Source organism: Kaistia algarum, assembly GCF_026343945.1.
GTDB classification, from domain to species: Bacteria; Pseudomonadota; Alphaproteobacteria; order Rhizobiales; family Kaistiaceae; genus Kaistia; species Kaistia algarum.
The window spans coordinates 169063-282401 of sequence record NZ_JAPKNJ010000004.1 but is presented as its reverse complement, the minus strand read 5'-3'; the positions used below and the strand labels follow the sequence as shown (position 1 = coordinate 282401).

Annotated in this window: 104 protein-coding genes (2 of these 104 only partly in view); 42 read left to right on the top strand and 62 right to left on the bottom strand. The window is 64.9% G+C overall.

Annotation, left to right across the window (positions count from 1 at the left end):
* Positions 1 to 179: the final stretch of a LacI family DNA-binding transcriptional regulator gene (locus OSH05_RS23605; RefSeq protein WP_266353016.1), read on the top strand. 883 nt of this gene lie to the left of the window's left edge; only the last 179 of its 1062 coding nucleotides appear in the window; its start codon lies off the left edge, out of view; it ends in the stop codon at positions 177 to 179.
* Here the strand turns inward: OSH05_RS23605 and OSH05_RS23600 are convergent.
* Positions 168 to 1163 (bottom strand): 2-hydroxyacid dehydrogenase, encoded by a 996-nt coding sequence (locus tag OSH05_RS23600; protein WP_104220439.1) that lies wholly within the window; start codon positions 1161 to 1163, stop codon positions 168 to 170. The two genes, OSH05_RS23605 and OSH05_RS23600, sit on opposite strands and share 12 nt — an antisense overlap.
* Positions 1164 to 1366: 203 nt before the next feature.
* Between OSH05_RS23600 and OSH05_RS23595 the strand changes: the two genes are divergently transcribed.
* Positions 1367 to 1942: an SH3 domain-containing protein gene (locus OSH05_RS23595; protein ID WP_407660471.1), complete on the top strand. Its 576-nt coding sequence runs from the start codon at positions 1367 to 1369 to the stop codon at positions 1940 to 1942.
* A gap of 100 nt (positions 1943 to 2042) precedes the next feature.
* Here OSH05_RS23595 and irrA read toward each other — a convergent pair whose 3' ends face one another.
* The 5 genes from irrA to OSH05_RS23570 all read right to left on the bottom strand — a co-directional run bounded on the left by irrA (position 2043) and on the right by OSH05_RS23570 (position 7462).
* Positions 2043 to 2492 carry an iron response transcriptional regulator IrrA gene (gene irrA, locus OSH05_RS23590; protein WP_104220440.1) on the bottom strand — a complete coding sequence of 150 codons (450 nt, stop codon included), beginning with the start codon at positions 2490 to 2492 and terminating at the stop codon, positions 2043 to 2045.
* 186 nt (positions 2493 to 2678) lie between these two features.
* Positions 2679 to 4262, bottom strand: a complete 1584-nt coding sequence (locus OSH05_RS23585; RefSeq protein WP_104220441.1) for an alkaline phosphatase D family protein — start codon at positions 4260 to 4262, stop codon at positions 2679 to 2681.
* A gap of 91 nt (positions 4263 to 4353) precedes the next feature.
* Positions 4354 to 5625, bottom strand: coding sequence for an argininosuccinate synthase (locus OSH05_RS23580; RefSeq protein WP_407660466.1), 1272 nt, complete (start codon positions 5623 to 5625; stop codon positions 4354 to 4356).
* Between the two features lie 12 nt (positions 5626 to 5637).
* Entirely contained in the window at positions 5638 to 6468 is an 831-nt protein-coding gene (locus OSH05_RS23575; RefSeq protein WP_104220443.1) for a phosphatase PAP2 family protein, read from the bottom strand.
* A 79-nt stretch (positions 6469 to 6547) separates the two neighbouring features.
* Positions 6548 to 7462: a hypothetical protein gene (locus OSH05_RS23570; protein ID WP_104220444.1), complete on the bottom strand. Its 915-nt coding sequence runs from the start codon at positions 7460 to 7462 to the stop codon at positions 6548 to 6550.
* A gap of 385 nt (positions 7463 to 7847) precedes the next feature.
* Between OSH05_RS23570 and OSH05_RS23565 the strand changes: the two genes are divergently transcribed.
* Together OSH05_RS23565 and OSH05_RS23560 are read left to right on the top strand one after the other, a co-directional pair.
* The gene (locus OSH05_RS23565; protein ID WP_104220445.1) at positions 7848 to 8552 is read left to right on the top strand and encodes a L,D-transpeptidase; all 705 of its coding nucleotides are present in this window, start codon (positions 7848 to 7850) and stop codon (positions 8550 to 8552) included.
* Positions 8553 to 9387: 835 nt separating this feature from the next.
* A complete protein-coding gene (locus OSH05_RS23560; protein ID WP_104220446.1) occupies positions 9388 to 10212 on the top strand; it encodes a DUF5677 domain-containing protein in 825 nt (274 codons plus the stop codon).
* A 12-nt stretch (positions 10213 to 10224) separates the two neighbouring features.
* Here the strand turns inward: OSH05_RS23560 and ispG are convergent, their stop codons facing one another.
* On the bottom strand, positions 10225 to 11472 hold the full coding sequence (gene ispG / locus OSH05_RS23555) for a flavodoxin-dependent (E)-4-hydroxy-3-methylbut-2-enyl-diphosphate synthase (RefSeq protein WP_104220521.1): 1248 nt from the start codon (positions 11470 to 11472) through the stop codon (positions 10225 to 10227).
* 46 nt (positions 11473 to 11518) lie between these two features.
* The gene (locus tag OSH05_RS23550) at positions 11519 to 12043 is read right to left on the bottom strand and encodes a Fur family transcriptional regulator (RefSeq protein ID WP_104220447.1); all 525 of its coding nucleotides are present in this window, start codon (positions 12041 to 12043) and stop codon (positions 11519 to 11521) included.
* Positions 12044 to 12244: 201 nt separating this feature from the next.
* Between OSH05_RS23550 and OSH05_RS23545 the strand changes: the two genes are divergently transcribed.
* From OSH05_RS23545 to OSH05_RS23535, 3 genes are read left to right on the top strand one after another with little or no spacing between them, the layout of a single operon-like run.
* Positions 12245 to 13042, top strand: a complete 798-nt coding sequence (locus OSH05_RS23545; protein WP_104220448.1) for a 3-hydroxybutyrate dehydrogenase — start codon at positions 12245 to 12247, stop codon at positions 13040 to 13042.
* The gene (locus OSH05_RS23540; protein WP_323181491.1) at positions 13039 to 14103 is read left to right on the top strand and encodes a patatin-like phospholipase family protein; all 1065 of its coding nucleotides are present in this window, start codon (positions 13039 to 13041) and stop codon (positions 14101 to 14103) included. Before OSH05_RS23545 ends, OSH05_RS23540 begins: the two co-directional genes overlap by 4 nt.
* Before the next feature lie 11 nt (positions 14104 to 14114).
* Complete coding sequence (locus OSH05_RS23535; RefSeq protein ID WP_104220449.1) at positions 14115 to 14858, top strand: SDR family NAD(P)-dependent oxidoreductase; 744 nt, start codon at positions 14115 to 14117, stop codon at positions 14856 to 14858.
* Positions 14859 to 15063: 205 nt separating this feature from the next.
* Here the strand turns inward: OSH05_RS23535 and OSH05_RS23530 are convergent, their stop codons facing one another.
* Together OSH05_RS23530 and OSH05_RS23525 are read right to left on the bottom strand one after the other, a co-directional pair.
* A complete protein-coding gene (locus OSH05_RS23530) occupies positions 15064 to 15942 on the bottom strand; it encodes a hypothetical protein (RefSeq protein ID WP_104220450.1) in 879 nt (292 codons plus the stop codon).
* Positions 15939 to 17759: a hypothetical protein gene (locus OSH05_RS23525; RefSeq protein ID WP_104220451.1), complete on the bottom strand. Its 1821-nt coding sequence runs from the start codon at positions 17757 to 17759 to the stop codon at positions 15939 to 15941. The genes OSH05_RS23530 and OSH05_RS23525 overlap by 4 nt, the downstream gene beginning before the upstream one ends.
* A gap of 564 nt (positions 17760 to 18323) precedes the next feature.
* Here OSH05_RS23525 and OSH05_RS23520 point away from each other — a divergent pair.
* Positions 18324 to 18872 (top strand): AAA family ATPase, encoded by a 549-nt coding sequence (locus tag OSH05_RS23520; protein WP_104220453.1) that lies wholly within the window; start codon positions 18324 to 18326, stop codon positions 18870 to 18872.
* Positions 18873 to 19170: 298 nt separating this feature from the next.
* Entirely contained in the window at positions 19171 to 21582 is a 2412-nt protein-coding gene (locus tag OSH05_RS23515) for an arylsulfatase (RefSeq protein ID WP_104220455.1), read from the top strand.
* An 18-nt stretch (positions 21583 to 21600) separates the two neighbouring features.
* On the opposite strand, the gene OSH05_RS23510 is transcribed toward OSH05_RS23515, so the two are convergent.
* From OSH05_RS23510 to OSH05_RS23465, 10 genes are all read right to left on the bottom strand, one after another.
* The gene (locus tag OSH05_RS23510) at positions 21601 to 23034 is read right to left on the bottom strand and encodes a DUF1254 domain-containing protein (RefSeq protein WP_104220456.1); all 1434 of its coding nucleotides are present in this window, start codon (positions 23032 to 23034) and stop codon (positions 21601 to 21603) included.
* Between the two features lie 218 nt (positions 23035 to 23252).
* Positions 23253 to 24116, bottom strand: coding sequence for an alpha/beta hydrolase (locus tag OSH05_RS23505; protein ID WP_104220457.1), 864 nt, complete (start codon positions 24114 to 24116; stop codon positions 23253 to 23255).
* The gene (locus OSH05_RS23500) at positions 24113 to 25102 is read right to left on the bottom strand and encodes an NAD-dependent epimerase/dehydratase family protein (RefSeq protein WP_104220458.1); all 990 of its coding nucleotides are present in this window, start codon (positions 25100 to 25102) and stop codon (positions 24113 to 24115) included. Before OSH05_RS23500 ends, OSH05_RS23505 begins: the two co-directional genes overlap by 4 nt.
* Positions 25103 to 25127: 25 nt before the next feature.
* A complete protein-coding gene (locus OSH05_RS23495) occupies positions 25128 to 25811 on the bottom strand; it encodes a GntR family transcriptional regulator (RefSeq protein ID WP_104220459.1) in 684 nt (227 codons plus the stop codon).
* The gene (locus tag OSH05_RS23490; protein ID WP_104220460.1) at positions 25811 to 26407 is read right to left on the bottom strand and encodes an amino acid synthesis family protein; all 597 of its coding nucleotides are present in this window, start codon (positions 26405 to 26407) and stop codon (positions 25811 to 25813) included. The genes OSH05_RS23495 and OSH05_RS23490 overlap by 1 nt, the downstream gene beginning before the upstream one ends.
* Complete coding sequence (locus OSH05_RS23485) at positions 26404 to 28164, bottom strand: hydantoinase B/oxoprolinase family protein (protein ID WP_104220461.1); 1761 nt, start codon at positions 28162 to 28164, stop codon at positions 26404 to 26406. Before OSH05_RS23485 ends, OSH05_RS23490 begins: the two co-directional genes overlap by 4 nt.
* 2 nt (positions 28165 to 28166) lie before the next feature.
* Positions 28167 to 30260: a hydantoinase/oxoprolinase family protein gene (locus OSH05_RS23480; RefSeq protein ID WP_104220462.1), complete on the bottom strand. Its 2094-nt coding sequence runs from the start codon at positions 30258 to 30260 to the stop codon at positions 28167 to 28169.
* Positions 30261 to 30291: 31 nt separating this feature from the next.
* Positions 30292 to 30975, bottom strand: coding sequence for an isochorismatase family protein (locus tag OSH05_RS23475; RefSeq protein ID WP_104220463.1), 684 nt, complete (start codon positions 30973 to 30975; stop codon positions 30292 to 30294).
* Between the two features lie 289 nt (positions 30976 to 31264).
* Positions 31265 to 31666, bottom strand: coding sequence for a DUF1398 domain-containing protein (locus OSH05_RS23470; RefSeq protein WP_104220523.1), 402 nt, complete (start codon positions 31664 to 31666; stop codon positions 31265 to 31267).
* A 29-nt stretch (positions 31667 to 31695) separates the two neighbouring features.
* Positions 31696 to 32157 carry a MarR family winged helix-turn-helix transcriptional regulator gene (locus OSH05_RS23465; protein ID WP_104220464.1) on the bottom strand — a complete coding sequence of 154 codons (462 nt, stop codon included), beginning with the start codon at positions 32155 to 32157 and terminating at the stop codon, positions 31696 to 31698.
* 129 nt (positions 32158 to 32286) lie between these two features.
* Here OSH05_RS23465 and ade point away from each other — a divergent pair, with 129 nt between their 5' ends.
* The 3 genes from ade (at position 32287) to OSH05_RS23450 (ending at position 36169) form a co-directional block, all read left to right on the top strand.
* Positions 32287 to 33999, top strand: coding sequence for an adenine deaminase (ade, locus tag OSH05_RS23460; RefSeq protein ID WP_104220465.1), 1713 nt, complete (start codon positions 32287 to 32289; stop codon positions 33997 to 33999).
* Positions 34000 to 34181: 182 nt separating this feature from the next.
* Entirely contained in the window at positions 34182 to 35081 is a 900-nt protein-coding gene (locus OSH05_RS23455) for a carbohydrate kinase family protein (protein ID WP_104220466.1), read from the top strand.
* A 47-nt stretch (positions 35082 to 35128) separates the two neighbouring features.
* The gene (locus OSH05_RS23450) at positions 35129 to 36169 is read left to right on the top strand and encodes an ADP-ribosylglycohydrolase family protein (RefSeq protein WP_165801667.1); all 1041 of its coding nucleotides are present in this window, start codon (positions 35129 to 35131) and stop codon (positions 36167 to 36169) included.
* Between the two features lie 8 nt (positions 36170 to 36177).
* Here the strand turns inward: OSH05_RS23450 and OSH05_RS23445 are convergent, their stop codons facing one another.
* Positions 36178 to 36441, bottom strand: coding sequence for a DUF2171 domain-containing protein (locus OSH05_RS23445; RefSeq protein WP_104220468.1), 264 nt, complete (start codon positions 36439 to 36441; stop codon positions 36178 to 36180).
* A 94-nt stretch (positions 36442 to 36535) separates the two neighbouring features.
* Positions 36536 to 37513, bottom strand: a complete 978-nt coding sequence (gene gnd / locus OSH05_RS23440) for a phosphogluconate dehydrogenase (NAD(+)-dependent, decarboxylating) (RefSeq protein ID WP_104220469.1) — start codon at positions 37511 to 37513, stop codon at positions 36536 to 36538.
* Between the two features lie 146 nt (positions 37514 to 37659).
* Here gnd and OSH05_RS23435 point away from each other — a divergent pair, with 146 nt between their 5' ends.
* Entirely contained in the window at positions 37660 to 38928 is a 1269-nt protein-coding gene (locus OSH05_RS23435; protein WP_165801668.1) for a cation:proton antiporter, read from the top strand.
* Between the two features lie 53 nt (positions 38929 to 38981).
* On the top strand, positions 38982 to 39821 hold the full coding sequence (locus OSH05_RS23430; RefSeq protein WP_104220471.1) for a sugar phosphate isomerase/epimerase family protein: 840 nt from the start codon (positions 38982 to 38984) through the stop codon (positions 39819 to 39821).
* Positions 39822 to 39897: 76 nt separating this feature from the next.
* On the opposite strand, the gene OSH05_RS23425 is transcribed toward OSH05_RS23430, so the two are convergent.
* The 4 genes from OSH05_RS23425 to OSH05_RS23410 all read right to left on the bottom strand — a co-directional run bounded on the left by OSH05_RS23425 (position 39898) and on the right by OSH05_RS23410 (position 43234).
* Positions 39898 to 40575, bottom strand: a complete 678-nt coding sequence (locus OSH05_RS23425; protein WP_133163140.1) for a hypothetical protein — start codon at positions 40573 to 40575, stop codon at positions 39898 to 39900.
* A 373-nt stretch (positions 40576 to 40948) separates the two neighbouring features.
* Entirely contained in the window at positions 40949 to 41755 is an 807-nt protein-coding gene (locus OSH05_RS23420; protein ID WP_266353012.1) for a class I SAM-dependent methyltransferase, read from the bottom strand.
* Positions 41756 to 41765: 10 nt separating this feature from the next.
* Positions 41766 to 42920 (bottom strand): glycosyltransferase, encoded by a 1155-nt coding sequence (locus OSH05_RS23415; RefSeq protein WP_133163141.1) that lies wholly within the window; start codon positions 42918 to 42920, stop codon positions 41766 to 41768.
* Between the two features lie 23 nt (positions 42921 to 42943).
* The gene (locus OSH05_RS23410; protein ID WP_104220475.1) at positions 42944 to 43234 is read right to left on the bottom strand and encodes a hypothetical protein; all 291 of its coding nucleotides are present in this window, start codon (positions 43232 to 43234) and stop codon (positions 42944 to 42946) included.
* Between the two features lie 254 nt (positions 43235 to 43488).
* Here OSH05_RS23410 and OSH05_RS23405 point away from each other — a divergent pair, with 254 nt between their 5' ends.
* The 13 genes from OSH05_RS23405 (at position 43489) to glpD (ending at position 57190) form a co-directional block, all read left to right on the top strand.
* On the top strand, positions 43489 to 44391 hold the full coding sequence (locus tag OSH05_RS23405; RefSeq protein ID WP_104220476.1) for a hypothetical protein: 903 nt from the start codon (positions 43489 to 43491) through the stop codon (positions 44389 to 44391).
* Positions 44392 to 44762: 371 nt separating this feature from the next.
* Positions 44763 to 46058 carry an ABC transporter substrate-binding protein gene (locus OSH05_RS23400; protein WP_104220477.1) on the top strand — a complete coding sequence of 432 codons (1296 nt, stop codon included), beginning with the start codon at positions 44763 to 44765 and terminating at the stop codon, positions 46056 to 46058.
* A gap of 463 nt (positions 46059 to 46521) precedes the next feature.
* On the top strand, positions 46522 to 47421 hold the full coding sequence (locus OSH05_RS23395; protein ID WP_104220478.1) for a carbohydrate ABC transporter permease: 900 nt from the start codon (positions 46522 to 46524) through the stop codon (positions 47419 to 47421).
* Positions 47421 to 48284 carry a carbohydrate ABC transporter permease gene (locus OSH05_RS23390; protein WP_104220479.1) on the top strand — a complete coding sequence of 288 codons (864 nt, stop codon included), beginning with the start codon at positions 47421 to 47423 and terminating at the stop codon, positions 48282 to 48284. The genes OSH05_RS23395 and OSH05_RS23390 overlap by 1 nt, the downstream gene beginning before the upstream one ends.
* A 113-nt stretch (positions 48285 to 48397) precedes the next feature.
* The gene (locus tag OSH05_RS23385; RefSeq protein WP_104220480.1) at positions 48398 to 49648 is read left to right on the top strand and encodes an extracellular solute-binding protein; all 1251 of its coding nucleotides are present in this window, start codon (positions 48398 to 48400) and stop codon (positions 49646 to 49648) included.
* A gap of 153 nt (positions 49649 to 49801) precedes the next feature.
* A complete protein-coding gene (locus OSH05_RS23380; RefSeq protein WP_266353007.1) occupies positions 49802 to 50683 on the top strand; it encodes a carbohydrate ABC transporter permease in 882 nt (293 codons plus the stop codon).
* Positions 50680 to 51519 (top strand): carbohydrate ABC transporter permease, encoded by an 840-nt coding sequence (locus tag OSH05_RS23375; RefSeq protein WP_104220482.1) that lies wholly within the window; start codon positions 50680 to 50682, stop codon positions 51517 to 51519. The genes OSH05_RS23380 and OSH05_RS23375 overlap by 4 nt, the downstream gene beginning before the upstream one ends.
* Positions 51516 to 52271, top strand: coding sequence for a PIG-L deacetylase family protein (locus tag OSH05_RS23370; RefSeq protein WP_104220483.1), 756 nt, complete (start codon positions 51516 to 51518; stop codon positions 52269 to 52271). Before OSH05_RS23375 ends, OSH05_RS23370 begins: the two co-directional genes overlap by 4 nt.
* On the top strand, positions 52268 to 53170 hold the full coding sequence (locus OSH05_RS23365) for an ROK family protein (protein WP_104220484.1): 903 nt from the start codon (positions 52268 to 52270) through the stop codon (positions 53168 to 53170). The genes OSH05_RS23370 and OSH05_RS23365 overlap by 4 nt, the downstream gene beginning before the upstream one ends.
* Entirely contained in the window at positions 53167 to 53910 is a 744-nt protein-coding gene (locus tag OSH05_RS23360) for a GntR family transcriptional regulator (RefSeq protein ID WP_104220485.1), read from the top strand. The genes OSH05_RS23365 and OSH05_RS23360 overlap by 4 nt, the downstream gene beginning before the upstream one ends.
* 40 nt (positions 53911 to 53950) lie before the next feature.
* Positions 53951 to 54736 carry a sugar isomerase domain-containing protein gene (locus OSH05_RS23355; protein ID WP_104220486.1) on the top strand — a complete coding sequence of 262 codons (786 nt, stop codon included), beginning with the start codon at positions 53951 to 53953 and terminating at the stop codon, positions 54734 to 54736.
* A gap of 74 nt (positions 54737 to 54810) precedes the next feature.
* Positions 54811 to 55575: a DeoR/GlpR family DNA-binding transcription regulator gene (locus OSH05_RS23350; protein WP_104220487.1), complete on the top strand. Its 765-nt coding sequence runs from the start codon at positions 54811 to 54813 to the stop codon at positions 55573 to 55575.
* 97 nt (positions 55576 to 55672) lie between these two features.
* A complete protein-coding gene (gene glpD / locus OSH05_RS23345; protein WP_104220488.1) occupies positions 55673 to 57190 on the top strand; it encodes a glycerol-3-phosphate dehydrogenase in 1518 nt (505 codons plus the stop codon).
* A 60-nt stretch (positions 57191 to 57250) separates the two neighbouring features.
* On the opposite strand, the gene OSH05_RS23340 is transcribed toward glpD, so the two are convergent.
* On the bottom strand, positions 57251 to 57631 hold the full coding sequence (locus OSH05_RS23340; protein ID WP_104220489.1) for an SHOCT domain-containing protein: 381 nt from the start codon (positions 57629 to 57631) through the stop codon (positions 57251 to 57253).
* Between the two features lie 306 nt (positions 57632 to 57937).
* On the opposite strand from OSH05_RS23340, the gene OSH05_RS23335 reads away from it, so the two are divergent.
* Positions 57938 to 58060 carry a hypothetical protein gene (locus OSH05_RS23335; protein ID WP_266353004.1) on the top strand — a complete coding sequence of 41 codons (123 nt, stop codon included), beginning with the start codon at positions 57938 to 57940 and terminating at the stop codon, positions 58058 to 58060.
* 79 nt (positions 58061 to 58139) lie between these two features.
* Entirely contained in the window at positions 58140 to 58928 is a 789-nt protein-coding gene (locus tag OSH05_RS23330) for an SDR family oxidoreductase (RefSeq protein WP_104220490.1), read from the top strand.
* Positions 58929 to 58935: 7 nt separating this feature from the next.
* Here OSH05_RS23330 and OSH05_RS23325 read toward each other — a convergent pair whose 3' ends face one another.
* The 7 genes from OSH05_RS23325 to OSH05_RS23295 form a co-directional block, all read right to left on the bottom strand.
* Entirely contained in the window at positions 58936 to 59721 is a 786-nt protein-coding gene (locus OSH05_RS23325) for an HpcH/HpaI aldolase family protein (RefSeq protein ID WP_104220491.1), read from the bottom strand.
* Positions 59722 to 59734: 13 nt separating this feature from the next.
* Positions 59735 to 60820 carry an NAD(P)-dependent oxidoreductase gene (locus OSH05_RS23320; protein WP_104220492.1) on the bottom strand — a complete coding sequence of 362 codons (1086 nt, stop codon included), beginning with the start codon at positions 60818 to 60820 and terminating at the stop codon, positions 59735 to 59737.
* A gap of 1 nt (position 60821) precedes the next feature.
* On the bottom strand, positions 60822 to 62093 hold the full coding sequence (locus OSH05_RS23315; RefSeq protein ID WP_104220493.1) for a mandelate racemase/muconate lactonizing enzyme family protein: 1272 nt from the start codon (positions 62091 to 62093) through the stop codon (positions 60822 to 60824).
* A 12-nt stretch (positions 62094 to 62105) separates the two neighbouring features.
* A complete protein-coding gene (locus tag OSH05_RS23310) occupies positions 62106 to 62972 on the bottom strand; it encodes a carbohydrate ABC transporter permease (protein ID WP_104220494.1) in 867 nt (288 codons plus the stop codon).
* Positions 62969 to 63892, bottom strand: a complete 924-nt coding sequence (locus tag OSH05_RS23305; RefSeq protein ID WP_133163142.1) for a carbohydrate ABC transporter permease — start codon at positions 63890 to 63892, stop codon at positions 62969 to 62971. Before OSH05_RS23305 ends, OSH05_RS23310 begins: the two co-directional genes overlap by 4 nt.
* Positions 63893 to 63988: 96 nt before the next feature.
* A complete protein-coding gene (locus OSH05_RS23300; RefSeq protein ID WP_104220496.1) occupies positions 63989 to 65302 on the bottom strand; it encodes an extracellular solute-binding protein in 1314 nt (437 codons plus the stop codon).
* A 131-nt stretch (positions 65303 to 65433) separates the two neighbouring features.
* Positions 65434 to 66144 carry a GntR family transcriptional regulator gene (locus tag OSH05_RS23295; protein WP_104220497.1) on the bottom strand — a complete coding sequence of 237 codons (711 nt, stop codon included), beginning with the start codon at positions 66142 to 66144 and terminating at the stop codon, positions 65434 to 65436.
* A gap of 69 nt (positions 66145 to 66213) precedes the next feature.
* Between OSH05_RS23295 and OSH05_RS23290 the strand changes: the two genes are divergently transcribed.
* Positions 66214 to 67248: a C-terminal binding protein gene (locus OSH05_RS23290; RefSeq protein WP_104220498.1), complete on the top strand. Its 1035-nt coding sequence runs from the start codon at positions 66214 to 66216 to the stop codon at positions 67246 to 67248.
* Between the two features lie 50 nt (positions 67249 to 67298).
* On the opposite strand, the gene OSH05_RS23285 is transcribed toward OSH05_RS23290, so the two are convergent.
* The 5 genes from OSH05_RS23285 to OSH05_RS23265 form a co-directional block, all read right to left on the bottom strand.
* Positions 67299 to 68384, bottom strand: coding sequence for an Ldh family oxidoreductase (locus OSH05_RS23285; RefSeq protein WP_165801669.1), 1086 nt, complete (start codon positions 68382 to 68384; stop codon positions 67299 to 67301).
* Positions 68385 to 68595: 211 nt separating this feature from the next.
* A complete protein-coding gene (locus tag OSH05_RS23280) occupies positions 68596 to 70380 on the bottom strand; it encodes a hydantoinase B/oxoprolinase family protein (protein ID WP_104220500.1) in 1785 nt (594 codons plus the stop codon).
* Positions 70381 to 70391: 11 nt separating this feature from the next.
* A complete protein-coding gene (locus OSH05_RS23275; protein ID WP_104220501.1) occupies positions 70392 to 72455 on the bottom strand; it encodes a hydantoinase/oxoprolinase family protein in 2064 nt (687 codons plus the stop codon).
* 57 nt (positions 72456 to 72512) lie between these two features.
* Positions 72513 to 73508, bottom strand: coding sequence for an AraD1 family protein (gene araD1 / locus OSH05_RS23270; RefSeq protein ID WP_104220502.1), 996 nt, complete (start codon positions 73506 to 73508; stop codon positions 72513 to 72515).
* 41 nt (positions 73509 to 73549) lie between these two features.
* Positions 73550 to 75274, bottom strand: a complete 1725-nt coding sequence (locus OSH05_RS23265; protein WP_104220503.1) for an IlvD/Edd family dehydratase — start codon at positions 75272 to 75274, stop codon at positions 73550 to 73552.
* 155 nt (positions 75275 to 75429) lie between these two features.
* Between OSH05_RS23265 and OSH05_RS23260 the strand changes: the two genes are divergently transcribed.
* The 4 genes from OSH05_RS23260 to OSH05_RS23245 all read left to right on the top strand — a co-directional run bounded on the left by OSH05_RS23260 (position 75430) and on the right by OSH05_RS23245 (position 80193).
* Positions 75430 to 76272, top strand: a complete 843-nt coding sequence (locus OSH05_RS23260) for an IclR family transcriptional regulator (protein ID WP_165801670.1) — start codon at positions 75430 to 75432, stop codon at positions 76270 to 76272.
* 195 nt (positions 76273 to 76467) lie between these two features.
* A complete protein-coding gene (locus OSH05_RS23255; RefSeq protein ID WP_266353001.1) occupies positions 76468 to 77592 on the top strand; it encodes a substrate-binding domain-containing protein in 1125 nt (374 codons plus the stop codon).
* A gap of 76 nt (positions 77593 to 77668) precedes the next feature.
* Positions 77669 to 78727: an ABC transporter permease gene (locus OSH05_RS23250; RefSeq protein ID WP_104220505.1), complete on the top strand. Its 1059-nt coding sequence runs from the start codon at positions 77669 to 77671 to the stop codon at positions 78725 to 78727.
* Positions 78724 to 80193, top strand: a complete 1470-nt coding sequence (locus OSH05_RS23245) for an ATP-binding cassette domain-containing protein (RefSeq protein ID WP_104220506.1) — start codon at positions 78724 to 78726, stop codon at positions 80191 to 80193. The genes OSH05_RS23250 and OSH05_RS23245 overlap by 4 nt, the downstream gene beginning before the upstream one ends.
* Positions 80194 to 80281: 88 nt before the next feature.
* Here the strand turns inward: OSH05_RS23245 and OSH05_RS23240 are convergent, their stop codons facing one another.
* The 7 genes from OSH05_RS23240 to OSH05_RS23210 form a co-directional block, all read right to left on the bottom strand.
* Positions 80282 to 81154, bottom strand: a complete 873-nt coding sequence (locus OSH05_RS23240) for an amidohydrolase family protein (RefSeq protein ID WP_104220507.1) — start codon at positions 81152 to 81154, stop codon at positions 80282 to 80284.
* Positions 81155 to 81167: 13 nt separating this feature from the next.
* The gene (locus tag OSH05_RS23235) at positions 81168 to 81944 is read right to left on the bottom strand and encodes an ATP-binding cassette domain-containing protein (protein WP_104220508.1); all 777 of its coding nucleotides are present in this window, start codon (positions 81942 to 81944) and stop codon (positions 81168 to 81170) included.
* A gap of 76 nt (positions 81945 to 82020) precedes the next feature.
* Positions 82021 to 83010, bottom strand: coding sequence for a substrate-binding domain-containing protein (locus tag OSH05_RS23230; protein ID WP_104220509.1), 990 nt, complete (start codon positions 83008 to 83010; stop codon positions 82021 to 82023).
* A gap of 29 nt (positions 83011 to 83039) precedes the next feature.
* Complete coding sequence (locus tag OSH05_RS23225) at positions 83040 to 84065, bottom strand: ABC transporter permease (protein WP_104220510.1); 1026 nt, start codon at positions 84063 to 84065, stop codon at positions 83040 to 83042.
* Positions 84065 to 84751: an RraA family protein gene (locus OSH05_RS23220; protein ID WP_104220511.1), complete on the bottom strand. Its 687-nt coding sequence runs from the start codon at positions 84749 to 84751 to the stop codon at positions 84065 to 84067. The genes OSH05_RS23225 and OSH05_RS23220 overlap by 1 nt, the downstream gene beginning before the upstream one ends.
* Positions 84752 to 84762: 11 nt before the next feature.
* A complete protein-coding gene (locus tag OSH05_RS23215; RefSeq protein ID WP_104220512.1) occupies positions 84763 to 86535 on the bottom strand; it encodes an IlvD/Edd family dehydratase in 1773 nt (590 codons plus the stop codon).
* A gap of 107 nt (positions 86536 to 86642) precedes the next feature.
* The gene (locus OSH05_RS23210; RefSeq protein WP_104220513.1) at positions 86643 to 87680 is read right to left on the bottom strand and encodes a LacI family DNA-binding transcriptional regulator; all 1038 of its coding nucleotides are present in this window, start codon (positions 87678 to 87680) and stop codon (positions 86643 to 86645) included.
* A 74-nt stretch (positions 87681 to 87754) separates the two neighbouring features.
* Here OSH05_RS23210 and OSH05_RS23205 point away from each other — a divergent pair, with 74 nt between their 5' ends.
* Entirely contained in the window at positions 87755 to 88510 is a 756-nt protein-coding gene (locus OSH05_RS23205) for an SDR family NAD(P)-dependent oxidoreductase (protein ID WP_104220514.1), read from the top strand.
* 118 nt (positions 88511 to 88628) lie between these two features.
* Here the strand turns inward: OSH05_RS23205 and adhP are convergent, their stop codons facing one another.
* Entirely contained in the window at positions 88629 to 89654 is a 1026-nt protein-coding gene (gene adhP / locus OSH05_RS23200) for an alcohol dehydrogenase AdhP (protein ID WP_165801671.1), read from the bottom strand.
* 322 nt (positions 89655 to 89976) lie between these two features.
* On the opposite strand from adhP, the gene OSH05_RS23195 reads away from it, so the two are divergent.
* Positions 89977 to 91032: an AI-2E family transporter gene (locus OSH05_RS23195; protein ID WP_104220516.1), complete on the top strand. Its 1056-nt coding sequence runs from the start codon at positions 89977 to 89979 to the stop codon at positions 91030 to 91032.
* A gap of 45 nt (positions 91033 to 91077) precedes the next feature.
* Here the strand turns inward: OSH05_RS23195 and OSH05_RS23190 are convergent, their stop codons facing one another.
* Both OSH05_RS23190 and OSH05_RS23185 read right to left on the bottom strand, forming a co-directional pair.
* Positions 91078 to 91737, bottom strand: a complete 660-nt coding sequence (locus tag OSH05_RS23190) for a Vgb family protein (RefSeq protein WP_104220517.1) — start codon at positions 91735 to 91737, stop codon at positions 91078 to 91080.
* A gap of 9 nt (positions 91738 to 91746) precedes the next feature.
* Complete coding sequence (locus tag OSH05_RS23185; protein WP_266353033.1) at positions 91747 to 92967, bottom strand: helix-turn-helix domain-containing protein; 1221 nt, start codon at positions 92965 to 92967, stop codon at positions 91747 to 91749.
* 117 nt (positions 92968 to 93084) lie between these two features.
* On the opposite strand from OSH05_RS23185, the gene OSH05_RS23180 reads away from it, so the two are divergent.
* From OSH05_RS23180 to uxuA, 3 genes are all read left to right on the top strand, one after another.
* Entirely contained in the window at positions 93085 to 93882 is a 798-nt protein-coding gene (locus OSH05_RS23180) for a DUF899 domain-containing protein (protein WP_104221353.1), read from the top strand.
* A 49-nt stretch (positions 93883 to 93931) separates the two neighbouring features.
* A complete protein-coding gene (locus tag OSH05_RS23175) occupies positions 93932 to 94216 on the top strand; it encodes a hypothetical protein (RefSeq protein WP_323181489.1) in 285 nt (94 codons plus the stop codon).
* 144 nt (positions 94217 to 94360) lie between these two features.
* The gene (gene uxuA, locus OSH05_RS23170) at positions 94361 to 95557 is read left to right on the top strand and encodes a mannonate dehydratase (protein ID WP_104221355.1); all 1197 of its coding nucleotides are present in this window, start codon (positions 94361 to 94363) and stop codon (positions 95555 to 95557) included.
* 72 nt (positions 95558 to 95629) lie between these two features.
* Here the strand turns inward: uxuA and OSH05_RS23165 are convergent, their stop codons facing one another.
* The 3 genes from OSH05_RS23165 to OSH05_RS23155 form a co-directional block, all read right to left on the bottom strand.
* Complete coding sequence (locus OSH05_RS23165) at positions 95630 to 97723, bottom strand: catalase (RefSeq protein ID WP_104221356.1); 2094 nt, start codon at positions 97721 to 97723, stop codon at positions 95630 to 95632.
* Between the two features lie 221 nt (positions 97724 to 97944).
* Positions 97945 to 98433 (bottom strand): YciE/YciF ferroxidase family protein, encoded by a 489-nt coding sequence (locus OSH05_RS23160; RefSeq protein WP_104221357.1) that lies wholly within the window; start codon positions 98431 to 98433, stop codon positions 97945 to 97947.
* A 167-nt stretch (positions 98434 to 98600) separates the two neighbouring features.
* A complete protein-coding gene (locus OSH05_RS23155; protein ID WP_104221358.1) occupies positions 98601 to 99761 on the bottom strand; it encodes an extracellular catalytic domain type 1 short-chain-length polyhydroxyalkanoate depolymerase in 1161 nt (386 codons plus the stop codon).
* Between the two features lie 239 nt (positions 99762 to 100000).
* Between OSH05_RS23155 and OSH05_RS23150 the strand changes: the two genes are divergently transcribed.
* Together OSH05_RS23150 and OSH05_RS23145 are read left to right on the top strand one after the other, a co-directional pair.
* Positions 100001 to 101104, top strand: coding sequence for an AI-2E family transporter (locus tag OSH05_RS23150; RefSeq protein ID WP_104221359.1), 1104 nt, complete (start codon positions 100001 to 100003; stop codon positions 101102 to 101104).
* A 96-nt stretch (positions 101105 to 101200) separates the two neighbouring features.
* The gene (locus OSH05_RS23145) at positions 101201 to 101767 is read left to right on the top strand and encodes a peptidase S14 (RefSeq protein ID WP_104221360.1); all 567 of its coding nucleotides are present in this window, start codon (positions 101201 to 101203) and stop codon (positions 101765 to 101767) included.
* Between the two features lie 112 nt (positions 101768 to 101879).
* On the opposite strand, the gene OSH05_RS23140 is transcribed toward OSH05_RS23145, so the two are convergent.
* From OSH05_RS23140 to otnK, 10 genes are all read right to left on the bottom strand, one after another.
* Positions 101880 to 103550: a N,N-dimethylformamidase beta subunit family domain-containing protein gene (locus OSH05_RS23140; RefSeq protein ID WP_104221361.1), complete on the bottom strand. Its 1671-nt coding sequence runs from the start codon at positions 103548 to 103550 to the stop codon at positions 101880 to 101882.
* A gap of 9 nt (positions 103551 to 103559) precedes the next feature.
* Positions 103560 to 104405, bottom strand: coding sequence for an SMP-30/gluconolactonase/LRE family protein (locus OSH05_RS23135; protein WP_165801732.1), 846 nt, complete (start codon positions 104403 to 104405; stop codon positions 103560 to 103562).
* Positions 104406 to 104422: 17 nt separating this feature from the next.
* The gene (locus OSH05_RS23130; RefSeq protein ID WP_104221363.1) at positions 104423 to 105454 is read right to left on the bottom strand and encodes an ABC transporter ATP-binding protein; all 1032 of its coding nucleotides are present in this window, start codon (positions 105452 to 105454) and stop codon (positions 104423 to 104425) included.
* Position 105455: 1 nt separating this feature from the next.
* Positions 105456 to 106436, bottom strand: a complete 981-nt coding sequence (locus OSH05_RS23125) for an ABC transporter ATP-binding protein (RefSeq protein ID WP_407660469.1) — start codon at positions 106434 to 106436, stop codon at positions 105456 to 105458.
* Positions 106436 to 107209 (bottom strand): ABC transporter permease, encoded by a 774-nt coding sequence (locus OSH05_RS23120; RefSeq protein WP_104221374.1) that lies wholly within the window; start codon positions 107207 to 107209, stop codon positions 106436 to 106438. The genes OSH05_RS23125 and OSH05_RS23120 overlap by 1 nt, the downstream gene beginning before the upstream one ends.
* Before the next feature lie 59 nt (positions 107210 to 107268).
* Positions 107269 to 108282, bottom strand: coding sequence for an ABC transporter permease (locus OSH05_RS23115; protein WP_104221365.1), 1014 nt, complete (start codon positions 108280 to 108282; stop codon positions 107269 to 107271).
* Positions 108283 to 108313: 31 nt separating this feature from the next.
* On the bottom strand, positions 108314 to 109849 hold the full coding sequence (locus tag OSH05_RS23110; RefSeq protein ID WP_104221366.1) for an ABC transporter substrate-binding protein: 1536 nt from the start codon (positions 109847 to 109849) through the stop codon (positions 108314 to 108316).
* Between the two features lie 359 nt (positions 109850 to 110208).
* On the bottom strand, positions 110209 to 110934 hold the full coding sequence (locus OSH05_RS23105; RefSeq protein ID WP_165801734.1) for a GntR family transcriptional regulator: 726 nt from the start codon (positions 110932 to 110934) through the stop codon (positions 110209 to 110211).
* A gap of 141 nt (positions 110935 to 111075) precedes the next feature.
* Entirely contained in the window at positions 111076 to 111747 is a 672-nt protein-coding gene (locus OSH05_RS23100) for a class II aldolase/adducin family protein (protein ID WP_104221368.1), read from the bottom strand.
* A 1-nt stretch (position 111748) separates the two neighbouring features.
* Positions 111749 to 113026, bottom strand: a complete 1278-nt coding sequence (gene otnK / locus OSH05_RS23095) for a 3-oxo-tetronate kinase (RefSeq protein ID WP_266353000.1) — start codon at positions 113024 to 113026, stop codon at positions 111749 to 111751.
* 152 nt (positions 113027 to 113178) lie between these two features.
* On the opposite strand from otnK, the gene OSH05_RS23090 reads away from it, so the two are divergent.
* Positions 113179 to 113339 carry the start of an aminotransferase class III-fold pyridoxal phosphate-dependent enzyme gene (locus OSH05_RS23090; protein WP_165801735.1) on the top strand. 1066 nt of this gene lie beyond the right edge of the window, so the window shows 161 of its 1227 coding nt (coding positions 1-161); it begins with the start codon at positions 113179 to 113181; the stop codon falls past the right edge of the window.

Sequence of the window (113339 nt, the reverse complement as noted above, 5' to 3'; positions counted from 1 at the left end):
GGGTGCCGGAGGGCGAGCACTCGGAGCCGCCGCTGACGACGGTCACGCAGCCGCTAAAGATGATCGGCCGGCTCGCCGTCGACACGATTTTCGAGGCCCCTGAGCATCCGCAACGGCGCATGCTGCCGGTGGAACTGACGCTGCGCGCCTCAACCGGCCTCGCCGCGTCAGAGCATTGACGGCAGGACGCGGTCCGGCGGCCGGTGGCCGTCGAAGAAGGCGCGGACGTTGATCAGCACCTTCTCGCCCATCTCGATGCGCCCTTCGATCGTCGCCGAGCCCATATGCGGCAGGATCACGACCTTTCCCTTCTCGGCGAGGCGGAAGAGCTTCGGATTGATCATCGGTTCGTGTTCGAACACGTCGAGTCCGGCGCCGGCGATCCCGCCCGTGTCGAGAAGGCGGATCAGCGCGCTCTCGTCGATCACCTCGCCGCGCGAGGTGTTGACGAGATAGGCCTCGGGTCGCATCAGCTTCAGCCGCCGCTCCGACAAGAGATGATAGGTGCCGGGCGTGCGTGGGCAGTTGACCGAGATGATGTCCATTCGCGCCAGCATCTGGTCGAGGCTGTCCCAATAGGTCGCCTCGAGTTGGTTCTCGACCGCAGGGGCGACGCGGTGGCGGTTGTGGTAGTGGATCGAGAGGCCGAACGCCTTGGCGCGCCGCGCTACGGCCTGACCGATACGGCCCATGCCGACAATGCCGAGCCGTTTCCCGCCGAGGCGGCGTCCGAGCATCCAGGTCGGCGTCCATCCCGCCCAGTCCGAATCGCGAGACAGAATGCGCGCGCCCTCGACCAGACGCCGCGGCACGGCGAGGATCAGCGCCATGGTCATATCGGCGGTATCCTCGGTCAGGACGCCTGGTGTGTTGGTAACGACGATCCCCTTCGCTAGTGCAGCTTCCACATCGATATGGTCGAAGCCGTTCGAGAAGCTGGCGACCAGCTTCAGCTGCGGGCCGGCTGCGGCTACGAGCGCGGCGTCGATCCGATCGGTCACGGTCGGCACCAGAACATCGGCCTTGCTGACGGCGTCGGCGAGTTCGGCCGGGCTCATCGGATGGTCGTCAATGTTGAGCTCGGTGTCGAACAACTCGCGCATCCGAGTCTCGATCGCATCCGGGAGCCGCCGGGTCACGATCACATGCGGACGCTTCTTCATTGAAAGACCTTCTTTCCGTTGAGGCGCCGTTAACTACGGCGCCGTCAAATTGGGTCTCGCAGGCTGCGGCACCCGTCCCGGCGCGTCGAGGACATTGTCCCCGTCACGCGCCTTCGAGACTACCGGTGTGGCGGCCGATCGGAAAGATGGTGCCGCATTCGGCGGATTCGGAAGGGGAACCGGGGACGATGAGCGTGGCGGAAATGCCCTTTGGTTGCACGCGGACGAGGCGTCTGCGGGCGCTTCGCAGCGTGACGATCCTGGCGGCCGCCGCGACTATGCTGTTCGGAGTACTCTCCTCGACGGGTACCATGGCGCAGGGAGCTGCCGGCGCGGCGCCGAAACTCGGCCCGAGCGGCTTGCCGCTGCCGCGATTCGTGTCGCTGAAGGCGGGCCGCGTCAATGTGCGCGTCGGTCCCGGTCAGGATTACCGGGTCTCCTGGGTCTTCACCCGCTCGGCTCTGCCGGTCGAGATCGTGCAGGAATTCGACAATTGGCGTCGCATCCGCGATTCGGATGGCACCGAAGGCTGGGTTTTCCACAGCCTCCTGATCGGCAAGCGCACGGCTGTCGTGGCGCCCTGGGAGACCGGCGACCCGCTGCCCATTCGCTCCGATCCGGCGGAGACGGCCGACATCACCGCCTATCTGCAGCCTAAGGTAGTGGCCAATGTCTCTACCTGCGAGAAGGGTTGGTGCCGCCTCACCGATTCGCGTTTCAAGGGCTGGATCCAGCAGGATCGGCTCTGGGGCGTCTATCCGGATGAGACGATCGACTGATCGAACCACTTCCATCGCGAAGGCCAGGTAGCGCAAGCACCATTTGTGCAGCACTTTGCATCCCATCTGGCTCACGCCCGATGGGATGATCGCGTCAGGTTCAGCTCGGGATGCGGCGGAGGCGGACGATGATGTCGACGCGCGCGATCTCCATGCCCGGGATCGGCTCGGGCAACTCCTCGACGCGGAGCCCGGAGACGGGGATGTCGACGACGCGGTTCTCGTCCTCGATGAAGAAATGATGGTGGTCTTCGACATTGGTGTCGAAATAGGTCTTCGATCCGTCAACCGCGACCTCACGCAGCAGACCCGCTTCGGTGAACTGGTGCAGCGTGTTGTAAACCGTGGCAAGCGAGACAGGAACGCGCTCAGCGGTCGCCTCGTCATGCAGGCCTTCGGCCGAGATATGGCGGTTGCCCTGTGCGAAAAGCAACTCGGCAAGCGCGAGGCGCTGGCGGGTCGGGCGCAAGCCGGCAGTCCGTAGCATCGTCCTCACTTCGGACGAGCGCTTGTCGGCGCGATTTGCCTTTCTGACCATATCCATACGCATGCGTGAGCCGTCCGTCGTTGGTATTGCGAGTTGCAACCACCGCGCTGGTCCCTCTTGGAACGCAGCACGTCCAGCTAACCTAACTTTCTTGCGAAGGTTTAGCAACCAGCGAAACGTGGACGAAATGGAGGCGCCGCCGGACGAGAATCCGGCGGCCTTCGGCGTTCAAAGCGGCGCTGAAGCGACTTAGGCGCGCTTCGGCTCGAGGTCGACCGACCACAGGGCCGCATCGGCCGTGTCCATCAGCGTCACGGTCATCACGCGGGTGTCGGCGGCGATCTTTACATGGCCGAAGAACTGCAGGCCGGCCGAAGGCGGCAGGTTCTGCGGACCATCCGCCGGGGGCGCCTTCACGAATTTCAACTCGGGTCCGAACGTCGTGTCGAGGTCGCCAGGGCCAAAGGTGCCGGCATGGATCGGGCCGGAGACGAATTCCCAGAAGGGATCGAAGTCCTGGAATGCCGCCTTGTCGGGATTGTAATAGTGCGCCGCCGTATAGTGGACGTCGGCCGTCAGCCAGACCGTGTTGCGGATGCCGGCCGCCTTGATGAAGCGCAGCAGATCGGCGAATTCCAGTTCGCGTCCGAGCGGCTTGCCTTCCTTATTGTTCGAGACGGCCTCGAAGCCCTTCTTGTCCTTTGCATTGTCCCAGACGACGATCGACAGCGGCATGTCGGCGGCGATCACCTTCCAGGTCGCCTTCGAGGCGAGGAGTTCCCGCTTCAGCCAGGCGAGTTGTTCGGCGCCGAGGAAGGCGGCAACGCCGCCCTCGACCGGCTCCAGATTGTCACCGTTCGGGCCGCGATAGGTGCGCATGTCCAGCATGAAGACATCGAGCAGCGGGCCATAGGCGATCTTGCGGTAGACACGCTGCGGCTCAGCGAGTGTCGTCGCGATCGGCATCCACTCGTGGAAGGCCTTGGCGGCACGCGCGGACAGAACATGGATGTTCTTCTCGGTGTAGGCGTCACCGAGAACCTTGGAGTCCGACCAGTTGTTCGTAACTTCGTGATCATCCCACTGGGTGAACACGGGCACGGCCGCATACATGGCGCGGACGTTCTCATCCATGAAGTTGTACTTGTACTGGCCTCGGAATTCGTCGAGCGTCTCGGCGACCTTCGACTTCTCCGGCGTGGTGATGTTCTTCCACTTGGTGCCGTCGGGAAGGTCGACCTCGGCCTTGATGACGCCGTCCGAATAGACATTGTCGCCGGAGTGGATGAAGAAGTCCGGATCATGCTTCAGCATGGTCGCGTAGCCCTTCATGCCGCCGGCATCGGGATTGATGCCCCATCCCTGGCCGACCGTATCGCCGGACCAGACGAAGGAGACATCGCGCAGTCCCGCCGGGGCCGTGCGCAGATGCCCCGTGATCGGTTCGGCGACGACATTCGGGTCGGCGAGGTCGCTGAACAGCACGCGGTAGAAAATCTCCTGGTCGGAGGGCAGGCCCTCGGCCAGGATTTTCACGGCATAATCGTTGTCGGGCAGCGCAGTCAGCGTCGGCAGGCGCGTGGGATTGGCGAAGCTTTCGGTCGTCGACCATTCGAACACAGCGCGGGACGGGCGGTCGGTGCGCGACCACAGCACGGCACGGTTGGCCGTGACGTCGCCGGACTGGACGCCATGTGTGACGACCGGACGGTCAGCGGCGCGGCTGATGCCGGGCAGCGCGAGCGAGCCGCCAACGGCCAGAAGGCCGGTCGCGGCGGAGGAGCGCAGGAAGGTGCGGCGTGAGATGCGATTTTCGGTGAGGCGAAGAGCCATGGGGAGCCATCCGTTGATTTAGGATGGCTCCAAACTAGGCCCCGCGGATGACACGCGCCCTTAGGGCGCGTGACGGTTCGATGAAGTCGGCTCAGCCGCCGAGCTTGTCGCGGGCCGCGAGCGTCCGCAGCCGCAGCGCGTTCAGCTTGATGAAGCCGGCCGCATCCTTCTGGTCATAGGCGCCGCGATCATCCTCGAAGGTGACGAGGGCGTCGGAATAGAGCGATTTCGGCGAGGCGCGGCCGACGACGATGACGTTGCCCTTGTAGAGCTTCAGCCGGACCGTGCCCTCGACATGCTCCTGGCTCTTGTCGATCAGCGCCTGCAGCATCTCGCGCTCGGGAGAGAACCAGAAACCGTAATAGATCAGCTCCGCATAGCGGGGCATGATCGAATCCTTCAGATGCGCCGCCTCGCGGTCGAGCGTCAGGCTTTCCATCGCCCGGTGCGCCGCCAGAAGGATCGTGCCGCCCGGCGTCTCGTAGATGCCGCGCGACTTCATGCCGACGAAGCGGTTCTCGACCAGATCCAGCCGGCCGATGCCATTGTCGTGGCCGAACTCGTTCAGCTTGGTCAGCAGGGAAGCCGGAGAGAGATGGACGCCGTCAACCGAGACGGGGTCACCCTTCTCGAAACCGATCTCGATATAGGTCGCCTTGTCGGGAGCGTCTTCCGGCGCGATCGTGCGCATGAAGACATAGGGCGGCGGCTCCTGCGAGGGGTCTTCCAGCACCTTCCCCTCGGACGAGGAGTGCAGCAGGTTGGCGTCGACGGAGAATGGCGCCTCGCCGCGCTTATCCTTCGCCACCGGGATCTGGTTCTGCTCGGCGAAATCGATCAGGTCGGTGCGCGACTTGAAGTCCCAGATGCGCCAGGGCGCGATCACCTTGATATTCGGATCGAGCGCATAGGCCGAGAGCTCGTAGCGAACCTGGTCGTTGCCCTTGCCGGTCGAGCCATGCGCGACGGCATCGGCGCCGACTTCATGGGCGATCTCGATCAGGCGCTTGGCGATCAGCGGCCGGGCAATCGAGGTGCCGAGCAGATAGGTGCCTTCATAGAGCGTATTGGCGCGGAACATTGGGAACACGAAGTCGCGTACGAATTCCTCGCGCAGATCGTCGATATAGATCTGCTTGACGCCCATCATCTCGGCCTTCTTGCGGGCCGGCTCGAGTTCCTCGCCCTGGCCGAGATCGGCCGTGAAGGTGATGACCTCCGCCTGATATTGCTGCTGAAGCCATTTGAGGATGATCGAGGTGTCGAGCCCGCCGGAATAGGCGAGGACGATCTTCTTGATGTCGGACATGGAACGGGCCGCTTTCGGAGGTTTCAGGCTGGCCGGCTTATAATATGCCGTCATCCGGCCGGCAACTCAGCGAAATCGCGCGCGCAGCCGCCTTCCGGCCCCGCCGAGCCATGTCTCCACCGCCGCGTCGATCCGTGCGCCGAGCGGGCTTGTCACGATCAGCCGGTAAAGCACCCATTGAATCAGCAGCGTCAGGCCCCAGGCGACCAGGACATCGGAGGCGAAATGGCCGCCGAAGGCCAGGCGGTTGACCGAGAGGGCAAGCGCGACGAGGCCGATCAGGATCCCGATCGGCAGTCTCAAGGGCTTCGGAAGCAGAAAGACCAATCCCATCAACCACATGGACGATGACCCCTCACCGGAGACGAAGGAGCAGTTGGACGCGCAATAATCCGAGAATCGCCAGGCTGGAACGAAGGGTGACGGCCCGCCGAAGATGTCGATGGCGATCGGGCGCGGCCGGCCCGACAGGCTCTTGAACAGGCCGTTGACGACGAGGCCGGGGCCCAGCGCCAGGCTCGTCAGCAGGAAAACGCCGGAGCGCGGCCGGATCGCGATCGGCCTTTCCGGCCAGACCAGCTTGCCGAGCATGCTGGCGGCGAGCACGACGAGGATCAGGATGATGAGCTGGTCGCCGAGCGCGCGCAGCCGAATGAGGCTTTCGACATTTTTCGCCGGGAAGCCGCCATTGGCGAAAAACAGGCGGGCGATGGCGAGGTCGAGCGAGGGCCAGATTACGAACAGCGCCGAGACGGCGACGAGATAGACGATGACCAGCACGACCGGGTCGTTCCAGGCGACCGTTTCGCGCCCGCCCTTCACCGCCCGCCACGCCGCGTTCCAGCCCGCCGATGCCAGGCGGCCGGATGCCGTCTCGTCATGCCGTCCTTCGGCCATCGCCGCTCCTTCGCCCCGGCACAGGCGGTAATCGCTCCGCCGCCGGTGCGCAAGTCGCAGTCTGGAGAAGAGCCGCGTTTCAGAGCGAGCGGTTGATCGAGATCGTCACGGTCTGCGTCGTGACGCCGCCCGAGAAATTGCCGCTCAATATGCCGGCGTCGTCGAAGCCGGCCGCCGAAGTCGAGAACGGGCTGGAGAAGTCGCCCTCGCTCTTCTGCGTGAAATTGACGGCATAGCTCGCGTCGAGGAACCAGTCGCGATTGATGAAATAGGTACCGCCGACCGTCAGCGTCCCGCCGAGAACCCAGTCGGAACTCGAATAATTCGCTGCCGGGCCGGTGATATCGTAATGCGAGCCGTTAATGTCGGCGAAGCCGTAGACGCCGTTCATGTTGGTCTCGGTCTGCGAGATCGACGGGCCGGCGCCGGCATAGAGGAAGCCCCAGCCGAAGGACCGGCCGATGAAGGGGGTCAGCGCGATCTGCTGGTTGATTTTCGTCTCATAGGAGCGGACGACGACATTGCCGGTGAAGGAGGCCGGGCTCGGGCCGGTGAAGGAGCCGGCCTGCGGCACGGCGACATTATCGGCCGTCGAGACGGCGCCGAGATAGCTATAGGCGAGCTTGCCGCCCCAGAGCCAATCCGTACCCGTGAACTTCTGGAAATAGCCCAGCTGCGCCATGGGCGTCAGCGTGGTGTCCGAGCCGGAGCTGGGATAGGTCGTCCCGCCGGCCGAGCCATAGGCATAGGGAACGCCGCCCTGCGAGATGACCGAGACGCCCTGCGCATAGAGGCTCTGGTCGGAGAAATCGGAATAGCCGACGCCGAGGCCGAGGCCGCCGAAGAAGGCATGGTCCGGCACCAGCGAGGCCGGGGCCACGACCGGTCCGACGGGCGCGGTGACCGGCGATATGTCCGCCGCCTGCGCTTGCGCGCTGGCGAGCACGCCGATGGCAAACCATCCGGCGAGCGCCGGGCTCGATATCGATTTCATGGAGTCCCCCCATTTCCGGCGAAAATGCCGCTTTTGGCTCCGCCGGTTGGCACCAAAGCCCCCGTGGGGCTGAAGGTGCCGATCCCGGCGCGCTTGTCTGGCGCGTTCGAATCAACGGCTGCGTGGCAGCCATGGCCAAGTATGAGTCCAGCGGAAGACCGCGCAACGCGCTTCGGCAGGCCGGCTGACATGGAGGGCCCTCGTGACAAATGCGCCGCACCGATCATGCCGCGTTGCAATATGCCGCTGTGTCCGGCGCGGGCGGATGGGGCGGGCGCTTGCCATTCGGGCCCTCTGCCGGCTATCTGCTGCCTTAAATGCGCCTTGCGGTCATATGCAGTAATATCTCGTTGTCGATCCGCAGCCTTGAGGAAAGTCCGCCACCATGATCACGAACGGTCGGAAAGCCGATGCCGGCACGATGGACCCGCTCGCTCCCGGCTCCCGCCGGGCCGGAGTTCCGAGCCGCCGCGCCTTCCTGATCGGCGCCGGCGCGAGCCTTGGTGCGCTCAGCCTCGCCGGCTGCGTCGGTGGCATGAGCTATGCCGAGGCGCAGAAGGTCTACGGACCCGTGGCGGACCCGAAGTTCCCGATTCCCGCCGTCAATCTCGCCAAGCTCGATGCGAAATATTATCGTCGGACGGTGAAATACGAGACCAAGGAAGCGGCTGGAACGATCATCATCGATCCCAAGAACCACTATGTCTACCGGATCGAGGGCAATGGCATGGCGACCCGCTATGGCGCCAATGTCGGCCGCGACGGCTTCCGCTGGAACGGCGACGTCTATGTCGGCCGCAAGGGCGAATGGGCGACCTGGACGCCGCCCAAGGAGATGATCGCGCGCCAGCCCGAGGCGGCCAAATACGCCGCCGGCATGCCCGGCGGCCTCGACAACCCGCTCGGCGCCCGCACGCTCTATCTCTACCAGGACAACGTCTACACGCTCTACACCATCTACGCGACGAGCCACCCGGACTCGATCGGCAAGGGCGTGACCAGCGGCTGCACCGGCCTCCTCAGCCAGGACATGATCGACCTCTATGACAAGACGCCGGTCGGCACGAAGGTGGTGATGCTGCCGAGCTAGCGCGTCGCGCAGCTCAGGCTCCCCGTACCCGCCCCTTGAGGGAGGGCCAAAACCGCGCAGCGGTTTTGGGGAGGGGTCGCTCCGCCCAGAAGAAAAGCACGCTTCGGCTTTGCCGAAGCTAGCCCCTCCCCGAAAGTGCCTTGCACTTTCGGCCCTCCCGCAAGGGGAGGGCTCAAAGGGAGGTCGGCACGACGCCAATCTCTGCCGCCCTTGTTGCTCCGCGAGACAACGCCCTTCTTCTCCCTCTCCCGCCTGCGGGGGAGGGCCGGGGAGGGGGCCAACCGTCGTGCCCTCGGGGATTGGCCGGCACGGGTTTGCAGCCATTTCCTGAAACATCACGGCGGAAACCCCCTCCCTTTCCCTCCCCCGCTTCACGGGAGAGGGGACGGCCAAGGCTGCGGTCCTTCTTCTCCCTCCCCCTTGTGGGGAGGGTCGGGGAGGGGGTACCGCAAAATCGCTGGTCGTTGTGCCGACTGGGGTTGTGACGTTCCGGACGGACGGAGCCGGTACCCCCTCCCTAGCCCTCCCCGCAAGGGGGAGGGGACCCGCTTAGCGCCTTGTGTCTCAGGATGCCGCAGTAGGGGGCTTTGGCTCGCCCAACGTCTCGTACCACCTTCCACGAATTGCTTGCTGTGCTTCGCCCGCCTCGGCGCTGCAAAGCAAGACGTGAATGGCCGCAACAAATGCGACCATGACGCGCTTAGCGCACTTTCCATGTTATTTCTGAGGTAAAAAGATCTTGTACGAGTTGGCGTTTAGTATTCCCATTTGCAGGGTATATCCCGTGGAGTAGACATTCGCCCTCAAAATCCGGTCAAGACGGGAGTGGGATCATATGCCCAAAGAATTCGATAGCGATGGATTCCTAGCGACTACCAATCCTGTATTGAAACAGCCAATCGCGGAAATATATCATGTTCCGTTGGGGTTGGCTCGGCGCATAAATCGAGATCTTCATGATATGCTCTTCAAGGCCGATGTCCGGAATCGTGACGACGAGGCAATCATACTTGTGACTCTATTTCTCAGGGCTTTAGAGCACTACCAAGGCGTCGTCATCTTACTCGAGAATGGAGTTGTGCCATCAGCACGTGTTACTGTTCGCGCGCTGATGGAGACAACGTTTCGGCTACGCGCAATCGTTGGAGTTGCGGATCTATATAAGAAATTTATCTTGGAAGACATGCTATACCGACGCGAGATAGCCAACAAAATAAGAAACAACAGCTATGATTTTCTACGAGATGCCCAAAATGCGATAACTGATGAGGCGTTTGAGCGACTCAAAAACGATATAAAGCGATTGAATCCAAAGAAATTCCATATCGAGGAGCTCAGTCGTCTTGCCGGCATGCATGAATGGTATGTTGGCGTGTATTCACTTCTGAGCAAAGCAGTGCACACCCAAATTAGAGAGTTGGAAGAATATGTAGAAATTGACGAAAATGGTCAAATAAAAGAGCTTAGGTACGCCCCCCAACTGCAGGAGATTTCAAATCTAGTTCTTACGGCATCTGAGCTGATTTTGTCTGCCGCCTTTGCCTTCGAGGAACGATTCCAAACGGGCTTCGCTCCTAAGTTGGAGGACCATAGGAAAAACTTGACTGCCGCCTTCGAGAGCCATGGGGCGACAGAAGTCGAAGCCAGAAATGATCCTTAGCCCCCTCCTCTCCTACGCCCCCCACCGCCTCTCCACATACTCCCCGACCAACCGCCGGAACTCCTCCGCGATCCCCGCACCCTTCAGCGTCACTGCCTTCTTGCCATCGATGAACACCGGCGCTGACGGCGTCTCGCCCGTTCCCGGCAGCGAGATGCCGATATCGGCGTGCTTCGACTCTCCCGGGCCGTTGACGATGCAGCCCATGACCGCGACTTTCAGCGCTTCGACGCCGGGGTAGCGTTCGCGCCAGACGGGCATGGCGTCGCGGAGGTCGCTTTCGATCGTCTTGGCCAGTTCCTGGAACACGGTCGAGGTGGTGCGGCCGCAGCCGGGGCAGGCGGCGACGACGGGGAGAAAGGCGCGGAAGCCCATGGTCTGCAGCAGTTCCTGCGCCACCTGGACCTCGCGCGTGCGGTCGCCATTCGGCTCGGGCGTCAGCGAGACGCGGATCGTGTCGCCGATGCCCTCCTGCAGCAGGATGCCCATGGCGGCGGAAGAGGCGACGATGCCCTTCGAGCCCATGCCCGCCTCGGTGAGGCCGAGATGCAGCGCGTGGTTGGAGCGGCGCGAGAGGTCGCGATAGACGGCGATCAGATCCTGCACGCCGGAAACCTTGGCCGAGAGGATGATCTTCTCGCGGGCGAGGCCGATCTTCTCGGCGAGCGCGGCGGAGAGGAGGGCCGACTGGCAGATCGCCTCGCGCATAACGGCATTGGCGGTGAGCGGCGCGGCGTTTGTCGCGTTGGCGTCCATCAGCCGGGTCAGCAAATCCTGATCGAGCGAGCCCCAGTTGACGCCGATGCGCACCGGCTTGTCGTAGCGGATGGCGAGTTCGATCAGCGTCGCGAACTGGCGGTCGCGCTTCTCGCCGAAGCCGACATTGCCGGGATTGATGCGGTATTTGTCGAGCGCCTGCGCGCAGTCCGGGTGATCGGTCAGCAGCTTGTGGCCGATATAGTGGAAATCGCCGATCAGCGGCACGTCGAGGCCGCGCTTCAGCAATTTCTCCTTGATGATCGGCACGGCGGCGGCGCTCTCATCGCGGTCGACCGTGATGCGCACCAGTTCCGAGCCTGCGAGCGCCAGCGCTGCCACCTGCTTCACCGTGGACTCGATATCGGCCGTGTCGGTATTGGTCATCGACTGGACGACAACCGGCGCGTCGCCGCCGACCCGCACCTTGCCGACCTTGACCGCGACGGCATGGCGGCGGGGCAGGGGGCCGGCGGGGAATTCGGCGGCGAGGGGCAAGGACATCTCGTTCATGGGGCGCTCATGCGGAAGAGGCGGGGATAGCGGCGCATCATTCCGCCCGGCAGCGGGCGCAGAGGCCGCGGATTTCGATGACGGGGGCGCGCGGGGCGAAGCCGGCGGCGGTGGTGACGGCGCCAAGCGCTTCGGCGAGCGCGGCGGAGGAGGCTTCGGCGGCGGCGCCGCATTGTTCGCAGAGCAGGAAGACGGTGGCCGTGCCGATGCCGGCGCGCTCGTGCCGCGCCTCGCCGCGCGAGCAGGCGATATAGGCGTTGCGGCTCTCGATGCGGTGGGCGAAGCCGTGCTCGACGAGGAATTCGAGCGCGCGATAGACGCTGATCGGCGCCGGGCGCGGACCGGAAACGGCCAGGCGGTCGATCACGTCATAGGCGCTGGCGGGCACATGGCTTTCGGCGAGCGCGGCGAGCACCTTGCGGCGCTGGTCGGTGAAGCGCAGCCCCTCCGCCGCCGAGACAGCCTCGGCCCGCGCGATCGCGCCCTCGGCGCAATGGTCGTGGTCGTGGTCGCTATGCTCGAGGACGCCGTGGTGATGCGCTTCGTCCTGTGTCCGTTCCATGCGAGGTTCCATGGCCTTCATCGTCCGGTTATCGCGCCGCGGGGCAGCGGGCCGGCCGCCTGCTGCCGCCTTCTACCATGGATCGCGCGGGCGTTGGACCCTGCGGCGTGTGGGCGCTGCTCATTCCCGATCCTCTTGCGCTGCAATATATAGGGATAGCGCCCCGCTTCTCATACCCTTGTTCATCGGAGACGAATTCCCATGTCGAACAGCGGCCATCTCGCCGGCAAGACCGCGCTGGTCACCGGTTCCACCTCGGGCATCGGCCTCGCCATCGCGACCGCGCTGGCCGGCGCGGGCGCCAACGTGATCTTGAACGGCTTCGGCGATGCCGGCCAGATCGAGGCGATCCGCGCCAAGCTCGCCAGCGAAAACGGCGTGGAAGCGCGCTATTTCGGCGCCGACATGACGAAGGAGACCGATATCGCGGCGATGATATCGGCGGTCGAGGCCGAGTTCGGCGCGATCGACGTGCTGGTCAACAATGCCGGCGTGCAGCATGTGGCGCCGATCGACGAGTTCCCGGTCGACAAATGGAATTTGATCCTCGCGCTCAACCTCTCGGCCGCGTTCCACGCCATCCGCCTGGCGCTGCCGGCGATGAAGAAGAAGGGCTGGGGCCGGATCATCTCGACGGCTTCCGCGCATGCGCTCGTCGCCTCGCCCTATAAGGTCGCCTATGTCGCGGCCAAGCACGGCATTGCCGGCCTCACCAAGACGGTGGCGCTGGAGGTCGCTCAAGCCGGCATCACCGTGAACGCGATCTGCCCGGGCTATGTCTGGACGCCGCTGGTCGAGAAGCAGATCCCCGATACGATGAAGGCGCGCGGCATGACGGAAGAGCAGGTCAAGAAGGATGTTCTCCTCGCCGCCCAGCCGACCAAGGAGTTCGTCACGACGGAGGAGATCGCCGGCCTCGCGCTTTTCCTCACCACCGACGCGGCGAGGAACATCACGGGCGCGCTGCAGGTGATCGATGGCGGCTGGACGGCGGCATGAAGATGCCCCGCCTCTTCGCCGAACCGAAGGCGAAGGCTCCGGCGAAGGCCTCCAAGCCCCGAATCGTCAATCTCGCGCTGCAGGGCGGCGGCGCGCATGGCGCTTTCACCTGGGGCGTGATCGACCATCTGCTGGAAGACGGGCGGCTTGATTTCGAGGCGGTCTCGGGCACCAGCGCGGGCGCGCTCAACGCCGTCGTGCTTGCCGATGGGCTCAGTCGCGGCGGGTCGGCCGAGGCGCGGGCGCGGCTGGAGGCGTTCTGGACGGGGGTCAGCCGCGCCGGCACGATCGGCGGCGCGCGCGATCTGGTGCAGAGCTGGATGTCGTTCTGGAGCGTGCCGACCTTCCGCCCGTCGCAATGGTTCGACATGATGTCGAACCTGGGATCGCCTTACGGTTTCAATCCGCACAACATCAATCCGCTGCGCGATCTCGTCGAGGGGCTGGTCGATTTCGAGCGCGTGCGCAAGGCGGCGCGGCCGAAGCTGTTCATCTCGGCGACGAATGTCCGCAACGGCAAGATCAAGGTCTTCACCGATGGCGAGGTCACGGCCGACGCGGTTATGGCGTCCGCCTGCCTGCCCTATCTGTTCCAGACCGTGATCGTCGATGGCGAGCCCTATTGGGATGGCGGTTTCATGGGCAATCCGGCGCTCTTCCCCTTCTTCACCGAGACGAAGGCGGAAGACATCCTGTTGGTGCAGATCAACCCGATCGAGCGCAACGCGGTGCCGACGGGCACCAAGGAGATCCTGGAGCGGATGAGCGAGATCACCTTCAACGCCTCGCTCTTACGCGAATTCCGCGCCATCGACTTCGTCAACCGCATGCTGGATGAGGGAAGGCTCGATTCGAAGCGCTACCGCAAGAACCGCGTCCACCGCATCGATGGCGGCCAGGCGCTGGAGCGCTTCTCGGCCTCCAGCAAGTTCGACACCTCGCTCTCCTTCTTCGAGCAATTGCGCGATGCCGGGCGCGAGGCTGCGCGCGACTGGCTGAACGCGCATTTCGCCGATGTCGGCGTCCGCGGTACCGTCGACCTGCGCTCGCAATTCTCCTGAAAGGACGCCTCATGCCGAAACTTCAAGGGCGCCGCGCCGCCATCACCGGGGCGGCGAGCGGCATCGGCCGCGGCATCGCCATGGCCTTCGCCGCGGAGGGAGCCCGCGTCGCCGTCCTCGACCGCGATGGCGTTGCCGCCGAGCGCGTCGCGGCCGAGATCATCGCGGCGGGCGGCGAGGCGATCGCGCTCTCCTGCGACGTCGCCGACGAGGCCTCGGTCGAGGCCGCTTTCGCCGAACTGCGCGCGGCCTTCGGCGCGGCCGATATCCTGGTCAACAATGCCGGCGTGCTGCGCGATGTGCCGTTCGAGGATATGACGATCGCCGAATGGGACCGCGTCATGGGCGTCAATCTGCGCGGCGCGTTCCTCTGCACCCGCCAGGTCGTCCCCGCCATGAAGGCGCAAGGCTGGGGCCGCATCCTCAACACCGCCTCGCAATTGGCCCATAAAGGCGCGGCGGAACTGACCCATTACGTCGCCTCCAAGGCCGGCCTAATCGGCTTCACCAGGGCGCTCGCCCATGAACTCGCCCGCGACGGCATCACGGTCAACGCCATCGCCCCCGGCATCATCGAAACGGCGATGAGCGCCAATGTCCCGCCGGAGGTAAAGGCGCGCGTCGCCGAGAAACTTCCCATCGGGCGGTTTGGCCGTGTCGACGAGATCACGGGCGCGGCGGTACTGCTGGCCTCGGACGAGGGGAGTTATTTCGTGGGCGCGACGGTGGATGTGAATGGCGGGGATGTGATGTGAGGGGGCGGTGACGAGCTTTCGCCCAAAGCGGCATTAACCCACACGTCGTTGCGGACTACCGCTTAGCGCCCTCATTGTGGTCGTTCGCGACTTTTGGATTGAACATCCGCCCTTGGCCCTTTCCGAACAACGCACCCAAACACCCCACGGTCGAGCTTGCCCAAAATCGAGGGCAACAAACGCGAGTGCAGCGAAGCCGCGCGCCCTAGTGCAAGGCAGAATACAACAGTTTCGAAATCTTCTCGTCAGCCAGGTACTGCCCGATCGAATGCGGATCGACGCCATCGACCATGGTGGTATGGATGTTGACGACATTGTCGAAGCCAAAGGTCTTCTTCGTGATCTCAGTGTCGAGGGGTACGAAGTCATCGTCGCGAAGACCATTGGTCCAAGCGCCTACGGGGGGCTTTGGAAAGGCGGCCAAAGGCGGTGTGACCCTGTCCATAATACCGATCGCCAGGGGCGAGCCGAGCGTCAGGAAAAGAGGCACATTGCGGTTCGTGTTGCCGTATCTTGGGTCCACGAGCAGGTTATAGGCAACAACCGTTCCCAACGAGTGGGATATGACGATCGTAGGGTCCACTTTGTCGGTAAAAATCTGCTTGTTCACCGTCATGTGGATTTTGCGCCTGACGCCTTCGTTATCGATATAGGTCGTTGCCTGCTTCAGAAAGAGCGCGGCGATCCCCTTACCCTTGGAAATCAGAATATTGGAAAGAGCACTCGCCATGCGCACGAGTGCAGCCCTGGCAGGGCCCATCTGCTGAACTTCTTGGGGCCCGAAGGTCTTATCGGCCTCGGCGGCCAATTCGTCGTCGGTGACGCCAGCAGCTTCCTGGTAGATGCGCAGAAAATCTATGCCAACCCCGGTATAGGCCGCAGCACCGTCACCCATCTTTTGGTTGTCGGCCGTGATCTGGTTTGCCAGAATATCACCGTAGACCGCGACGTCGATAGTGGGCTGGGCCTTTACCTCCAAGCCAAGCGCTTGCCAGCCGCGTAATACACCGCCCCACCACTCGTCTCGGATTTCATCCGCCGTCCGGCCTTGATTGTTGATGCCGTGAACAAGAACTACTCTCATTTTCCCACTCCTATGGTGGTCAGAATCTCAAGGAAATCGTGGTAGCCGTTTGGTGAATCGAAAGCCGTGATCGGCGAATTGGTCAGCCACCGTTCGAGCGCCCCTAACCTCGACAGCTCAGAGCGCGCGTTGGCAAGGTGGCTCCATCCAGCCCGGAAAACCGGCAGTAAACCCGCGACGGGCGATTCCGCGTTGGCGCGCGCCGCGCGCCAAAGGTATTTGGGAGCGTCTCGGGCGTGGGGCGCTTCAGGGACGGCAGGGAGATCCACGGTAACTATCTCCCCTCGCAGAACCAACTCGGCGCCGGTCATCAGAGCGATATCGATGGGGATGGGTTGATAATGCTGTTGGTAAAAACCGGCAGTCCTGATCACGCTGTCAATGTCGCCAGCCGAAAAGTAATAATAGCTAGCCACAATACCAAAAACGGGATTGACGTGTTTCAACACACGGTAATTTTCCATTGTGGCTTGAAGGTCGGAAAGATTGAGAGTGCCTCCGATAAAACCTTTCAGAACGCGCATGGCATCATCGGATGACGCCCAGGAACTGTCAGAATTGATCTTGATATTCTCAGGCCACTGACGGGCATCATGCCAGCCGATTGCGTGGATGCCTCGCTGATGTATATCGCTCGGCACAGTAACGGCAGCCAGCCCGCAAATCGCTTCGTGATAGCTGGGTAGGACCGACCAGAGGTGATCGTCGATAGCAACGAGGGCGGAGGCTTTATACGGCTGGGGCTGCACGTTCGCAGGCATCGCGCGAGCCTCCGTAACCACCTCGATAGAGCCCGGGGAGTTGACGTCTTGTGCGCGCTTTAGGAAGTTCTCCCAAAAGTCGATGCGCCATTCCGAGTTAGTCTTGGCTCGGTAGGCCTCGCTCCGCTTGACGTCCGAATTTGGCGCAGGTTCTTTGGCAGCCTCAGTTGGACGGCCTTGCCAATCGTCCATGTTGCTTTTGCCGGTATCGTAACGATGGACTCGAAATTCAATATTACGGGATGGTCGCGAGTTAATGGCGATTTCGATTGAGCTGATATCGACAGATTTCGGCTGGGCCGAAACGGCGAACTTCCGGTAAATATTATTCGGCCAGCGAAGGCCGCTATTTGTGAAGGCATACTGTACCAAGCCACCGGCAGCTGACCGGCTATCGACTTCCCGTTCGAGGTAACTCCCTAGGCTTTGGCTCGAAACCAGCAACTCCCCGGCTTGGCTTAGTTGTTGATCGAATACACCGGCGGGCACGGGGACGTTCGTCAAGGCATCGGAAAGCGCGCCAGAAAATACAGGACGCCACCTACCGACGTCATCCCTCAAAACTAGAGCGCTTTGACCAGGGATAGCCGCGTAGAACGTGTCGGCAAGGCAAGGCGGCCAGACGGGCGCGGGGCCTGGTGGAAGAATTGCCGTCGCACCTAGTCCCGGGACAGCTAGCGTCTGGCAAGCATCGCCTAGGATGGAAATATTGTGGACGCCATAGGTCTTCAGCGCTCGCTTAAATTCCTCTACGCCCAGCAACCCCAAAAACCCATCTGCGCCGGGAGACAGCACCCAAGTCACCTGGCCCCAGATGTTGAATCCGTGTCCGCAGAAGTAGACGATAACGCGGTTGCGTCCCTTTAGGGCGGTGTCCGGCAGCGCAGCCTGTATCGCTGGTGCGTCAACATCTGCGATGGAATCGAGAAGAGGGACTACGTCAAAGCGCGAGTCCTCACCCCAGCGAAGGACGCTTTGGCAGGCCTCGGCAACCCCGTTCAGTGGCGCGAGACCCTTTGGCTTCGCAACGCCAATGACAATAAGGAGATCGGTCATAACTCGCCCGCGGGCTGTAGATTCTATCCTATGACGATAGCATATTTTTTCTACAACCGCGCCATCTTGGCACGGGCGCGAGTTCATAGAGCCTTAGCTGCATTTCCGTCGACGTTGACCCGATTTTTAGTCTGGCCGTGATGAGTTGCGCTGGCAGAGTGTTTGTGTCCGCTTTCGGTCCGGCCTTCTAATCAAGGGTGAAATGTCCGGAATGGTGCGAACGGCTGCCCACTGCGCCATCACCAGGTTCTGCGCGCTGTCTTGCGCGAGTTGGCCAGATTATTTGAGGCCGTGGCTGGAGTCTTCGTCAGCGAGACAGCGAGGCCTATATCGAATAGGGCGGTGTCTTCGGTGATCGGGACGCCGTCGATGCCGACCGTGGTCGAGCGATTGGCGAAGGCCCGGGAGCCGGGGTCTGGCCGCCGAAGCATGCTGGCTGCCAGCCCAGCGTCCGGCTCGCCTGCGCCTTGGCATCGGCGAGATCGAGCGTCTGCTGTTGGGCAGCGCCCGCTTGCCGCCCGTGATCCCGCGCGCTATGGCGGTTTCATGGGGAGGGAGCGCCTGATGCGCATCGCGGTCACCGGCACGCATGGCAGCGGCAAGACGACGCTGATCGATGATTTCGTCTCGGCGCGGCCGGACTATGAAAGCGTGCCCGAGCCCTATTGGCTGCTGGCGCAGGAGGGCGTGCCCTTCGCGGATGGGCCGAACAGTGCGGATCTTGAGGAGCAGCTCCGGCAAAGCTGCAATCTCATCCTCGACCATGCGGGCGAAGGCAACTTGATCTTCGACCGCTGCCCGCTCGATTTCCTCGCCTATCTGGATGTCGTCAGCCATGGCGAGGGTTTCGAATGGGTGCCGGACGGGAAGCTGCTGACCCGCATCGGCAGGGCGCTGGCGACGCTCGACTGGCTGGTGTTCGTGCCGCTGCTGCCCGTCGACGAGATCGAGGCCCCAATCGAATATCCGCAGCTGCGCGCGCGCGTCGACCGGCGGCTGAAAGCCATGCTGCGCCAGGACGAAATGGGTCTGCTTGCGACCGGCCCGCGCCTGCTGGAGGTCTCGGGCTCGCGCGAGGCCCGCGTCGCCCAGATCGCGGCGGCGTTGCGGTGAGGGGAAGCTATTTCGCCGGTGCGGCTGGATCGGAGCCGCGGGGATCGGCTGAAGCGGAATCCGGGCGGAAATTGTTCGTTCACGGATATTCAGCTAGCCTTATGTTTATCTCTCTGGTGCCGTCCCATTTATTTCCGGAAAGGTCCTCGGCTCGACAGTTAAGCCGGCCGCAGATATTGTCCATGGTCTTGGGCGACGATCTGCATACTGCAGGCTTGTTGACCGACGGGGGCGGATTTGCCATGACGTCCCGCAATCGGGCTTCGGGCGCTTTCGCCGATATTGCGAGGGAGGCCCCATGAAGCTCACCTGCCTGTTGGCAATTGCTTCGATGTTTCTGCTGCCGCCTGCGGCGCGCGCCGACGGTTCGCCCGCATCGCTCCCGGCGCCGGATCCCCTTTTTAAGGGAACGATCGGGCGAACCACAGCCGACTCGAAGTCGGATTTTCCTCAGCCCATATCCGCTCCAAAGGGTGCGCCGAACATATTGCTGATCCTGACCGACGATGTCGGATTCGGCGCGTCGACGACCTTCGGCGGACCGATCCCGACGCCGACCTTGGACGGTTTGGCGGCCAGCGGCGTCACGTTCAACCAGTTCAACACGACGGCGTTGTGTTCGCCGACGCGTGCTGCGCTGCTGACCGGCCGCGACCAGCACAATGTCCATACCGGCATCATCATGGAGCGCAGCCTCGGCTATCCCGGCTATGATTCGCTGATGCCGAAGAGCGCCGGCACGATCGCCGAGATCCTGCGTGGCAATGGCTACAGCACGGCCTGGTTCGGCAAGAACCACAATGTGCCGGCCTGGCAGAGCAGCGCGGTCGGGCCGTTCGATCTGTGGCCGACGGGGCTCGGCTTCGATTATTTCTACGGCTTCATCGGCGGCGACGTAAACCAGTGGGATCCGACGCTCTTCGAGAACACGACGCCGATCGAGCCGAAGGAAAAGCTCACTGGCGCGGCGAGGGAAAACTATAATCTCGATTCCGACCTGGCCGACCAGGCGATCCACTGGATCCAGGAGCAACGCTCGCTCGCGCCCGACAAGCCATTCTTCGCCTATTACGTGCCGGGCGCGACACATGCACCGCATCATGTGCCGAAGGACTGGATCGCGAAGTTCAAGGGCCAGTTCGACCAGGGCTGGGACAAACAGCGCGAGGCGACCTTCGAGCGCCAGAAGCAGCTCGGCGTCATTCCGGCCTATACCCTTTTGACGCCGCGTCCGGCAAACCTCCCGGCCTGGGACAGTCTCGATGCTCGGCACAAGGAGCTCTTCGCCCATATGGCGGAGGTCTATGCCGCCTTCCTCGCCTATGACGACTACAATATCGGCCGCGTCATCGATGCGGTGAGGCAGGCCGGAGAACTCGACAATACGCTCATCATCTTCATCGAGGGCGACAATGGCGGCAGCGCCGAGGGCACGCTGCAGGGTACCGCCAATGAAGTCGCCGCGGTAGGCAACGGCGCCAAGGAGAGTTTCGACTATCTCTATTCGATCAAGGACCAGTTGGGCGGGCCGCTGCATTACAATCATATGCCGGTCGCCTGGTCCTGGGCGTTCAACACGCCCTTTCAATGGACCAAGCGCTACGCCTCGCATTTTGGCGGCGTGCGCAACGGCATGGTGATGAGCTGGCCGGAGCGGATCAAGGATGCCGGCGGGCTGCGCCCGCAATTCCACTATGTGACCGACATCATGCCGACCATTCTGGAAGCGGTCGGCCTGCAGGCGCCGGACATGATCAACGGGGTCAAGCAGCTCCCGATCGACGGCAAGTCCATGGCCTATGCCTTTGCCGATGCGAAAGCGCCGAGCCCGCGCACGACCCAGATGTTCGAGATGTTCGGCAATCGCGGCATCTATCATGATGGCTGGATGGCCTCGACGACGCCGCTGGTCTTTGCCTGGGAGCCGGAGCCGAAGGGTATCACGCAGGAGAGCTTCCATTGGGAACTCTATGACCTCAGCAAGGATTTCAGCCAGGGCAAGGATCTATCGGCCTCCATGCCCGAGAAGCTGCGCGAAATGCAGGATCTCTGGTGGGCGGAGGCGGGCCGCAACAATGCGCTGCCGCTCAATTTCAGCCCGCAGGCAACGGTCGAGGCCATCTTCCAGCGTCCGAGCCTGACGCGCGGCCGGAGCGAGTTCGTCTATCATCAGGGCACGGTTCGCATCCCGGAAGGCACCGCGCCGAGTTTGAAAAATACGTCCTACAGCATCACAGCGAAGATCAACGTGCCGGCGGACGGAGCCGATGGCGTCATCATCACGCAGGGCGGACGCTTCGCCGGCTGGGGCCTGCTCGTGCTGGATGGCAAGCCGGTCTGGGCCTACAGGAATACACAGCAGCCGAAGGACGGCATAAGGATCGAAGGTGCCGACAGGCTTGCGCCCGGCGATCACAGCGTGACGCTCGATTTCGCATATGACGGCCAGAAGGGCGAGTTCGGCAAGGGCGGCAACTACAGGCTCTCCGTCGACGGCGCGAAGGTGGCCGAGACGAAGATCGCGGCGACCGTGCCGTTCATCTATTCGGTCGACGAGACGTTCGATGTCGGCGAGGACCGTGGCACACCGATCCTTGAGGACTATGCCGACCGGATGCCGTTCGCCTATGGTGGCAAGATCGCCGAAGTTGTGCTCGACTTGAAGGGAGCGGCGACCGATAGCGGCGCGCCGACGGATCCGGACGAGTGAAGCGTTCGGCTTGGGGGCTCAGGGCTTGGTTCGGACGACTTGCGGCAGCTCGTACTGTCCCTTGAGTATCTCCACGCTCGGCTGGTAGAGCCGCAAGATGAGATAAAAGGGTCCCTTCGGGGCCGGCAACCAGTTTGCGGCCTCCGGGCCAGCGGGCTTCGCCGCCGAAATGGCCAGCGTCAGCGAACCATCGGCGCCGCGGACCAGACCCTGCGTGTCGGTGCCGATCTTGTACCGGCCGATGTCGTTTGGAACGAGCATCTTGTCGCCCGCATCATACATCGTAACCGACCAGAACCCGTCCACCGGCGGCTCCCTGTCGAACCGTAGCGTGTAGCGGCTGTCGCCGGTCAGCGCCTGGCCGTCCGCGTCCGTATAGCGGATCGGATACATCGCCTCCTTCTCGCCATTGCCGCCGAGATAGGGGCCGGCGACCAGAGAGCGCAGCGCGTAGTTGAAGCCGAAGCTGTCGAGACCGGTCACCCAGTCCCAGCCATTGCGCCGGGAGGCGCTGGTAGCGAGCGCCGAGAGGACGGCATACGGGCCATCGGCGAGGCCGCGCGCGAGTCCCGATTTCATCGGCGGCGTCAGCTTCGATGGATCGAAGCCTCTCTCCGTCAAGCCGATCCTGGCAAATTGCGCAAACAAGGCGGTGTCGGCGGGGCGGACTGGATTGGATTGAAGCGCCGCGGCGAGCTGGTTCAGGAAGCCGAGCTCATCCCCCGTGACATCTGGAAGTCGCGGCAAGGTGGCACTTGGGACCCTGTAATCCGCCTCGCCGATGGCGCTGAGCGGGCGAAGATCGAATTGCGCCTGCAAGGCATGGACCGGTGTTGGATCCTCCCCGGCGCTGATCCGCAAACGGCCCCAGAGCCAGACCTTGCTGGTGGTGACGTCGAGGCGCGTCAGGCCGGCCGGCAGATCATGCTCCCAGCCCGGCGGTACCAGAACATATTGGCCGGCCTTCGTACCCGTAGTGCGGCGGCCAATATAGTGCTCGAGTTCCTGCCACATGTTGAAGACGTTGACGACATAGTAGCGGTCGTTCGTATCCGGCACGGAAAGTACGTAAGGCTCGGTGAGATCGACGACGGCGCTCATATAGAGCGTGTCGTTGTTCGCCGTCGGCATGTCCTTTGCCGCTGACGTCGCCAGTTCCGTCGCCCAGCCAATCTGATTCAGCGGCGCGCGATAGGAGGTCGCGGGCTTGTTTGCCGGGACATCCGTGTAGTCACGGGCGACGCCTTCCATGCGGACGAGAGCATAGCCCCAGACATAGGCCGATACGCCGAGCTGATAGCCGTCGATCTCCAAGCCCTTGGCGAGGTTCTCCGGCGTCGCCGCGAGGCTGAGCAGCGGGTCTGGCGTGGAGGCGGCGAACGCCGCGTCCGGCGTCTGAAAAGCGCAGAGTCCCAATGCGACAATAGCCGAGGCAATTCGTCTTGTTGCCATCAAGCCAGCCCCTCCAAAAGACGCCGGCATCTTCAGATCACTGTCGCGATGCTCTAACGGCCCTGATGGGCAACATTATCCATCCAATCAACATTTTTCTCAACACGGCAGGCCCTGGCGGGACGAGCGGTCTGACGCCCAGCATGCAGAGGGTCAAAATACGGCCGATTCCGCGAAAGTCCGATGTTGCCGCCCGGAGGACGAGCACCGCGATGGCCTCAGACACCCATCCGCTTCAGCAGCGCCGCATTCAATTCGCTGCCCTTGTCCGCGATCGTCTCGATCACGGCGAAATGGTGCAGATCGCCGATCTCGTGCAGGGGGACATAGCCGCCAGCCTGTTCGAGGATGGCGGCATAGTCCCGCTGCTGGCGCTTGAATTCATCGGATTCGCCGCCGCCGCAGACCAGCGTCAGCGGCGGCATGTCGAGCTTGGCGTGATGGAGGGGGCTGTTGCGCCAGGCCATCGGCTCGTCGAGGCCGACCGTCTCGTTCAGATAGGTGAGGCGGATCGGTTCGAGATCGTAGAGGCCGGAGATGGCGACGCCGCCCGCGACGATTTCGGGTGGCAGGGCGGCGTCGAAGCTCTGCCAATGGGTCGAGGCCGCAATCGCCGTCAGATGGCCGCCGGCCGAATGGCCGCAAAGAAAGATCCGGTCGCGGTTTCCCGGGATGAAGCTGCCGGCATTCTTGTAGGTGAACGCGACCGCCGCGCGGACCTGGCGGACGATCTCGTCCATGGTGGCATGCGGCGTCAGCGCATAGTTGATGACGACGAGGTTGACGCCGGCATCGACGACGCCCTCGGCGACGAAACGGAAATCGACCTTGTCCTTCCAGATCCAGTAGCCGCCATGGATGTAGATCAGGATCGGGCCGTTCGGATCGGCGGAGGGGAAGACGTCGAGCTTCTCCGTTTCCAACGGACCATAGGCGATGTCGAGAATGCAGGGCCGGTTCGCGGCGCTCGCGTCGCTGCGCGCGCGCCAGCGATCGAAGATCGCGTAGGAATCGGGCGCGACGAGCCGCTCATATTGCTGGTCGAGGCCGTCCTGGTCGTAGTCGCGATAGACGAGGGTCATGATGCGCTCTTCAATCCAAAATGATCATGCCGTTCCTGCCATTCGATCAGATGATCGAAGGCGGCGTCGAGATCGAAACGGCCGGTCGGGCCGAATTCCTGCGTGAAACGGTCGCCGGAAAGAATGCCGCCATCCTGGTCGCCATAGAGGTTGATCGGCGTACCTTCCCCTTCGCCGACATGGATGTGAAATTCCGGGAAGCGGGCGGCGAGGCGGTCGCACCAGTCGGCGATCGACCAGACATAGGGCGTGCCGAGATTATAGATGCGGTGCTGCGTCGACGGCGCGTCCAGCAGCGTGATCAGCGCGCTCGCCGCGTCGCGCGAGAAATGCCAGTTGCTTGTCCCCCGGCGCGGCAGAAAGGCGGGCTTGCCGGCGAGCGCCAGCGTGTTGGCTTGAAACACCGGGTTCATCGTGTCGCGGATGCCGGTGCGATATTCCCACGGGCCGAACACACCGGCGAGGCGGCCGGCGACCCAATCGAGACCGGTCGAGGCGCCATATTGCTCGAGGATCATCTCGCCGGTCCATTTGGACAGCGAATAGAGATTGAACGGCGCCTTCGGCCATCCCTCGTCCAGCAGCACGTAATCGGGCGTCGGGCCGAAGATGGCGTTGGACGAGACGAGGACGAGACGCTCGACGCCACTCGCGACCGCCGCGCTGGCGACGGCCGTCAGCCCGCCGAGGTTGACGCCGATCGTCAGGCTCGCCTGCGCCTTCTCGCGTTCGGCGTTCGAGGTGATGGCGGCGGCGTGGACGATGCGGCGGACGCCATATTCATCGATGAGGCGACGCATACAGACTTCATTGCGGACATCAGCGACGATCTGCACCAGATGGCCGGACAGTTCGGCGAACTCGAAGGCGGCGATCGCCGGCATCGGGCGGTCAGATACACCGATCACCACCTCGCCGCGCGCGAGGAGTTCCTCGACGATGTTGAGGCCGACGAAGCCACTCGATCCGGTAACGAGAATGCTCATGCCGATTGCCGCCTTCTCTCAAGGTTCATGACGAGGACCGCTCCGCCAGCGCGCGGATCGCCGCGAGCGCGACATTGCGGGCCGCGCGGATGTGCTCGGTGCTGAGCCGGGCTGCCTCTGTGCCGTCTCCCGTCTTCAGCGCCGCATAGAGCGCGCGCATTTCCGTCAGGCTGGCGGCGGGGCGGCCGGGCTGCGACATGGAGAGCGAGCGCAGATAGGAGACGCGGCCATGTAGCGAATTCAGGATCTGTCCGAGCACGACATTGCCGGCGCCCGCGAAGATCTCGTGATAGAGGCGGCCATTGCTGTCACGCTGCGCCTGTCGGTCGCCCGATGCGGCGGCGGCCTCGATCGCGGCCATGGAGGCGTCGAGGCGCCCGGCGCGTTCGGTGGTCATGTTGGCGGCGCAGAGCGCGCAGGCCTCGGCTTCCAGCAGGATGCGCACGTCGTAGAGATCCTGGATCTCGGCTTCCGACATGCGGGCGACGATATAGCCATGGCGACGGTTGCTCTCGATCAGCCGCTCGGCTTCCAATTCGCGGATCACCTCGCGGGCGATGGTGCGCGAGACGCCGTAGCGTTCGCAGATCTCGCGCTCGGTCAGCCGCTCGCCCGGCGCCAGTTCGCCGTCATAGATGGCGACGCGAAGAAGCTCGCTCGCCTGCTGGCGCACGGAGCGGAGCTGAGGCGGAGCGAGCGGACCGGACATCAGCGCAGCCCGTCCTGGCCGACGATCTCGGCTGCATCGATGCCGCCGAGCCGGGCGTTGAGCCGGCCGCGATTGGCGAAGCAGGCGAGGATCGCGATTTCGTCCGGCAGCGGCGCATCGGGCAGGTGCACGCTCATGCCGTCATAATGCGAGCGGACATAGAGCGCGTCCTTGTGCGCCAGCGGCACGTCGATGGTGGCGCCCGGCGCGGCGCGCTTGGAGAAGGAGGAGATCCAGGCCACGCCGCCACCGATGCCTGCGCGCAAGGCGTCGCCGAACGGCGTGGTGATCAGCGCGATGCCGTGCTCCTGCTCGCCCGCGAGGCCGATCACGGCGCCCTTGCCATAGCTCTCGACCGGCTCGCCGCTCATGGCGGCGACCGCGGCCTTGGCGATCGCCGCGCCGAGTTCGGCGCTGGGCTCGATCAGCGGCGACAGGTCTTCGACAAATGGTTTGCCGACGAAGGGGTTCTTGACGATGACGACTACGGCGATCTTGACGAGCGGACGATCGGCGGTGAGCCCGGCCTCGGCCGACGCGATGTCGGTGAGGACGATCTGGCGGCGGATCGCGAGCTTGGGAATGTCGATGATCATCGTGTCGTTACCATCTCGGCGCGCCTTGCCGTCGTTGCGGCAAGATCGAGCGTCAGATCCGGGCGGATGACGACGCCATAGGCGCGGTCGGCGTAGGCGCGGGTGCAGAAACCGTCGAGTACGTCGTCGAGCACGGTTTCGGCCGGCCGCTCCAGTGGATCGCCATAGCCGCCGCCGCAGGGCGAATAGAACGCCATGGTGTCGCCCGCCTTCATGACGACGCCCGAGATCTTGGCATGCTGCGCTTCCGTCGTGCCGGTGCGGTCGGCATGGTTGAAGATGTCGACGCGACCCTCGGCGCCATCCTCGCCGCCGAACAGGCCCCAGGGCTTGTCGGTGTGGCGCTCGGCCTCGTGCGTCATCCAACCGCCATCCAGCAGGCGCTGTTCCTTGACGACGCCGATGCCGCCGCGGAACTTGCCGGCGCCGCATTCGACATCGTCGCGCAGCTCATAGCGGTCGCAGATCATCGGCAGGTGCATGCCGAGATCCTCGATCGGGTTGTTGCGGGTATTGGCCATGAGATTGTCGATCGAATCTGGCCCATCCGAGCGCGGGCGGCCGCCATAGGCGCCCTCGTTCACCTCGATGAAGACCCAGTAGTCGCCGCTTTCCTTCCTGAGGCCCGAATAGGCGACGAAGGAGAGCGACGCCGACGAGCCGGCGATCGCCTTGTCGGGCAGGACCGGCGAGAGCGCACGGATGATGCAGTCGATCATCCGGTTGCACTGCGAGAAGCGCGCCGAGGCAGCGGTCGGGAAGATCGGGTTGAAGATCGTGCCCTTCGGTGCCGTCACCTTGACCGGCCGGAACGAGCCCTCATTGGCCGGTACCGGCACCGCCGATGTGTAGGCGTCGAGCAGCAGCGAGCGGAAGGCGACATAGCAGGCGACCTTGGTCGAGCCCTCGAAGGGCACGTTGAAGGCGGTGGGCACCTGCGGCGAGGAGCCGGTCAGGTCGACCTCGGCCTCGTCGCCGCGGATGCGGACGCAGACCTTGATCGGCAGCCGGACATTGCGGTTGCGTCCGTCATCGTCGAGCCAGCTTTCGGCGTAGTAGTCGCCGTCCGGAATCGCTGAAATGGCCTGGCGCAGCATCTTTTCCGTGTAGTTCATCAGCTCCGCCGAGGCCGCCTCGACGGTCTGCGCGCCATAGGTGGCGTAGAGCTCCTGGAATCGTTTCGCGCCGAGCTGGGCCGAGGCGATCTGCGCGCCGAGATCGTCCTGCAATTGCCGGCCGACGCGGGAATTGTCGCGAAGATAATTCCAGAGCGTCTCGTTGCGCGACCCCGCCTCATAGAGCTTGGCGGCCTTCAGCAGCATCCCCTCGCCGAAGATGTCCTGGATGTCGACGATCAAGCCCGGCGTCGCCGAGCCGATATCGACATGATGCGCGGTATTGGCCGCAAAGCCGATATGCCTCCCCTCGAAGAACACGGGGACGACGACGGCGATGTCCGGCGAGTGGCTAGCGCCGAAATAGGGATGATTGTGGATGACGACGTCGCCCTCGCGCCAGGGCGTGGTCATGGTCGCGTCGATGCCGCGCAGATAGCCGGGGATCGAGCCGATATGCAGCGGCGTGTTGTCACTCTCGCACAAGGTCGCGAAGTCGCGGTTGAACAGCCCTGCGCCGAGATCCTCGCTTTCGCGGATGATCGACGAGAACGACATGCGGTAGAGGACGTAGGCCATTTCCTTGGCGATGGTATGCAGCGCGCCGCCGATGACCTGGAGCGTAACGGGATCGATGCTCATCCTCATGCCTCCCGTGCGATGTGGATATTGCCCGAACGGTGGACGCGGGCGGTGAAGCCAGGCGGCACCAGGGTCGTCGAATTGTGCTGCAGGATGATCGCCGGGCCGGGCACGACATGGCCGGCCAGCAGCTTGTCGCGATCGTAGCGCGGCGTCGGCACGGTCTTGCCGTCGTCGAACGTGGTCGGTCGCTCATAGAGGAAGGCGGGCGACAGGTTCTGCGACGAAGCCTCAGTGAGTTCCGGCCAGACGAGCGGCGGCACTTCGGCGAAGCCGATGACGCGCAGCGTCACCATCTCGACCACGGCGTCATCGAAACGGTAGCCATAATCGCGCTCATGCACGGCATGGAAGGCGGCAACGATATCGCCCGCCGTCGCATTCGAGATCGGTCCATCGGGCAGCGGGGTCCGGAGTTCGAAGCCCTGGCCCTGGTAGCGGCACTCGGCAACACGCTCGAACTGGTGCTCGTCCGGCCCAATCCCGTCTGCCGTCAGGCGTTCAGCGGCGAGCGCCGAGAGGTCGGCCAGCGTCGCGTTGACAGCCGTGAAGTCGGCCGGTTCTGGGCCATTCAGGAGCGTCGGCGTCGAGCGCGTGAACTCATAGGCCATGCGCGTCGCCAGCAGGCCCATGGCGGCGGTGATGCCCGGCGCGGGCGGCACGATCACTTCCTTCGCCGAGACAGCCTCGGCCAGCGCCACGCCATGCAGCGGGCCAGCGCCGCCGAAGGGCATCAGCGAGAAGCGGCGCGGATCGAAGCCGCGCGCCACCGAATTGGAGCGGATGGCGAGCGCCATGTTGGAATTGACGATGGTAACGATGCCGAGCGCGGCCTCGATCAGGCTCATGCCGAAGGGCTCGGCGATCTTCTCGCGAACGGCCTTCTCGGAGAGGGCCGGGTCGATGACCATGTCGCCGCCAAGGAAGCGCTCCGGATCGAGTCGGCCGAGTACGACATGGGCATCGGTAACCGCCGGCTCCGTGCCGCCCTTGCCATAGCAGGCGGGACCTGGGAAGGCGCCGGCCGAGCGCGGGCCGACGCGGAAGGCGCCGCCAGCATCCTGGAAGGCGATCGAGCCGCCGCCGGCGCCGATCGTGTCGAGATCCAGCATCGGCGCCAGCACCGGATGATGCGCCACGACGGTGTCGCGTGGGTTCATGATGCGGATTGCGCCATCGGCGATGACGCCGATATCGGCCGAGGTGCCGCCAATATCGATGGTGATGACATTTTCGACGCCCGACATGGCTCCGGCCCAGCGTCCGCCGATGACGCCGCCGGCCGGGCCGGACATCAGGATGGTGACGGGCCGCTCGGAGCAGGTTGCTACCGTGCCGATGCCGCCATTCGACTGCATGATGCGCAGTTCCGCATTCATGCCATGGCTCTTCAGCCGGCTTTCGAGATTGCCCAGATAGCGCGCCGTGCGCGGCCCGACATAGGCGTTCATCGCCGTGGTCGAGAAGCGCTCGAACTCGCGAATGACATTGGCGACGTCCGAGGAGGCCGAGACGAAGGCTTCCGGCATCTCCTCCTTCACGATCGCCAGCGCCGCCTTCTCATGCGCGTCGTTCAGGAACGAGAACAGGAAGCAGACGATGACGGCCTCGACGCCGCGGCCCTTCATCTCGCGTACTGCGGCGCGGACTTCGTCCAGATCGATCGGCGTCTCGACGCGCCCGTCCGGCGGCAGGATGCGTTCGGTGATAGGCATGCGGTTGCGCCGCTTCACCAGCGGGCTCGTCTGCCAGGGCACGTCGAAATGCAGCGAGAAATTATGCGGCCGCTTGTGGCGAGCGATGTGCAGCAGGTCGCGGAAGCCTTTCGTCGTCAGCATGCCGACTTCGGCGCCGTTCTGCTCGATCGTGATGTTGGTCGCGACCGTCGTGCCGTGCACGACGAGCTCGACCGCCTTCGGATCGACGCCGGCGAGGCGGCAGATGGCGAGGATGCCGTCGACGACGCCGATCGACTGGTCGGCGGGCGTGGACGGGACCTTGTGCACGAAGACGGTGCGGCCGTCCGGGCCCGCATCCGCCTTCTCCAGCACGAGGTCGGTAAAGGTGCCGCCGACATCGACGCCGATCTTGACCATGGAAGTTCCTTGAAGGCTGCGGCGGGGCCGCTCAGACATTGCGCGTCGGCAGATGCGAGAAATAGGTGAGCACCGTATCGAGGCTCTCGACGTCGCCGAACTTGGCGTCGATGTCGAAGAGGTTCCATTCGACCGCGCCGGCGATGCGGTCGCCGACGCATTCGCGCACCACGATCGGTCGGAACCCGGCCCAGAGCGCATCCTCGCAGGAGAGGCGGACGCAGGAGGAGAGCGTCACCCCGGTCAGGATCACGGTGTCGATGCCGAGGCTGGTCAGGTGGCCGGCGAGGTCGGTGCCCTGGAAGGCGCTGGCTCGTTTCTTGACGATCAGAAGTTCGTCGTCCTGCCGTTCCAGCCGGTCGTCGATCTCGCAGAGCGGGCTGCCGGCCTTCAGATGTTCGAGCGGGATCTTCTTGCCCCAGAGCCCGGTATCGGCGAACGGCCCCTCGACAATATCGTAGGCGCAGGTGGTGAAGACGATCGGCAGTCCGAGCGCCCGGCCGGCGGCGATCAGCTTCTGCGTCGACGGGATGATGGTTTCCATGCCGTCGCAGGCAAAGGGACTGCCCGCCGTCGTCCAGGCCTTGGCGAGATCGACATTGATGATCGCCGGCCTGGCGCCGAAGCCGAGCCGGCGCATGAAGCCGCGGCCCTTGTAGAACTTGGAATATTCCTGGAAGGCGGTTTGCAGCGCCGCCTCGAAATCACGATCCATGAGCTCGCCTCGCCATTGATCACACGAGGTTCGTACGATTGTATGACAAAGTCAACGCGGCAATATTGGGCAGATTGGAGAGGTTTTGGGCGTCGTGCCGGCGGGGCGATCGTCGTGGAGGCGCATGGCCTCCTGATCGGTTCAGGGTTGGCTGGCGGCCCATGCGGTGTCGGAATCGGGAGCCGATCGCCAGCCCGCTCAAGACAAGGCGCCCTCATCCCGGATCGGGTCCGGGATGAGGGCGGAGTTGGTCGTGCGGTCGGTGCTTCCAGCAAGCCGCCGACCCGCCTCAGTTCGGAAAGTGCTCCACATGGGTCTCGGCAGTTCGTCCGATATAGAGCGCCCGCCGGCCGGAAAAGGAAACGATATAACCGGCGCAGCCGGCCGCCGCGGCCTTTCGGCAGAAGCCCTTGTAGGTGTAGCCCGGCACCAATTGCTGGGCTTCGCGGATCGCCTCTCGGATGGCCGCGACGTCGAAGGCTGGGGCCACGGGCGTTTCGGTCCGGTGCGTGCGCAATTCGATGCTGTCGCCGTCCGGCGTAAAATAGGTCGCAGTCGACCGGCGGAAGTCGATCGCATAGCTTTCAAAGCCGGCTGCGTCGAGGGTCCCTACGATCTGCGGAAAGCCCATGCCGTTGCTCTCCGCGCCGTCGAGGCAGACCTGCGCGATCGATGTCCTGTCGTTTTCCATCATTTCTCTCTGCCTTGTGTCGGGATGGTTCACTCGACCGGGATAGTCGTCATCTGGCGGTGCTCGGCGATCCGCTTCAGGAGACGTTCCAGCGACCGACGCTCGTCCGCGCTCAGGAAATCGAAGAATTCGGCGTCGTTCTGATCGGCAAGAGCTGCCAGTTCCGGCACCAGCGAGGTCCCTTGCGGCGTGAGCGCGAGCGTCTGGGCGCGACCGTCATTGACGCTGGCCTCGCGGACGATGAGCGCCTTGGCGATCAGCCGGTCGGCGAGCTTTGTGATCGCCCCGCGTGTCATTCCCATGTCGTCCGCGAGACGGCTCGGCGGCATCGGCTCCTTGCCATGCAGCGATCGCAATATCACCCATTCGGCCACGGTCACGCCCTTGACGGCGACCTTGGCCGCGAAGGCCTGAGAGACATGGTTGGAGACGGATCGCAGCCAATATCCGAGGTGCGATGAGAGCTCCGATGGGGGTAGGGAGGCCGCCATGACGTGTCCTTGATTGACTAGGAAACTATCGCTTATTGGTTTCCTAGTCAACTATGACGCACTACGCTGGCCCTAGCCGTCAGGCGGCTGGCTCGGCTAAGCTGGCGGATGGACAGGGAAAGGTGGCGAATGACCGGCGCGGGTGAGCTGAAACGGATGATCGCCGCGGGTGCGGGACGGGAGAAGGCCGACCTCGTCGTCAAGAATGTCCGTCTGCTCGACGTGATCACCGGCTCGGTCGATACGACCGACGTGGCGATTGTCGGCGACAGGATCGTCGGCACTCACGACGAATATCGGGGGACACGCGAGATCGACGGGGCGGGACGCTTCTGCGTGCCGGGCTTCATCGACACGCATCTCCATGTCGAATCCTCGCTGGTGACGCCGTTCGAGTTCGATCGCTGCGTGCTGCCGCATGGCGTGACGACGGCGATCTGCGATCCGCACGAGATCGCCAATGTGCTGGGCGCCGCCGGCATCCGCTATTTCCTCGATTGCGCCGAGCGGACGGTGATGGATCTGCGGATCAATCTCTCCTCCTGCGTCCCCGCGACATCGTTCGAGACGGCCGGGGCGCAGTTGGAGATCGATGACCTGCTGCCTTTCGCCGACCATCCGAAGGTGATCGGCCTTGCCGAGGTGATGAACTTTCCGGGCGTGATCGCCGGCGATCCCGGCCTGATGGCGAAGCTTGCTGCATTTCAGGACCGGCACATCGACGGCCACGCGCCGCTGCTGCGCGGCATGGCGCTCTCCGGCTATCTCGCCGCCGGCATCCGCACCGACCATGAGGCGACCAGCGCGGCGGAAGCGCGCGAGAAGCTTGCCAAGGGCATGGTGATCCTGATCCGCGAAGGGTCCGTCTCGAAGGATCTCGCCGCGCTCGCCGAGGTTCTGGACGAGAACACTTCGTCCTTCATGGCGCTCTGCACCGATGACCGCAATCCGCTCGACATCCATGAGGAAGGTCATCTCGACGGGCTGATCCGCATGCTGATCGCGCGCGGCCGGCCGCTGCACCATGTCTATCGCGCCGCCTCCTGGTCGGCGGCCCGCGCCTTCGGCCTTCGCGATCGCGGTCTCGTGGCGCCGGGCTGGCGAGCGGACTTCGTGCTGCTCGACAATCTGGAGCAATGCCGCGTCTCGGCCGTCGTCAGTGCCGGCCGCCTCGTCGATGACGCGCTGTTCGATGCACGAGAAGAGGTTCCGCCGGTCGGCTTCGGTTCGGTCCAGGCGCCGCAAGTCACCGCTTCCAGCTTCGCGATCTCCGCCCGACGCGGCAATCAGGAGACGCCGGTGATCGGCGTCGATGCAGGCCTCATCATCACGCGGCACGAGAAGGCGGTGCTGCCGGTCGTGGATGGCGAAATGACAACCGACCTGGCGAAGGACATCGTCAAGGTGTCGGTCGTCGAGCGGCATGGCAAGAACGGCAATATTGGCCGCGGCTTCGTCACCGGCTTCGGGCTGAAGCGCGGCGCGATGGCTTCTTCGGTCGGCCACGACAGCCACAACATCACCGTGATCGGCGCCTCGGACGCGGACATGGCGGCGGCGGTCAACCGCCTGCGCGAGACCGGCGGCGGTTTCGTCGTCGTCGAGGACGGCACGGTCGTGGCCGAACTTGACCTGCCGATTGCCGGCTTGATGTCGGATCAGCCCTTCGGTCATGTGCGCGGCAAGCTGCATCATCTACGCGACGCGGCGCATGGTCTCGGCTGCACGCTGCCCGAACCCTTCCTGCAAATCGCCTTCCTGCCGCTGCCGGTCATCCCGCATCTGAAGATCACCGACCGCGGCATGTTCGATGTCGACAAGTTTGCGCTGATCGAGGATTAGGGGCGTGAGATGGCTGTTCGTGCTCTTCGCCTCTCCCAAAGGGAGAGCTCGGACCGCAGGTCCGGGTGAGGGGTTGCGGCGCTATCCGGGGAGTTCCCTAACCGCTCACACGCCGCCTCGCCGTCGACCTCTCCCTCTGGGGGAGGTGAAAGAAAAGATCCTCGCGATCGGAACCCGTCGCCATGAGCCGCATCTACTGCCTCTCCACAGTCGATCTCGATCGCGTCTTCACAATCGATCATTTGCCGGCTCATGACGAGAAGATGTTCGCCTCCGCCTATCGCGAGGTGGTCGGCGGGCAGGGCGTGTTCACGGCTCGGGCGCTCGCGGCGCTTCGGGCCCCAGTGACATTCGTCGGCACGGTCGGCGACGATCGGACGGGAACCTTTCTGGTCGAGGAGATGCAGCGCGTTCCGGGACTTGCCGTGAAAATCGAGCGACTGCCCGGCGTCGCCAGCGGCAGCTGCATCATTCTCGTCGACAAGACCGGCGAGAAGGCGATCGTGCTGGCGCCGATCCATGACGATCTGGTGAAGCGCCTCGGCGAGACCCTGCATGTCGCGCATGGCGACATCGTCACCTGCAATTTCTTTGATCCCGCCGCGCTGCAGTCGCTGTTTGCCCGTGTGCGCAGCGAAGGCGGCATTTCGATCATCGACATGGAATTTACCGGCATCCGCATCCATGGCTGGGACGCGACCTTCGCGACCGCCGCCACCGCCGACGTGATCTGCACCAATGCTACCGCGCTCTCCGCCTGGTGCGAGAAGGAAGCCGTCTCCGGCGAGCTTCTCGATCGGGCCGAGCGGCTTGCCATGGCGCTGGCCGGCGACCGGCGCCGCGTCTGCGTCACCCTCGGCGGCGGCGGCGTCCTCGTCCATGAAAGCGGGCGCTCGGTCCATGTGCCGGCGCTACCGATCCGCCCGGTGAATACGACGGGCGCTGGAGACACTTTTCTCGCCGGCATCGCCTTCGCGCTCTCGCGTGGCGACCGCTTCGTCGATGCGGCCGGTCTTGCGACACGGATCGCCGCCGATTTTCTCGTTCACGGCCGGGTCGATCCGGACCGCATCGGACTTTGACGCTTTCCCCCTTGCCCTGCCATTTTCGTTCTTCGAAGGAGTTTCCCTTGACCGCATCGTCCCTCACCCTTGCCGAGCGCATCGAAAACGTTCTCGCCGCTGCCTGTCTCGGCGACGCCCTTGGTGCGCCGCCGGAAGCGATGTATCCGGGTGATATTCCGGCGCTGTTCGGAGGCAAGATCACACGTTTCTTCGCGCCCACGCCCATGGCACCATTCTCGATCGGCTCGGCGCCGGGTTCGCTCACGGACGATGCGACGCAGATGCTGGCCATGGCCGAGATCCTGATCGAGTCGAAAGGCCAGCCGACGCTCGCCGATGCGGCGCGAGGGCTGATCCGCTGGTCCGATGATCCGCGCGGCTTCGGCCGCTTCGCCGGCCCGACGACCAAGGCGGCGATCGACCGGCTGAAGGCCGGCGAAGACCCCTCCGTTGTCGCGACGCCTCCGCTCTATTCCGCCTCGATGGGAACCACCAATGGCGCAGCAATGCGGGCGCCGGTCGCCGGCTGCGTGCGTCCGGGCGATATAACGGGTGCTGTGGATGTGGCATCCATCCTGTCGGCGCCGACGCACAATACGCAGATTTCCTGGTCGGGTGCCGGCGCCGTCGCGGCTGCCATCGCAGCCGGCCTGGCGCGCGATGGCCGCATCAGCCTCGCCGATGCAGCGATGGCCGGGGCCGAGGCCGGCGAGAAGCTCGCCGTCACCCGCGGCCGTTTCGCCGCAGGCCCCAGCGTTATCCGGCGCATGGAACTGGCGCTGACCATTGCCGAGCGCTTCAAGGGCGATGTCGACGGCGCCATGAATGAACTGGGCGCGGTGATCGGTGCCGGTCTGCCGATGGCCGAGGCTGTGCCGACGGCGATCGGACTGGTTGTCGCAGAGGGCAATCCGTGGGCGGTGATCGTGGCGGCGGCCAATGCCGGCAATGATTGTGACACGCTGGCGCTGATCGCCGGCTCAATCGCGGCGGCCTGGACCGACGCGATTGGCGCGCCGGACGACCTCGTCGCCGAATTGAAGCTCGTCAACGGCCTCGATCTCGGCGCGGTCGCCGCGGAACTCGCCGCGGTCGCGCCTCGATAGGGTAGCCGCTACTGCTCGATCGAGGCGCCGCTCTCTTCTTCTTCGAGCGTGATGGCGACGGCGGCATTGGCGGAGAGCCGCACAGTGCCGTTCTCCACGTCAGCCACGAGGCCGAGCGGGATGAAGTGATGGTCGCCGCGATGGTGACCCTCGCCGCTATCGGTCTTGATCAGCTTGATGCGGTCGCCCTCGACCTTATCGACGGTTCCGACATGGACGCCGTCGGCGCCGACGATTTCGGCGTGCTCTTTGATTTCTGCGGCGATGGACATGGTCGCTGGCTCCTGTTGATGCCAGGACAACGCGTCAACGCGGGGAAGGATGCAAAATGCCGGGCTCCTTCGAGCCCGGCATTGGAAAGGACCGCTATTGCGGGATTTCCACATGGCCGCCGAAGCCGAAGCGCATCGCCGAGAGCATGCGGTCGGCATAGGTGTGCTCCTCGCGCGAGCGGAAGCGCGCGAACAGCGCCGTGGCGAGGACCGGGATCGGAACCGCCTCCTCGATCGCCGCCTGCACCGTCCAGCGGCCCTCGCCTGAATCGGCGACCGAGCCGGAATAGTGCGACAGCTCCGCATCGCTTGCGAGCGCCAGGGCCGTCAGGTCGAGCAGCCAGGACGAGACGACGGAACCGCGGCGCCAGACCTCGGCGATATCGGCCATGTTGAGATCGTAGCGCTCATCGGCCGGGAGCTCCGCCGAATTCTTCATCTTCAGGATGTCGAAGCCCTCGGCATAAGCCTGCATCAGGCCATATTCGATGCCGTTGTGGACCATCTTGACGAAATGGCCGGAGCCGGCCGGACCGGCATGGATATAGCCGCGCTCGGCGCGGTCATCGGGCGAGTTGCGGCCGCGCGTCCGGTCGATCGTGCCGATGCCGGGCGCGAGCGTCGCGAAGATCGGGTCGAGATGGGTCACGATGTCGGCCTCGCCGCCGATCATCATGCAATAGCCGCGCTCCAGGCCCCAGACACCGCCCGAGGTGCCGACATCGACATAGTGCAGGCCCTTGCCGGACAGTGTCTTTGCGCGCCGGATATCGTCCTTGTAGAAGGAATTGCCGCCATCGATGATGATGTCGCCGGCTTCGAGCAGGCTGGCGAGTTCGGTGATCGTGCCCTCGGTCGGGCCGCCGGCCGGCAGCATGACCCAGATGGCGCGCGGCTTTGCGAGCTTGGCGACGAAATCCTCGAGCCCGCTCGCGCCGGCGCCGCCATCGGCGACGACGGCGGCGACCGCCTCGGCACTGCGGTCATAGACGACGGTCATATGGCCGTCCCGCATCAGGCGTCGGGCGATATTGGCGCCCATGCGGCCGAGGCCGATGATCCCAAGCTGCATGTCAGTCTCCCTTGATCGTTCCTGCCGGAGCGCAGTCGCCCCGTCTCTAGCGCAACTCTATGAACAGTTCGGAACAGCCGCCAGCCCATCTTGTCGTCCGGGCCGGCCGTGGCATTGTGCGACCGCAACAAGGGGCGGCGAATCGCGTGGATCCACTTTTTTCGACCTTCGACTTTGCCGCGCTGCTCTTCATCATGGCGGCGGCCATCGGCGTCCTCAACGAGCGGACGATCGACCTGCCGCGCCCGATCGCGCTGCTGATCGGAGCGCTGCTGATTTCCGGCGTGCTGATGATGCTCTCCTCGCTGCTGCCCTATGATCTCGACCATCGCGCGCGGCTGCGCCTCAGCCATGCCGACCTGCCGAAGCTGCTGCTCGACGGCATATTGGCGCTGCTCTTGTTCGCGGCGAGCCTGCATGTCGATGTCGTGGCGCTCCGCCGGCGCGCCGTGCCGATCTTCGTGCTGGCGAGCATCGGCGTCTTTCTCGCCACGGGTCTCTTCGGCGTCGGCATCTATGGCGTCTTCGCGGTTGCCGGCGTCGGCGTGCCGCTGGTCTGGTGCCTCGTGCTCGGCGCGATCCTGGCGCCGACCGACGCCGTCGCCGTCGACCAGCTTCTGAAGCGGGTCCATATGCCGGGCGAACTCCGCGCGCTGATTTCCGGCGAGAGCCTCTTCAACGACGGCGCGGCCGTCGTGCTGTTCTTCGCCCTGCTGGCGGCGGCCAGCGGCGATCCGCATGCGCTCGGCAATGGCCGGATCGCGATCGAGTTCGTCGTCGGCGGCGTCGGCGCGGCCATGCTCGGCCTTGGCGCCGGCTATTTCGGTGCTTTCGTGCTGCGCAAGACCAAGGAGCCGACGCTTTCGGTCATCATCTCGCTGGCGCTCGTCTTCGGCACCTATCGCGGCGCGGCCTGGCTCGATATTTCCGGGCCGATCGCCGTCGTCGTCGCCGGCCTCGTTTTCTTCCACTCCGGTCCGGCCGAGAACAAGGCCACGGCGCACCGTGCGGCGTTGAAGGATTTCTGGGCTATCGCCGACGATCTGGTCAACACGCTGCTCTTCCTGTTCATGGGCTTCGAGATCCTCGCCGTGCCCTTTCTCTCCGGCGGCTGGCTGCCGATCCTTGCCGCCGTGCCGCTGGCGCTCATCGTCCGCTTCCTCAGCGTATCGCCGCCGGTGCTCCTCGAACGTGCGCCGCCCGGCGGGCGCTGGCCGGCGATCGGCGTTCTGACTTGGACGGGGCTGCGCGGCGGCATCTCGCTCGCGCTCGTGCTCGGCCTGCCGGAGGGGCCGTATCGCGATGCGCTGGCGGCGGTCTGCTATGCCGTCGTCGTCTTCACCGTCATCGTGCAGGGGCTGACCACGCCGGCGGTCATCCGCTCCCTCTATCGGGGGGATTTCCGCTCGCCATAGCCATAAGGGGCCGATCGTTGCATGCTGGCGTCAACCATAAACGGGGAAACGCCATGCAGAAGCTCATCGTCATGCAATCGCTCTGGGCCATGGAACGCCGCCAGCCCGACGGGATGGAGAGGACGCTCGAACAGAACCTCGAAATGATCGTCGAGGCGGGCTATGAGGGCGTCTCGACCGATTGGCGCGACCGCGCCCGCTCGCGGCGAATCGCCGAATTCATCAAGCCGCATGGGCTGGTGGCCGAGGGCCAATGCTTCCCGAAGACCGTCGACGACCTCAAGGAAGCGCTCGACATCGCCACCGAGACCGGCATCCATCATCTCGATTTGCAGCCCGATGTGCGCCCGCGCACGCTCTATGAATGCATGCCGCTGATCGAAGGCTGGACGCGGCTGGCCGAGGAGGTCGACTTCCCCGTCTATATCGAGACGCATCGCGACCGGATGACGACGGATCTCTATTTCGTCCTCAACCTGCTCGACGCCTTCCCGAATTTGAAGCTGCTCGGCGACCTCTCGCATTTCCTCGTCGGGCGCGAGTTCGCGACGCCGGTCGACGAGACCAATCACGGCTATATCCACCGCGTGCTCGACAATTGCTGGGCACTGCACGGCCGTGTCGCCAGCCGCGAACAGGTACAGATCGAGATCTCCTTCCCGCATCACAAGATGTGGCTCGATCTGTTCCTCGGCTGGTGGGAATACGGCATGCGCTCCTGGCGCGGCCGCGCCGGCACCGACGAAAGCCTCTCCTTCGTCTGCGAACTGGGCCCCCAGCCCTACGCGATCTCCGGGCCGGACGGGGCCGACCTGTCGGATCGCTGGAGCGATGCGCTGATTATGCGCGAGGCGGTGGAGACGCTGTGGGCGAGGATCGCAGCCGAGGGATAGGACGGGAGGCCGGACGCGACATCCGGTCGCCGCCCCCACCGAGCGGCAGCGCCATATCTGTGCGGTTCGCGAAGGCTCAGTGCTGATGGCCGGATCCATTGGCCTCGCACGCGTCGCCCTCGCACGGCCAGTGAAACGCCAGGATGATCATCGCGTTGGGGCGCAGGAGCGTCTGCTTATCGACGATCGCCGGGGCGCCGAGATCGAGGCAGATATTAACGATGAGATAGGTGATGAGCGGCTTGTCCCGCATCGGAACGCCGTTGCCATCGAGCTGATATCGACCCAGCGCATAGGTCGGGGTCGGCCAGAAGCCGGTCGTATTGCCGGCGGCCAGAACCAGCCGGTTCACGCACGGGTGGCTCGTCGGCATCGGGTAGACCAGCGCCTGATAGGTCGGGTTCGTTTGCCGGATCGTGTAGATGCTCCCCTGCGACAGAGGAACAGGGGTAAGGCCGGTCAGGAACGAGGTAGCCGCGTAGCCGCCGAATTTCCCCTCCGCCTCAGGAGAACTAAGCGTTTCCCCATCGGTCATGATGCCGACTTCGCTCGACAGCCAGTGGCTTGGGAGCACCAGAGGACGGGACGGAAGGCTTCCGATTTTCGAGGGATCCTGGCTCGAATTTTCCTGAGCGAGGATCATTTCGATCGCGTTGGAAAGACCCTGCTGCGCCGAAAGGAATTTCGGCAGGTCGGCATTGGGATCGGGGACAGTGAACTTCCCATCGACATTGAACTGGGGCACGAGGCGCATCAGCCCTTCCGGACTGCACAACAGTTCCGCCTGCTCGGATAAGGTCGCGGCGCTCACAAGAGACGAAGCAAACATCGCGCCGGCGAAGACAACCGTCCGAATAGAGAAGACAGACATAGCAATGCTCCCCCCGAATGAATTGTGAACCGGTAGGAGTTCTTGCGGTTTTTTTGTGTGCTGTCGAGGGAGGTGAGGGCAGGGCAGCTCGTTACCTGCGGCAATGCTTCGAGGCGGTGTCGGGGGTTGTGGGCGAGGAAGGCGGAAGGGGCGCTTGGGCAACACTTGTTGATGGCTTTTTTGGCCCGAAGCGGACCTCAGCGGCTCTTCGATAGTGACGCGGACTTTTGGGAGGGCGCATCATCGTCGTCGAAGGCTACCTACTGGCTTTTCGGCCCTTGATCGCGGTTGCCCAGCCGTGAACCGTAATGGCGCCGCTGGCGCTGGCCGGCAGTCGCGCCTGCAACAGGCGTTTCATCTCCGCGCTCTCCGCATCCGACAGCCGTTCCGCGATCCCGCTGGGGCCGCTGACGACCATCGACAGCCAGTAGTCATCGAAATCCGCGTAGGTTCGCTCGACGACCAGCTCGCGCGTCTCGATATCGCGCAGACCGAATTCCGCCCACAAGGCTTTGAGCGCATCGAAACGCGAAACTTCTAAGCTGGGCGGGAGCACCACGGGCTGGCCGATTTCCCGCAAGACGTCCCATACGAGCTGCGGCGGCGTACCACCGCGCAACATGTCCCATGTGTAGGAGGCGACCATGCCGCCAGGCTTGGTCACGCGCAGCATTTCAGCGACACCCTTCTTCGGGTCCGGGACGAAGAACAGCACCAGCGCCATCACCGCCGCATCGAAACGCGCGTCGGCAAACGGTAGCGCCATGGCGTCGCCGACCGAAAGCTCGACCTGTTCCGCCGATATTCTTCGCCGCGCCGCCGCGATCTGTTCTTCGGAAGGATCGATGGCGCAAATAGAGGCTGGGGACCATTGGGCGAGGAGCAACTCGGTGAACGCGCCGTTGCCGCATCCGATATCGGCCCAGTCCAGACCCTGCCTCTGCTGCAGCCAGTCGAGGAACAGCGTCCCCGCCGACCGGCTCCACGGTGCCATGAAGCGCTCGTAAGCCGATCCATCATTGAATCGTATCGTTGGCAATGACGACATCAGAACCTCCTGCACAGACGTCTCTTCAAACCTGGGCGGCGCACGCCTCCACGAGCGTGGCGGCACGCGCCAGCGTGCCGAAGCGGTCGACGCGCGCGGCAAATCCTCGGCAGGCCGTGCGCAGGGCCTCATCGTCGAGCATGCTCATCACGGCGGCGCCAATCTCGACGGGCGCGGCATCCGGCGGCAGGGCGCGACCGAGCCCAAGCGCCGTGGTGCGCGCGGCATTGTCGTCCTGATCCCGACCATTGGGAAGGCAAAGGCACGGCACGCCCGCGCCCGCAGCCTGCATCAGGGTTCCGAGCCCGGCATGGGTGACGACCAGGTCTACATGGGGCATGACGCCGTCATGCGGCACGAACGCCCGCGCCTCGACGGCACCCGACACATCGAGCTGCTCGGGCGCGAGGCCGCGGCCCGTGGTCACGAGAACGTCGAGCGGCAGCGGCGCCAGCGCCTCGCAGATGCTGCGCAAGGTCCCGTACTGATGCTGAAAACTGGTGCTGAGGCTGACCATAACGAAGGGACGCTCCGGGAACCGGCGTGGCCATGGGGCGCCCTCGGCGGGCTCCCGGATCGGCCCGACGAACTGGATGTGGGGCGCGGCGGCGGCGGTGCCGAACTCGGCATAGCTGGCCACAAGCGTCAGCGGCGCCGCCTCGAGCAGGCCCATGAAGGTGCCGTTTCCGCCACGCGCCGGCAAGCCGGCCGCGATCGAGCTCATGAAGCTCTGCGCGCGCCCCTCGGGGCTCCAGGCGATATGATTGAGGGCGACCCATCGCAGCCCGCGCTCCATCGCAGCGTCGAGCGTGGTGATCAGCATGGCATCGATCACGCAGACGTCCGGGCGGATCTCGTCGTGCTTGGCGAGGAAATCCGCTGCGAAGGCCGCCGAGCCGGAGACATGTTGCGCGATGAAGGCGATTTCGTCGTCGGGACCGCAAGGCGCGCCCGAATCCCATTGCGGTGCTGTCGCCAGGCCATGAAAAACGCAGCCATCCCCGGCGAAGCCCTCGGCGAGACTATCATGGGTCAGCACATGAACGTCATGGCCGGCACGCCGCAGTTGGCGGGCCAAAGCGCGCTGCGGCGGCACGTTGCCGCCGCCGTTCCAGAGCGCCATCAGGACGCGCAGCGGGCGAGTGGATGTACTACGCGAAATGGCGCTTGCGGATATCACGGCAAAGCCTCTCTCGTGCGGGCCTACAGCCCAGAGGCCGCCAGGCCCGCCTGCAGATCCTGCGCCGTCATGCACGGCCCCAGCATCACCTCGCAGCCCAGCTGGAAGAACGGCTCGGTGACCTCCGGCATCTGATCCAGGCCCATCATGTCGAAGACGAAGAGGCAACTACGCATCCCCTTGCTGTTCAGAAAATAGGTCGCCTCGGGTCTGAACTTCTCGCCGAATGCTTGGATGGTTGTTTGGAGTCTACCTGACTTCAGTACCTCGGTTCCTTGGATCGCCTCGATATGGGCTTGCAGCATCATTCGCATCGGCTTTTCCCTTTATGTCATCTGTTGCAGACGCGGTCATTCATCCCGCAAACGCGCAGGCGACTTTGCGTGCGAGGTCATCGCCTCCACACTGTCTGCCAAGATGATGAGCGCTGTGCCGTGAACCCGCCGCCCGCGCGGCAAGGGCCACAGCCACACGATAGCGATCGGGCAGAAGAACGGTCGGAAAACATTGCGCCTATTGGTCGGCGCCCATAAGCTCAAGCGGCGCAGATGGGGTCCAGGGGGCGCGGTTGCAGCAAGCCGACATCGAACGCCTTGCCGGGGGGCCACCGCGCCTCGCCTATGAGGACATCCTCAGCCATCCGCGCCTGGCCGAGGCACGCGCCATTCATCTCGACCGATTTCTTGCGCTTTACGACGGCGACCCGTTCACGGTGCGGCTTCTCATCGAGTCGGGCCGATTCCTCGTCTATCATATCGCCGGCATGCTCGACGCCAGCGCCGATCCGACGCGGCGTGAAACCTGGCTGACGACCAAACGCCTCAAGCAGGAAATGGCCTTGTTCGGCCTCGCCAGCGATCGCCATATCGATGGCCTGATCGCGCGGCTATGTTCGACCGGCTTCATGGAGCATCGGCCGGCGGATCGGGATCGGCGCGTGCGCATCCTGAAACCGACTGAAAAACTCAGACAGCATGACAGCGATTGGCTCGCCGCTCATGTCGCGCCGCTGGCCACGCTCTATCCCGACCATGATTATCGGCCGATTATGCAACACGACCGGCTGTTTCACGCCCAATATCGCCGGCTCAGCATTTCCTTCCTGCCGCTCGGCGCCTCGCTCCTGCTGTCACTGCCGGACACGATGCTCTTCTTCAATCACGCCGCCGGCGCCGTGCTGCAGGCGGCGCTTCTTCGCGCCGCGATGGCGGCACCGGGCTATCCGAACGCCACCGTGCCCTATGCCGACATCGGAGAGCGCCTGGGCGTCTCGCGCACCCATGTGCGCGATCTGCTGGCCGCCGCCGAGGCAGCCGATCTGGTCAGGCTTCATGGGCGCGGCGGCCGCAACATCGAAATCCTGCCCCGCCATTGGTTGAGCTATGATCGGGGATTGGCGGCCGGCATGTATATCCACGATCTGGTCTATGTGGCGACCGAGCGAGCGGCGCGGCTGGAGCAAGCCTCATGACCTGTCGGCAAGAGGAGACGCTCTCCCAGCCAACTCGCGAGCCGCGATAGCCCCTGACCTGACTGTTCCACCCTCCCGTCGTGGCTCCGCAGCCAGTCCCGGGCCACTCCGCCAATGACCGCAATCGGCGCAAACCAGACGCATCGTCCCCACTGACGCCGGGAGGATTGGCGGATCTCCGCAGCGAGTCTGGTGGCTCCCTGGCGCCGTCGGTTCCACGATGGGACCGGTTCTCCATCTCCGTCCGAACCCATCCGGTTGAACTCTCCCCAACGCCCCTTGCCCCACCCCCAAACTCATTATAACGTCCTTACGTCATAAAGAGCCGCGCGTCCGGAATGGGGCGTTGGTGTCAGGGAAAGAGGGACTTCATGAGCATCAGACCTTTCGCAGGGGCGTTTGTCGGGGTCGCGCTGGCGGCTTTGTCGGCGGGTGTGGCTTTTGCCGAGGATGTCACGGTTTCGTTCCTGACGCATTGGCCGCCGGAGACGGTGGCGAAGCTCGAGGCGGCGGCGGCGACCTATGCCAAGGATCATCCGGGCGTGAAGGTCGAGGTGCGCGCCGTTCCCTTCGGCGACCTTCTGACCACCTTGCGTTCGCAGGCCGGCCAGGCCGGCGGGCCGACGATCGCCGGCATCTATGATCTCTGGCTGCCGGAACTGGTGCGCGACAAGCTGGTCGACGCCGCGCCGGAGGCGAACGCCTCGGACGTCACCACCAACTGGCCGAAGGGCGTCGCGACGGCCGCCAGCGCCGGCGGCACGGTCTATGGCTATCCGAACGAGATCGATGTCTACGCGCTCAACTACAACAAGAAGCTGTTCGAGGAAGCCGGCATCAAGGAAGCGCCGAAGACCTGGGACGATTTCTTCAGCGCGGCCGAGAAGCTGACCAACAAGGACAAGGGCCAGCAGGGCTTCGGCATGATCAATTCCTGGGCGGCGGGCGTCGTGCACCCCTTCGCCTCGCTTCTGGCGTCGAATGGCGGTTCGCTCGTCGTGGACGGCAAGCCGGCCCTCGATAGCGAGAGCGCGGGCGAGACCTTCGGCCTCTATGAGAAGCTGATCCAGTCCGGCGCGACGGTTGCCACCATGGGCACGGCCGATGCCAATACGACCGGGCCGTTCCTCGACAATTTCGTCTCCGGCAAGACCGGCATGATCATCATGGCGAACTGGTGGGAATCGGCGCTGAAGGCCGGCATGGGCGACAGATTCGCCGATATCGCCACGGCGCCGATCCCGGTCGGCCCCAAGGGCGACGGACCGCATTCGATCTCCTATTCCTGGCTGACCGTCGTCTCGGAAGGCGCCTCGGACGCGGAGAAGAAGGCGGCGTGGGATTTCCTCGCCTGGTTCAACGGCCCGACCTCCGGCGCGAACGGCGCCTCCGGCATGGGCGATCTGCTCCAGTCCATGGGCATCCTGCCGTCGCGGACCTCCGACGTCACGGCCTTTGCCGAGCGGCTGAAGACGCCGTTCCTCGCCGGTTATGTCAGCGTGCTGAACGAGGCGCATCCGTTCCCGACCGTGCTCGGCGGCCAGGAATTCACGGAATCTCTGCAGGGCCATCTGGAAGCGATCCAGTTCGGCAAGGAGACGGCCGCCGAGGCGCAGAAGGCGGCGCAGGCGGATGCCACGGCGATCCTGGAAAAGGCGGCGAAGTAGGGGCTTTCTTCCTTCTCCCTCGCCCGCGCCAGCGGGAGAGGGCCGGGGTGAGGGTCTTGCTTGACCTGGTGCCCCGGAACGGTTGGAGGAAAGGCCCTCACCCCAACCCTCTCCCGCAGGCGGGAGAGGGAGAAGGGGGCGCTGATGCCTCTCTAAAGAATGCCGTCATCCTCGGGTTTGACCCGGGCATCCAGTCTCTTGGGACGCCGCCAGTCTGGATTGCCGGGTCAAGCCCGGCCATGACAGGGGTGGTGGCAACAGCGGCCGATGACACGCTCCGATCTTCCCTCTCCCCCCTTGTGGGGGAGAGCCGGAGAGGGGGCTGCCGGGCGTAGAGCGCTGTTGTCGACGATTGCCCAGGCGGAGAGGCCCCCCCTCCCGGCCTCCCCCACAACGGGGGAGGAGAAGGAAGGGCGGGCTCCTGACAGACCTCGCCGCAGAGAACGAAAGCCTATCGCGCCTTATGAACCCCTTCCGCAAATCGACCCTCGCCATGCTCGTGCCGAGCCTCGGGCCGATTGCGGTCTTCGTCCTCGTGCCGATCGCGCTGACGATCGGCCTTTCGTTCACGAAATGGTCGACGCAGACGCCGTTCGCGACGGCGAGCTTCATCGGGCTCGATAATTTTGCCGAGATCTTCTCGTCATCCTCAGTCGGGCGTGACTTCAAGGGCGCGCTCGTCAATACGGCTCTCTATTCGGCGCTGTCGATCGCGCTGCTGCTGCCGCTGTCGGTCGCCTTCGGCCTGCTGGTGCATCAGGCGCGGCTGAAGGGCGCCGAGGTGCTGCGAACCGTCCTGTTCGCGACCTATATGGTGCCGATGATCGCGGTGGCGCTGGTGTTTTCCAAGCTCTATTCGCCGAGCGAGGGGCCGATCAACCAGATACTCGGCCTTGTCGGGATCGGGCCGCAGCCCTGGCTTTCCTCGCCCGATACCGCGCTCGTCTCGATCGTGTTTCTGAATGTCTGGCAGCAGGTCGGCTATTTTACGGTTCTTGTCATCGCCGGCCTGACGCAGATCCCGCAATCGGTCTATGACGCGGCGCGGATCGACGGCGCGAAGGGTTTCAGCCTCTTCGGCTTCATCACGCTGCCCCTCCTGAAACGCACGCTGCTCTTCTCCGCCGTTATCGCGCTGATCAATGCGGTGCAGGTGTTCGAGCCGGTGGCGCTGATCACGCAGGGGGGGCCGGTCGGGTCGACCAACGTGCTCACCTATCATATCCGCCGCGTCGGCATCGAACGGGCGCAGGGCGGGCTCGGCTCGGCCATGTCGGTGACGCTGCTCCTCGCGCTCGTGATCACGGTGACGGCGGTCTTCGCCTTCGCGCGGTCCGAGCCGACTGGCCGGGGGGCGAAGTAATGGCCGCGCGCGATATCTATGCCCCGGGCGAGGGCGCTCCGCTCGGCCGCGCGCTGCTCTATGTCCTTATGATCGCGATCGCGGTCGCCGCGGCCTTCCCGCTCGCCTGGATGGTGCTGTCGAGCCTCAAGACGCCGGCCGAGGCGATGCAGACGCCGCCGGTCTGGATCCCTGCGACGCCCTCGCTCGACGCCTATGAAAAGGTGACCGACCTGATCAATGCCGGCCGCTCCTTCGTCAATTCGGCGATCATCGCGGGCGTGACGACGACCGGCATCCTGATCACCTCGCTGATGGCCGGCTACGCCTTCTCCAAATATCGCTTCCGCGGCCGCGATGCGCTGTTCGCCATCACCATCGCGACCATGTTCCTGCCGCCGATCGTGACGCTGATCCCGCTCTATCGCATGATCGGTTCGATCGGGCTCTCGGCAAGCCTTGCCGGTGTCATATTGCCCAATCTCGCCAATGCGTTCGGCATCTTCCTGATGCGCCAGTTCGTGGCGGGCGTGCCGGATGAACTGCTGGAAGCGGCGCGGCTCGACGGCGCGTCGGAGATGCGGATCGTGTTCACGATCGTGGCGCCGGCCGTCGCGCCCGCGCTCGCGGCGCTGGCGCTGTTCGCGTTCGTCTATCACTGGAACAGCTATCTGTGGCCGCTCACCGTGCTGCAGGGCAATTCCAGCGAGTATCCGATCGTGATCAGCCTCTCGCGGCTGCTCTCCTATAACCGCTCGGCGATCAACACCAACCTCGTCATGGCCGGCGCGACGCTGGCGGTACTGCCGCCGCTGATCCTGTTCGTCTTCCTGCAGCGCTTCTTCGTGCGCACCGTCACCGCCTCGGGCATGGGCGGGCAATGACGGCGTGAGATTCCGTTCGTCCGGGCCCGCAAACCTCTTGCGCCGGGCTCCTGACCGAATAAAGTGGTTAGGACGTTATAACGATATAAGTACGTCAACAGAGGGACCTAACGATGCTCAATGTTCGACTTCGCTGGAAGACCGCTGCCATCGGCGCCCTGGCGCTGGCCGCCAGTGCGCTGACCGCTACCGCCGGGGAGGTGACTCTCTGGAGTTGGCGTACCGAGGATCAGGCGGCGATGGAAAAGATCTTCACCGCCTTCACGGCCAAGAACCCCGATATCACCGTCAAGCTGCAATTCACCCCGGATGCGGACTATCAGAACCGCCTGTCGACGGCGCTGCGCGGCGGCAAGGGGCCGGATATCGCGCAGTTGAAGGCCTATGGCGAGCTTCAGCCGCTGGTCGATGGCGGCTATCTGGATGCGCTCGACGAGAGCGTGCCCCAGTTGAAGGAATTCGGCGAAGCAGCACTCGGCGGCTCGCGGGGCGTCGCCGACGGCAAGCTCTATGGCGTGCCCTATTCGACCCCGGTGATGGGTGTCTTCTACAATACCGAGATCTTCGAGAAGAATGGCATCGCCGTTCCGAAGACCTATGACGAGTTCGTGGCCGCCTGCGACAAGCTCAAGGCGGCGGGCGTGCTGCCGATCGCGGCGGGCGGTGCCAATGGCTCGGCCTGGGCGCTGGAGATCAGCGTCGGCGTCGTCGGCCCAACCGTCTATGGCGCCGGCTTCTATGACGAGATGATGAGCGGCAAGGCGAAGTTCACCGATGCGCGCTACGTCCAGGCGCTGGAGCGGGTGAAGGCACTGGCGCCGTATTATTCCGACGGCTTCGCTGGCGTCGATTATACGACCGCGACGCAGCAGTTTATCTCCGGCAAGGCGGCGATGTTCTTCGGCGGCGCCTGGGAAAACGGCTCGTTCAAGGCGCAGAACCCGAACCTGAAGTTCTCGATCTTCCCGTTCCCGGCCGACAAGGCTGAGGGCGCGGTGCCGGTCTCGACCTTCTCCGACGGCTCCTATGGCCTCGTCTCCGACAGCGAGCACAAGGAAGACGCGACGAAGGTGCTGCAATTCATCGCTTCGGCAGAATTCGCGCAGCTCTTCGCCGACAATCTCGGCTGGCCGCCGGCCCGCTCGGGTGCCACGGCGAATGATCCGGTGCTGAAGGCGATGATCGACATGCAGGCCAACCCGACGCCCTATCTGACGCTTGTCGGCTTCCGCTGGCAGACGCCGACGGCCTCCTCGATTCTGCAGGCCCAGATCATCGATGTGATCGAAGGCAAGATCGCTCCCGACAAGCTCGCCGCCGACATGGATGCGGGCGTGTCGACCTGGTTCAAGCCGAAGATGTGAGGAGGGGGCAGGGGCGGAGCGATCCGCCCCTGCCCGTGCTCTGCCTTCACCCTGAGGTGAGGCGAGGAACAGAAGATCAGCCCGAAGGAGGCGAGAATTCCGGCAATTCGCCTCAGGCGAGAACGCATCGAATGGTCGAAGCACCGCGCGGCGGTGCTTTTCGTCCTGCCGGCGCTCGCAATCTACTGCCTCTTCGTCGTCTATCCGCTCGCGACATCATTGTGGGGCTCGTTCTTCGAGTGGAAGGGACTCCGGATGCGGGGCTTCGTCGGGCTCGATAATTTCGCGCGCCTCTTCGTCGATCCGAGCTGGCCGAAGCTGTCTGGAGCCTTTGCACACAATGTCTTCTGGTTCGCCGGCATCATGGTGCTGCAGAACGGGCTCGGCCTCGTCTTTGCCTACCTGCTGTTCCTGCGCGGACGCGGCACGGCGTTCCTGCAATCGGCCTTTTTCTTTCCCGCCGTCCTGTCGCCCGTCATTGTCGGCGCGCTCTGGCGGCTGCTGCTGACGCCGGACGGTGTCGTCGAGGCGCTGCTGCACAAGCTCGGTCTTCTCGATGGGCGACTGACCATTCTCGGCGATTCAACCTGGGCGCTCTGGGTGCTGATCGCGGTTGATGCCTGGAACTGGATGGGGCTTCCGGTGCTGATCTTCACGGCGGGCCTCCGGCAGATCCAGCCCGAAGTGTTCGAGGCCGCGCGGCTCGACGGGGCCGGGGCAGGACGGGTGCTGTGGTCGATCGCGCTGCCGCAGCTCATTCCGTCGATCTCGTCGCTGACGACGCTGACCTTCATCAATACCTTCAACCAGTTCGACCTCGTCTATGTAATGCAGGGCGTGCAGGGCAACCCGAACTTCTCGACCGATACGCTGGTGACCTATTTCTACCGCCTCGCCTTCGGGGCCGAGGGCGCGGTCGGCATCACCGATATCGGCCTGGCGCTGGCGCTCGGCACACTGCTGTTCCTGCTGCTCACGATCGTGACCATCGCGCTGCTGCGCTTTTTCGAGCGGCGGACGGTGAGGCTGACATGACCAATCTCGACATCGCCTATCATGTGAAGCGGTTGCCGGGCTGGGTCGTGCTCGCGCTTTGGATGCTCGTCGTTGCACTGCCGCTCTATATTCTGGTCGTCTCCTGCTTCAAGTCGACGGCGGAAATCTATGGCGACAAGTTCGGCCTGCCGACCTCGTGGACGCTGGACAACTTCGTCAATGCCTGGACCAAGGCGCAATTCGCCCGTTACATGGTCAATTCCTTCGCCGTGACGGGCGGCGCCGTGGTCCTGACGCTCGTCGTCTCGGCAATGGCGGCGTTTCCCTTGAGCCGCTACCAGCTCGGCTGGTCCTCGCCGGTGCTCGCCTTCTTTCTAGCCGGCGTCATGCTGCCGATCCGCCTCGCCTCGGTCGAGCTCTTCACGCTGATGAAGTCGCTGGACCTGCTCGACAGCCGCCTCGGGCTCGTTTTCGTCTACAGCGCCATCCGTATTCCTTTCGCCGTCTTCATCCTCGCCAATTTCATGCGCGTGCTGCCGCGCGAGCTGGAGGAAGCGGCGCGGCTCGACGGGGCCGGGGAGGGGCGCATCCTCGTCTCGATCATCCTGCCAACGATCCGGCCGGCGATCGCCATCGTCGCGATTTTCACGGCGATCGCGGTGTGGAACGATTTCTTCTTCCCGCTGATCTTCATCTTCGACGACGACTACAAGACCGTGCCGCTCGCCATCACCACCTTCATCGGCCAGTTCCGCACCGACTGGGGCATGGTCTTCGCCTCGCTCGCCATCTCGATGATGCCGGTCTTGGTGATGTATCTCCTGCTCGCGCGCCAGATTCGCGAAGGCGTCGGGGCGACGGGAGGGCTGAAATGATCGACGAGCGTATCTATTCGGGCAAGGCGATGCTGGTCGTCGGCGCTCACGCCTTCGACGCGGAGGTGATCGCCGGCCCGCTCGCGGCGCAGGCGGCGAAACGTGGCGTTGCCGTCACCTTCCTGCACCTGACCATGGGCGAGCAGGGCCATACCTCGCTCGCTCCCGCTGCCTATGCGCAGCAGAAGCGCGTCGAGGCCGGTCGCTTCGCCGCGCGGCTTGGGATCGAGTGGCGTGATCTCGGTTATCCCGATGCCTTCCTGCCCGACGATGACGAGGTTGCGCTGAAGATCGCCGACGTGATCCGCGACGTCCGGCCCGATACGATCGTCACCCATTGGCAGGGCAGCTGGCATAAGGATCATCGCGCGGCGGCGAATGCGACCAAGACGGCGGTGCTCTATGCAGCGCTGCCGACGTTGCAGCGCGAGCACCCAGCCTTCAGTCCCTCACTGTTGCTGTTCGGCGAGAACTGGGAGGACGACGAGGGCTTCGCGCCGGCGCATCTTGTGGATGTTTCGGAGGGTTTCGATACTTGGCGCGAGGCGATCGTCGAATATGAGCTCGCCCGGGGCCTGTCCTCCTTCCCCTATGTCGACTATTATTCGTCGCTCTACCGCCTGCGCGGCTGCCTGAACGGCACGACCTACGCGCAGGCCTTCGCCACGACGTCGCATTCATTCAACGCTGGCGGCGGACTGTTCAACGGGCCGCGGCGGGCATCGGGCTGCGGCTGCGGGGGCCACGAATGACCGCAGCCTCCGTTCTTGCGCTCGATCTCGGCGGCACCAGCCTTCGGGCCGCCTTTGCGCCGATCGGCGATCCGGCGGCGTTGGAGAATGTCGGCCGCTGGCCGGCGCCTACGAGCCTCGGCGTGCTCGCCGATCAGGTGCGGAACCTGCTCGACAGCTGTTTCGCTGACACGCGACCTGTCGGGATCGGCATCACCATCCCAGGCCTCGTCGAGGGCACTGTGGCGCGCTGGGTTCCCAATCTTCCCTTCCTCGACGGTGTCGATCTTGCTGCGGTGCTGGCGCCGGCCGGGGTTCCGCTGGCCGCCGGCAATGACGCGCAGATGGCGCTCGTCGCCGAATCCGACTGTGGGGCGGCCGTTGGCCTCGATGATGCGCTGCTGCTTGCTATTGGTACGGGCATCGGCTCGGCGGTTCTTTCCGGGGGGCGGATCCTGCGCGGTGCCCATGGCGGGGCCTGCTCCTTTGGCTGGGCCAGCGCCGATGTCGGCGATCCCGGCGAGGACCGATCCGGATGGCTGGAACGCCAGGCGGCCGGACGCGCGCTGGACAGGCTTGGCCGCGGGATCGGCCTTGAAGACGGCGCGGCGCTGATCGAGGCGGCTCGATCGGGCGAGGCGGCGGCTTTGGCGGCGATCGGCCAGGTCGGCACCGCGCTTGGCACGGCGCTCGCCGGTGCGGTGGCGCTGCTCGATCCAGAGGCGATCCTGATCGCCGGCGGCGTCTCCGATGCGCTGGACGTGCTGGGACCGCCCGTGCTCGAAGCGCTGCGGCGGCAGTTGCCGCCGCATCTGCGCGCCATAGAACTGCGCGCCGGGGTCTTCGGGCCCCGCGCCGGACTCGTCGGCGCGGCTGTCGCCGCCGGTCGGGGCCAGGATTGGTGGAGGAGGAAGGAATGACCAAGGACCCGCTCCTCACGATCGATCGCAACAGGCCCGAGCCGCTATGGCACCAGGCCGAACAGGCGATCCGTGAGCGCATCGAGGCCGGTGAATGGCCGCCCGGCACGCAGATCCCGGCGGAGGATCGCCTGTGCGACTGGCTCGGCGTCTCGCGCATCACCATCCGCCATGCTCTTCGCAATCTTGAGGCCCTAGATCTGCTGCGCCGCGAGCATGGCCGCGGCACCTTCGTGCGCAATGCCAGCGTCGTCGCCGGCCCGCGCGGCCTTACCTCCTTCACCGCGGAAATGGCGGCTATCGGCCTTGCCGTGGGCTCGAAGCTCCTGTCGCAGGAGATCGTGTCCGCCAATGCGGCGGTCGCGGCGGCGCTCGGCATCGAAGAGGGCGATGCCGTGCTGCGCATCCGCCGCCTTCGCCTCGGCAATGGCGATCCGATCGGCGTGCAGTCGGCGCATCTGCGGCTCGACCGCGTCCCCGGCCTCGACAAGGAAGACCTCTCGGAAGGCTCGCTCTATCAGCGTCTCGCCCGTCTCTACGGCATCAAGCCGGTCGAGGCGACGGAGACCTACCGCGTCGGGCCGGCCGGCGCGGAGGACGCGGCGCTGCTTGGCGTCCCGGCCGGCAGTCCCGCCTTCATCGTCGAGCGCGTCGCCGTCGATGCGCGCGGCCCCTTCGAATCGACCTTCTCCATCATGCGCGGCGATCGCTACGAGATCCGCTCTGTGCTGCGCGCCTGAAATCCACCCCTCAAGAAACTGACCACCCAAGGAGACGACAATGTCCGATTTCTACCTGCACAGGCTGATCGCCCTCATCGAGAAGGCGGGAGCCAATAACGGCGCCGCCCTCGACGAGGCGGCCAAGCGCTTCTCGCGGACGCTGGCTGCCGGCGGCTTGGTTCATCTCTTCGGCTCCGGCCATTCCGTGTTGCCGATCCAGGAAGCCTTTCCGCGCTATGGTTCGTTCGTCGGTCTGAACCCGCTCACCGATCCGCGCGTCATGTGGCACAACGTGCTCGGCGCCGGCGGCGTTCGCGAATTGCTCTGGCTGGAGCGGACCGAGAACTACATCGACAAGTTCCTCGATCATCAGCCGCTGAACCCCGGCGATTGCATCCTGATCTACAGCCATTCCGGCACGAATTCGGCCGGCATCGAGACGGCGCTCTACGCCAAGAAGCGCGGACTCTTCGTCGTTGCCGTCACCTCGAAGGCGAATGACAAGCCGGCCAAGCACTCCTCGGGCAAGCGCCTCAAGGACGCCGCCGATCTCGTCATCGACACCGGCTCGCCGGTCGAGGATGCGATCGTGCCGATCGAGGGCTGGAGCCGTCCTGTCTCGGGCTCGTCGACCGTGCTCGCCATGATCCTGACGCATGAGCTGATCGCTCGCACCGCCGACCAGCTCGCCAGGAAGGGTGTCGAGCTGCCCGTCTTCGCCTCGCCGACCATCGAAGGCGTGACGCTGCAGGACACCGACATCATCTATGGCGTCTATCGCGAGCGCATGCTCGAGGCGCAGAAGAAGCACCTCGACACCTTCAAGCAGACGATGGCCGGCTAAGGCCACGGAACGCCTTTCGTTCGCTTTCGTTTCCGGCTAGGTTTGCCGCGAAACGAAAGCGACCAAGGGTCTTCATGTTCACGTCCGAGCGCCAGTCCGAGATCCTTGCCCGTGCGAAGGCGAGCGGGCGGGTGCTGGTCGAAGAACTCGCGGCCGAATTCTCCGTCTCGCCGCAGACGATCCGCAAGGATCTGAACGTGCTTTGCGACGCGCGGCTGCTGGTGCGCGTTCATGGCGGCGCCGCGCTGACCTCCGGGATCGAGAACCTCGAATATGAGGCACGGCGCAACATCGCCGCCGGCGCCAAGGAGGCGATCGGCCGTGCCGCGGCCAGCCTCATTCCCGATGGCGCCTCGCTCTTCATCAATATAGGCACGACGACCGAGGCGGTGAGCGCCGCGCTCGCGCCGCGCTCCGGCCTGATGGTCATCACCAACAACATCAATGTCGCCAATCGCCTGCGCACCCAGCCCGGCTTCGAGGTGATCATTGCCGGCGGGGTTGTCCGCCCTTCGGATGGCGGTATCGTCGGCGAAGCGGCGGTCGATTTCATCCGTCAGTTCAAGGTCGATTTCGCCGTCATCGGCGTCTCCGCGATCGACGAGGACGGGGCGCTGCTCGATTTCGATCTGCGCGAGGTGAAGGTGGCGCAGGCGATCCTCGCCAATGCGAGACACGTCATCCTCGTTGCCGATGCCAGCAAGTTCGAGCGCACCGCGCCGGTCCGCATCGCGCATCTTTCCCAGGTACAATCCTTCGTCACCGACCGATGCGACAAAGCCGGGATCCGGCGGATCTGCGCGGAGCACGCCATCCGGCTGGTCGAGGCGCTAGCCTGATATCGCGCTTGCGTTGAGTTTCGTTTGAAGTTCGTTTTAGTTCGTATTATATCGGCGATGGTTTCAAAACGCGGCCGGGTCGGCGCGGGAGGGTTCCATGACGGACGGCGCGATCCACGACATCTTTGTCATCGGCGGCGGCATCAATGGCTGCGGCATTGCCCGCGACGCTGTCGGGCGCGGCTTTTCCGTGTATCTCGCCGAGATGGACGATCTCGCCAGCGGCACGTCGTCGTCATCGACGAAATTAATCCATGGCGGGCTGCGCTATCTCGAATTCTACGAATTCCGCCTCGTACGCGAGGCGCTGATGGAGCGCGAGGTGTTGTGGGCGATGGCGCCGCACATCATCCATCCGATGCGCTTCGTTCTGCCCTATATGAAGGGCATCCGTCCGGCCTGGCTGATCCGGCTCGGCCTATTCCTCTATGATCATATTGGCGGGCGCAAGAAACTGCCGGCGACGCGGACGATCGACATGCGGCGCGATCCGGCCGGCAAGCCGCTGAAGCCGCAATTTTCGACTGCCTTTGAGTATTCCGATGGATGGGTCGACGACGCCCGCCTCGTGGTGCTCAACGCGCGCGACGCCGCCGAGCGCGGTGCGATCATCCGCACGCGCACCAAAGTCGTCGCCGCGCGGCGCGAGGCCGGCCTTTGGACATTGACGATCGAAGACCAGCGCACGGGAGCCCGCGAGAGCGTCAGTGCTCGCCTTGTCGTCAATGCCGCCGGACCCTGGGTCGATCACATCCTCGGCGATACGCTGGGAGAAACGGGCGTTCATAATGTCCGTCTCGTCCAGGGCAGCCACATCGTCGTGCCGAAGAAGTTCGACGATCCGCGCGCCTATTTCTTCCAGAACCGCGACGGCCGGATCATCTTCGCCATTCCGTATCAGGATGACTTCACGCTGATCGGCACGACCGACCGCGATTTCCCCGGTGATCCGCATGATGTGCGCATCAGCGACGCGGAAGCCGATTATCTCTGCGCGGCGGCCAGCGAATATTTCGCGGTTCCCGTGACGCGCGCCGATATCGTCTGGACCTATTCCGGCGTCCGGCCTCTTTATGACGACGGCGCCTCGAAGGCGCAGGAGGCGACGCGAGACTATGTTCTGCGCGCCGATGGGCCGGAGGGCGAACCGGCGCTGCTGAACGTCTTCGGCGGCAAGATCACAACCTACCGCCGACTCGCCGAATCGATGCTGGCGGAGATCGAGGCACGGCTCGGCAAGCGCGGTCCGTCATGGACAGCCGCGAGCCATCTGCCGGGCGGCGAATTCGAGCCGGAGAGTTTCAACGCGCGCGTTGACGATATTCGGGCACGCTATTCGTTTCTGGATCCGTTGCATGCCAGGCGGCTCTTCCGCCTCTATGGCATGCGTGCGGCGACGCTTCTCGGCGGCGCCACGTCGCTGGCCGATCTTGGACGGCATTTCGGCCACGGCCTCTATGAGGCCGAAGTTCGCTATCTGATCGCCGAGGAATGGGCGGTAAGCGCCAAGGACATACTCTGGCGGCGCACCAAGCTCGGCCTGCGCTTGTCGGCGGAGGAGGCGGAAGACCTGGCCACATTCCTCAGCGAGTGCCCGTCGCGCGAGGCGGCGTAGGGTCGGCCGGAGGGCCCTTGGGCCACCCGGCATTGTCGCCATGTCAGGACGGCGGCGCGCCTACTGCACGACCTTGGCGCGCAGGCGGCTATATTCCTCAGCCGAGACCGAGCCGGCTGCCTTCAGGCGGTCGAGCTTCTCGATCTCGTCGGCGGCGCTGAAGCCGACGATCTGGCGCAGTTCTTCCCGCGCATGCGTCGCCCGGGCCTGATTGCGCTCGGCCATGCCGCGACCCTGCGAGAGCAGATAGGCGAAGATGCCGATATAGGGCAGCACGACGAGCAGGATCACCCAGAGGACCTTGCCGAAGCCCGAGACATCGTGACGGCGAAACAGATCGCCGATCACGGTGACGAGCAGCCAGAACCACAGGATGAACATGAAAATGGCGAACGCGTCCGCCAGGAAATTGCTGAATGTAAAGCCGCCCTCAAAAAGCATGGCAGGTCGCTCCTTATCCGATATAGGGCGAGCCCCCATCCGCAACGCGGATCGTCTCCCCCTCGGGGGCCGGGTCATATAGCAAGACTGGAGCGTTTGCTATCGTCCATGTGGGGTCCGAAGACACGGCGCGAGAATGTCGCGCCTGACGACGTGGAATTTTTTCGATTTTCCAAGAATTTCTGTGTCTCACGTCTGTGCTTATCATCCCAATTTCTACTTGATCGCGGGGATGCAGGTTTCCCATTTCGTTCGACATGCTAACGCCCCGCCCGGGATCGGGCGATTTCTAGGAAAGGTCTCGGAATGGTCAAGCAAGCAGGCATGCTGGCGCTTCTATTGGATGGTGCCGCGCTGGGGGGCTGCGCACCGACGACGGGTCCGGCCGGGCTTGGCGAGCCGGCGGCGGCGTTCTATTCCCTTCAGTAGTCAGCCGCCGGACTTCGCGCCCGGCCGCAAGGTTCGGCGGGGTGCCCACGGCACTCGGCCTTTCGGGAAGGAGCATTCGATGGATCTTGGCATCAAGGGCAAGCGGGCGCTGGTGCTTGCCTCGTCGCGCGGTCTCGGCCTCGGCGTCGCGGCGGCACTGGTCGGCGAAGGCTGCGAGGTCGTCATCACCGGCCGCAACGCCGAAAGGCTGCAGGCCGCCGCTGACCAGCTCTCCGCCTCGGGACCGGGCCGGGCCATCGCCTTGCCGCTCGATTTCGCCGCGCCGGACGCTGTCGAGGTCCTGGCCCGCGAGAGCGTTGCCCGGCTCGGCGGGGTCGATATCCTCGTCAACAATACCGGCGGTCCACCGCCCGGCCCAATCACGGCCGTCACCGGGGATGTCTGGGCGAGCCAGTTCGAGACGATGGTCCGCCGCGTCATCCTGCTCACCGGCGCGCTGCTGCCGCCGATGATGGAGCGCCAATGGGGCCGCGTGCTGACGCTCGCCTCGACCAGCGTCATCGAGCCGATCGCTGGCCTCGGCATCTCCAATTCGCTGCGCTCGGCGCTGGTCGGCTGGTCGAAGACGCTCTCGACCGAAATTGGCGCCAGCGGCGTGACGGTGAACATGCTGCTTCCCGGCCGCATCCTGACGGAGCGCATCGGCGAAATCGACCGCGCCAATGCCGAACGTTCCGGCAAGAGCGTCGAGGCAATCGGCGAGGCCGCGCGTGCGTCTATCCCGCTCGGCCGCTACGGCACCGTCGAGGAATTCGCCGCCATGGCCGCCTTCCTCGTCAGCGCGCCGGCGAGCTACATCACCGGCACCGCGATCCGCTGCGACGGCGGCGCGACCCGGTCGGTATAGGGACGCGTCACTTCCCTTCCTTGCCGCTATAGCTCAGCCAGTCCTTGAACTGCGCTTCGGCGGCGAGGCGGAAATAGTGGATCTCGCTGCCGGCGGCGACGAAGGCGAAGCCGTCGTCGAAGGCCTGCTGCCATGTCTTGCCACGGCGGGGGACGGTGGCAAGCGGCTTGCCCGTGGGGCGCACGGCTGCTACTGCCTCGGCGATCAGCGCTTCGACAGTCGGATGTCCGGTGTCGCCGCCGACGCCGGCGCTTCCCGCGAGGTCGGTCGGCCCGATGAAGATCACGTCGATGCCATCGACATCGGCGATGGCGCGGGCATTCTTGATACCCTCGACCGTTTCCAACTGGACGATGACGAGCGTCTCGTCATGCACGCGCTTCATATAGTCCCGCGCCACGCCATAGCCGGCCGCGCGGGTGATGTCCCAGGCATTGCCGCGTTTTCCCAGCGGCGGGAACCGGCAGGCATCGGCGATGCTCTTCGCCTGTTCCGCACTTTCCACCATCGGCACCAGCACCCCCTCGATACCGGCATCGAGGATGCGGCGCAGATAGATCGGGTCGGACGAGGGAACGCGCACGATCGACGTCGTGTCGGTGACCGCGGCGGCCCGCGCCATGTCGATCGCCGCTTGCACGCCGCCGGGGCCGTGCTCCTGGTCCATGATGAAGGCATCGAAGCCGATCAGCGCCGAGATCTCGGCAAAGGTCGGATCGGCGCTCTGGAGCCAGATACCGAGGGCCTTCTCGCCGGACTTCAGTTTCGCCTTCAATCGGTTCGTGCGGATCATGGTGTTCCCAGTCTCAGGAGGGCGAAGAGAAGCGGGCGAGCTTCGCCTGGAAGCCGGTTCTTTCGAGCACGGCCGGGTTGACGATGTTGCGGGGAACGAGCCCCTGCGAGGCCCGGATCATGCCCTCTGCCATTTCGCTCATGGTGAGGCGAGCCGCGTCGCGCGTCGAGGGCAGCCAGTGTGGCGTGAGGATGACGTTATCCAGGCCGTTCAAGGGATCGTCCTTCGGCAGCGGCTCGTGCTCGTAGACGTCGAGGCCGGCGCCGGCAAACCAGCGCTCGTGCAATGCCGCGACCAAGGCCGCCTGGTCGACGATCTCGCCTCGCGCGACATTGATGAAATACGCAGTCGGCTTCATCAGCCGCAGATGGCGGGCGCCGATCGAGCCCCTCGTCGAGGCGTCGAGCCGGTTGTGCAGGCTCACGAAGTCCGCTTCGCGGAAGATTTCGTCGATGGAGGCGACGAGTGTGACGCCGAGGCGCGCCGCTTCCTCGGCGGATGCGCGCGGCGAGAAGGCGAGGATCCGCATGCCCCACGGTGCGGCGAGGCGAGCGAGTTCGCGGCCCGACGCGCCAAGGCCGACAATGCCGAGTGTCTTGCCCGGCAGGTCGAGTCCCATGGTGGCGGGCTGCAGATCCCAACGGCCGTCCCGCACCATCGCCTGCTGCTCAGGCAAGCGCTTGGCGAGCGCCAGCATCAAGATGAACGCGGACGAGGCCGTGGCGTGGGTCAGCGTGTCCGGCGCATTGAACACAGCGACATCGTTCGCCGTGCAGGCGGCGAGGTCGAGCTTGTCATAACCGGCGCCGGCGCGGCCGATCACGGTCAGCCGTTCCGCGCCCCGCTCGAAGGTCGATGCCTTGACCCAGGGGCGGAAGATCACGACGGCGTCGGCCTCCGCGATGTCGTCGGCCGTCAGTTCCAGCGAATAGAGACGTTCCTGGTAGGTCGCGTCGCCCGGGCGCGGCGACTGGCTGCGCAGGAAATCGACGCGGATCGCGGTATGCGGCGCGTAGAGATCGAGCGCGATGTCGGGAATGGCGAGGCTGCCATCGGCGCCGAGATAGTCGCCCGTATAGAGAAGCTGGAAATCCGTCATCTCACCACCGCTTCAGCGTCTCTTCGGTGGTCACTTCCACCCGCGCATTCGGCTTCGAGAACAGATCGTCCCGGAGCCGCGTGCCGAGGCCCGGCCGGTCGGGCAACAACAGATAGCCGTCGCGCACTTCGATCCGGTCGGTGACGACGTCGTCATACCAGCCGTCAATATAGCCGCGCACCGTTTCCATGATCAGCGCATTGGGGATGTGCAGCATCAGATGCGTCGCCGCCCAGAGCGCCACCGGACCGATCGTGTCATGGCAGGTGACGGGGAGGAAATAGGTGTCGGCCATCGCGGCGAGCTTGCGACCCTCGGTCAGGCCACCACCCCAGGATAGGTCCGGCATGATGATGTCGGCGGCGCCCTTCTCGATCCAGGGACGATAGTTGAAGCGCGTGAAGATGCGCTCGCTCTGGCAGATCGGGATCGATGTCTGCTGCTTCAGGCGGACATAGCTGTCGGCATTGTCCGGCGGCATGATCTCCTCGAGCCAGGCGATGTCGTAGGGCTCAAGAGCACGCGCAATCTTCGTCGAGGCGCCGAGGTCCCAGCGCGCATGGCCCTCGATCATGATCTCTATTTTGTCCCCGACGGCGCGGCGAATGTCCTCGACGATGGCGATACCGGCCTTCAGATCGTCGTTGGTGAGGTCGTGGCCGCGCGGCCCGGCGGCCGTCTGCGCCCCCCAGATCACCATGGGCTTCTTCGTGTCGACCGGGCCGGAGAGCGTCGGGCCGAACTGGTCGAACGGCCAGATCTTCATGGCGGTCACGCCCTGCGCGACGAGGCTTGTCGCCAGTTCGCCGGCCTTGCCGTTCAGCCAGGCGTTGAGATCGTCATATTTCCCGTAGCCGACGCAGGTATTGTAGAGGCGGATGCGATCGCGGCTGCGGCCGCCCAGCGCCGTATGGATCGGCACGCCTGCGCTCTGCGCGGCAATGTCCCAGAGCGCCACGTCGACGGCGGAGATGGCGCGCATCTCCGCGCCATAGGCGCCGCAGAAGCTCACCAGCGCGAACATGTTCTGCCAGTGGTTCTCGATATCGCGCGGATCGCGGCCGATCAGCAGCGGCGCAAAGATGTCGTGGATGATCGGGGCGACGGCACGCGGCAAATAATAGGTTTCGCCGAGTCCGACGAGGCCCGTATCCGTGTGGATCTGGACCCATAGATTATTGGGCAGGGCCTGCCGCGCCTTCGGGTTGAGCTTCGCCCACTCGGTCTGCGGCAGCGCCTCGAACCAGAGTGTCTCGATCTTGGTGATTTTCATGGTGTCGTTTCCTCAGCCCTTCACCGCGCCAGCGGTGAGGCCACGCAAGAGATGGCGCTGGATCGCCATGTAAAAGAAGACCGGAAGAACGGAGAACGTCACGCCCGCCGCCATCAGCACGAAGAGCGGCGTGTCGAGCTGGGTCATCAGCGTCGCGAGCCCGAGCGAGGCGGTGTAGAGGTCGTTCTTGGTAATCAGCGTCGAGGCGAAGAGATATTCGTTCCAGCTGGCGAAGAAGGCGATGACACTGACAGCGACGAGGCCCGGCCGGGTCAGCGGTAGCAGGATCAGCCACAGCACCTTCCAGCGGTCGCAGCCATCGATCAGCGCCGCCTCGACGATCTCCTTCGGCACGGCGTCGAAGGAAGATTTCAGCACCCAGGCGCAGAGCGGCACGACAAAGGCGGTATGCAGCAGCGCCAGGGCCCAGAGATTGTCGGTCCAGCCGAGGCTGCGATAGAGCATCAGGATCGGAGCGACGACGACCGCCGCCGGCATCATCTGCGTAAACAGCAGCAGCAATCCGAAGGCCGACCGGCCGGCCCAATAGAGCCGCGACAGCGCATAGGCCGCCGGGATCACCAGGATCAGCGTTGCAACCACCGTCAGGCTGGCGACCAGGGTCGAGAGCATCAGCCAATGCGCGATCGGCTTGTCGGTGAAGAGCTGGACATAGGCTGAGACGTCGATGCCGTGCGGCAACAGGGGCGGTGGGAAGGAAAGCGAGTCGCTCGACGGCCGCAGCGACGACAGCAGCATCCAATAGACGGGGAAGAGCATAACCGTCGAGACGACGAGAATGGCGAGGCCGCGCAGCAGCGGCTCGGCCTGGAACCGCCAGGGTCTCGACGGCGAGTTGGCGAGGGACGCGTGGCTCATTCCCGCATCTCCAGCCGGCGCTGGATCGTGACGAAGAAGGTCGTGGCGATGGCCGAGATGAGGAAGCCGACAACCGCGATCGCGCCGGCATAGCTGAAATTATAGAAGCGGAAGGCCTGCATGTAGATGGCCGGCGCCAGCGTCGTCGTGGCATCGACCGGTCCGCCGCCGGTGATCAGCCAGATCAGTGTGAATTGCTGCGTCGAATAGATGAAGGCTAGCACGGCGAGCAGCGCCAGCGTGCCGCTGATGCCCGGCAGCGTCACATGGCGGAACTGCGAGATCTTTCCGGCACCGTCGATCCTGGCCGCTTCGTAAAGCTCGTCCGGGACGCTCTGCAGCGCGGAAAGCAGGACCAGCGAATAGAACGGAAAGCCCTTCCACACCGTGACAGTGATGACCACCAGCATGGCGAGTACGGGATCGAGCAGCCATTGCGGGCTCTCGGAGGCGCCGGTGAAGAAGCGCAGGAAGGAATTGAAGACGCCGAAACTCGGATCGAGCATCAGGACGAAGGTGATGGCGACCGGGACTTCGGGTATAGCCCAGGGGATGGTCAGCAGGCTGCGAACGAGGCCGCGACCGCGAAAGCTCCAGTTCATCAACAGCGCCAGCGACAGACCGATGGCGAGGATGGCGATGTCGACCGATAGCGTGAAGATCAGCGTCGTGCGGATCATCCGCCAGAAATCGGGGTCGACCAGCATGGACCGGTAATTGTCGAGGCTGAGTCCGTCCTCGGTCTCGAGGCTGAACAGGGCGCCGCGCAGGATCGGGAAGACGACGAGCGCGCCCTCAAGCGCCAGCATCGGCAGGATCAGCAGATAGGGAAAGGCGCGGCTGCCGACCACGCCGTTCCGCGCTTTTGCCCGGCGACGGGCCGGAGTCGCGGTGCCGGGAAGCGCCGGAGCCAATGCCAAGTGAAGTCCTCCCAACAACGCACCGCCTTCATCCCGGCTTTTGCCGGGATGAAGGCCTTTCTGCAAAGCCGGAACGCTCAAGGCGCCGGACGGCCTTCACACCCGCTTCGCCAGCGCCTCGAGCTGCTTCTGCGCGCCGTCCATCGCCTCCTTCACCGAACCGCCGGGACGCAGCGCGCTCTGGAAGTTCTGCATGATGATGCGGCCGAACTGGTCGTCGACAAAGGCAAAGTCACCCATGACGTCGATCGGCGAGACCTGCTTGGCCTCGTTGAAGCCGGTGATCCATGGCTTGTCGGCCAGGAACGCCTTGAACTTCTCCGACTTGGCCGCGAGATCGTAGGGCGGCATGACGTAGAGATTGGTGATCATCAGATCGGCCATCACATCCGGCGTCATCGCGAACTTGATGAACTCCATCGCGCCTTCCGAATTCTTGCCCTTGAGAGCGATCAGCGGATGGATGCGGTCGAGCGAGCGCTTGCTCGCCCAGGGCGGGGCGGCGGAGCGCAGCTTCGGATAGATGTCCGGATTGGTGGCGCGCAGCACGACGACGGTCGGGTTGACGCCGAAGGCCTGGGCGACGCGCCCGTCGGCGGCGAGCTTCATGATGGCGCTCTGCGCGGTGCCCTGCGGCACGCCGGCCTCGTAGAGCCCCTTCCAGAGTTCCAGGCCCTTGACCACCTCCGCCGAATTGGCGAGCGGCATCTTGCCTTCCGCCCATTTGCCGTCGAAGGGCAGGCAGAAATTCTGCAGCTGGAACCACCATTCGCCGGCATCGGCGATGACATTGGTGAGCGCGATGCCGAACTGGTCGGGCCGCTTGGTGAGTTTTGCCGTCGTCTCGATCCAGCCTTCCGGCGTTGTCGCGGGCGCTATGCCGGCCTTGTCGAAGAGTTCCTTGTTGTAGACCAGTGCAAAGTTCACATCGATTGCCGAGAGGCCGTAGAGCTTGCCATCCTTGCGCAGGAATTCATGGCCGGCACTCGGGGTGATGCCGAGAGCCTCGACGACCGAATCGAGCGGTTCGGCGAGATTGAACTTGCGGATGACCTGCGCCGAGAGATCCGGCATCGCCATGAGCACATCGGCATCGATGCCGCCGGCCTGCGCCTGGATCACGACGTTCGACACATATTGGCTCGCCGGCCAGCCGGTCCAGTCTACCGTGTACTTGTCCTGGGATTCGTTGAACTTCTTGAACAGCGCGTTCCAGCCGTCCTTCTCGCCAGGCTGGAACTGCTCCCAGCTCATGACCTTCAGCGGAATGCGGTCGGCGGAGCGGGCACTGCGGATCGGGAACGATCCGGCGGTGGCGGCACCAAGGGCCGCGGCGCCGCCTAGAAACTGGCGGCGGCTCGGACGCGGACCTTTGCCGGCGCGCGCGGACTTCACCTCATTCGACGTCATCCTGTTTCCTCCCTCTGCCGCCTCGCCGGAAGGGCGCTGCGGGCTGGCCGACTGAAATCGACCTTATTGTCTTTTGTTAACAATCTGACGATAGCACGCAGTCTCCCCCTGTCAAGCGAGCCGGCTCGCCCTCAGCTGGCGCGGATGCGCAGGACTTCCTCCTCCGCCATATGCTCCTGCAGCCGCTTGTAGGCGCCGCCAATATGCTCGGCGATCGTCGCCTCCGCGACCTCTGCGTCCCGCGTGCGGACCAGTTCCAGCAGCCGCGAATGGTCGCGATACCAGGAGGTCAGATAGTCTGCCGGCAGGCCGTCGCGAAGCAGCAGGAAGACGAAGATCTGTGAGCGCAGCGCCTCCCACGCCTTGTAGAGCCGGGCGTGACGCGCAGCCCGGAACAGCGCGTCGTGGAAGTCGATGTCGAGCTCCGCAACGCGCCGCCGCGTCATCGAGGCGCGCGGAATAGATTGAAAAAGCAATAGGATAGCTTCCAGTGGCGCCAGATCCTCGGCCTGCGCCCTCTCGCAGGCGCTGCGAATGGCCAGCCGCTCCAGTGCCTGGCGCAGGCTGTAGATCTCGCTCGCGTCCTCGACAGAGACCTGTGTCACGGTCGCGCCGCGATGCGTCTCGTGGACGACGAGCCCTTCCTGCTCGAGGCGGAAGATCGCTTGGCGGATCGGACCGCGCGAGACGTTGAGGCTCTCGGCGAGATCATCCTCGATCAGCCGGTCGCCGCCCTTGATCCTGCCGGAGAGGATCGCCTCGCGGATGGAATCGGCGACATCGTCGGTGAGGACGCGGCGTTCGCGGCGCTGCAGCTGGGTGGTGAGGGGGCTCTTGCTCATTGCGACAGTCTACTGTTAACAATCATGCGACGCCAGTGAAACGAACGGGCGGGAAACGGCAGGAACATTATGCGCATTTTCAAGGTCAATTGGTATCCGCCGGCGAATGAAGCGCTTTCGCGCCTCTTTCCCGATGTCGAATTGGAGATCGACGCGATACCGACGGATCCAGCCTACAGGATTGCGCGCGAGCGCAGTCGGGCGGCCGATGCGCTGATCAATTGCTCCGCCACGCATCTCGTGCCGGCGGACATCGAGGACTTCGAGAAAGTCCGCATCGTGGTGCGCGAGGGTGTCGGCTATGACAATCTCGATCTCGAAGGCTGGGGCGCGCGCGGCATTCCGGTCTGCAACGTGCCGGACTACGGTACGACCGAAGTCGCGGACCATGCCATCGCGCTGATGCTGGCGCTGACGCGCGGCACCGCAACCTTCGCCGAGTCGCTCCGGGCCGATCCGGTCGGCAATTGGCGCTTCGCCGCCGCGCCGCTGATCCGCCGCCACAAGGGCGCGACCTTCGGCGTCGTCGGGCTCGGCCGCATCGGCCTCGCGGCGGCGCGGCGAGCGGCGGCGTTCGACATGAAGGTCGTGTTCTACGACCCCTATCTGCCGAATGGCACGGAGCTCTCTGTCGGCTATGAGCGCGTCACCAGCCTTTCCAAGCTCATGGAGATCAGCGACATCGTCAGCGTCCACGCACCGCTGAACGACGAGACGCGTGGTTTCGTGGGCCGAGATGCCTTCGCTGCCGCCAAGCCAGGCCTTGTCCTGGTCAACACGGCGCGCGGACCCATCGTCGATCTCGACGCGCTCGCCGTGGCGCTGCGCGAGGGCCGTGTCGCCGGCGCCGGTCTCGACGTGCTGCCGCAGGAGCCTGCGGATGTCGCGCACCCGCTGATCAAGGCCTTCATCGACAAGGAGCCCTGGACGGTGGGCCGACTGATCCTGACGCCGCACGCCGCCTTCTACAGCCCCGACGCGATCCGGGACATGCAGAGGAAGGCGATCGAGGTGATCGTCGCCTATGTGAACGAGGGCCGGCTGACCAATTGCGTCAACCGGCAGTTCCTCAAGACGCCCGCGCCGATCCGCCGGGCGTCCTGATACGGTCTTCGTCGTGAATGGCCGCCGGCACTGCCGGCGGCCATTCTGATTCAGGCCTCGCCCACATCGCGGGGCAACGGAATGCCAAACCGCGCCGCATAGGCGTTGAATGCTGCCCAGGTGACGGGGTCGATCGGAAGGCCGGTCGTTTCGCGGCGCTTCGCTTCCGCCTTTTCGAGATCGCCGGGTGCCTGGACTTCGAAGCCGGGCTTGGCCGGCTGGGCGCGGAGATCGGTCAGGAAGCTGGCGATGCGCTCGTCGAAGACAGCGAGCGTCTGGAAGAGCGCAGGGGACATAACGATGAAGAAATGGCCGATCGGGATCGGCTTTGACCAATCCGGGCCGCCAAAGGCCGAGAGAGTCCGGCCATGGCCCATGCCGGTGAACGCCGAGCACAGCAGATCGACCATGCTGGCCAGGCCGCTACCCTTATAGCCGAACGTCGCCCCGCCGACCGGGCCGACGGCGACGGCCGCGTTGGCGTCGGTAGTGAAGGCGCCGGTCTTGTCGACGGCGATCTCCGGCGGCAGCGGGGTTCCCGTCGCCCGGCGCAATTCGACGCGGTTGAACGGAATCGCGCTGGTCGCCATGTCGAGCAGGATCGGATCCTCGCCCGGCGCGGGCACGGCGAAGGAGATCGGGTTGGTGCCGAAGAAGGCCGATGTGCCGCCATAGGGGATGACGGCGCTGTCAGCATGGGTCATGCCCAGCGCCGCGAAACCGCTCAGCGCTGCGAAGCGCGTATAGCAGCCGGTGGCGCCGTGATGCGAGGAGCGGCCGACGGTTGCTACCGCGACACCAGTCTCCGCCGCGATGCGCGAGGCTTCCTCGATGGCGCGGTAGCTCGCGAGATGGCCGAGGCCGTCATCGGCGTCGATGTGCACGATCGATGGCGCCTTGCGGGTAACGGTGAGCGTCGGCGCGCGGTTGATCCGGCCGCCTTCGAGGCCCTGCATGTAGAACGGGACGAGGCGGACGCCATGGGTGTCGAAGGCGCGCGACGAAGCGTCGACAAGGGCGGTCGAGACCGCCGCGGCGCTCGGCTGGTCGGTCCCGGCAGCGCGAAAGACGGATTCGACAAAGGGTTGCAGATCGCGCGCGGCTATCCGAGCACCATCGATCTTTTCGAGCGACAAGGCGTTTCCTCTTTGGCTGGCTCCGCCGCGCGACGAGTCGAGGCGACCATTATTATAATAGCTGCGAGTTAACCCGATCCGCGTCCCGCTGGAAAGTGGAAGCATGGGTCGACGCGCTCGCAGGACTTCCTTCCATAGCCAATCGGCCGCGCCCTTGCGAGCGCGGCCGATCGAGAATGTTGGAAAGGTGAGGAGGCGTGCTGGCCGGACCTTAGGAGGCCTGGGCCATTGGCGCACTGTGCGTCGCCCGCAGGCTCGCGGTTGCCGCGTCATCGACGGCGCCGTCCGGGCCGATGACAACGCCATAGATGCTTTGCGCGCGATCACGGCTGATCCAGCCTTCGCTGACATCATGGAGGACACGGGCCGGCGCGCGCTCGAACGGGTGACCATAGCCGCCGCCGCCGCCGCTAATGGAGACCATGCGCTCATCGGCGGCGATCACCACCTCGGCGCAAGCCGGCACGGGCTCCAGCGAGCCGTCGGCGTGGCGACGGAACTGGGATGACGGAGCGCCGGCGAGACCGCCACGCGTGCCGAGCGCGGGGTTGATGTTGCCGTCGCTGACATAGGCGACGGTCATCGCGCAATCGACGGGGCCGAATTCGGAATAGGCGCCGAGCGCGCCGCGGAAGCGGCCGGCGCCCTCGGAATCAGAGATCAGCCGGCGCTGGTGTACGAAGATCGGGTGGCGCAGTTCGTCGATCTCGATCGAGTCCTGGTAGCACATGCCGGCATTACCGACATGGAGGATGGTGAGCCAGCCATCGGTCCAGGGCGTGCCGGCGCCGCCGGTGCAGCCGAGATAGACTTCGTTGACGAAGGGCTTGCCGTCATGGACGCCCGAGACCACGCCGCAGGAGGGGGGGATCAAAGCGCCCGTCTCGGCCTGGCCGAGCCCGTCGGCGAGCTCCGCCATCGCCGCCTGCACTGGGTTGGCGACGCGGTCGGCGATGTTGGTGGTCGCGACCGAGCACGAGGTCGGATGCTTCGGCCGGCCGACGATGCAGCCGTCGCGCAGATGGATCTTGATGCGGCGGAAGCTGCCTTCGTTCTTCGGCACCGTATGGTCGATCGAGTTGAAGATGCCGATCATCGGCGTCGACAGCGCGCAGGCCTCGGAGAGGTTGAGCCCGTTCGGCATCGAATCCGGATTGTCGGTCATGTCGACCTCGATCAGGGCTTCCTCCGGCTTCACCTCGACCGTCGCCTTGATCGTGACGCCCTCGGCCGGGGTGCCGGGGAACGCGTCATGGGTCGAGGTACGGGTGACCTTGCCCTTGGGCAGGGCGCGGATCACGTCGATCATCCTCTTCTCGGAATAGTCGAACCACTGGCCGGTATAGTCCTCCAGCCGGTCCCAGCCGATTTCCTTGCCGAGCGCCAGGATCTCGCGCTCGCCGACGCGGGCGGCGCCCAGCGTCGCCAGATAGTCGCCCCACCACTGGTCCGGCACGCGGATGCGCAGCTGGCACATGCGGATGATGTCCATCACGTGCTGGTAGTCGTTCTGGATCTTCACGGCCGGGAAGATCAGCGCGCCCTCATTATAGACGTCGACGGCGGCGCCCATATAGGTCGTCGGCAGCGAGTTGCCGCAATCGGCCTGGTGCGCCTTGGCGAGCACGGTGAAGCGGTGCACGCCCTCGTCGTCGATGATCGGCACGAGGATCGAGTGGTCCGCCGGATGCGTGCAGCCGTGATAGGGCGAATTGTGCAGGAACGCGTCGCCGCGCTTCAGCACCGGATGATTGTCGGTCATGGTGCGCGACATGATGTCGGGGCCGCGCAGCACGTGGTTCGGCAGGCTCTCCGCCGTTGCCAGCAATTCGTGCTTGGCGGTCAGCACCACGCAGGAGAAATCGCGCGCGATCGTCAGGATGCCGGAGCGGCCCGTGCGATGCAGCGTGTTCGCCATCTTGCGGGCGATGCCCTCGAACCGGGCCGTGAGCACCGCGAGGGTCGATCCGTCCATGGTCGTCGTCGTGTGGGACATGGCTCTTTTCCTCAGACTTCGATGACGAGGTTGCCGGAAGCATCGCGCCAGGCCTTGCAGCCCGGATCGACGACGATCGAGGTGAAATCGGATTCGACGATCGCCGGGCCGGACAGCATCAGGCCCTCCGGGATCGATTCCAGCCGCCACACATCGGCCTCGACCCAGTCGGTGCCCAGGAAGCGTACCGGCCGCGAGGGCAGGCGGGCCGGACGGGTATCGGCTGCTAGGCGGCCGGGCTCGTCCGGCGCGATGCGGCAGCGCACCTCGGCGTTCCAGCTCACGGTCTCGATCTCGGCCTTGTCGTCGCTGACGGCGAAGATGTCCTGATGCATGCGATGGAAATCGCCGACCAGCGCCGCGATATCGGCCGGGCCGGTGAAGGCCTCCGTGTGCAGCGGAACCTCGATCTCCCAAGCCTGGTCGGTATAGCGCGCCTCGGTCGACCATTCGATGGAGACCGAGGTTGCGCCGGCACCCGGACCTGCCGCGAAGGCTTCGCAGCCGGCCTTCAGATTGGCGAGGACGGCGTTGACGCCGTCGCGGTCGAAGGCGTCGCTGCGCGTGTGGAACATCGCCTGCTGATGCGTGGTCAGGTCCGAGATTAGCGCGCCGGAGGCGGCGAGTGCGGCGCCGGCTTCGGTGACGAGCACGCGCTTGCAGCCGAGGCGGCGCGCGATGGCGACGCAGTTAAGCCCGGCGGCGCCGCCGCCGGCAACGAACGTCGCCTGCGTCGGGTCGATGCCCTGGTTGACCGTGATATCCATGATCGCCTGCACCATGTGTTCGGTCGCGAGCGTCACGATGGCTTCGGCCGCCTCGTCAACGCTCTTCCCGAGCGGCTCGGCGACATCGCGGTTGATGGCGTCGAGCGCGCCGTCCTTGTCGAGCGCCATGCGGCCGCCGAGGAAGAACTTGGCGTCGATGAAGCCGAGCGCGACGGAGGCGTCGGTGAGCGTCGGGCGAATGCCGCCGCGGCCATAGCAGACGGGACCGGGAACCGCGCCGGCGCTCTTCGGGCCAACATGGAGAAGTCCGCCGGCATCGACCCAGGCGATCGAGCCGCCGCCGGCGCCGATGCTTTTCACGTCGACGGAGGGCATGCCGGTCATGTGGCTGCGGAACGGCTGGCCGAGCCAGGTCTCGCGGGTGCGAGGGATGCGGCCGCGCCGGACCAGCGAGACGTCGAAGGTGGTGCCGCCGGTGTCGCCGACGATGAGCGTCTCCGCTGCATCCCCGGCGCCATAGGCGCGGGCAGCGACGGGCGCCATGCTGGGGCCGGAATTGATGAGATGCACCGGTGCGTCGGCAACGCGCGAGGCATCCATCACGCCGCCCTGCGAGGTGACGACGAGCACGCGGCCCTTGAAGCCGGCATCGCGCAGCCGCTGTTCGAGGCCGCGCATATAGGCGCCCATGACCGGCTTCAGCGAGGCGTCGATGCAGGTGGAGGAGGCGCGGCGATATTCGCGGATCGACGGGTTGATCCGGTGCGACAGCGTATAGGGAACGCCGGGCAGAACCTCCTCGATCAGCGCGCCGACGGCGAGCTCATGCTCGGGATTGACCACCGACCACAGAAAACAGACGCCGATCGCCTCCACACCCGCGGCCCTGGCCTTGTGCAGGATCTCGATAACGGCGTCCCGGTTGAGCGGCGTCTTGACGGCGCCGCTGACCGCGATGCGCTCCGGCACCTCGAAGGTGAGCGCGCGCGGGACATAGGGTTCGGTATAGGGAACCGTGAAATTGAACGGCTCGATGCGGCCGCCTTCGCGGAACACCAGCGTATCGGGATGGCCCTTGGTGGTCAGGAAGGCCGTCTTCGCCGTCGAGCCGGTCACGATCGCGTTGATCGCATGCGTCGTGCCATGGACGAGGATGTCGCCGCGGCCGAGATAGTCGGCCAGCGGCTCGCCGACGGCCTCGGCGGCGATGCGGAGGCTGTCGATGACGCCCGCGACCGGATCGGACGGCGTCGTCGAAGCCTTGTGCATCGACAGGACGCCCGCCTCGTCGGCGACCATCAGATCGGTAAAAGTGCCGCCGGTGTCGACGGCGAAGCGAAGGCCCATGGCTCGGCTCCGAAGAAAGGGGTCAGGGTCGGCCGGAGGCCGCGAAGGAAGGACGGCCTAGAGCGGGCGCACCACGAAAGCCCGGTCGGGCACCGCCACCATACGGTTGCGCAGGGGCCGGCCGAAATCCGGTACGTCGATTTCGAATTGGTCGCCCGACTGCGTCGTCACGCCATTGGCGCAGGAGAGCAGCGGCGCGCCGAAGAAATAGGCGTGCAGGTCGCCGGGGCGGCGGAAGATGTCGTAGCGGAAATGATAGTGCTCGAGATTGCGCACCGAATGCGACATGTTCGTCTCGCCGCTCAGGAACTCGCCCTCCCAGATCGGAGTGCCGTCGCGGATGACGCGGATGGTGCCGCGCGTATCCTCGGGCAGGTCGCCGACGAGAAGCTCCGGCCCGATCGAGCAGGCGCGCAGCTTGGAATGGGCGAGGTAGAGATAGTTGAGCGCCTCGGTCACCTGGTCGGAAAACTCGTTGCCGAGCGCAAAGCCGAGACGCCACGGATTGCCGTCCGGGCCGATCAGATAGAGTCCGACGATCTCCGCTTCCTCGCCGCCCGCCAGCGCGAAGGCCGGCATCGGCAGGTCTGCCTCGGGCGCGACAACGGAGGTGCCGAGGCCCTTGAAGAACCATTCCGGCTGTACGCCGACTTCGCCTTCCGCCGGCTTGCCGCCTTCGAGGCCCATGCGGAAGATCTTCATCGAGTCCGTCATCTCGGCGTCGGCGCCGTGGGCGATCTCGTGCATCTTGTCGCGCGCATCGGCGCTGCCGATGTGGGTCAGGCCCGTGCCGGTGATCCAGAAGCGGTTCGGCTCGGGATGGTCGAGCGCCGGCAGCAGCCGGCCCTCGGCGATGATCTCGTCATAGGACGCATCCGCGTCGCGCGGCTCGGCATCGACGACCGAAGCCAGCGACTTGCCGGCCTCGATCGCGCGGGTCGCGAGCTCATAGACCGAGGTCGAACGGGCCATCGGCGACAGGCTGGCGCCGCCGGACGTCGGCACGCCGACCTTCCGCTCGCCGGAGCGGCTGGTGAACTGCACAAGACGCATGAAAATCTCCAAATATCGGGATGTCGCGGCGCGCGGGTCGCTCAGTGGGAATTGCGCGGAATGCCGGCGCCACGGGGGCCGGCGAGGAAGCCGAAATCGGCGCCCGCATCCGCCTGCAGCACGTTCTGCACATAAAGACTTTGGTAGCCGGAGGCCGGTGGTACCGGCGGCTGCCATTTGGCGCGGCGGCGCTCCATTTCCTCGTCCGAAACCTCGATGTGCAGGCGTCGGGCCGGCACGTCGAGTTCGATCCAGTCGCCCTCTTCCACGAGGGCGAGCGGTCCGCCGGCGGCCGCTTCCGGTGCGACATGCAGGACGACGGTGCCATAGGCAGTGCCGGACATGCGCGCGTCCGAGATGCGCACCATGTCGGTGACGCCCTGGGCGAGCAGCTTGGGCGGCAGGCCCATATTGCCGACCTCGGCCATGCCCGGATAACCGCGCGGGCCGCAATTCTTCAGCACCATCACGCTGTCAGCGTCGATATCGAGATCTGGATCGACGATGCGGCGCTTGTAGTCCTCGATCGTTTCGAAGACGACGGCGCGACCGCGATGCTGCATCAGCGCCGGCGTCGCGGCCGAGGGCTTCAGCACGGCTCCAAGCGGGGCGAGATTGCCGCGAAGGACGGCGATGCCGCCCTGTTTGGCCAGCGGGTTGGAGACCTCGCGGATAACCTCGGTATTGTAGTTCGGCGCGTCGGCGACGTTTTCCCAGGCCGTCTTGCCGGTGACCGTCAGCGCATCGCGGTTGAGCAGGCCCTGTTCGCCCAGCGCGCGCAGCACCGTCGGCAGGCCGCCGGCATAATAGAATTCTTCCATCAGGAAGCGCCCCGATGGCTGCAGATCGACGATCGTCGGCACGTCGCGGCCGAAGCGATCCCAATCGTCGAGACCGAGATCGACGCCGATGCGGCGGGCAATGGCGATGAGGTGCAGGACGGCGTTAGTCGATCCGCCGATCGCGCCATTGGCCCGGATGGCGTTCTGGAAGGCTTCGGGCGTCAGGATCTTTGAGAGCGTCATGTCCTCGTGGACCATGTCGACAATCCGCCGGCCGGTCATCTGGGCCAGCGCGTTGCGGCGCGAATCGACGGCCGGAATGGCAGCGTTGTGCGGCAGCGCGATGCCGAGCGCTTCCACCATCGAGGCCATGGTCGAGGCCGTGCCCATGGTCATGCAGCTGCCCGGCGAACGGCTCATGCCGGCTTCCGCGCCCATGAACTCGTCCATGGTCATGCGGCCGGCCTTCACCTCTTCATTGTAGCGCCAGACCACCGTGCCCGAACCGATCGTCTCGCCGCGATAATTGCCGTTCAGCATCGGGCCGCCGGACAGCACGATGGTCGGGATGTCGCAGGATGCTGCACCCATGACGAGTGCGGGCGTGGTCTTGTCGCAGCCGACCAGCAACACGACGCCGTCGAGCGGGTTCGAGCGGATCGATTCCTCGACATCCATCGAGGCGAGGTTGCGATAGAGCATCGCCGTCGGCCGCATGTTCGATTCCCCAAGCGACATCACGGGAAATTCGAGCGGCAGGCCGCCAGCCTCCAGAACGCCGCGGCGGACGCGTTCGGCGAGGCCGCGAAGATGGGCGTTGCAGGGCGTGAGTTCCGACCAGGTGTTGCAGATGCCGATAACCGGCCGGCCATCAAAGGCGTCGGCGGGCATTCCCTGGTTCTTCATCCAGCTGCGATGCATGAATGCATCCTTGCTGGTGCCGCCGAACCACGCCTCCGACCTCAGTTTTTTCTTCTCGGCCATCTTGTCTGCGCCCTGACTGATGATAATGTTCGGCTATACGGAACGATGTTCTGTTATACAAATCGTTAGGACAGGCGGTGGACGTTGTCAACCGGACCGGTCGGCGAGTATCGAAGAGCGTCCCCGGTTTGTCCGGGCGCGACTGGAGCGCGATGATGAAGCAGGCACGCACGGATATGGCCGAAGGCACGGAGCCGGCGGGGGATCGGTATCCGCTGCGCAGCGTCGGGCGCGCACTTGATGTCCTGCAGGCGCTCGGCGCGAATAGCGGCAAAGGCATGGGCGTCGGCGAGATCGCCGAGGCGATCGGCGTCTCGCGCTCGACCGCTTTTACGCTGCTGCAGACGATGGTGGCGCGTGGTTTCGTCGCCGATGTCCGCATCGGCGGCGCGCGGCTCTATCGGCTCGGCCTGGCGCTGGTTCATCTCGGAGACCTCGCCGTCGCAGAGATGGGGATAACACAGATCGCGACGCCGATCCTGCAGCAACTCACCGAGGCGACGCAACTGACCTCGCGACTGGCCGTGCTCGACGACGGCTACGCGGTGGCGATCGGGCGCGTCGATGCGCCGGGTCCGTTCCGCATGACTGCCTCACTTGGCCGCCGGGAACTGCCGCATTGCTCGTCGGTCGGCAAGGCGCTGCTCTGCCGTCTGCCCGAACCGCAAATCCTCTCGATCCTGGCCCGGCTCGGCATGCCGAAGCGCACCGACCACACGCTGACGTCGCCCGAGGCGCTGCTTGGCGATCTGCGCGAAGTGGCCCGGCGCGGCTATGCCTTCGACAATGAAGAGGACAATCTCGGCGTCGTCTGCGTCGGCTCGGCTGTGTTCGATCGGAGCGGCACGGCTGTCGCCGCCATCAGCGTGACCAGCATGCGGCTGGAGCGCAGCGACACGGACCTCCATCATCTCGGCGCGGTTGTGCGCGCCTTTGCCGATCGGATCAGCCATCTCCTTGGCGGCCCCGCCCATTCGGCGCTTCCCTCGCTCGTCTGACGCCTGTCATCCAACGTTAGCTTCCCGGTTGCCGACGCTGCGCGGATCGCGTGCGGCTGCGCATTGCTGCAGCCGCTGGCGCTCGAAGTTCGAGCACGGCGCCGTATTGACACGGCGTCATCGTCCGATAAAGTTCAATTGTACAAAACATAGTTCTGTCTAGCAGAACAAATCCAGATGAGAACGGAGCTTCCCATGTCCTTCCTTCGGAGTCGCCTGCTCGCCATGACCGGGCTTGCCGTGGTCGCGAGCCTTTCGGGTGCGGTGCTGTCCGCCCATGCCGCGGGCATCACGGTGCCGGATTCGGCCAAGACCCATGCGATGCCCTGGGGCGAGTTCAAGCTCGCGCCGCGGATCGTCGAGAAGCTGGCCAAGGGCGAGAAGGCCAACATCGTCGTCGGCATCGAGGGCACCGGCCTCCCGATCCAGGGCGCCGAAATGCGCATCGGCACGGCCAAGGGCTGCGAGACGGCCAATACGCTGCTTCCGGCCGATTGCCGCATGGTTGGCCCGGTCAATCCGGATACGACGGCGCAGCTCGCCGAGCTGGAGACGCTGCTGAATTCGGGACAGGTCGACTGCCTCGCCCTGCAGCCGCCGCTCCCGAACCAGTTCACGGCCATCATCAACAAATATGCCGACGCGGGCATTCCGGTCTTCACGCTCAACATCGATGCACCGAAGGCCAAGCGCTTCGCCTTCTATGCGCTGAACGAAGTGCAGGCCGGCACCATCAACGGCGAGGAGACGGCCAAGCTCGTTAAGGCGCAGGGCATCGACGTCAAGGAAATCGCCATGGGCAGCGGCGCGCCGGACCAGCCTTGGGCGCAGGCGCGCATGGAAGGCTTCATGGCCGGCTACAAGTCCGTGTTCCCGGACGCCAAGTTCTTCAATGACGTCAAGAGCGGCATTCCGACCGGCAAAAACTTCACCACGCAGGAAGTGTTGAACAGCGTGACGCCGTTCCTCACCGCCCATCCGGAAGTGACGCTGTTCTTCCACACCGACCAGGGCGTCGAGGGCGTCGGCAATGTGATCCGCAATCTGAAGCAGGGCGGCAAGGTCTTCACCTCGGGCTTCAATGTCAGCGGCGCGATCCTCGATTCGGTCGGCAACGGCACGACGCTGGTCACGATCGACCAGGGCTTCGACAACCAGGCGCAGGCGCCCGTCGAACAGTGCGCCAAGTTCCTGGCTACCGGCGAAACCCCGGCCGATCCGCTGCAGTATCTGCGTCCGATCGTGATCACGCAGAAGGGCGGCGACGCCCAGATCGACGTCGACGCGGCGCGCGCCCGCCTCAAGGCCGCATCGAACTAAGAACAACCGAACCCAAACTGGCGCGGAGCGTGCAAGCCCTCCGCGCCATTCCTTTCGGTCGCTGTCCGGAGCTTCCATGGCCCAGTCTTCTTCTTCCCTCCTCGGCAACCAGCGGGTGCTCAACAGCCTCCGGACGCTCGGTCTCGCCCTCGCGATCGTGCTGATCGCCGCGATCGTCCAGTCGCAGCGCCCCGCTTTCCTGAGCCCTGAGAACCTTTTGACGCTGGTGCGCTCGATGGTGGCGCTCGGCATGGTCGCCTGCGCGCAGATGCTCGTCATCCTGCTCGGCGAGATCGATCTCTCGGTTGGCGCCGTCTATGGCCTAGCGGCCACCGTTACCGCGACTCTCTGGCTCGGCGGCGGCAGCCTGCCCTTCACGGTGCCGCTGCTCCTCGCCCTCGTTGCCGGCCTTGCCGTGGCGCTCGTCGCGGGCGGCATCAACGGCTTCCTGACGGTGCGCGCGGGTCTGCCATCCTTCATCACGACGCTCGGCATCATGAATGTCGCCGATGGCACGTCGCTTCTGATCGGCAATGCGACGACGTTCACGCCCGCCTATAATGAGCCGCTGCCGCCCGAATGGGAGCTCTCGTTCTTCCATCGGCTCGGCGGAGCGCTGATGCAGTTCGACATCCCGGTCGAGACGATCTGGCTCGTTGCGGCCTTCATCGTCTTCTGGATCCTGCGTCACCGGACCGTGTTCGGCTTCCGCCTGCTGGCGATGGGCGGCAATCCCGAGGCGGCTCGCGTCGCCCGTCTGCCACTCAAGAAGTACAAATATGCCGTCTTCCTCCTCTCGAGCCTGATGGCCGGGCTGGCCGGTATCCTCGATTTCTCCTATGTCGGCTCCGTCGGCCCGACCCAGTCGAGCGCCTTGTCGTTTCAGGTGATCGCAGCCGTGGTCATCGGCGGTGCGAGCCTTAATGGCGGCCGCGGCTCGATCGTCGGCACGCTGCTCGGCGTCGTGCTGCTGGCCATGCTGAACAATGGACTGGCGCTGCTCGGCGTCGGCTCCTTCGTGCAGCTTTTCTTCATCGGCCTCGTGACCATCGCCGCCGTCTGGCTCGACCTCGTCTCGCAGAAGCTGATCCGCTCGGCCGGTCAGCGGGCGGCGCGCAGCGGAGAAGCGGCATGATCCGCCTTTCCGGCAAGGCGATCACCAAGCGCTATGGCGCGACACGGGCGCTGGACGGTCTCGACCTCGACATCACATCGGGCGAGATCGTCGGCATCGCCGGTCCGAACGGCGCCGGCAAGAGCACGCTCACCCGCATGCTCGCGGGTGAAGAGACAGCCGACAGTGGAGAGATCGTGCTGACGCGCGCCGAAACCGTCGTTCGCGAGGTCTGGCGCCGCGTTGCCGTCGTGCACCAGGAGCCGCATGTCTGGCCGAACATGACCGTCGAGCAGAACCTTGCCGTCGGGCGCGAGGGGCGTTGGTTCGGCGAGATCACCCCGGAACCGGTCTCGGCCAAGGCGGTGCTGGAGCGGCTCGGCATTGCCGCGTTCGCCCATCACGAGCTCGCCGATCTGTCGCTCGCCGTGCAGCAGCGCGTCGAAATCGCCCGGGCCATGCTCAGCGATGCCGATGTCTATCTGTTCGACGAGCCGAATTCGGCGCTGACCGAGGAGGAATCCGAGGCTCTGTTCGCGACGATGGGCGAGCTTGCCGCCAGCGGCAAGATCGTGCTGCTGATCACGCACCGCCTCAATGATTTCGTCCGCTGCTGCCAGCGCATCCTCGTGCTGCGCGACGGGCGTATCCGCTGCGAGATCCGCGGCGCCGACATCAGCGAGACCTCGATCGCGGCGCAATTGACCCCGGCCGAGACGGCGGAGCGCGAGGCGCTGCCCGCCTCCGCACGCACCGCGCCCAAGGCCGATGGCGCCCCGCTGCTGAAGCTTCAGGCCTGTTCGGACCGCTTCGGCTCGTTCCGCGACATCTCGCTCGACCTGGCGCCGGGCCGCGTGCTGGCGCTTTCGGGCGTGGAGGGGTCCGGCGCGCGCGAACTGGCGCAGGCGATGGGCGCGTTCCGCCCGTTCAAGGATCGGAGCGGCCGGATCTTCACGACCCTCGACCAGGCTAGCGTCGCCTATCTCGCGGCCAGCCGGCGCGATACCGTCTTCCGGAACCTCAGTGTCGGCGACAATCTCGCCTCGCGGCTTGCCGGACGCAGCCTCGGCCGCCTGCCGCCCTTCATCGACCCGTCAAAGATCGACGGCCTCGCGGCCCGGGCGATCAAGCGCTACCGCGTCAAGACGGGCGGCTCGCATGCGCCGATCACCTCGCTCAGCGGCGGCAACCAGCAAAAGGTCGTGCTCGGCGCGGCGATGGAGCAGGCCACCGACATCATCGTCATCGAGGAGCCGACGCGCGGCGTCGACATTTCGAGCAAGGCCGACATCTACGAGCTGCTGCGCGACTTCGCGGCGCAGGGCAGGGCGGTCGTCGTGTTCTGCACGGAAGTCCAGGAGATCTTCGATGTCGCTGACGACGTCGTGGTGCTGTCGCATGGCCGGATCGTCGGACGCGTCGACATGGCCGACATCTCCACGATTCCCGAACTCGCCGACATATTGGCGAGCTACGAGGCAGTCTGAGGCGGCAGAAATTCGAGCGCCGAATGCAAAGGCCGCCCGGAAGCTCCGCGGAGCACCGGACGGCCTTTGCGTCGTGACCAGCGCGCCTTCAGCCCTTGAGGGGGTTGTCGCCGTGCCACCAATGTTTGAACGGGTTCGACTGCAGGATCCGGTGCATCGTCTCTTCGCTGACGCGCGGCAGCTTGGTGCCTTCGAGCTGGTCGTTGATGTTCAGCAGCCCGTCGACCGATTCATCGACGCGGGCGAAGGGAAAGTCCGTCCCGAAGAAGATCTTATCGGTGATTTTGTATTCCTGCGCCTCGATCAGAATATTGTAATACTGCCACGGGCGGTAGAACAGCGCCGAAATCTCGCAGAATACGTTGGGCTGCTTGCGCGATACGGCAATACAGTCACCGTACCAGGGGTGGCCCATATGGGCGAGCACCATGACGAGGTCGGGATATTTCAGCGCCACGGGCTCGACATGGATGGCCCGGCCATAATCGACCGGCGCATTGCGGGCATAGGTGGTGCCCATATGCATGGTGAGCGGGATGTTGTTCTTCTGGAGATATTCATAGACCGGCACGAGGCGCGGATCGGCCAGCGAGACGCCGTTATAGATCGGCCCGAACTTGACGCCCTTCAGCTTCAGATCCTCAATTGCGTGGACGAGCATGTCCATGCAGTCGGCGCGGCGCGGATCGACATAGGCGAAACCGACGAATTTGTCGGGATATTTCGCGACGGCCGCGGCGGTCGTCTCGTCGTCGCTCTCGATCCCGACGCTGTCGCCATAGCGCAGCGCGAAGATGATCGCTTTCTCGACATTCGCCATCTCGGGATAAAGCGTGTCGGCATCGGACTTTGGCGCCATGGCACCGGCGCGGACCCGCGATAGCTGGGTCGTGTAGAGCGGCAGGACGTGCTCGTCGTTCCAAATGTTGACGTGGCAGTCGCAATAGGCGCGCGTGGTCATGGTCGCTCTCGGTTCAGTGCTTGGCGGCAGCGCCGGGACGGGCGTGCATCGACATGAGGAAATCGGCGAGTTCGGAATAGGTCATGCTGGAGGTCGGGGCGTCGAGCGCGACCTCGCCGCGGTCGAGCACCACCAGGCGGTCGCAGACCTCATGCACATGGTGGATGTTGTGCTCGATATAGATGCAGGAGCGTCCGCCCGCCTTGATCGACCGGATGAAGTCGAGCACCTTCTGGACCTCCTTGATGGCGAGGGCCACGGTCGGCTCGTCCAGGACGATCAGATCGCTGTCGAAATGCATGGCGCGGCCGATGGCGACGCCCTGGCGCTCGCCGCCGGAGAGCCGGCTGACGGGCGTGTCGACATCGATGCCGACGCCGCGAAAGCCGATGGTCGAGCGCATGATGTGCTCGGCGACCTTCTTTTCCGCCTTGACGTCGATGAAGCCCAACTTGTTCACGAGCGGGCGTCCGACGAAGAAGTTCCGCCAGAGCGGCTGCTTCTCGCCCAGCGATGAATCCTGATAGACGGTCTCGATGCGAAGCTTGTGCGCCTCCTTCACCGTATAGGCGGAGGCATCGATCTTCTGGCCACGGATATAGAGCGTGCCGCTCGTCGGCGCCTCGACGCCGGTCAGCACCTTGATGAGCGTCGATTTGCCGGCGCCATTGTCGCCGATCAGGCCGACGATCTCGTTGGATCCGATATCGAGCGTGATGTTCTTGAGGCTGACGACCTTGCCATATTGCTTGCCGACATTCTCAAGCCGGACGATCGGTGTGGAGGTCATGGGACTGTCCCGTTCGGGGCCAAAGGGTTTGAGGCAAGGAAAAGGTGGCGCCGACGCGCGGCGCCACCCTTGTCGGCTAGCGGATGCCGGTCTTCACCAGCGCTTCCAGCTTCTCGACATTCTCCTGGGTCATCGCGCCGGAGCTCGTGAACATCTGGGTGTTGCCGAGGCCATACTTCTTCTGCAGCACGGCCGAGAGCACGCCGTAGAAGCCCTGGAGATAGGGCTGCTGGTCGAGCACGGCAGTGATGTAGCCGTCCTTCACGCCCTGGATCGAGGCGACCGAGATGTCGAAGCCGGCGGCGGTGATCTCGCCCGGCTTCTTGCCGGCGTCCTTCAGCACCTTGGCGAGCACGGCGGTGACGCCGCCATGGCCGGGAACGAGGATCGCCTTGGTGTCGGGGTTGGATTCGAGATAGGCGACCAGGACCGGAACGGAGAGCGAGGGATCGAGCACGGCCTCCTGCGACCATTGCAGCGTGTCGACGCCGAGGCCCTTCTCCTTGAGCATGTCGACGGTGCCCTTGGCGGTGATGGCGCCAGCCGCGCCCTCGATGAAGGCGCCATAGACGAGGACCTTGTCGCCTGTCGCGAGCTTGCCGTTCTGGATGGCGAGGTCGGCGAGATTGCGGCCCGCGCCATAGCTGTCGGCGCCGAAATAGTTGAGGCCGGTACCGGGCAAATTGGTATCGGTCAGGACGACGATAATGCCGGCTTCCTTGGCCTTGTTCAGGAACGGTGTCATGGCGGCGACGCCGGGATGACCCATGATGGCGATCGCGTCGGGCGAGGCGGCGAGGGCTTCGCTGGCCTGGACCAGCATCTTCTGCGGATCCCAGCCGGAATGCTGCTCGATCAGATTGACCTTCAAGACCCGGGCGGCCTCGCGGGCGCCGAGTTCACGGGCGAGCGACGCGGTGTCGCCGGGATTGCCGCCCATCTGGAAATACATGGTCAGGCCGGAATCGACAGCTTCCTGTGCGTTCGCGGCAGGCGCCATGGCCAGCGGCGTCATCATCAGCGTCGAGAGGGCGAGGCCGGCTAGCCCCTTCATGAATGTGCGCATGGTCTCAGTTCCCTTGATCCGTTGTTCGGTCAGTTTTTCCTCGCCCGCGAGCGAAGGTCTTTGAGCACAGGGACCTTGTCGGGATCCTCGAGTGCCGCATTCATGGTGACGGAGATGATGAAGACGAGGCCGATGAAGAACCGCGTCCAGAAACCCTGCACGCCGCTGGCGACGAGCCCGGCCTCGATGATCGCAACGATCAGCGAGCCGAAGACCGTGCCGGCCATCTTGCCCGAGCCGCCGAAGATCGAGGTGCCGCCGATGAAGACGGCGGCGACGACGATGAGCAGATAGCCCATGCCGGCCTGCGAGAAATAGGTCGTCGTCTCCAGCGTCAGGAAGACGCCGGCCAGCGCCGAGAGAAAGCCCATCAGCGTGAAGAGCTTGATCTTCTCGCGGTCGATCGGGATGCCGACCACCTTCGCGACCTTGAGGCTGTCGCCGATGAACAGCAGGCTTTCGCCGAAGCGGTGGCGGTTCAGGACGAACCACATCAGGACCGCGATCGCTAGCGCCCAGAGGAACTGCACCGGCAAGGCGCCGATGCGGCCGGCGAAGACGGTGTGGATCAGCCGGCCCTCTATGTCGGGAATGGCGAGCGAGGCGCCGTTCGAGACGACCGTGACCAGCCCGCCCCATAGAAAGAGCATGGCAAGCGTCGCGATCAGCGAGGGTATGCCGAGCTTGGTAACGACGAGGCCGTTGATGAAGCCCATGACGGTGCCGACGGCGAGCGCGGCGGCGAACGCCAGCCAGGTCATGTCATAGTTCTGGTAGAGCGAGCAGAAGACATAGCTGGCGAAGGCCACGACCGAGGGGAAGGAGAGGTCCATCTCCCCGGCGACGACGACCAATGTGAGCCCCAGTGCGATGATCATCGGCGGGGGCACATTGGCCATGAAGCTCATATAGACGCGGTAGCCCATGAAGGCCCGCGGCGCGGTGATCATGAACAGGAGAATGAGGAGCAGCAGAACGAAGGCGATCGCCGTGCCCTCGACCTTGAAGAAGGCCGCGACCGGATTGCTGGATGCCGACTTGTCCGCATGCGCCATCAGAGCACCCCGTATTTCGCGTAGACGTCGCGCAGATATCCGCCGGCCCGGAGTTCGCGCATCGAGTGGCCTTCGCCATTGATCTTGTCGAAGGCGATCTTGAGCACGTCGGCTTCGACCTCCTGCGGCACGACAACGACGCCGTCCGCATCGCCGAAGACGAGATCGCCCGGCACGACGCGGACGCCGGCACAGGTGACGGGGATGTCGACGGCCATGATCTGGCCGCGGCCCTTGGAATCGAGCGGGGCAATGCCGCCATGGAAGACGGGAAGCTTCAGGGCGCGGATTTCGAGAATGTCGCGGACAAAGCCGTCGGTGACGCAGCCGCTAGCGCCGCGCGCCACGGTGGCGGTCGAAAGCAGGCTACCCCAGGGGGCGATGCGCGAGGAGCCGCCACAGGCGAAGATGGCGACGTCGCCGGGCTTCAGATCATCGACGATCGCGATCTCGAGTTCATAGGGGTTCGTCCCCTCCTCGACATGGGCGACTTCCATATAGATGCCCGTGCGGGCCCGGCCGCACATCTTCAGCGTCTCATCCAGCGGGCGGATCGAGGGCGTCATCGCCTGGCCGCGAAAGCCCACCGTGTCGAGCGCGTCGGAGAGGACCGCCGTGTAGAGCTGTTCCCAGCCCTCGGGACGGGGAGCGTTCTGGCGGGAACGGAACAGGGGTGTGGCAGTCATTTCGCCTCGCTTCAGAAGGAAACCTTGGAGGGGGGCGTGCCGCTTCCGCCGACCAGGAAGTCGAAATCGACGCCCTTGTCGGCCTGCTGCACGTGATCGAGAAAGAGCTTGCCGTAGCCGCGGTCATAGTGGGGGGCCGGCGGCACGAAGGCCCGGCGTCGTTGCTCCAGTTCCTCCGCATCGACCTCGACATCGATGCGGCGTGCCTGGGTGTCGAGGACGATGATGTCGCCGGTACGCACCAGCGCCAGCGGGCCGCCGAGGGCCGATTCCGGCGCGACATGCAGCACGACGGTGCCGAAGGCGGTGCCGCTCATGCGCGCATCGGAGACGCGGACCATGTCGGTGACGCCCAGCTTGAGCAGCTTCTTCGGCAGCGCCATGGTTCCGACTTCCGGCATGCCGGGGTAGCCGCGCGGACCGGCATTCTGCAGCACCAGCACGGTGTCGGCATCGACATCGAGATCCGGATCGTCGATCCGGTTGCGCAGATCCTCCGCATCCTTGAACACGAGCGCGCGACCGCGATGCTGCATCAGCTTGGGCGAGGCGGCGGAGGGTTTCAGGATCGCGCCGTCGGGCGCGAGATTGCCGCGCAGCACGACGAGGCCGCCATCCGACGTCAGCGGCCGGTCGACGGGGCGGATCACCTCGTCATTCCAGCTTTGCGCCGTGGCAATGCGCTCGCCGATCGAGCCGCCCTCGACGGCGGGGGCGCCGAGGTTCAGCCTATCCGCGATGCGGCGCATGACGACCGGCAGCCCGCCAGCATCGAAGAACTCCTCCATCAGGAAGCGACCGGAGGGCTTCAGATCAACAAGGCAAGGCACGTCGCGGCCCAACTCGTCCCAGTCGTTCAGCGTGAACGGCACGCCGAGCCGGCCGGCCAGCGCCAGCAGGTGCACCACGGCATTGGTCGAGCCGCCGATGGCACCTGCGACCTTCACCGCATTCTCAAAGGCTTCCCGCGTCAGGATCTTCGAGATCGTGACGTTCTCTCGCACCAGCGCCACGATCCGCTTGCCGGCCTGCTCGGCGAGAACCGCGCGGCGGCTGTCGGGCGCGGGGATCGTGCCGTTCAGCGGCAGGCCGATGCCCATGGCCTCGGAAAGCAGCGCCATGGTCGACGCGGTTCCCATGGTCATGCAGGATCCGGCCGACCGGCTCATCGCCGCTTCCGCGTCGTCCAAGTCCGCCTTGGACATCTTGCCGGTGCGGTAATCCTCGTCGAGCTTGAACACATCCGTGCCCGAGCCCAGCTCGCGGCCCCGATAGCGACCGTTCAGCATCGGGCCGCCGGAGACGAGGATCGAGGGAACGTCGCAGCTCGCCGCTCCCATCAGCAATGCCGGCGTGGTCTTGTCGCAGCCGGCCAGCAGCACGACGCCGTCGATCGGATTGGCGCGGATTGTCTCCTCGACATCCATGGCGACGAGATTGCGGAACATCATCGTCGTCGGCCGCATCAGCGGCTCGCCGAGGCTCATCACCGGGAATTCGAGCGGGAAGCCGCCGGCCATCAGGATGCCGCGCTTCACATGCTCGGCCAGATCGCGGAGGTGCCGGTTGCAGTTGGTGAGCTGCGACCAGGTATTACAGATGCCGATCACTGGCCGCCCGTCGAAGAGCTCGGCGGAGAAGCCCTGGCTCTTCATCCAGCTGCGCGGAATGAAGCCGTATTTGCCGACCCGGGCAAACCACTCGGCGCTGCGGAAGGCGGGCGGTGCGTCCGCACTGTCCGCCGGGGCGGTCGGCGCGGGGGACTCGGGCAGTTGGTCGGGCATGTGGCATCTCCTCGGTGCGAGAGATGTAACGTTAAATCTCATCGATCGGCAAGACTCGATTTCGCCGCTGAAGGGGACTGTGAGAAAGGCGGAGACGTGGATGGATCTCAGGTGGTCGCGCCGGGATCGAAATGGACCGGCAGGACATATTCCCGCCGTTCGAAGGCGCCGGTCTCCAGCCGCTTCAGCATCGCCTCACCCGCCCGTTCGCCGAGCGTATAGGCGGCGGAGTCCACGGTCGTCAGGCGCGGGCGGGCATAGCGATGTGTCTCGAAACCGTTGAACCCGACGACGCGTACATCGTCCGGAACGCGTACATCATGATCGAAGAGATAGAGCATCGACGCGGTGGCGATCGGGTCATTGCCACCGATGATGGCGCCGGGCAGCTTGTGGTTTGCCAGATGGCGCGCGACCGCGTCCTGCACGTCGGCGAAGCTCTCGCTCGCCGCCTCGACAACGGTGAGCCGGGCGCCGCCGCCATTGGCGGCAAGGCTCTCGCGAAGGCCGGCTAGGCGCTCCTCGATCGCGGGCCAGGGCTGCGCCGGCACCACGGCGAGGAAATCCTCCACGCGCCGGGCCAGAAGATGGTCGCCGATCAACCGTCCACCGCCTCGGTCATCCTGGCGAACCACGCAGAGATCCTCGCTTTCGAGGGACGGATTCTCTTGAAAGACGACAACCGGTTGGTCGAGTGCCAGAAGCTGACGCACCGCGTCTCGGCGCGCTTCCTTCGTGCCCGAGATCATGGCGCAGAAGCCGCCGACCTCGAAATTGCGCATGATCATGGAATGAGCGAGTTCCTCACCCGGCATGCCCTGGACGGTCAGCGTATAGTCGGCGTGGTTCAGCACATTGGCGAGGCCGGCGACGACCTGGCAGGTGAAGAAATCGGCGAGGAAGGCAGGCTGCTCGTCGACGATCACCATGCCGATCGAGCGCTGCTCGGCAACGCGCAGATTGCGGGCATTGGCCTGGCGCCGATAGCCGAGCCGCTCGATCTCGCGCTCGACCCGCTTCTTGGTCGCGGCGCTGACGAATTGCTGGCGGCCGTTCAGCACGTTGGAGACGGTCATGGCGGAGACGCCGGCGGCTCTGGCCACGTCCTTGATCGTCGCGCGCTTCGGGCGCGGTCTATCGGTCATCCTAGCGTTCCCGTCTCGACCCGGAATACGATGTCATATATCGTTAAATGGAACCAGCACGGATTCCGGATCCCATGACGAGCTATGCCAGCTATCCAAGCCTTACCGGCAAGTCGGTCTTCATCACGGGAGGTGCCACGGGGATTGGGGCTTCCATGGTGACGCATTTCGCCGGGCAGGGCGCCAGCGTCGGCTTCATCGACATCGACGATGCGGCGGCGGAGGCGCTGGCAGGCAGGCTTGGGCCAGGCGTGCGCTATCTTCGCTGCGATGTCCGCGACATCGCGGCGCTGCAGGCAGCCATCGCGGCTTTCGAGGCGGAGAGAGGGCATATCGACGTTCTCGTGAACAATGCGGCCAATGATGATCGTCACAAGGTGGACGAGGTCGACACGGCTTACTGGGACAACCGCATGGCGATCAACCTGCGCCCCCAGTTTTTCGCCGCGCAGGCGGTGCGCAAGGGGATGGCGCGGGCGGGCGGGGGCTCGATTATCAATCTCGGCTCGGTCGTCGTGCAGATGGCGGCGGCGGAGCTGGCCGCCTATGTGACGGCGAAGGCGGGAGTCTACGGCATGACCCGGGCGCTCGCCCGCGAGTTCGGGCCTGACCGCATCCGCGTCAATTGCCTGGTGCCGGGCTGGGTCATGACGGAGCGGCAGATCGAGCTATGGCTCGACGAGGCCGGCGAGCGCCGCATTGCCGAGCGTCAATGCATACCGGACAAGCTGATGCCCGAGGACCTTGCCCGCATGGCCCTGTTCCTCGCCGCCGACGACAGCCGGCACTGCACGTCACAGAGCTTCATCGTCGACGGCGGCTGGATTTAGAGCCATCCAGCGCTTCATGGTATCGCTCGACGGCTCTATCTCTCTATATTTCTTAGCGTTTTCTTCACGCGAACCGGTGTCCGCTTCGCCCAACAACGCTTTGGGTCGCGCTCAGCGCTTAGCTCATGTCGAGGACGATGCGGCCGTCAATGCCGCCCTTTTCCATGGTTTCGAAGATCGCGTTGATATTCTCGAGCTTGTCCCAGGAGAAATGCGCGGCGACCTTGCCGTCGCCAGCGAAGTCGAGCGCCTCTTCGAGATCCTGCCGCGTGCCGACGATCGAGCCGCGCACCGTGATGCGCTTCAGGACGGTGTCGAAGATCGGCATGGCGAAGCGGCCCGGCGGCAAGCCGACCAGTGCCATGGTGCCATGCGAACGCAGCACGCCGAACGCCTGCTCGAACGCCGCCGGTGAAACGGCTGTCACGAGGACGCCATGGACGCCGCCGAGTGTCTTCTGGATCGTCGCGATCGGATCTTCCTCGCGGGCGTTGACGACTACCTCGGCACCGAGCTTGCGGGCGAGCTCCAGCTTGTCCGGGTGGATGTCGATCGCGGCAACATGCATGCCCATCGCCTTGGCATATTGCACGGCCATATGGCCGAGGCCGCCGATACCGGAGATCGCCACCCATTCGCCGGGCTTCACCTCGGTCTCCTTGAGGCCTTTATAGACCGTGACGCCGGCGCAGAGCACGGGCGCGGCGGGGCCCCAGTCGAGACTGGCGGGAAGGCGCCCGACATAATTCGGGTCGGCGAGGGCGTATTCGGCGAAGCTGCCATTGACCGAATAGCCAGTGTTCTGCTGTGCGCCGCACAGCGTCTCCCAGCCTGTCCGACAATGCGGGCAGTAGCCGCAGGCGGTGTGCAGCCACGGAACGCCGACGCGGTCGCCCTCCTTGACCCGCTTCACATTGCGGCCCATCGCGACGACGGTGCCGACGCCCTCATGGCCAGGAATGAAGGGCGGGCTGGGTTTCACCGGCCAGTCGCCCTTGATCGCGTGGAGATCTGTATGGCAGACGCCGGTCGCCGCTATGCGGACCAGGATCTGATCGGGACCCGGCTCGGGAACGGGGAGATGCTCGATCGTCAGCGGCTTGCCGAATTCGCGCGCGACGGCGGCCTTCATCATGTTGGTCATGTCGATCCCTCGATGGCGGATTGTTGCCGGCAGGATAGGTCCGACGCCCATTTCTCCCCTTGATCTCCATCAAGCGCATAGTGGGGGAGGGGTATTGGCCGAGGCTGGAGCGTTGTCGAGCGGGCGGTCCGTTGCTTCCGGCGGCGATGGAAGGCCACGCTGCCTCGCTCGGCGGTGCCTCTTCCGGTTGAGCCATGATCCGCCGTGCCGTTCCTTCCGATTGGCTTCATCGGGGTTGTTGCGGGTCCACCCCTATCGGCGCCGGGCCGATTCAGATAGGACATATCCCCATGCTGGGGCAGCGACGAAATAAAAGTGAACGATGGGCGAGCGTAACTGGGACTTCATAGCGAGAATTATCAGTGCCATAGCACTATTTCTGGTTATTGAGCTTCACCTCCTGTCGGTTCTTCTTTCCGGACTGCTGGTTCACGAACTAATATTCCTGACCATCCCGGTTTTCGGCAGAATTGGTATACCATCAGGTATAGCGAAGACCGTCTCCGTCGCGCTGATTACAGCGGCGATCGCTGGCTTGCTCTTAATTCTTGCTATCTGGCTCATTTCATTCACCGCTGCGGGTGGACAGCCGCTGCAGGAATTGCTGACGAAGATGGCCTTCGCCTTGGAGCGCCTCCGATTTCATCTGCCGGAACTGGTGGCGGACTATTTGCCGGCCGACGTAGACGCGCTGAAGGCGACCGCGGCCGGCTGGCTCCGGAGCAATAGCCGTCAGCTTGCAGCTTTCGGACAGGATGCCGGGCGTCTGGCCGTCCACATCGTGATCGGCATCGTCATCGGGGCGATGGCGGCTTTCGCGCATGGAACGGCGCAGGAGGCACGAAGGCTGGACCAGAGGGTTTTGCCGCCATTCGCCGAGGCCATCCTGGCGCGCTGCCTCAATCTGGCGCTCGCGTTTCGGCAGATCGTCTTCTCGCAGGTTCGGATCTCGGCCCTGAACACCCTTCTGACAGGTCTGTTTCTGGCCGTTGCCATGCCCGCAATGGGGATGGAGCTGCCGCTGACCAAGACACTGATCGTCCTGACATTCGTTGTGGGATTGTTGCCGGTCGTCGGCAACCTGATTTCCAACTCCGCCATCGTACTGGTCGCGGTTACCGTCTCGCCCTATGCCGCGATCGGCGCGCTGACCTTCCTCGTGGTGGTTCACAAGCTCGAATATTTCCTCAATGCCGGCATCATCGGATCGCGCATTCAGGCGAGGGCTTGGGAATTGCTGGTGGCGATGATCGTCATGGAAGCGGCCTTCGGGGTGCCGGGTCTGATTGCCGCGCCGATCTTCTATGCGTTCTTGAAGATCGAACTGCGAGGCAGCGGATTGATCGGCAGCGGCTGGCAGCCTGAGCCTGGAAACTAGCGGACCCGCTAAGTCCGGGCTGCGCTGCGCCTCACCCAGAGCCCTCTATTTGTCGTCACCGGACGATCGAGCCTTCTTCGGGCGCCGAACGGCCCTGATCTTCCCGCTATTGCCGCCTCCGCAGAAGAACCGGTCGGCGCCATCCGATTCCAGCCCGGAGACGCCCATGCCCGGCGGCATCTCTATGATATCCAGCACGTCGCCGGTTTGAGGGTCGACACGTCTCAGATCCGCTTCCTCGCCTTCCCAGGTGGCGTGCCAAAGCTGGTCATCAACCCAACTCACTCCGGTGACGTAACGCTTCGACTCGATGGTGCGAAGGATCGCGCCCGTTTCCGGATCGATCTGGTGGATCTTTCGAGCCCGATACTGCCCCACCCACAGCGTTCCCTCCGCCCAGGCCAGCCCCGAATCCGTTCCACCTCCGGGCGCCGGGATCGTGCCGAGCACGGTGCCGTTCGTCGGATCGATCTTCTGGATGCGGTCTTCGGCGATCTGGAACAGATGCCGACCGTCGAAGGCGGTTCCTGCATGCGCGGCCACGTCAATCGTGCGCAGCGTCTCGCCGCTCTCGGGATCGAGGGCAATGAGTTTATCGCCAGATGCAAACCAGACGTGCCGACCGTCGAAGGTGACCCCCGCCACCTGGTCGGTACCGGGAAAGGGTCCATATTCGCGAAGGATTTCAGCTGCGGATGGTTTCATGGGTTCATCCTAGTCACTGGGCAGCGGGCCGGGGAGTAACAAGGTTGTCGGGAATCCCGGCACGATCGGCATTATCCACCGACAGGCCCGGCCACGACCGAAAGACTGAGCCTTGCCGGCCGCGCCGAGCTGCTCAAGCGCTCGTTGCACGGTCCGCGGACTGGTGCCCAGAGCGATGGCGAGGGCTGAGCTCGACCACGATTCGCCATCGGCCAGCAGGGCGAGCAGAGCCGCATGCGGCTCCTCGACGGGCGGCGCCAGAACGACCATGGCGCAGCCATCGCGGGTCGCCATCGCGAACCCCCGCTTTGTCGCCCGTAGCTCCGCGACGTCATGGAGCGCCGCGCGAAGGCGCCCGATCTCGACCCGCAGGCGAGCCCGGTGCGATTCATCGGCATGCCTGGCCCGAAAGGCTCGGTCGACGAGAAGCTCTCTCGACACATCGCCGGGCCACGCCTCGGCCAGCATCCGAGCCAGGGTGAACAATACCGGGCGTGTCGCCAGCGAGACCTCCGTGCCGGCCTTCCGCACCCCATTGCGGCACGCATCCACCACCAGCGTATCCGAGGCCATGAGGGCTTCGACGTCGTCGAGCCGCAGGGCCCGCACGGACCCGCGCGAAATCCATCGCGCTGCAACCTCGTTCAATATGAGGGATGCACTTTCAACCTCGCTTGTCAGGGCGGGGATGTCCGCCGCGCGCGCGGCGGCATGCGCCCGTGTCAGCGCCGCGCGGGCCGTTCCGGTGCGCAAGCGGCGGAGCGATAGCCCCGCGACGACGAGTTCGTGGGCGGCCTGCAGCGCCGGCGTCAGCTTCGCGGGATCGATTTCGGCCAGCCTCAACTCGGCCTCATCGAGGCGGCCGATCAGAAGCAGGCGGCGAAGCACGAGGTTTCGGGCATGCGCGGCATTCATGGGATCGCCATGCGCTTGCAGCGTCGCTTGCGCGGCGTCGAGGGCTTCTACGGGCCAGCTCAATTCGCGCGAAACCAGGGCGATCTCAGCTTCGGCTACCACGCAGCGGGCGCGGGCGACCGCTTCCTTCGGTTGGAACGCCCGGTGGGCACCTCGCAACAAGGCCCTGGCGCGAACGAGATCGCCAAGCTGAGCCATAGCGAGGCCGCGAAGGGCGAGCGCCGGTGCGTCGTCGCGCAAGGCCACCCGCTTCAGCGCACCCAGCGGATCGCCGGCGGCGAGCGCGCGCCCCGCTGCCGTGATCACCGAGTCCACGGAAATCCCGCCAAACTTGTCACTCCCACGATCGCACCATTCCGCTCCAAGTCTTGGTTCGACCCGCAGCCGTTGCACCGGCAACGGTACGATGTCAGCCACCGAAGGAGAAGAAAGATGACGACACATTTGACGGGAACGCGCGAAGCGTGGATCGCGGCGCGGCTCGATTTGCTTGCCGACGAGAAAGACCTGACGCGGCGGAGCGACGAACTGGCGCTGCGCCGTCAGCAACTCCCTTGGGTCCGGGTCGAAAAAGACTACCGTTTCGACGCGGAGGAAGGGGGCGTATCGCTCGCGGACCTCTTCAAGGGGCGTTCGCAACTGCTGATCTACCATTTCATGTTCGGGCCGGACTATACGGCCGGATGCCCGTCATGCTCGTCGATCGCGGATGGGTTCAACGGTATCACCGTCCATCTCGAGAACCATGACGTGGCCTTTTCGGCCGTCTCGCGCGCTCCGATCGCCAAGTTGCAGGCCTACAAGGCGCGCATGCAGTGGAGCTTTCCATGGGCGTCGTCGTTCGGCAGCGACTTCAATGGCGACTTCGGCGTCTGGTTCACGGAGGAGCAGCAACAGCAAGGTGGCATCGCTTATAATTTCCGCCGCGAGGCGCCTATGCCGCCGTCGCCGGCCGGCTCGACGGTTCAGGAGTGGCAATTGCGCGGAAGCGAGGCTCCCGTTGCCCAGCTCGCGGCCATGGCCGGAACCGATGTCGGCACCTATACGCGCGACAGGCCCGGCGTGAGCGCCTTCGTGCTCGATGACGGTGTAATCTACCACACCTATTCCAGCTATGCGCGCGGAGTCGAAAGCATTTGGGGCATGTATCAATGGCTCGATCGCGCCCCGAAAGGCCGCAACGAACAGGGGATATGGTGGCGCCGCCATGATGAATATGGCCGGGCTTGAGCCTTCCATGGTCGGTCCTGTCCATCTCAAGAATGGAGCCCCGTCCCCGGTGAGCCGGTTCGACGGTGCGGCGGCGGGCAGCGCGGCGGCTTCCCAAGTCACGCGCTGGCTTAGCCTGGCGGCGGCTCCGACATTCGGGCTGATGGCGCTGTTGACGGCGATCTCAGGCGACACCGACGCGATCTGCTCGGCGGCGTCCGCGGGATGGCCGCTGGGCGGAATGGCCGCGATGTACCTGCTGATGGGCCTGTTCCATTTACCCCCATGGCTGAAATGGATCGCCAGTCGGCAGAAGTCTCCGGCCAATGGCTCGGAGCGCTCCATCTCGGCGTGACCGCAGCGGGCGTGATCGAACCAAGGCTGACGGTAGAGCGGGCCGGCTCCCCACCGCCAAGTCAGAAATACCACCCGCAAGCTATTGGGTGGTCCCTGTGAAATCCGGTAAGGATCGCCGCGAGGATCGTGGTGGGAGGTATCGATGGAACAGACGTGGCGCTGGTTCGGCCCGAACGACGAGGCGACCCTGGGACATGCGCGGCAGGCCGGCGCGACGGGTATAGTCACGGCTTTGCACGATATTCCCTATGGCGAGACTTGGTCGGTCGAGGCCATCCGGGAACGGCAGCGGGTCATTGAGGCCGATGCGGCGATGGGGCTCCGGTGGAGCGTCGTCGAAAGCGTGCCGGTACATGAGGACATCAAGCTCGGGCGGGGTGATCTCGATCGCCTCTATGAGAATTTCCGACAGACGCTGACCCATCTCGGGGCCTGCGGCGTCCGGACGGTCTGCTACAATTTCATGCTCATCCTCGATTGGACGCGGACGGATCTGGCGGTGAAGCTGCCGGGCGGAGCTCGGGCCTTGAAGCTCAACATGAACGAGCTCGCCGCCTTCGATTGCCACATCCTGAAGCGGCCCGGCGCCGAGCGGGACTATACGCCCGATGTGCTGCAGCGCGCGGCCGAATGGTTCGATCATGCCGGCGAGGAAGGAAAAGCGCGGCTCTGGGCCAATGTCATGGCGGGCCTTCCCGGCGCCTTCAAACGTTACGATGTGGCGGAGCTTCGCGACGTCCTCGCCGAACAGAGCGAGCTGACACATGACCAGCTCCGCGCCAATCTGGTCCAGTTCCTGAAGGAAATCCTGCCGGCGGCGGAAAAGGCCGGCGTGGTCCTGTGCATTCATCCCGATGATCCGCCGCGCAATCTGGCCGGCCTCTGCCGCATCGTGAAGAACGCCGGCGACATTGCCTTCATTCTCGACGCCGTTCCGTCGGAGGCGAACGGACTGACGCTGTGCACGGGTTCGCTCGGCGCCAACCCGGAGAATGACGTACCAGCCATCGCCCGGCGGTTTGCCGGCCGGGTCAAGTTCGCTCATCTGCGCAATGTGAAAAAGGATCCGGACGGTTCGTTCATGGAATCCGACCATCTTGGCGGCGATGTCGATATGGTCGCCGTCGTGGAGACCCTTCTCGACGAACAACAGCGTCGGCGCCTTGCCGGCGAGCCGACGAGCACGATTCCCTTCCGTCCCGATCATGGCCATGATCTGATCGACGACGGGACGCGCCAGACCCATCCCGGCTACCCGGTGGTCGGTCGCCTACGCGGTCTTGCCGAGATCCGCGGCGTCATGACGGCACTGGCACACCAGAAGGGGTACGCCCTTTGAGCAGAAAGCCCGCGGAGACTTGAGGAGTTCGCGTGGGTGCTTCTCTTTCGCGGAAGCACCCACGGTGACGTGTCAGGCGAGGGTACGGACCTGATCCTCGCGCTCCCAATTGCGAGTCGCCGCCGCCTTCGCGAATTCCTTGCTTCCCTTTTTCAACGCCACGATCCATTCGTCCGGCGTGACGCCCGCCTTGTCCAGCAGGGGCTGCGCGGCGGGTACGAAGCCGATCGCCTTCAGATGCACGAAGGCATCCTGCACGAAATCGACGGCCGCGCTGTCCTTGAGCAGTTCCGCGGTGCCGCTCTCCGAGACGACCAGAGCAATGGCGTCGAACAGCACGGATGGAGATCCGGCCAGCTGACCATCGGCCGGCAGTTTGTTGCCGCCTTCCAGCATCACCCCGCCGATCTTGGGCGCGATGATCTTGACGGTGCCGCCCGCCGCCTCAACCATCTTGGCCACATCATCGATCGCAGTTCCGTCGACCCCATCCGTCACGAGGATCGCGACGGCTCTCCCTTCCAGAGACGGAGGATATTTGCCGACGATGCGCAGCGCCGGTGATGGCTCCATGTCGATCGGAGGGACAGCTGCGTCGGATGACGGCGGCAGGTCCATGTTGAGACCTCCGGCCACCCGCTTCGCCAGATCTTCGTCGACATTCCGCAGATTGGCGAGCACCCGAAGGCGCACGGGCGGGATGGTCACCTTCGAGAGTTCGAACACGATGGCGGTGGCGATATGCGCCTGCTCGATCGGCGTCTGCGATCGGTAGAACATGCGCGCCTGGCTATAGTGATCGGCGAAGCTCTCGGCTCGCAGTCGAACCTTCGAACCGTCGAGGTTCAGACCATAGGACCGGAATCCGCCGGCGGGATCTTCCCGCGGACCGCCCGCTTCGCCGAAGTTGGCCAGGCTGTTCGGCTCATAATTGGCGCGGCCGGTTGGAACCTGCGTCTGCATCTTGCCGTCGCGCTGGAAGTTCTGAAACGGGCAGCCCTTCGCCTGGTTGATCGGGAGCTGGTGGAAATTGACTGTGCCGAGCCTTGAGAGCTGCGTGTCCTGATAGGAAAAGAGCCGGCCCTGCAGCAGGGGATCTTCGGAGACGTCGATGCCGGGGGGCATGTTGGTCGGCAGGAACGCGACCTGCTCGGTCTCGGCGAAGAAATTGTCCGGGTTGCGGTTCAGCACCAGGCGTCCGACGAACCGGATCGGGACCATTTCCTCGGGGATGAGCTTGGTGGCGTCGAGGATGTCGAACGGCAGGGCATCGGCCTCTTCCGCTGTGACGATCTGGACGCCGAATTCCCACTCCGGGAAATCGCCGGACGCGATGGCTTCATAGAGATCGCGGCGGTGATAGTCGGGATCGGCGCCCGCGATCTTCACCGCTTCATCCCAGCACGTCGACTGGAGGCCGAGCTTGGGCCGCCAATGGAACTTCACGAAGACGGCCTCGTTCCGGTCGTTCAGCAGGCGGAAGGTATTGACGCCGAAGCCCTCGATCATGCGCAGGGAACGGGGGATGCCGCGATCCGACATTGCCCACATCACCATATGGGTCGATTCGGGCATCAGGCCGATGAAATCCCAGAACGTGTCATGCGCGCTGGCCGCCTGCGGATAACCGCGGTCGGCTTCCATCTTCACGGCGTGAATGAGATCGGGAAACTTGATCGCGTCCTGGATGAAGAATACCGGGATGTCGTTGCCGACGAGGTCCCAATTGCCTTCCTTCGTATAGAATTTGACGGCGAAACCGCGCACGTCCCGCGGCGTATCCACGGATCCCGCGCCGCCGGCTACGGTCGAGAACCGAGCGAAGACTTCCGTCTTGGCTCCGACCTCGGTGAGGATTCTGGCGCTCGTGAACTCTTCCAGCGACTGGGTTAGCTCGAAGAACCCATGCGCCGCCGATCCCCTTGCATGCACGATGCGCTCTGGAATGCGCTCATGATCGAAATGCTGGATCTTCTCGCGGAGGACGAAATCCTCCAAGAGCGTCGGCCCCCGCTCGCCGCCCTTTAGCGAGTTCTGATTGTCGGAGACCGGCACGCCATGATTGGTCGTCAGGCGCTTCTCCGCGGCCGCTGCCGTCTGACGGAGTTCGCCGCCATTTCCGGGGAGGGACGCCGTGTCCGACCCGCCCGTCTTGAGATCCGCCATCATAAAGCTCCCGAATGTTCGAACTGGCTCACCGCATCCCGCTGCAATGGTCTGGGTGGGCAAACCGCGTTCCGCGAATGAGGTTTTTCGAATCGCTTGGCTGGGGCGTCACGAACGTCGCCAGAATGCGTCAGGGCGGCACGGGCTCGCCCCGATCGATATCCCGACGTTCCGAAGTCGTCCGCCGTTCGCTTGGAACGGCGGACGATGCAGCGACGGCGCTACGCCGCCGCTTCGTTCACGGTCGCCAGTGCGAGATCAGTCAGGAGCTGGTCGGTCTTCTCTTCCTCGTCGAGCGTCTCGCCGAAGAGCTTGGCGACATCGGTCATCCCGAGCTCGGTGGCCCATGCCTGCAGCGCGCCGTAGCGAGCGATCTCATAATGCTCGACCGCCTGCGCGGCGGCCACCAGGCCGGCGTCGAGGGCGCTTGCGCCCTTGAACTCCTCGGCGACCTCGTCGCCTTCCTTCAGAATTCCCTTGATCGCCTCGCAGGGTACCGATTCCGGCTTCATGCCCAGCGACTTGAAGACGGCGTCGAGCCGCTTCACCTGGCCCTCGGTCTGTTCAAGATGCGTCTTGAACGCAGCCTTAAGCTTGGGTGACTTGGCGGCGGCTGCCATCTTCGGCAGCGCCTTCAGAATAGCATGCTCGGCGAAATAGACATCCTTGACCGTGTGAACGAGCAAAGCCTTCAAATCCTTGTCAGCCATCGTTTCGTTCCTTCCTTGTGGGTTTTGGGATCGACAGCGTGCTCGCAGATTTTCTTGTCGGCACGCCCTCGTGTGCTTCCAACCCTGTCGGCCGCCTTTTGGTTCCACACGCTGATGAGGTGTTAATGGGGCGGCGTTCGTTCCGTCGCGAGCTGACCGTTCCGCAGCTATTTCATGAGACCAGCCTGCCGCAGTGCGCTTTCGATGACGGAACGTATGGCGTCGGGCCGCACGGCATATCCTCTCATCCCCTCCGCTTGGCGCGAGCCGGAAGCACTGGCCGGCGGGGGCATTTCTGATGTGTGCGCGAATTCCGCGGGTTCCAGCGGGCGGATCCCGGCCGGCGATGCGGTGGTCGCCTCGGCTGGCGAAGCGATGCCCCAGGCCCGGGCGATATGGCGCGTGGAGGAAATCCCCTTGTCGAGCATGAACGGACCCGCATGGCCGAGCCTATCCATCCCGCTGGCCCGGATGGGCGTGCCATGGCCCATGCCGTCGATCGTGAACAGTTCGATGCGCTCCTGGCCTTCCGGACCATGCCAGACATTTCGCCGGTGCCCATCCACGATGGAAGTCTGCGTCGGGCTCGCCGGTAACTGGTGCACGCCGCGCCACTGGTCCACGATGGCGCCGGCATTGGACAGGCTCACCGTTGCGTCGGCGGTGCCGTGCCAAACCGAAACCGTCGGCCACGGCCCTGCGTGACCCGATGCTTCCCGAACACGTTGCGAAAGGGCCTGGCCGGAGGGACCGCCATGACCTCGCATTCGGTCAAAGGCTTGCGGGACCGACTCGGCGACGCCGTAAGGGAGGCCGGCAACGATGGCGCCGCCGGCAAAGACCTCAGGATAGGTCGCGAGCATCACCGATGTCATGGCGCCGCCGGCGGAAAGGCCGGTGATGAAGATCAGCCGCTCGTCGATCGCATGATCCTTCACCATCTGCGCGATCATCTGCCGGATCGACAGGGCCTCGCCGGAACCGCGCTTCGTATCGCCCGGCTCGAACCAGTTGAAACAGAGATTGGCGTTGTTGGCCCGGACCTGTTCCGGGAGGAGCACCGCGAAACGGCTGCTATCGGCGAGTGTCGACCAACCCGAGCCATGGTCATAGGCCGCGGCGGATTGGGTGCAGCCATGGAGCACCACCACGAGCGGTGAGCCCGGTGCCAATCCGTCCGGGACATGGAACCGGGCGCGCAGGGCGCCGGGATTGTTGCCGAAGCTGGCGAGATCCGTCAGGCGATCCGAAACGTCCGTTGCCTGGCCTGGGCTATGGACCGCCCGCAGCGCCGAGAGACGGGTCAGAGTGTCTGATAGCTTTCGCATGGGGTTCCTTGGTGCAACGGCACGATGCCTGGGTGCCCTGTAAACGCCCGTTGTGGCAAAACGTTGCTGCAGTGCACAATTACAGGCCCATCCGAATTCGGGAGATCGAAGGCGCGATCAGCGGGCGTTCATGGCGTCGGAGAAATCGTCGACGGGATGGATCCAATCGCCTCGCTGGCAGTTGGAATGCGTCGATCCCTGCGCGGCGCATTTGCGCGGCGCATTTGGTGCAAAGCCAGATGTCAGATTCCATCGTTAAATTTGAAGTTCCGACGACCGAGACGATACCGTTGGAGCCGCCGGACCTTACGGGCGAAAAAGGCCCGCTGACATCCGACGTCAAATTGCTGGTGCTGGTCTGTCTTTTGGTCATCGCCCTCCTGGTCGTCGCCTATTTCGCCGCGGCCGTCATCTTGCCCATCGTGATGGCGTTCGTGCTGAAGCTCTTGTTGCAGCCGGGAATGCGGGCGCTAGACAGGCTTGGTGTTCCGCGCAGCCTCTCGGCGCTCCTCCTGATCGCCGCGATCTTCGCCGTTATCGTCGCGGTCGGTGCCGCGATCTCCGGCCCGGCCGCGTCGTGGGCCGCCAAATTACCCGAGGGCATCGACAAGCTGGAAGAGCGACTCCGGTTTCTGAGCAGGCCGATCCAGACGCTGCAGACCTTTCTCCATCAGTTCGACGGCGACACCTCGAACGCGGCCGTTGGGCCGACGACCTCGGAGGTTCTGCTCAAGGGCACGCAGCATTTCGCGACCGGCTTCTTCGAGATGTTGTTGATTCTGTTCTTCCTCCTCATGTCGGGGGACACGTTCCTGCGCCGGATGGTGGAAATCGTTCCCAGCTTCAAGGACAAGCGGCGGGTTGTGGAGCTCTCCCAGCAAGTCGAGGAGAATGTCTCGGCCTATCTGGTCACCATCACGCTGATGAATGCCGCCGTCGGAATTGCGACCGGCGTCGCCATGTGGGCCTGCGGGCTTGGCGATCCGGTGCTTTGGGGCGGCGTCGCGTTTCTGCTGAACTATGTGCCGATCATGGGGCCATTCGCCGGCATCGGTATCTTCCTGCTGGCCGGCTTGCTCACGATCGATGTGCTCTGGCAGGCGCTGCTGCCGGCCGGTCTCTACTTCCTGATCCACATCGTCGAAGGCGAGGCCGTAACGCCGATCCTGCTCGCCCGGCGGTTTACGCTCAATCCCGTGCTCGTGATCATTTCGCTGATCTTCTGGTTCTGGATGTGGGGCGTGCCGGGCGCGGTGCTGGCGGTGCCGATGCTGGCGATCACCAAGATCGTTTGCGACGGGATCAAGCCGTTGAACCCGCTCGGGCATTTCCTCGAGGGTTAGTGGACCCACCATTGGGGAGGCAGGACGTGCCTCTCCGCCTGCGATATTGCGGTTGGACGACGTCTGCCGATTGGATTGAAAAGGATGTCGCGAGACATGAGCGAAACGATGAACGCGAGCGACTTCCAGCATCCGGCCGTGCTGCTTTCCGGCACGGTCGACTATGAAATGTACAAGGAGTTTCGCCGCCAACTCGCCGCGGCGCCGGATAAGGGTGTCGTCGTGTTCGAATTGTCGACGCTGGGTGGCGATCCGGAAGTGGCCCGCATGATGGGCGAGGACGTCCGCTATCACAGCGATCTCGATCCAGCGCGCCACTTCGTCTTTCTCGGCAAGGCGGCGATCTATTCCGCCGGCACCACGTTCATGTCGTTCTTCGTGCGGGAGAATAGATATCTGACGCGCGGAACGCGGCTGATGGTGCATGAGCGCAAGCTCAAGAAGACGCTGGAGATCGACGGGCCGCTGACGACCTGCGGGGCGAACGTCCGCGCGACGCTGAACGAGATCGAAGCGTCGATCGCCATCCAGAACGAGGGTTTCGAGAACCTCGTCAGAGGGTCCAGCGTCACCATGGAAGAGGTGCTCGAGCGTGCCCCCTACAATTGGTACATCGAGGCGCAGGAGGCGTTGAACCTCGGCCTCATACGGGCGGTGCTCTGAAAGAGCCCGCGAGCCTTCCTGCTGCCACGACCATCATCCTCGTTCGGCGGTGCTCGGTTCACCCCGACTGCGCCGCGCGAGGCAGTGCCCTCTTATCGCGTGCCGGCTCCCATCATCCGGCAGTGAACCGATCCAGCACATTGCGGGTGATCTGCTGCGTGAAGGGGTCGCCGCGCTTCAGGCCCATCACCCATTCGCAGGTCGCCGCCGTCACGACTTCGCCCGCGCCGCGGGTCATGTGCACCATCATGCCGGAGCCGTAGCGATATTGGGTCAGCGCCGCGGCGGTGACGTCGCCGGTGACGCCTTCGACCAGGCCGGCATGGTCGCTGCCCCTGACATAATAGCGGAAGCCCTCGCCCTGCGGCTCGTCCTCGGCGAGGACCGCCGGCGCCATCGCCAGGATGGAGATGCTCTCCGGCTGTCCGTCGACCGGAACCGGATAGGGGAGGCCGTGGCGGAAGGTATAGTCGAGGCCGTCGACCTCATAGGCGAAGATATGCGCCTTGTCGCCGAAGATGTCGGCATAGTGCAGGCCGGTGCCTTCGAAGACCCAGTGCTCGGGCCGATAGACCGTGAAGCCCCGCTGACCACGCGGCGCGAAGCCGCCCCATGACGCATAGACGCCGTGCAGGCCGTTGACCCCGACGGTGGATGCGCCCGGCCAGCCGACGTGCCGGTCTTCCCAGGCGCCCGTCAGCAGATGGGCCTTGTCCGTGCCCGCGACCGGGTCGTCGACGCTGGCCTTGAACTTGTAGCAATGCTGCGTCCGGCCCTCGTCCTCGAGGCGGATCTGCCAGAGGAAATTGGCGCCGAAGCGCGCGAGGCGGCCGCCGCGCTCGACATAGCCTTCGATGGCGAGACGCATTTCATGCGTCCAGTATTCGTCATGGCCGACGATGGTGACGCAGGGATAATCGTCCAGCAGTTCCGGCCGGTAGTGCAGGTCGGTCTGGGTGATCATGTCGAGGGCGTAGCCCTCGTTCTCCGCCCAGACGACGAAATGCCGGTCATACTGCGCCCAGCCGGCCGCCGCATAATATTGGCCGAAGCCGTTGGCGAAGGCCCATTCCTTCATCGGATAGCGCGGCGCATCGCCCATTTCGGGCAGCGGATCGGCGCAGATGCGCGGCGCGCCGGCGGGCAGCCAGACGATGCCGCGTGTCCAGGGGCGTTCCAGGCTCAGCACTGGCGAGGGAAGGTCGCGCTCCGGTCCGACGATGCCGAAATAATGGTTGGCGCCGCCGAAATCATTATAGGCGGTCCATGTCGCCGTCGGCAGGACCATGAGGATCCGGGCCCGGCGGGTGCGCGCCGTCGGGCGCACCACGAAGAAATGGTGCTGGACGAACTTGCCGCCGTCGGGCCGCGCGCAGGTCGAGACCACGCGATAGAAGCCGGACCGGAGGTCGTCCGGCAGGCGCCAGCGATGGCTCACCGGCCAGTTACAGCCATTGCGATAGGCGTCGTCGGGCGTCGGCGTGTGCCGGCCTTCGATCGCGTCCGCCTTGTGCACGGTCTGCGGCTCGGCGCCGTCGCGATAGATCTCGAGCGTCCAGGCCGGCGCCGTGGCGCTCGAATGGAACACGACCTCGTCGCCGGGATCGTAGGAGATCGCGTTGGTATAGGTATAGACCTCGGGCCAGGCCGGATCGCCGCGCGGCGCCTCATACCAGGGCTTGCTGTGCCAATGATCATCGGCATGCATGGGCTGCGCGCGGCGCGGCGCGAGGTTGAGAGGCCCGAGTTCGGGCGCGACGAAGTCGTTCTTCTTCTGCGACATGGCGGTCTCTCAGAGTGGGTAGGATACGAGCTGGCCGGGAATGCCGAGCGTCAGCCACAAGCGGCCATCATGGACGCAGCAATTGGTCGGGTCGCTGCCGGGGCCGGTGTCGATCATTTCGATGAGCCTGCCGGTCGTATCGAGGATCGCGACGCGGTCGCCGCCGCTGCCGGTCAGGTAGAGCCGGTCCTCGTGGAAGACCATGCCGTCGGGATTGAAGCGGTCGTCGAGCCGGCACCATTCCTCCATCGGGCCGACATGATCGCCCAGCCAGGGAAAGCGCACGAGGCGGTGCTCCATGGTGATGCCGACGAGCAGCGAGCCATCGGGATGGAAGACGAGGCCGTTGGGGAAGCCGGTCATCGTCGCGAGAGGGCGGACCATGCCGTCCGCCGCGGCGGCGAGCAATTGTCCGCCGAGATAGGCGGAGGTGTCGGACCCCAGCACTTCCCAGTTCTGCGGATCGGTGAAGACGAGTTCGCCCTCAGGCGAGAAGACGAGGTCGTTGGGGCGCGAGGGCTTGCCGCCCGGCAGGACGGTGGCGAAATCGCTCCAGCTTCCGTCCGGCGCGATGCGCTGGATGCGGCCGCCGATCTGCGGTTCCGCGAAGTTGAGCTCTTCGAGGCTCTTTGGCGCGATGCCGCCATTATTGGCGACATAGAGATAGCCATCGGCGCCGCGCCGCATGCCGTTCGGCGCGCCGGGAAGCGTGGCGATCTCGCGCACGCCGCTTTCGCCGAAGGCACGGACCTTGGCGTGCAGCAGATCGACAAAGGCGATCGAGCCGTCCGGCAGCGCGACGGGTCCCTCGGGAAAGCCGAGGCCGGTGACGTGAATCTCGGGCGTCCGGTGCATCGGACCTCTCCTTGCGTTCAAGCTGTCGCGGTGGCCGGCACGCCGAGCCGGGCCTGGCCGATCCATTGGCCTTTGGCGGCCGTTTCCTCGGGCGCAACATGGCACGCGATCAGGCGTCCGCCGTCTTCGGATGGCCGAAGCGGCGGCTCGACCTGACGGCAGATGTCGCGCGCCAGGTGGCAGCGCGGATGAAAGCGGCACCCCGTCGGCACATTGGCCGGATTGGGCGGATCGCCGGTCAGCACGATGCGCTTCCATTCCGGATTGCGCCGGGCCGCGAGCGTCGGCGCGGCCGAAAGCAGCGCCTGCGTATAGGGATGCCACGGGCTCGCCATGATGGCGGCGGCCGGTCCCTGCTCGATGATGGTGCCGAGATACATAACCGCGATGCGGTCGGCGACATGGCCGATCACATCGAGATCGTGCGAGATGATTAGATAGGAGATCTGCCGCTGGCGCTGGATGAAGAGCAGCAGATTGACGATCTGGGCCTGGATCGACGGGTCGAGGGCGGAGGTCGGCTCGTCCGCGACTATGATATCGGGTTCGAGCGCCAAAGCGCGCGCGATGGCGATGCGCTGCAGCTGGCCGCCGGAGAACTGCGGCGGCAGCTTGGCGGTGTCGGTGTTCTCCATGCCGACGAAGGACAGCAGTTCGCGGATGCGCGGCTGCAGTCCGGCGCCGAGCTTGATGCCGTGCGTGTCGAACGGCTCGCGCAGGATTTCCGCGATCGTCATGCGGCTGTTGAGCGAGGCGAGCGGATCCTGGAAGACGGCCTGCATGCGGCGGCGCACCGGCAGCATGGCGCGGCCGTGCTTAGCCGTGATGTCCTCGCCGGCGAAAAGGATGCGTCCGGCGCTCGGCTCGATCAGCTTCAGCGCGAGGCGGGCCAGCGTCGACTTTCCGCAGCCGCTTTCGCCGACGAGGCCGACGGTCTCGCCGCGGCCGACCGTCAGCGACACGCCGGCCACGGCCTGGACGTCGCGCTTGCCGCCGCGCTTCTGGGTGAAGGTCTTGACGATGCCGTCGAGCGACAGAAGCGGTTCCATGTCAGGCCTCCACCAGCTTGGCCGCGTCCGAGCCAACCGGATGGTGGCAGGCGAGCGCGACGTCGCCGAGGCGGCGCAGCGGCGGCACGAAGCTGCGGCAATCGTCCTCAGCCAAGGGGCAGCGCGGATGGAAGTGGCAGCCGCTCGGAAAACTGCCGAGACCGGGCGCGACGCCGACGATCGCGTTCAGCTGCTGCTTCGGCTGCGCTTCCGAGATCATGGCGCTGGTCATCAGCGCGGCGGTATAGGGATGTGACGGCCTGCGCATGATCGCGTCGGCATCGCCGATCTCCGCGACGCGCCCGGCATACATCACCAGGATCCGGTCGGCGACCTCGGCCACCACGCCCATGTCGTGCGTGATCAGGATGATGGTGAGCGCCATTTCGCGCTGCAGTTCGGCCAGCAGCTCCAGCATCTGGGCCTTGATGGTGACGTCGAGCGCCGTGGTGGGCTCGTCCGCGATCAGGAGGCTCGGACCGGCGATCAGCGCCATCGCGATCATGGCGCGCTGGCGCATGCCGCCGCTGATCTCATGCGGATAGGCGGTGGCAACCCGGGCGGGATCGGGGATGCGGACGCGATCCAGCATCTCGACGGCGCGCCGTGCCGCTGCCGCGCCGCTCGCGAGGCCATGGGCGCGGAGCGCTTCGGCGATCTGGTCGCCGACCGGCCAGACCGGATTGAGCGAGCCGAGCGGGTCCTGGTAGATCAGGCCGATCTCGCGGCCGCGCATGCGCCGCAGCTCCGCGTCCGGGCGGTTGAGAAGCTCGCGCTCCTTGAAGCGGATCGAGCCGGATGTGACCGAGGCGGCCGGCTGCAGGCCGGCGATCGACATGCCGGTGAGCGATTTGCCCGAGCCGGATTCGCCGATGATGACGAAGGTCTCGCCTTCGCGCACGTCGAAGGAGATCTTGTCCACGGCGGGAAGATCGCCGCCGGGTCGGCGAAAGCCGATCGAAAGGTCCTGAACCGAGAGGATCATCCGCCGCGCCTCGCGGCCAATGCATCGCCGATCAGGGAGAAGGCGGTGGCGGTGAGCATGATCATCGTTCCCGGAAACACCAGATACCACCAGGCCGAGCCGAAATAGGGGCGGGAGTCGCGGATCAGCAGGCCCCATTCGGGCGTCGGCGAATTGGCGCCGAGGCCGAGGAACGAGAGGGCGGTGACCGCGACGAGCGCGTAGCCGATATCGGTGGTGACGCGCACATTCACCTCCTGCGCCACGAAGGGCAGGATGTGACGGCGCAAAATGGTGAGGTTCGAGACGCCGAGCGCTCGCGCGGCCTCGACATGCGGGCGCTCGCGCAGCCGCAGCACCTCGCCGCGCACCAGCCGCGCATAGCCCGGCCACCAGATGATGGTGAGCGAGAGCGCCACGCTGCCGAGCCCACGGCCGATCGAGGCGGCAACGGCGAGCGCCAGCACCAGGGCGGGAAAGCCGAAGAACAGGTCGACGATGCGCATCATGACATTGTCGATCGACCCGCGCGCCATGCCGGAGACGGCGCCGTAGACGACGCCGAACAGCGCCGAGGCGAAGACGATCGCGATGGCGACGCCGAGCGAATAGCGCGTGCCGTAGACGACGCGCGAGAAGATGTCGCGGCCGCCCTCATCGGTGCCGAAGAGATGCGCGAAGCTCGGCGGCTTCAGGCGGTCGACCATGGCAAGCGCGACGGGATCGTGCGGCGCGATCAGGCCTGGCACCAGCGTGAAGGCTACCAGTACCAGAATGACCAGCAGGGCCATCGGCGTCAGCACGCCCCGCGGCAGTTCAAGGCGCTGGCGCGCCGTCTGCACGGCACCGCTCATGAGCCGACACTCTGAACGCGCGGGTCGATGATCGGGTAGAGGATGTCCATCAGGAGGTTGATCAGGACGAAGCCGGCGGTCGAGACGATGGCGAGCGCGATCACGGGTGAATAGTCGAAGACCTGGAAGGACTGGTAGGCGTAGAGGCCGATGCCGGGCCAGTCGAAGATGACCTCGACCAGGATGACCCAGCTGATCATGTAGCCGAACTGCATGGTGGTGGCGGTCAGGATCGGGCTCAGGGCGTTGCGCAGCACGTGCTTGTAGAGGATCGTCCGCGGGCCGAGGCCCTTGCCCCGGGCGGTGCGGACATAGAGCCGGCTCTGCTCCTGGATGAGCGCGGCGCGGGACAGGCGCGTACCGACGGCGAGCAGGTTGATGACGATGGTCAGTGCCGGCAGCGTCAGGTGCTTGAGCGTGCCGAAGAGGGCGGAAGGGCTGCCCGCCAGCATGGAATCGATGATCAGGAAGCCGGTGACGACGGGCGGCGCGGTCTCGCGGATCGGAAAGCGCGCACCAATCGGCAGCCAGTGCAGCTTGTAGAAGAACAGGAACTGCAAGGCCATGCCGAGCCAGAAGACGGGTATCCCCGTTCCGACCATGGTGAGCAATCGGATGGCGCCGTCGACGAAGCCGCCGGGACGGCGGGCCGCCATCACGGCGAGCGAGAAGGAGGCGATCAGATAGATGGTGAAGCTGACCAGCAGGAGTTCGAGCGTCGCGGGCAGATATTGCGCGAGATCGGTCGAGACGCTGCGGCGTGTGCGGATGGATTCGCCGAGGTCGCCCTGCGCGAGGCCGACCATGTAGGAGGCGAACTGTTCCGTCAGCGGGCGATCCAGGCCGTATTCGGCCCGGATCTTCTGGACGGTCGCTTCGGACGCATTCTGTCCGGCGAGGAAGGCGGCTGGATCGGCTGGAACGACGCGACTCAGGAAGAAGGTGATCACCGCAACCAGCAGGAGCACCAGGATGCCCCACGCAAATCGCTTCAGCAGGAAATTGACCACACGCGTCGCTCCAGTCCGATTTTACGCCGGCTTACTTGCTGTAGAGCTCCCAGAAGCGGGCATTGATGTATTCCGCCGGGTCGATGCGATAGCCGCCGATGCGATCCGGCTCGGGGACGACCGTGATCGGACGCGCGGGCCAGATGATGTAGTGTGAGTCCACCACGATGTCGGAAGCCTGCTTCAGCAGTGCGGCACGTTCCGCCGGGTCCGACAGCGTCGGCAGCTTGGCGACGATCTCCGCAAGCGCCGCATCGTTGAGCTTGCCGGAATTGTAGAACCCGCCCTTCAGATAGTGGGCCGAGAAGAACTTGGTGGCGTCCTGGGGGCTCAGATTGGCGTTGCCCAGCACGAAGCAGTTGCTCTTGTCTGTCTTGATCGCGGTGATCGCCTCGACGAAGGGCAGTTCCTCGATCTCCACCGTGACGCCGATCTGGGCGGCCGAAGCCTGCAGGATCGTGGCGGCGAAGCGGAATTCCGGGAAGCCGGCCGGCACCGAGCACTTCATCGCCGCGTTGGTGATGCCCGAGGCGGCAAGGGCGGCCTTGGCCGCATCGAGATCGGTCTTGATCTCGGGCTGGTCCTTCTCCGGGCTGCCGGGGAACCAGGCCGGGATCGGCCCGCGGCCGACCACGGCCTTGCCCTGGAAGGACTGGACCATGGCGTTGTAGTCGAACGCCTTCACCAGCGCGTTGCGGAAGTCCTTATTGTTGGTCGGGGGCAGATCCATGTTGAGATAGATCGCCGGCCAGGCCCACAGATTATTGCCTTCCACGAGATGGAAGCCGCTGGTCGAACCGATGCGCAGTGCCTCGTCGAGCGGGACGAAATTGGCGAGATCGAATTCGCCGCCCTCGAGGCCGCGCGCGCGGTTGGCGCCGTCGGTCACGAAGCGGTCGAGAACCCGGTCGAACGGCTTCTCGGGGAACTTGCCCCACCACTTGTCGTTGCGCTTCAGCTCGATTTGCGTGCCGCGCGTCCAGGCGACGAACTCGTAGGGACCCGTGCCGTTGGCGTTCTCCGAGAACCAGGCCTCGCCCGCCTCGCCGCCATGCTTGGCGATGTCTTCGTCCGACATCATCTCGATGCGGCTCAGATTGGAGGCCAGGAAGACCGTCGGCGCCTTCGTCTCGATCTGGACCGTCTTCGGGTCGATGACGGTCACGCTGGCGATGTCGTCGACGAGATAGGACTGGCCCTGGCCCACCTTGAGCAGGCGGTCGAGCGTCGCCTTGACGTCGTTGGCGTCGAACGCGCTGCCATCATGGAAGGTCACGCCGTCGCGCAGCTTGAAGGTCCAGACCTTGCCGTCCTGCTTCCATTCGGTCGCGAGCGCCGGCAGCAGCTTGGACGGGTCGGCGAGATCGAAATCGACCAGCCGGTCATAGACGTTGCGGGTGACCGTGAACTCCCAGTTCACATTCGCCTTGGCGGGATCGATGGTGCTTGGCTCGCCGGCGTCGGCATAGACGAAGGTCGTGGCATCCTGCGCGGCGGCGCAGTTCACGCCCATGGCCGAGGCCATGAGCAGAAGCGCGGTTCCCGCAATTCCAGAGAGCGATTTCATCGTGGTCCCTCTTCCCTTTTTCGCAGTCCGAGAGCGGCTGCGTTTAATATATGATATATGAGAATGCCGTAATCGTGCGTGATGTCAACTCGTGCGGGGCCGAAAAAGAGTCCGGAAATTGCGCCGTTTGAGACATAGCCGCGACGCGCCGCGGGACGCAGCAGCGCGCGGGCGACAGGACGCGCCGCGGCTTCGCGACAGCGGCGGCGCATGAGAAGCGGCCGTTCTGCTGCGGGATGAAGGCTCGCCGCTGCGCGCGCGCCCCGTCGGCGAGGCCGGCGCCCGGGGGCGGCGAAGTGTCCCGCAGGCACGGGGACATCGTCGTGCGGGACGGTCGGCGGAGCGCCTGCCGTCCTGCTTCAGCTGCGCGCGGACTTCGCCGGCTCGGATGCGGCGTCGTCGCCCGGAAGGTCCTTGCCGTCGATCTCGGTCAGATAGGCGACGAAGGTGCGGCTGCCCTCGATCAGATCCTGCTCGACGGCCTTGCGGACGGCCTTCTTGTCCCGCGACTTGAGCGCGCTCAGGAGCTGGACGTGCTGGTGCTGGCCTTTGTAGGAGGGATGGCCGTGCGGATAGAGGAACGTCAGCAGCGGGCCGATCTGGATCCAGAGCCGTTCCAGGATCTCGATCAGGTGCGGCATCTCCGACTTACGATAGACGGAGAAGTGGAAATCGTAATTCGCCTCCAGGGCCGCCGGGTAGTCCTTGGTCTGCTCGGCCACGACGAGCCGCTCGTGCATCGCGGCCAGTTCCTCGATGAAGGCATCGTCGATGTTCGCCATGGCCTGCAGCGCGGCATGCGGCTCCAGCATCAGCCGGATCTCCCGCATTTCGAGATATTCCTGCAGCGTCACCCGGCGGACGCGGATGTAGTAGCCCGCCTTCATCTCCAGCGCGCCGTCCTTGACGAGCTGGAACAGCGCTTCGCGGACCGGCGTCTCGCTCGTGCCGAGGCGCTGCGCGAGCTCGCGGATCTTCAGACGCTCGCCGGGCTTCAGGCGTGCCGACATCAACTGCTGGCGCAGCTGCAAATAGATCTGGGACGAAAGGCTGCTTGCCTGAACGCCGTTGAGCTGCTGCATCATGTTGCCCGGTCCGACCCCGCTGTCATGGTCTCTAGCGTGTGACGGACGAACTGTCATTTCGCAACCCTCGGACGATCTCCGCGGGCTCGAGTACCGGCGAGCGGGCCGGGTTGGGGCGCCCGGAGACGACCGCCAGCGCCGTCACCGCCGCGTATCCGTATCCGACAGGAGGCCGACGCCGTAATTGCCATAGCGGGCGCCGACGCGGGCCATCTCCTCGGACGGCAGCAGGACGGGCGTCCCCGCCTGCATCGCCAGCAGGTATTGCCGCGCCAGCGTCTCGAGCTTGACCGCGTTGTTGAAGGCCGCCTCGAGCGACTTGCCGATGGCGATCATGCCGTGATTGGCGAGAAGGCACACCGTCCGGTCCTTGAGCGCCACGACGGCCGCATCGGCAAGCTCCGGCGTTCCGAAGGTGGCGTAGTGGGCGCAGCGCACATCGTCGCCGCCGAATGCCGCGACCTGGTAGTGGAAGGCGGGAAGGGGCTTGCGAAGGCACGAGAGCGCGACACAGGCATCGGCATGGGTATGCACGACCGCATGGGCGGTCGGAAAGGCCCGCAGGATCGCCACATGCATGTGGAATTCGCTCGACGGGATGCCGGCGCCGATGACCGCGCCGTCGGCGGTCAGTGCGACGACCCGCTCGGCGGTCATATTGGCCGCATTGGCCCCGGTCGGGGTGATCAGAATGTTGGCGCCGTCGCGGCAACTGATATTGCCGCTGCTGCCATGGTTGAAGTTCTTTGCCTCCAGCCGCGCCAGCACGGAGAGGATTTCATCGCGGGGGTTCTTCACGTCTTCGAACGACATGTCACATCTCCGCTCGCCGCATCGATTCGAGGGTCGGCAGGAACATCCCGACGGGTCCGAGCTTGCCCGATTTGAGGCACAGGCCGATCGGGTCGTCTCCTTCCGTGGTCGCGCGCGCGACGCCCGGCCCCTGATAGGCGCCGATGCGCAACCGGTCGATCCCCAAGCGCTCGACGACCGCGCCCGAGGTCTCGCCGCCGGCCACGACGAAGCGGCGCACGCCCATTTCGTGCAGCGCGACGGCGAGCCCGCTCAGGATTTCTTCCGCAAACCGCGCCGCGCCGTCGCGTCCGAATCGCGCCTGCGCGGCGCGGACCGCATCGGGCGCCGCCGAGGTGGCGATGGCGGCCGGTCCCTCACCCAGATGCCGGCGCGCCCAGGCCAGGCTATCGGCCACAGCGCCCTCGACGCTCGCCGTCTCGGCGATATCGATCCGCAGCACCGGGCGCTGCTGCTCGAACTGCGCCAATTGCTCCAGCGTGCGATCGGCGCAGCTTCCGGCCAGCACCACGCCGGGGCTGTCGATCGCGGGCAGCGCCAGCTTGCGGGGCGCGTCGTCCAGCCAGCCTCTCTGGCGCCAAAGCGGCGGAAAATGCTGGACGATCGGGGAATTGCCAGTCACCAGGCGCCAGTCGGCGGTCAGTGTCGCGATCGCCGCAAGGTCCTCGTCATAGATAGCATCCGCGATCCAGTATCTGATGCCGCGGCTACCCGCTTCCTCGACATGGGCGCGCAGCGGTTTACCGCCATGGCGCACGAGGCGGTGCGGCAGGAAACCGACTTTGGCGCGCGTCTGCCGCTGCAGCACCCGGACGAGGTCTGGATCCGTCATCGGTGTCAGCGGATCGTAGCGCTTCGGCGAATCCGAGACGAGTTCCGAGCCGACGAAGAGGTGGCCGTTATAGACGGTCCGGCCGGCTTCAGGCGCCGTCGGGCAGAAGAGGGTGCGGTCTTCGCCGACCATTTCGAGCAGGCGGTCCGTCACCGGCCCGATATTGCCCTCGTCGGTCGAGTCGAAGGTGGCGCAGTATTTGAAGAAGAGCTGTCGCGCGCCGGCTTCGAGCAGGGCCTGCGCCGCGCTCGCGCATTGCCTTGTGGCCTCGGCGGCCGGAATGACGCGGGTTTTCTGCGCCACCACCATCACCGGCTCCGGCGCGCTCGACGCCACGAGTTCGGGCCTCGTCACGAAACCGCAGCCCACCCCGAGCGCCACGAACATGGACGCCGTCTCCATGCCGCCGGTCAGGTCGTCGGCGATCACGCCCATGATCGTCTGCATCGTCTCTCCCATCACCAGGCACCCATTCCAGGCCGCATCGTCATCCCGGCTCATCTTGCATCGATATGATACATGATATATCAAAATTCAAAATCGTCAGGCAAGCGAGACCGGCCCGATTCACTGCCGGCAACGATCATGGAGGATGTCCGATGGACCTGCCGCTGGAAGATCTGGACCAGGCGCTGCGCAGCCGTGCGGCGCGTGTCATTCCCGGCGGCATGTGGGGCCATCAGAACATCACGCGGATGCCGGCCGGCTATCCGCAATATTTCTCCCGCGCCGAAGGCTGCCGGACCTGGGACGCCAATGG

What these genes read in the sequence shown, in the direction of transcription:
- OSH05_RS23215 (WP_104220512.1), bottom strand. Translation starts at nt 86,535, where the DNA reads ATGCCCGACCAACTGCCCGAGTCCCCCGCGCCGACCGCCCCGGCGGAC.
- OSH05_RS23570 (WP_104220444.1), bottom strand. Translation starts at nt 7,462, where the DNA reads ATGAAATCGATATCGAGCCCGGCGCTCGCCGGATGGTTTGCCATCGGC.
- OSH05_RS23195 (WP_104220516.1), top strand. Translation starts at nt 89,977, where the DNA reads ATGGGCGAGCGTAACTGGGACTTCATAGCGAGAATTATCAGTGCCATA.
- OSH05_RS23525 (WP_104220451.1), bottom strand. Translation starts at nt 17,759, where the DNA reads ATGACCGATCTCCTTATTGTCATTGGCGTTGCGAAGCCAAAGGGTCTC.
- OSH05_RS23165 (WP_104221356.1), bottom strand. Translation starts at nt 97,723, where the DNA reads ATGGCGGATCTCAAGACGGGCGGGTCGGACACGGCGTCCCTCCCCGGA.
- OSH05_RS23375 (WP_104220482.1), top strand. Translation starts at nt 50,680, where the DNA reads ATGACCAATCTCGACATCGCCTATCATGTGAAGCGGTTGCCGGGCTGG.
- OSH05_RS23130 (WP_104221363.1), bottom strand. Translation starts at nt 105,454, where the DNA reads ATGGAACCGCTTCTGTCGCTCGACGGCATCGTCAAGACCTTCACCCAG.
- OSH05_RS23505 (WP_104220457.1), bottom strand. Translation starts at nt 24,116, where the DNA reads ATGACCCTCGTCTATCGCGACTACGACCAGGACGGCCTCGACCAGCAA.
- otnK (WP_266353000.1), bottom strand. Translation starts at nt 113,026, where the DNA reads ATGCAGACGATCATGGGCGTGATCGCCGACGACCTGACCGGCGGCATG.
- ispG (WP_104220521.1), bottom strand. Translation starts at nt 11,472, where the DNA reads ATGTCCTTGCCCCTCGCCGCCGAATTCCCCGCCGGCCCCCTGCCCCGC.
- OSH05_RS23260 (WP_165801670.1), top strand. Translation starts at nt 75,430, where the DNA reads ATGAAGCAGGCACGCACGGATATGGCCGAAGGCACGGAGCCGGCGGGG.
- OSH05_RS23155 (WP_104221358.1), bottom strand. Translation starts at nt 99,761, where the DNA reads ATGCGAAAGCTATCAGACACTCTGACCCGTCTCTCGGCGCTGCGGGCG.
- OSH05_RS23240 (WP_104220507.1), bottom strand. Translation starts at nt 81,154, where the DNA reads ATGACCACGCGCGCCTATTGCGACTGCCACGTCAACATTTGGAACGAC.
- OSH05_RS23595 (WP_407660471.1), top strand. Translation starts at nt 1,367, where the DNA reads ATGCCCTTTGGTTGCACGCGGACGAGGCGTCTGCGGGCGCTTCGCAGC.
- OSH05_RS23265 (WP_104220503.1), bottom strand. Translation starts at nt 75,274, where the DNA reads ATGGCCGAGAAGAAAAAACTGAGGTCGGAGGCGTGGTTCGGCGGCACC.
- OSH05_RS23255 (WP_266353001.1), top strand. Translation starts at nt 76,468, where the DNA reads ATGTCCTTCCTTCGGAGTCGCCTGCTCGCCATGACCGGGCTTGCCGTG.
- uxuA (WP_104221355.1), top strand. Translation starts at nt 94,361, where the DNA reads ATGGAACAGACGTGGCGCTGGTTCGGCCCGAACGACGAGGCGACCCTG.
- OSH05_RS23310 (WP_104220494.1), bottom strand. Translation starts at nt 62,972, where the DNA reads ATGAGCCACGCGTCCCTCGCCAACTCGCCGTCGAGACCCTGGCGGTTC.
- OSH05_RS23520 (WP_104220453.1), top strand. Translation starts at nt 18,324, where the DNA reads ATGCGCATCGCGGTCACCGGCACGCATGGCAGCGGCAAGACGACGCTG.
- OSH05_RS23250 (WP_104220505.1), top strand. Translation starts at nt 77,669, where the DNA reads ATGGCCCAGTCTTCTTCTTCCCTCCTCGGCAACCAGCGGGTGCTCAAC.
- OSH05_RS23290 (WP_104220498.1), top strand. Translation starts at nt 66,214, where the DNA reads ATGCGCATTTTCAAGGTCAATTGGTATCCGCCGGCGAATGAAGCGCTT.
- OSH05_RS23445 (WP_104220468.1), bottom strand. Translation starts at nt 36,441, where the DNA reads ATGTCCATCGCCGCAGAAATCAAAGAGCACGCCGAAATCGTCGGCGCC.
- OSH05_RS23365 (WP_104220484.1), top strand. Translation starts at nt 52,268, where the DNA reads ATGACCGCAGCCTCCGTTCTTGCGCTCGATCTCGGCGGCACCAGCCTT.
- OSH05_RS23295 (WP_104220497.1), bottom strand. Translation starts at nt 66,144, where the DNA reads ATGAGCAAGAGCCCCCTCACCACCCAGCTGCAGCGCCGCGAACGCCGC.
- OSH05_RS23510 (WP_104220456.1), bottom strand. Translation starts at nt 23,034, where the DNA reads ATGGCAACAAGACGAATTGCCTCGGCTATTGTCGCATTGGGACTCTGC.
- OSH05_RS23565 (WP_104220445.1), top strand. Translation starts at nt 7,848, where the DNA reads ATGATCACGAACGGTCGGAAAGCCGATGCCGGCACGATGGACCCGCTC.
- OSH05_RS23490 (WP_104220460.1), bottom strand. Translation starts at nt 26,407, where the DNA reads ATGATCATCGACATTCCCAAGCTCGCGATCCGCCGCCAGATCGTCCTC.
- OSH05_RS23320 (WP_104220492.1), bottom strand. Translation starts at nt 60,820, where the DNA reads ATGACGGATTTCCAGCTTCTCTATACGGGCGACTATCTCGGCGCCGAT.
- gnd (WP_104220469.1), bottom strand. Translation starts at nt 37,513, where the DNA reads ATGCAGCTTGGGATCATCGGCCTCGGCCGCATGGGCGCCAATATCGCC.
- OSH05_RS23400 (WP_104220477.1), top strand. Translation starts at nt 44,763, where the DNA reads ATGAGCATCAGACCTTTCGCAGGGGCGTTTGTCGGGGTCGCGCTGGCG.
- OSH05_RS23105 (WP_165801734.1), bottom strand. Translation starts at nt 110,934, where the DNA reads ATGATGCAGCAGCTCAACGGCGTTCAGGCAAGCAGCCTTTCGTCCCAG.
- OSH05_RS23465 (WP_104220464.1), bottom strand. Translation starts at nt 32,157, where the DNA reads ATGGCGGCCTCCCTACCCCCATCGGAGCTCTCATCGCACCTCGGATAT.
- OSH05_RS23395 (WP_104220478.1), top strand. Translation starts at nt 46,522, where the DNA reads ATGAACCCCTTCCGCAAATCGACCCTCGCCATGCTCGTGCCGAGCCTC.
- OSH05_RS23360 (WP_104220485.1), top strand. Translation starts at nt 53,167, where the DNA reads ATGACCAAGGACCCGCTCCTCACGATCGATCGCAACAGGCCCGAGCCG.
- OSH05_RS23275 (WP_104220501.1), bottom strand. Translation starts at nt 72,455, where the DNA reads ATGGGCCTTCGCTTCGCCGTCGACACCGGCGGCACTTTTACCGATCTG.
- OSH05_RS23600 (WP_104220439.1), bottom strand. Translation starts at nt 1,163, where the DNA reads ATGAAGAAGCGTCCGCATGTGATCGTGACCCGGCGGCTCCCGGATGCG.
- OSH05_RS23335 (WP_266353004.1), top strand. Translation starts at nt 57,938, where the DNA reads ATGGTCAAGCAAGCAGGCATGCTGGCGCTTCTATTGGATGGTGCCGCG.
- OSH05_RS23480 (WP_104220462.1), bottom strand. Translation starts at nt 30,260, where the DNA reads ATGGTCAAGATCGGCGTCGATGTCGGCGGCACCTTTACCGACCTCGTG.
- OSH05_RS23550 (WP_104220447.1), bottom strand. Translation starts at nt 12,043, where the DNA reads ATGGAACGGACACAGGACGAAGCGCATCACCACGGCGTCCTCGAGCAT.
- OSH05_RS23530 (WP_104220450.1), bottom strand. Translation starts at nt 15,942, where the DNA reads ATGAGAGTAGTTCTTGTTCACGGCATCAACAATCAAGGCCGGACGGCG.
- irrA (WP_104220440.1), bottom strand. Translation starts at nt 2,492, where the DNA reads ATGCGTATGGATATGGTCAGAAAGGCAAATCGCGCCGACAAGCGCTCG.
- OSH05_RS23235 (WP_104220508.1), bottom strand. Translation starts at nt 81,944, where the DNA reads ATGACCTCCACACCGATCGTCCGGCTTGAGAATGTCGGCAAGCAATAT.
- OSH05_RS23280 (WP_104220500.1), bottom strand. Translation starts at nt 70,380, where the DNA reads ATGTCCCACACGACGACGACCATGGACGGATCGACCCTCGCGGTGCTC.
- OSH05_RS23575 (WP_104220443.1), bottom strand. Translation starts at nt 6,468, where the DNA reads ATGGCCGAAGGACGGCATGACGAGACGGCATCCGGCCGCCTGGCATCG.
- OSH05_RS23535 (WP_104220449.1), top strand. Translation starts at nt 14,115, where the DNA reads ATGCCGAAACTTCAAGGGCGCCGCGCCGCCATCACCGGGGCGGCGAGC.
- OSH05_RS23150 (WP_104221359.1), top strand. Translation starts at nt 100,001, where the DNA reads ATGTCAGATTCCATCGTTAAATTTGAAGTTCCGACGACCGAGACGATA.
- OSH05_RS23350 (WP_104220487.1), top strand. Translation starts at nt 54,811, where the DNA reads ATGTTCACGTCCGAGCGCCAGTCCGAGATCCTTGCCCGTGCGAAGGCG.
- OSH05_RS23495 (WP_104220459.1), bottom strand. Translation starts at nt 25,811, where the DNA reads ATGTCCGGTCCGCTCGCTCCGCCTCAGCTCCGCTCCGTGCGCCAGCAG.
- OSH05_RS23580 (WP_407660466.1), bottom strand. Translation starts at nt 5,625, where the DNA reads ATGACGGCATATTATAAGCCGGCCAGCCTGAAACCTCCGAAAGCGGCC.
- OSH05_RS23140 (WP_104221361.1), bottom strand. Translation starts at nt 103,550, where the DNA reads ATGTCGCAGAAGAAGAACGACTTCGTCGCGCCCGAACTCGGGCCTCTC.
- OSH05_RS23300 (WP_104220496.1), bottom strand. Translation starts at nt 65,302, where the DNA reads ATGACGTCGAATGAGGTGAAGTCCGCGCGCGCCGGCAAAGGTCCGCGT.
- OSH05_RS23230 (WP_104220509.1), bottom strand. Translation starts at nt 83,010, where the DNA reads ATGCGCACATTCATGAAGGGGCTAGCCGGCCTCGCCCTCTCGACGCTG.
- OSH05_RS23430 (WP_104220471.1), top strand. Translation starts at nt 38,982, where the DNA reads ATGCAGAAGCTCATCGTCATGCAATCGCTCTGGGCCATGGAACGCCGC.
- OSH05_RS23545 (WP_104220448.1), top strand. Translation starts at nt 12,245, where the DNA reads ATGTCGAACAGCGGCCATCTCGCCGGCAAGACCGCGCTGGTCACCGGT.
- OSH05_RS23210 (WP_104220513.1), bottom strand. Translation starts at nt 87,680, where the DNA reads ATGACCGATAGACCGCGCCCGAAGCGCGCGACGATCAAGGACGTGGCC.
- OSH05_RS23355 (WP_104220486.1), top strand. Translation starts at nt 53,951, where the DNA reads ATGTCCGATTTCTACCTGCACAGGCTGATCGCCCTCATCGAGAAGGCG.
- OSH05_RS23515 (WP_104220455.1), top strand. Translation starts at nt 19,171, where the DNA reads ATGAAGCTCACCTGCCTGTTGGCAATTGCTTCGATGTTTCTGCTGCCG.
- OSH05_RS23475 (WP_104220463.1), bottom strand. Translation starts at nt 30,975, where the DNA reads ATGGATCGTGATTTCGAGGCGGCGCTGCAAACCGCCTTCCAGGAATAT.
- OSH05_RS23120 (WP_104221374.1), bottom strand. Translation starts at nt 107,209, where the DNA reads ATGGCCCTGCTGGTCATTCTGGTACTGGTAGCCTTCACGCTGGTGCCA.
- glpD (WP_104220488.1), top strand. Translation starts at nt 55,673, where the DNA reads ATGACGGACGGCGCGATCCACGACATCTTTGTCATCGGCGGCGGCATC.
- OSH05_RS23425 (WP_133163140.1), bottom strand. Translation starts at nt 40,575, where the DNA reads ATGCGCCTCGTGCCCCAGTTCAATGTCGATGGGAAGTTCACTGTCCCC.
- OSH05_RS23135 (WP_165801732.1), bottom strand. Translation starts at nt 104,405, where the DNA reads ATGCACCGGACGCCCGAGATTCACGTCACCGGCCTCGGCTTTCCCGAG.
- OSH05_RS23190 (WP_104220517.1), bottom strand. Translation starts at nt 91,737, where the DNA reads ATGAAACCATCCGCAGCTGAAATCCTTCGCGAATATGGACCCTTTCCC.
- OSH05_RS23330 (WP_104220490.1), top strand. Translation starts at nt 58,140, where the DNA reads ATGGATCTTGGCATCAAGGGCAAGCGGGCGCTGGTGCTTGCCTCGTCG.
- OSH05_RS23390 (WP_104220479.1), top strand. Translation starts at nt 47,421, where the DNA reads ATGGCCGCGCGCGATATCTATGCCCCGGGCGAGGGCGCTCCGCTCGGC.
- OSH05_RS23370 (WP_104220483.1), top strand. Translation starts at nt 51,516, where the DNA reads ATGATCGACGAGCGTATCTATTCGGGCAAGGCGATGCTGGTCGTCGGC.
- OSH05_RS23110 (WP_104221366.1), bottom strand. Translation starts at nt 109,849, where the DNA reads ATGAAATCGCTCTCTGGAATTGCGGGAACCGCGCTTCTGCTCATGGCC.
- OSH05_RS23220 (WP_104220511.1), bottom strand. Translation starts at nt 84,751, where the DNA reads ATGACTGCCACACCCCTGTTCCGTTCCCGCCAGAACGCTCCCCGTCCC.
- OSH05_RS23500 (WP_104220458.1), bottom strand. Translation starts at nt 25,102, where the DNA reads ATGAGCATTCTCGTTACCGGATCGAGTGGCTTCGTCGGCCTCAACATC.
- OSH05_RS23560 (WP_104220446.1), top strand. Translation starts at nt 9,388, where the DNA reads ATGCCCAAAGAATTCGATAGCGATGGATTCCTAGCGACTACCAATCCT.
- OSH05_RS23385 (WP_104220480.1), top strand. Translation starts at nt 48,398, where the DNA reads ATGCTCAATGTTCGACTTCGCTGGAAGACCGCTGCCATCGGCGCCCTG.
- OSH05_RS23540 (WP_323181491.1), top strand. Translation starts at nt 13,039, where the DNA reads ATGAAGATGCCCCGCCTCTTCGCCGAACCGAAGGCGAAGGCTCCGGCG.
- adhP (WP_165801671.1), bottom strand. Translation starts at nt 89,654, where the DNA reads ATGACCAACATGATGAAGGCCGCCGTCGCGCGCGAATTCGGCAAGCCG.
- OSH05_RS23470 (WP_104220523.1), bottom strand. Translation starts at nt 31,666, where the DNA reads ATGGAAAACGACAGGACATCGATCGCGCAGGTCTGCCTCGACGGCGCG.
- OSH05_RS23325 (WP_104220491.1), bottom strand. Translation starts at nt 59,721, where the DNA reads ATGATCCGCACGAACCGATTGAAGGCGAAACTGAAGTCCGGCGAGAAG.
- OSH05_RS23180 (WP_104221353.1), top strand. Translation starts at nt 93,085, where the DNA reads ATGACGACACATTTGACGGGAACGCGCGAAGCGTGGATCGCGGCGCGG.
- OSH05_RS23160 (WP_104221357.1), bottom strand. Translation starts at nt 98,433, where the DNA reads ATGGCTGACAAGGATTTGAAGGCTTTGCTCGTTCACACGGTCAAGGAT.
- ade (WP_104220465.1), top strand. Translation starts at nt 32,287, where the DNA reads ATGACCGGCGCGGGTGAGCTGAAACGGATGATCGCCGCGGGTGCGGGA.
- OSH05_RS23410 (WP_104220475.1), bottom strand. Translation starts at nt 43,234, where the DNA reads ATGCGAATGATGCTGCAAGCCCATATCGAGGCGATCCAAGGAACCGAG.
- OSH05_RS23340 (WP_104220489.1), bottom strand. Translation starts at nt 57,631, where the DNA reads ATGCTTTTTGAGGGCGGCTTTACATTCAGCAATTTCCTGGCGGACGCG.
- OSH05_RS23455 (WP_104220466.1), top strand. Translation starts at nt 34,182, where the DNA reads ATGAGCCGCATCTACTGCCTCTCCACAGTCGATCTCGATCGCGTCTTC.
- OSH05_RS23145 (WP_104221360.1), top strand. Translation starts at nt 101,201, where the DNA reads ATGAGCGAAACGATGAACGCGAGCGACTTCCAGCATCCGGCCGTGCTG.
- OSH05_RS23225 (WP_104220510.1), bottom strand. Translation starts at nt 84,065, where the DNA reads ATGGCGCATGCGGACAAGTCGGCATCCAGCAATCCGGTCGCGGCCTTC.
- araD1 (WP_104220502.1), bottom strand. Translation starts at nt 73,508, where the DNA reads ATGCGTCTTGTGCAGTTCACCAGCCGCTCCGGCGAGCGGAAGGTCGGC.
- OSH05_RS23245 (WP_104220506.1), top strand. Translation starts at nt 78,724, where the DNA reads ATGATCCGCCTTTCCGGCAAGGCGATCACCAAGCGCTATGGCGCGACA.
- OSH05_RS23205 (WP_104220514.1), top strand. Translation starts at nt 87,755, where the DNA reads ATGACGAGCTATGCCAGCTATCCAAGCCTTACCGGCAAGTCGGTCTTC.
- OSH05_RS23315 (WP_104220493.1), bottom strand. Translation starts at nt 62,093, where the DNA reads ATGAAAATCACCAAGATCGAGACACTCTGGTTCGAGGCGCTGCCGCAG.
- OSH05_RS23100 (WP_104221368.1), bottom strand. Translation starts at nt 111,747, where the DNA reads ATGTCGTTCGAAGACGTGAAGAACCCCCGCGATGAAATCCTCTCCGTG.
- OSH05_RS23585 (WP_104220441.1), bottom strand. Translation starts at nt 4,262, where the DNA reads ATGGCTCTTCGCCTCACCGAAAATCGCATCTCACGCCGCACCTTCCTG.
- OSH05_RS23485 (WP_104220461.1), bottom strand. Translation starts at nt 28,164, where the DNA reads ATGAGCATCGATCCCGTTACGCTCCAGGTCATCGGCGGCGCGCTGCAT.